116 protein-coding genes, 3 pseudogenes and 1 riboswitch (1 of these 120 running past the window's edge) are annotated in these 114,581 nt (G+C 51.3%); of the genes and pseudogenes, 63 read left to right on the top strand and 56 right to left on the bottom strand.

Features of this window, described 5'->3' with window-relative positions; genetic code table 11:
• Positions 1-831: the 5' portion of a tyrosine transporter TyrP gene (gene tyrP / locus OGW44_RS20230; RefSeq protein WP_016156823.1), read on the bottom strand. It extends 381 nt beyond the left edge of the window; 831 of the gene's 1,212 nt are visible here — the first part of the coding sequence; it begins with the start codon at positions 829-831; its stop codon lies off the left edge, out of view.
• Between the two features lie 225 nt (positions 832-1,056).
• On the opposite strand from tyrP, the gene OGW44_RS20225 reads away from it, so the two are divergent.
• Positions 1,057-1,296 (top strand): YecH family metal-binding protein, encoded by a 240-nt coding sequence (locus OGW44_RS20225; protein ID WP_016153457.1) that lies wholly within the window; start codon positions 1,057-1,059, stop codon positions 1,294-1,296.
• Positions 1,297-1,341: 45 nt separating this feature from the next.
• Here the strand turns inward: OGW44_RS20225 and ftnA are convergent, their stop codons facing one another.
• Both ftnA and OGW44_RS20215 read right to left on the bottom strand, forming a co-directional pair.
• Complete coding sequence (ftnA, locus tag OGW44_RS20220) at positions 1,342-1,839, bottom strand: non-heme ferritin (RefSeq protein WP_016153456.1); 498 nt, start codon at positions 1,837-1,839, stop codon at positions 1,342-1,344.
• Positions 1,840-2,033: 194 nt separating this feature from the next.
• Positions 2,034-2,369 (bottom strand): YecR-like family lipoprotein, encoded by a 336-nt coding sequence (locus OGW44_RS20215; protein WP_016153455.1) that lies wholly within the window; start codon positions 2,367-2,369, stop codon positions 2,034-2,036.
• Between the two features lie 268 nt (positions 2,370-2,637).
• Between OGW44_RS20215 and OGW44_RS20210 the strand changes: the two genes are divergently transcribed.
• Positions 2,638-3,276 carry an RpiB/LacA/LacB family sugar-phosphate isomerase gene (locus OGW44_RS20210; protein WP_016153454.1) on the top strand — a complete coding sequence of 213 codons (639 nt, stop codon included), beginning with the start codon at positions 2,638-2,640 and terminating at the stop codon, positions 3,274-3,276.
• A 33-nt stretch (positions 3,277-3,309) separates the two neighbouring features.
• On the opposite strand, the gene OGW44_RS20205 is transcribed toward OGW44_RS20210, so the two are convergent.
• Positions 3,310-4,731 carry an MFS transporter gene (locus tag OGW44_RS20205; RefSeq protein WP_047358314.1) on the bottom strand — a complete coding sequence of 474 codons (1,422 nt, stop codon included), beginning with the start codon at positions 4,729-4,731 and terminating at the stop codon, positions 3,310-3,312.
• Between the two features lie 128 nt (positions 4,732-4,859).
• Here OGW44_RS20205 and OGW44_RS20200 point away from each other — a divergent pair, with 128 nt between their 5' ends.
• On the top strand, positions 4,860-5,111 hold the full coding sequence (locus OGW44_RS20200) for a DUF2766 family protein (protein WP_016153452.1): 252 nt from the start codon (positions 4,860-4,862) through the stop codon (positions 5,109-5,111).
• A 138-nt stretch (positions 5,112-5,249) separates the two neighbouring features.
• Here the strand turns inward: OGW44_RS20200 and OGW44_RS20195 are convergent, their stop codons facing one another.
• Complete coding sequence (locus OGW44_RS20195) at positions 5,250-5,753, bottom strand: non-heme ferritin-like protein (RefSeq protein WP_016153451.1); 504 nt, start codon at positions 5,751-5,753, stop codon at positions 5,250-5,252.
• A 553-nt stretch (positions 5,754-6,306) separates the two neighbouring features.
• Between OGW44_RS20195 and OGW44_RS20190 the strand changes: the two genes are divergently transcribed.
• From OGW44_RS20190 to otsA, 6 genes are all read left to right on the top strand, one after another.
• Entirely contained in the window at positions 6,307-6,864 is a 558-nt protein-coding gene (locus tag OGW44_RS20190) for a DJ-1/PfpI family protein (protein WP_153646338.1), read from the top strand.
• A gap of 315 nt (positions 6,865-7,179) precedes the next feature.
• The gene (locus OGW44_RS20185; RefSeq protein WP_003034602.1) at positions 7,180-8,169 is read left to right on the top strand and encodes an arabinose ABC transporter substrate-binding protein; all 990 of its coding nucleotides are present in this window, start codon (positions 7,180-7,182) and stop codon (positions 8,167-8,169) included.
• Between the two features lie 115 nt (positions 8,170-8,284).
• Positions 8,285-9,799 (top strand): arabinose ABC transporter ATP-binding protein AraG, encoded by a 1,515-nt coding sequence (araG, locus tag OGW44_RS20180; protein WP_019077050.1) that lies wholly within the window; start codon positions 8,285-8,287, stop codon positions 9,797-9,799.
• Positions 9,800-9,813: 14 nt separating this feature from the next.
• On the top strand, positions 9,814-10,800 hold the full coding sequence (araH, locus tag OGW44_RS20175) for an L-arabinose ABC transporter permease AraH (protein WP_016153448.1): 987 nt from the start codon (positions 9,814-9,816) through the stop codon (positions 10,798-10,800).
• 175 nt (positions 10,801-10,975) lie between these two features.
• Positions 10,976-11,779 carry a trehalose-phosphatase gene (gene otsB, locus OGW44_RS20170; RefSeq protein WP_080858826.1) on the top strand — a complete coding sequence of 268 codons (804 nt, stop codon included), beginning with the start codon at positions 10,976-10,978 and terminating at the stop codon, positions 11,777-11,779.
• Positions 11,754-13,175 (top strand): alpha,alpha-trehalose-phosphate synthase, encoded by a 1,422-nt coding sequence (gene otsA / locus OGW44_RS20165; protein WP_131346231.1) that lies wholly within the window; start codon positions 11,754-11,756, stop codon positions 13,173-13,175. Before otsB ends, otsA begins: the two co-directional genes overlap by 26 nt.
• Positions 13,176-13,192: 17 nt before the next feature.
• Here otsA and uspC read toward each other — a convergent pair whose 3' ends face one another.
• Positions 13,193-13,621 (bottom strand): universal stress protein UspC, encoded by a 429-nt coding sequence (gene uspC, locus OGW44_RS20160; RefSeq protein WP_016153445.1) that lies wholly within the window; start codon positions 13,619-13,621, stop codon positions 13,193-13,195.
• 792 nt (positions 13,622-14,413) lie between these two features.
• Here uspC and flhD point away from each other — a divergent pair.
• The 6 genes from flhD to cheW all read left to right on the top strand — a co-directional run bounded on the left by flhD (position 14,414) and on the right by cheW (position 19,869).
• Entirely contained in the window at positions 14,414-14,755 is a 342-nt protein-coding gene (gene flhD / locus OGW44_RS20155) for a flagellar transcriptional regulator FlhD (RefSeq protein ID WP_016153444.1), read from the top strand.
• A complete protein-coding gene (gene flhC / locus OGW44_RS20150) occupies positions 14,752-15,336 on the top strand; it encodes a flagellar transcriptional regulator FlhC (protein WP_085951062.1) in 585 nt (194 codons plus the stop codon). Before flhD ends, flhC begins: the two co-directional genes overlap by 4 nt.
• Before the next feature lie 124 nt (positions 15,337-15,460).
• The gene (gene motA / locus OGW44_RS20145; protein ID WP_016153442.1) at positions 15,461-16,348 is read left to right on the top strand and encodes a flagellar motor stator protein MotA; all 888 of its coding nucleotides are present in this window, start codon (positions 15,461-15,463) and stop codon (positions 16,346-16,348) included.
• Positions 16,345-17,274 (top strand): flagellar motor protein MotB, encoded by a 930-nt coding sequence (motB, locus tag OGW44_RS20140; RefSeq protein ID WP_016153441.1) that lies wholly within the window; start codon positions 16,345-16,347, stop codon positions 17,272-17,274. The genes motA and motB overlap by 4 nt, the downstream gene beginning before the upstream one ends.
• Before the next feature lie 4 nt (positions 17,275-17,278).
• The gene (cheA, locus tag OGW44_RS20135; RefSeq protein WP_049040537.1) at positions 17,279-19,345 is read left to right on the top strand and encodes a chemotaxis protein CheA; all 2,067 of its coding nucleotides are present in this window, start codon (positions 17,279-17,281) and stop codon (positions 19,343-19,345) included.
• A 20-nt stretch (positions 19,346-19,365) separates the two neighbouring features.
• The gene (gene cheW, locus OGW44_RS20130) at positions 19,366-19,869 is read left to right on the top strand and encodes a chemotaxis protein CheW (protein ID WP_003034638.1); all 504 of its coding nucleotides are present in this window, start codon (positions 19,366-19,368) and stop codon (positions 19,867-19,869) included.
• A gap of 75 nt (positions 19,870-19,944) precedes the next feature.
• Here cheW and OGW44_RS20125 read toward each other — a convergent pair whose 3' ends face one another.
• Positions 19,945-21,204, bottom strand: coding sequence for a dicarboxylate/amino acid:cation symporter (locus tag OGW44_RS20125; protein WP_016153439.1), 1,260 nt, complete (start codon positions 21,202-21,204; stop codon positions 19,945-19,947).
• A 406-nt stretch (positions 21,205-21,610) separates the two neighbouring features.
• Here OGW44_RS20125 and tar point away from each other — a divergent pair, with 406 nt between their 5' ends.
• From tar to bglB, 14 genes are all read left to right on the top strand, one after another.
• Complete coding sequence (tar, locus tag OGW44_RS20120) at positions 21,611-23,266, top strand: methyl-accepting chemotaxis protein II (protein WP_046275660.1); 1,656 nt, start codon at positions 21,611-21,613, stop codon at positions 23,264-23,266.
• A 43-nt stretch (positions 23,267-23,309) separates the two neighbouring features.
• Positions 23,310-24,911: a methyl-accepting chemotaxis protein IV gene (tap, locus tag OGW44_RS20115; protein WP_185655095.1), complete on the top strand. Its 1,602-nt coding sequence runs from the start codon at positions 23,310-23,312 to the stop codon at positions 24,909-24,911.
• Between the two features lie 19 nt (positions 24,912-24,930).
• Positions 24,931-25,803 (top strand): protein-glutamate O-methyltransferase CheR, encoded by an 873-nt coding sequence (gene cheR, locus OGW44_RS20110; protein ID WP_016153436.1) that lies wholly within the window; start codon positions 24,931-24,933, stop codon positions 25,801-25,803.
• Positions 25,800-26,849: a protein-glutamate methylesterase/protein-glutamine glutaminase gene (locus OGW44_RS20105; RefSeq protein ID WP_016153435.1), complete on the top strand. Its 1,050-nt coding sequence runs from the start codon at positions 25,800-25,802 to the stop codon at positions 26,847-26,849. The genes cheR and OGW44_RS20105 overlap by 4 nt, the downstream gene beginning before the upstream one ends.
• A gap of 18 nt (positions 26,850-26,867) precedes the next feature.
• Positions 26,868-27,257 (top strand): chemotaxis response regulator CheY, encoded by a 390-nt coding sequence (gene cheY, locus OGW44_RS20100; protein WP_016153434.1) that lies wholly within the window; start codon positions 26,868-26,870, stop codon positions 27,255-27,257.
• Positions 27,258-27,270: 13 nt separating this feature from the next.
• The gene (cheZ, locus tag OGW44_RS20095; protein WP_029139578.1) at positions 27,271-27,915 is read left to right on the top strand and encodes a protein phosphatase CheZ; all 645 of its coding nucleotides are present in this window, start codon (positions 27,271-27,273) and stop codon (positions 27,913-27,915) included.
• Positions 27,916-28,402: 487 nt separating this feature from the next.
• Positions 28,403-29,254: a helix-turn-helix domain-containing protein gene (locus OGW44_RS20090; RefSeq protein WP_095715402.1), complete on the top strand. Its 852-nt coding sequence runs from the start codon at positions 28,403-28,405 to the stop codon at positions 29,252-29,254.
• Positions 29,255-29,360: 106 nt separating this feature from the next.
• Positions 29,361-30,662: an MFS transporter gene (locus tag OGW44_RS20085; protein ID WP_103928322.1), complete on the top strand. Its 1,302-nt coding sequence runs from the start codon at positions 29,361-29,363 to the stop codon at positions 30,660-30,662.
• 24 nt (positions 30,663-30,686) lie between these two features.
• The gene (locus OGW44_RS20080) at positions 30,687-33,353 is read left to right on the top strand and encodes a family 78 glycoside hydrolase catalytic domain (RefSeq protein WP_185655096.1); all 2,667 of its coding nucleotides are present in this window, start codon (positions 30,687-30,689) and stop codon (positions 33,351-33,353) included.
• A gap of 140 nt (positions 33,354-33,493) precedes the next feature.
• Positions 33,494-34,645, top strand: a complete 1,152-nt coding sequence (gene flhB / locus OGW44_RS20075; protein WP_016153429.1) for a flagellar biosynthesis protein FlhB — start codon at positions 33,494-33,496, stop codon at positions 34,643-34,645.
• Positions 34,638-36,716, top strand: coding sequence for a flagellar biosynthesis protein FlhA (gene flhA, locus OGW44_RS20070; protein ID WP_016153428.1), 2,079 nt, complete (start codon positions 34,638-34,640; stop codon positions 36,714-36,716). The genes flhB and flhA overlap by 8 nt, the downstream gene beginning before the upstream one ends.
• Positions 36,716-37,108, top strand: a complete 393-nt coding sequence (gene flhE, locus OGW44_RS20065; protein ID WP_185655097.1) for a flagellar protein FlhE — start codon at positions 36,716-36,718, stop codon at positions 37,106-37,108. Before flhA ends, flhE begins: the two co-directional genes overlap by 1 nt.
• Positions 37,109-37,370: 262 nt before the next feature.
• The gene (locus tag OGW44_RS20060) at positions 37,371-38,957 is read left to right on the top strand and encodes an MFS transporter (protein ID WP_016156807.1); all 1,587 of its coding nucleotides are present in this window, start codon (positions 37,371-37,373) and stop codon (positions 38,955-38,957) included.
• A complete protein-coding gene (bglB, locus tag OGW44_RS20055) occupies positions 38,958-40,097 on the top strand; it encodes a beta-galactosidase BglB (protein ID WP_185655098.1) in 1,140 nt (379 codons plus the stop codon).
• Here the strand turns inward: bglB and mrdA2 are convergent.
• On the bottom strand, positions 40,069-41,988 hold the full coding sequence (mrdA2, locus tag OGW44_RS20050) for a peptidoglycan DD-transpeptidase MrdA2 (protein WP_185655099.1): 1,920 nt from the start codon (positions 41,986-41,988) through the stop codon (positions 40,069-40,071). The genes bglB and mrdA2 overlap by 29 nt on opposite strands.
• Before the next feature lie 183 nt (positions 41,989-42,171).
• A complete protein-coding gene (gene argS / locus OGW44_RS20045) occupies positions 42,172-43,905 on the bottom strand; it encodes an arginine--tRNA ligase (protein ID WP_047358302.1) in 1,734 nt (577 codons plus the stop codon).
• A gap of 238 nt (positions 43,906-44,143) precedes the next feature.
• Here argS and OGW44_RS20040 point away from each other — a divergent pair, with 238 nt between their 5' ends.
• Together OGW44_RS20040 and cutC are read left to right on the top strand one after the other, a co-directional pair.
• Positions 44,144-44,710 carry a VOC family protein gene (locus OGW44_RS20040; RefSeq protein ID WP_016153422.1) on the top strand — a complete coding sequence of 189 codons (567 nt, stop codon included), beginning with the start codon at positions 44,144-44,146 and terminating at the stop codon, positions 44,708-44,710.
• Between the two features lie 2 nt (positions 44,711-44,712).
• Positions 44,713-45,459 (top strand): copper homeostasis protein CutC, encoded by a 747-nt coding sequence (gene cutC / locus OGW44_RS20035; RefSeq protein WP_185655100.1) that lies wholly within the window; start codon positions 44,713-44,715, stop codon positions 45,457-45,459.
• A gap of 167 nt (positions 45,460-45,626) precedes the next feature.
• Here cutC and cmoB read toward each other — a convergent pair whose 3' ends face one another.
• Genes cmoB through OGW44_RS20010 form a run of 5 tightly spaced genes read right to left on the bottom strand, consistent with a single transcriptional unit; the run spans position 45,627 to position 49,205 of the window.
• Positions 45,627-46,595 (bottom strand): tRNA 5-methoxyuridine(34)/uridine 5-oxyacetic acid(34) synthase CmoB, encoded by a 969-nt coding sequence (gene cmoB / locus OGW44_RS20030; RefSeq protein ID WP_016153420.1) that lies wholly within the window; start codon positions 46,593-46,595, stop codon positions 45,627-45,629.
• Complete coding sequence (gene cmoA / locus OGW44_RS20025) at positions 46,592-47,335, bottom strand: carboxy-S-adenosyl-L-methionine synthase CmoA (RefSeq protein WP_016153419.1); 744 nt, start codon at positions 47,333-47,335, stop codon at positions 46,592-46,594. The genes cmoB and cmoA overlap by 4 nt, the downstream gene beginning before the upstream one ends.
• Before the next feature lie 40 nt (positions 47,336-47,375).
• Positions 47,376-47,771 (bottom strand): MAPEG family protein, encoded by a 396-nt coding sequence (locus tag OGW44_RS20020; protein ID WP_016153418.1) that lies wholly within the window; start codon positions 47,769-47,771, stop codon positions 47,376-47,378.
• Between the two features lie 52 nt (positions 47,772-47,823).
• On the bottom strand, positions 47,824-48,642 hold the full coding sequence (locus OGW44_RS20015) for a DUF72 domain-containing protein (RefSeq protein WP_094761097.1): 819 nt from the start codon (positions 48,640-48,642) through the stop codon (positions 47,824-47,826).
• Positions 48,639-49,205, bottom strand: coding sequence for a hydrolase (locus OGW44_RS20010; protein ID WP_016156803.1), 567 nt, complete (start codon positions 49,203-49,205; stop codon positions 48,639-48,641). Before OGW44_RS20010 ends, OGW44_RS20015 begins: the two co-directional genes overlap by 4 nt.
• Before the next feature lie 264 nt (positions 49,206-49,469).
• Between OGW44_RS20010 and aspS the strand changes: the two genes are divergently transcribed.
• The 6 genes from aspS (at position 49,470) to ruvB (ending at position 54,726) form a co-directional block, all read left to right on the top strand.
• The gene (gene aspS / locus OGW44_RS20005) at positions 49,470-51,242 is read left to right on the top strand and encodes an aspartate--tRNA ligase (RefSeq protein WP_016153415.1); all 1,773 of its coding nucleotides are present in this window, start codon (positions 49,470-49,472) and stop codon (positions 51,240-51,242) included.
• Position 51,243: 1 nt separating this feature from the next.
• Positions 51,244-51,687, top strand: a complete 444-nt coding sequence (gene nudB / locus OGW44_RS20000) for a dihydroneopterin triphosphate diphosphatase (RefSeq protein ID WP_016153414.1) — start codon at positions 51,244-51,246, stop codon at positions 51,685-51,687.
• A gap of 28 nt (positions 51,688-51,715) precedes the next feature.
• Entirely contained in the window at positions 51,716-52,459 is a 744-nt protein-coding gene (locus tag OGW44_RS19995; protein ID WP_016153413.1) for a YebC/PmpR family DNA-binding transcriptional regulator, read from the top strand.
• A gap of 34 nt (positions 52,460-52,493) precedes the next feature.
• Positions 52,494-53,015, top strand: coding sequence for a crossover junction endodeoxyribonuclease RuvC (ruvC, locus tag OGW44_RS19990; protein ID WP_003034867.1), 522 nt, complete (start codon positions 52,494-52,496; stop codon positions 53,013-53,015).
• Between the two features lie 80 nt (positions 53,016-53,095).
• Entirely contained in the window at positions 53,096-53,707 is a 612-nt protein-coding gene (gene ruvA / locus OGW44_RS19985; protein WP_185655101.1) for a Holliday junction branch migration protein RuvA, read from the top strand.
• Between the two features lie 8 nt (positions 53,708-53,715).
• Entirely contained in the window at positions 53,716-54,726 is a 1,011-nt protein-coding gene (gene ruvB, locus OGW44_RS19980) for a Holliday junction branch migration DNA helicase RuvB (protein WP_016153411.1), read from the top strand.
• Between the two features lie 74 nt (positions 54,727-54,800).
• On the opposite strand, the gene purB is transcribed toward ruvB, so the two are convergent.
• From purB to rluE, 5 genes are read right to left on the bottom strand one after another with little or no spacing between them, the layout of a single operon-like run.
• Positions 54,801-56,171, bottom strand: coding sequence for an adenylosuccinate lyase (purB, locus tag OGW44_RS19975; protein ID WP_016153410.1), 1,371 nt, complete (start codon positions 56,169-56,171; stop codon positions 54,801-54,803).
• Positions 56,172-56,174: 3 nt separating this feature from the next.
• The gene (gene hflD / locus OGW44_RS19970; RefSeq protein ID WP_016153409.1) at positions 56,175-56,816 is read right to left on the bottom strand and encodes a high frequency lysogenization protein HflD; all 642 of its coding nucleotides are present in this window, start codon (positions 56,814-56,816) and stop codon (positions 56,175-56,177) included.
• Between the two features lie 34 nt (positions 56,817-56,850).
• Positions 56,851-57,957: a tRNA 2-thiouridine(34) synthase MnmA gene (mnmA, locus tag OGW44_RS19965; RefSeq protein WP_003832402.1), complete on the bottom strand. Its 1,107-nt coding sequence runs from the start codon at positions 57,955-57,957 to the stop codon at positions 56,851-56,853.
• Between the two features lie 53 nt (positions 57,958-58,010).
• Positions 58,011-58,472 carry an NUDIX hydrolase gene (locus OGW44_RS19960; protein WP_016153407.1) on the bottom strand — a complete coding sequence of 154 codons (462 nt, stop codon included), beginning with the start codon at positions 58,470-58,472 and terminating at the stop codon, positions 58,011-58,013.
• Between the two features lie 13 nt (positions 58,473-58,485).
• The gene (gene rluE, locus OGW44_RS19955; RefSeq protein WP_016156800.1) at positions 58,486-59,109 is read right to left on the bottom strand and encodes a 23S rRNA pseudouridine(2457) synthase RluE; all 624 of its coding nucleotides are present in this window, start codon (positions 59,107-59,109) and stop codon (positions 58,486-58,488) included.
• Between the two features lie 202 nt (positions 59,110-59,311).
• Between rluE and icd the strand changes: the two genes are divergently transcribed.
• The 3 genes from icd (at position 59,312) to OGW44_RS19940 (ending at position 67,415) form a co-directional block, all read left to right on the top strand.
• A complete protein-coding gene (gene icd / locus OGW44_RS19950) occupies positions 59,312-60,562 on the top strand; it encodes an NADP-dependent isocitrate dehydrogenase (RefSeq protein WP_003841892.1) in 1,251 nt (416 codons plus the stop codon).
• A gap of 404 nt (positions 60,563-60,966) precedes the next feature.
• Complete coding sequence (locus tag OGW44_RS19945; protein WP_185655102.1) at positions 60,967-65,928, top strand: AAA domain-containing protein; 4,962 nt, start codon at positions 60,967-60,969, stop codon at positions 65,926-65,928.
• The gene (locus OGW44_RS19940; protein WP_185655103.1) at positions 65,925-67,415 is read left to right on the top strand and encodes a hypothetical protein; all 1,491 of its coding nucleotides are present in this window, start codon (positions 65,925-65,927) and stop codon (positions 67,413-67,415) included. The genes OGW44_RS19945 and OGW44_RS19940 overlap by 4 nt, the downstream gene beginning before the upstream one ends.
• 204 nt (positions 67,416-67,619) lie before the next feature.
• On the opposite strand, the gene OGW44_RS19935 is transcribed toward OGW44_RS19940, so the two are convergent.
• The 4 genes and pseudogenes from OGW44_RS19935 to OGW44_RS19920 form a co-directional block, all read right to left on the bottom strand.
• Positions 67,620-68,747, bottom strand: coding sequence for a site-specific integrase (locus OGW44_RS19935; protein ID WP_185655104.1), 1,128 nt, complete (start codon positions 68,745-68,747; stop codon positions 67,620-67,622).
• Entirely contained in the window at positions 68,728-68,973 is a 246-nt protein-coding gene (locus OGW44_RS19930; RefSeq protein ID WP_185655105.1) for an excisionase, read from the bottom strand. The genes OGW44_RS19935 and OGW44_RS19930 overlap by 20 nt, the downstream gene beginning before the upstream one ends.
• A 30-nt stretch (positions 68,974-69,003) precedes the next feature.
• Positions 69,004-69,189, bottom strand: a pseudogene (locus OGW44_RS19925) (hypothetical protein); the annotation flags it as partial.
• 511 nt (positions 69,190-69,700) lie between these two features.
• Positions 69,701-70,393 (bottom strand): XRE family transcriptional regulator, encoded by a 693-nt coding sequence (locus OGW44_RS19920; RefSeq protein ID WP_181638118.1) that lies wholly within the window; start codon positions 70,391-70,393, stop codon positions 69,701-69,703.
• Positions 70,394-70,490: 97 nt separating this feature from the next.
• Between OGW44_RS19920 and OGW44_RS19915 the strand changes: the two genes are divergently transcribed.
• The 4 genes and pseudogenes from OGW44_RS19915 to OGW44_RS19900 all read left to right on the top strand — a co-directional run.
• Positions 70,491-70,751: a helix-turn-helix transcriptional regulator gene (locus OGW44_RS19915; RefSeq protein WP_181638117.1), complete on the top strand. Its 261-nt coding sequence runs from the start codon at positions 70,491-70,493 to the stop codon at positions 70,749-70,751.
• Positions 70,744-71,295, top strand: a complete 552-nt coding sequence (gene ymfL / locus OGW44_RS19910; protein WP_185655106.1) for a protein YmfL — start codon at positions 70,744-70,746, stop codon at positions 71,293-71,295. The genes OGW44_RS19915 and ymfL overlap by 8 nt, the downstream gene beginning before the upstream one ends.
• Positions 71,296-71,326: 31 nt before the next feature.
• A pseudogene (locus OGW44_RS19905) lies at positions 71,327-71,803 on the top strand (autotransporter outer membrane beta-barrel domain-containing protein); the annotation flags it as partial.
• 358 nt (positions 71,804-72,161) lie between these two features.
• Positions 72,162-72,326: pseudogene (locus tag OGW44_RS19900) on the top strand (NADP-dependent isocitrate dehydrogenase); the annotation flags it as partial.
• 49 nt (positions 72,327-72,375) lie between these two features.
• On the opposite strand, the gene OGW44_RS19895 reads toward OGW44_RS19900, so the two are convergent.
• Entirely contained in the window at positions 72,376-73,749 is a 1,374-nt protein-coding gene (locus OGW44_RS19895) for an MFS transporter (RefSeq protein WP_185655107.1), read from the bottom strand.
• Positions 73,750-73,923: 174 nt separating this feature from the next.
• On the opposite strand from OGW44_RS19895, the gene kdgR reads away from it, so the two are divergent.
• Positions 73,924-74,715, top strand: a complete 792-nt coding sequence (gene kdgR / locus OGW44_RS19890; RefSeq protein WP_016156798.1) for a DNA-binding transcriptional regulator KdgR — start codon at positions 73,924-73,926, stop codon at positions 74,713-74,715.
• Between the two features lie 111 nt (positions 74,716-74,826).
• Here the strand turns inward: kdgR and OGW44_RS19885 are convergent, their stop codons facing one another.
• Entirely contained in the window at positions 74,827-75,066 is a 240-nt protein-coding gene (locus OGW44_RS19885) for a YobH family protein (RefSeq protein WP_016153403.1), read from the bottom strand.
• Positions 75,067-75,230: 164 nt separating this feature from the next.
• Here OGW44_RS19885 and mgrB point away from each other — a divergent pair, with 164 nt between their 5' ends.
• From mgrB to rlmA, 6 genes are all read left to right on the top strand, one after another.
• Positions 75,231-75,374 (top strand): PhoP/PhoQ regulatory lipoprotein MgrB, encoded by a 144-nt coding sequence (gene mgrB / locus OGW44_RS19880; protein ID WP_016153402.1) that lies wholly within the window; start codon positions 75,231-75,233, stop codon positions 75,372-75,374.
• Between the two features lie 74 nt (positions 75,375-75,448).
• Positions 75,449-75,733, top strand: coding sequence for a YebO family protein (locus OGW44_RS19875; protein ID WP_016156797.1), 285 nt, complete (start codon positions 75,449-75,451; stop codon positions 75,731-75,733).
• 636 nt (positions 75,734-76,369) lie between these two features.
• Positions 76,370-76,513 (top strand): DUF2627 domain-containing protein, encoded by a 144-nt coding sequence (locus OGW44_RS19870; protein WP_006684179.1) that lies wholly within the window; start codon positions 76,370-76,372, stop codon positions 76,511-76,513.
• Between the two features lie 12 nt (positions 76,514-76,525).
• Complete coding sequence (gene cspE / locus OGW44_RS19865; protein WP_001062678.1) at positions 76,526-76,735, top strand: transcription antiterminator/RNA stability regulator CspE; 210 nt, start codon at positions 76,526-76,528, stop codon at positions 76,733-76,735.
• 219 nt (positions 76,736-76,954) lie between these two features.
• Positions 76,955-78,700, top strand: coding sequence for a peptidoglycan DD-transpeptidase FtsI2/PBP3(PARA) (gene ftsI2 / locus OGW44_RS19860; protein ID WP_016153400.1), 1,746 nt, complete (start codon positions 76,955-76,957; stop codon positions 78,698-78,700).
• A gap of 63 nt (positions 78,701-78,763) precedes the next feature.
• Positions 78,764-79,573, top strand: a complete 810-nt coding sequence (rlmA, locus tag OGW44_RS19855; protein WP_185655108.1) for a 23S rRNA (guanine(745)-N(1))-methyltransferase — start codon at positions 78,764-78,766, stop codon at positions 79,571-79,573.
• On the opposite strand, the gene mntP is transcribed toward rlmA, so the two are convergent.
• From mntP to manX, 5 genes are all read right to left on the bottom strand, one after another.
• Positions 79,570-80,136 (bottom strand): manganese efflux pump MntP, encoded by a 567-nt coding sequence (gene mntP, locus OGW44_RS19850; protein ID WP_016153398.1) that lies wholly within the window; start codon positions 80,134-80,136, stop codon positions 79,570-79,572. The two genes, rlmA and mntP, sit on opposite strands and share 4 nt — an antisense overlap.
• 130 nt (positions 80,137-80,266) lie before the next feature.
• A riboswitch (yybP-ykoY riboswitch) is annotated at positions 80,267-80,371 on the bottom strand.
• Positions 80,372-80,569: 198 nt separating this feature from the next.
• A complete protein-coding gene (locus OGW44_RS19845) occupies positions 80,570-81,028 on the bottom strand; it encodes a DUF986 family protein (protein WP_016153397.1) in 459 nt (152 codons plus the stop codon).
• A 60-nt stretch (positions 81,029-81,088) separates the two neighbouring features.
• A complete protein-coding gene (locus OGW44_RS19840; RefSeq protein ID WP_016153396.1) occupies positions 81,089-81,940 on the bottom strand; it encodes a PTS mannose transporter subunit IID in 852 nt (283 codons plus the stop codon).
• Between the two features lie 12 nt (positions 81,941-81,952).
• Positions 81,953-82,753: a PTS mannose transporter subunit IIC gene (gene manY, locus OGW44_RS19835; protein WP_016153395.1), complete on the bottom strand. Its 801-nt coding sequence runs from the start codon at positions 82,751-82,753 to the stop codon at positions 81,953-81,955.
• Between the two features lie 58 nt (positions 82,754-82,811).
• Positions 82,812-83,774 (bottom strand): PTS mannose transporter subunit IIAB, encoded by a 963-nt coding sequence (manX, locus tag OGW44_RS19830; protein ID WP_016153394.1) that lies wholly within the window; start codon positions 83,772-83,774, stop codon positions 82,812-82,814.
• 262 nt (positions 83,775-84,036) lie between these two features.
• On the opposite strand from manX, the gene OGW44_RS25845 reads away from it, so the two are divergent.
• Positions 84,037-84,246, top strand: coding sequence for a protein YoaL (locus OGW44_RS25845; RefSeq protein WP_049040522.1), 210 nt, complete (start codon positions 84,037-84,039; stop codon positions 84,244-84,246).
• Positions 84,234-85,793 (top strand): CNNM family cation transport protein YoaE, encoded by a 1,560-nt coding sequence (gene yoaE, locus OGW44_RS19825; protein ID WP_185655109.1) that lies wholly within the window; start codon positions 84,234-84,236, stop codon positions 85,791-85,793. The genes OGW44_RS25845 and yoaE overlap by 13 nt, the downstream gene beginning before the upstream one ends.
• Positions 85,794-85,799: 6 nt before the next feature.
• On the opposite strand, the gene pdeD is transcribed toward yoaE, so the two are convergent.
• The 4 genes from pdeD to pabB form a co-directional block, all read right to left on the bottom strand.
• On the bottom strand, positions 85,800-87,401 hold the full coding sequence (pdeD, locus tag OGW44_RS19820; protein WP_019076975.1) for a cyclic di-3',5'-guanosine monophosphate phosphodiesterase PdeD: 1,602 nt from the start codon (positions 87,399-87,401) through the stop codon (positions 85,800-85,802).
• A 130-nt stretch (positions 87,402-87,531) separates the two neighbouring features.
• Positions 87,532-88,896, bottom strand: a complete 1,365-nt coding sequence (sdaA, locus tag OGW44_RS19815; protein WP_016153391.1) for an L-serine ammonia-lyase — start codon at positions 88,894-88,896, stop codon at positions 87,532-87,534.
• Between the two features lie 183 nt (positions 88,897-89,079).
• Entirely contained in the window at positions 89,080-89,658 is a 579-nt protein-coding gene (locus OGW44_RS19810; RefSeq protein ID WP_016153390.1) for a CoA pyrophosphatase, read from the bottom strand.
• A gap of 3 nt (positions 89,659-89,661) precedes the next feature.
• Entirely contained in the window at positions 89,662-91,023 is a 1,362-nt protein-coding gene (gene pabB / locus OGW44_RS19805; protein WP_185655110.1) for an aminodeoxychorismate synthase component 1, read from the bottom strand.
• 83 nt (positions 91,024-91,106) lie between these two features.
• Between pabB and OGW44_RS19800 the strand changes: the two genes are divergently transcribed.
• The gene (locus OGW44_RS19800; protein ID WP_016153388.1) at positions 91,107-91,286 is read left to right on the top strand and encodes a YoaH family protein; all 180 of its coding nucleotides are present in this window, start codon (positions 91,107-91,109) and stop codon (positions 91,284-91,286) included.
• Positions 91,287-91,292: 6 nt separating this feature from the next.
• Here the strand turns inward: OGW44_RS19800 and OGW44_RS19795 are convergent, their stop codons facing one another.
• Positions 91,293-91,637, bottom strand: coding sequence for a RidA family protein (locus OGW44_RS19795; RefSeq protein ID WP_016153387.1), 345 nt, complete (start codon positions 91,635-91,637; stop codon positions 91,293-91,295).
• Positions 91,638-91,778: 141 nt separating this feature from the next.
• Between OGW44_RS19795 and yoaA the strand changes: the two genes are divergently transcribed.
• The 5 genes from yoaA to rnd all read left to right on the top strand — a co-directional run bounded on the left by yoaA (position 91,779) and on the right by rnd (position 98,212).
• Entirely contained in the window at positions 91,779-93,689 is a 1,911-nt protein-coding gene (gene yoaA / locus OGW44_RS19790; protein ID WP_016153386.1) for a DNA repair helicase YoaA, read from the top strand.
• A gap of 58 nt (positions 93,690-93,747) precedes the next feature.
• The gene (gene tsaB, locus OGW44_RS19785; protein ID WP_094761103.1) at positions 93,748-94,443 is read left to right on the top strand and encodes a tRNA (adenosine(37)-N6)-threonylcarbamoyltransferase complex dimerization subunit type 1 TsaB; all 696 of its coding nucleotides are present in this window, start codon (positions 93,748-93,750) and stop codon (positions 94,441-94,443) included.
• A gap of 94 nt (positions 94,444-94,537) precedes the next feature.
• Positions 94,538-95,122, top strand: coding sequence for a Slp family lipoprotein (locus OGW44_RS19780; RefSeq protein ID WP_185655111.1), 585 nt, complete (start codon positions 94,538-94,540; stop codon positions 95,120-95,122).
• Between the two features lie 204 nt (positions 95,123-95,326).
• Entirely contained in the window at positions 95,327-97,012 is a 1,686-nt protein-coding gene (fadD, locus tag OGW44_RS19775; RefSeq protein ID WP_131350914.1) for a long-chain-fatty-acid--CoA ligase FadD, read from the top strand.
• Positions 97,013-97,096: 84 nt separating this feature from the next.
• Complete coding sequence (rnd, locus tag OGW44_RS19770; RefSeq protein WP_016156789.1) at positions 97,097-98,212, top strand: ribonuclease D; 1,116 nt, start codon at positions 97,097-97,099, stop codon at positions 98,210-98,212.
• A 49-nt stretch (positions 98,213-98,261) separates the two neighbouring features.
• Here rnd and OGW44_RS19765 read toward each other — a convergent pair whose 3' ends face one another.
• The 4 genes from OGW44_RS19765 to OGW44_RS19750 form a co-directional block, all read right to left on the bottom strand.
• Entirely contained in the window at positions 98,262-99,227 is a 966-nt protein-coding gene (locus OGW44_RS19765; RefSeq protein ID WP_016156788.1) for a PDR/VanB family oxidoreductase, read from the bottom strand.
• Positions 99,228-99,297: 70 nt separating this feature from the next.
• Complete coding sequence (gene yeaW, locus OGW44_RS19760; RefSeq protein ID WP_104651350.1) at positions 99,298-100,422, bottom strand: carnitine monooxygenase, oxygenase subunit YeaW; 1,125 nt, start codon at positions 100,420-100,422, stop codon at positions 99,298-99,300.
• Positions 100,423-100,467: 45 nt separating this feature from the next.
• Positions 100,468-102,069, bottom strand: coding sequence for a BCCT family transporter (locus OGW44_RS19755; protein WP_049043155.1), 1,602 nt, complete (start codon positions 102,067-102,069; stop codon positions 100,468-100,470).
• A gap of 255 nt (positions 102,070-102,324) precedes the next feature.
• Positions 102,325-103,407 carry a tartrate dehydrogenase gene (locus OGW44_RS19750; RefSeq protein WP_185655112.1) on the bottom strand — a complete coding sequence of 361 codons (1,083 nt, stop codon included), beginning with the start codon at positions 103,405-103,407 and terminating at the stop codon, positions 102,325-102,327.
• 103 nt (positions 103,408-103,510) lie between these two features.
• Between OGW44_RS19750 and OGW44_RS19745 the strand changes: the two genes are divergently transcribed.
• The gene (locus tag OGW44_RS19745) at positions 103,511-104,428 is read left to right on the top strand and encodes a LysR family transcriptional regulator (protein ID WP_016153377.1); all 918 of its coding nucleotides are present in this window, start codon (positions 103,511-103,513) and stop codon (positions 104,426-104,428) included.
• An 87-nt stretch (positions 104,429-104,515) separates the two neighbouring features.
• Here OGW44_RS19745 and minE read toward each other — a convergent pair whose 3' ends face one another.
• From minE to minC, 3 genes are read right to left on the bottom strand one after another with little or no spacing between them, the layout of a single operon-like run.
• Positions 104,516-104,782, bottom strand: coding sequence for a cell division topological specificity factor MinE (minE, locus tag OGW44_RS19740; RefSeq protein WP_001185666.1), 267 nt, complete (start codon positions 104,780-104,782; stop codon positions 104,516-104,518).
• Positions 104,783-104,785: 3 nt separating this feature from the next.
• The gene (gene minD / locus OGW44_RS19735) at positions 104,786-105,598 is read right to left on the bottom strand and encodes a septum site-determining protein MinD (protein WP_003020956.1); all 813 of its coding nucleotides are present in this window, start codon (positions 105,596-105,598) and stop codon (positions 104,786-104,788) included.
• A gap of 23 nt (positions 105,599-105,621) precedes the next feature.
• Positions 105,622-106,329, bottom strand: coding sequence for a septum site-determining protein MinC (minC, locus tag OGW44_RS19730; RefSeq protein ID WP_016153376.1), 708 nt, complete (start codon positions 106,327-106,329; stop codon positions 105,622-105,624).
• 126 nt (positions 106,330-106,455) lie between these two features.
• On the opposite strand from minC, the gene OGW44_RS19725 reads away from it, so the two are divergent.
• The 3 genes from OGW44_RS19725 (at position 106,456) to ycgN (ending at position 108,017) form a co-directional block, all read left to right on the top strand.
• The gene (locus OGW44_RS19725) at positions 106,456-106,749 is read left to right on the top strand and encodes a YcgL domain-containing protein (RefSeq protein WP_016153375.1); all 294 of its coding nucleotides are present in this window, start codon (positions 106,456-106,458) and stop codon (positions 106,747-106,749) included.
• 69 nt (positions 106,750-106,818) lie between these two features.
• Positions 106,819-107,478: a fumarylacetoacetate hydrolase family protein gene (locus tag OGW44_RS19720; protein ID WP_103283747.1), complete on the top strand. Its 660-nt coding sequence runs from the start codon at positions 106,819-106,821 to the stop codon at positions 107,476-107,478.
• A gap of 92 nt (positions 107,479-107,570) precedes the next feature.
• On the top strand, positions 107,571-108,017 hold the full coding sequence (gene ycgN, locus OGW44_RS19715) for a cysteine cluster protein YcgN (protein ID WP_016153373.1): 447 nt from the start codon (positions 107,571-107,573) through the stop codon (positions 108,015-108,017).
• A gap of 26 nt (positions 108,018-108,043) precedes the next feature.
• Here the strand turns inward: ycgN and OGW44_RS19710 are convergent, their stop codons facing one another.
• From OGW44_RS19710 to gamL, 14 genes are all read right to left on the bottom strand, one after another.
• Positions 108,044-109,327: a tyrosine-type recombinase/integrase gene (locus OGW44_RS19710; RefSeq protein WP_185655113.1), complete on the bottom strand. Its 1,284-nt coding sequence runs from the start codon at positions 109,325-109,327 to the stop codon at positions 108,044-108,046.
• Positions 109,328-109,362: 35 nt separating this feature from the next.
• Positions 109,363-109,611, bottom strand: coding sequence for an excisionase family protein (locus tag OGW44_RS19705; protein WP_047500635.1), 249 nt, complete (start codon positions 109,609-109,611; stop codon positions 109,363-109,365).
• 9 nt (positions 109,612-109,620) lie between these two features.
• Entirely contained in the window at positions 109,621-109,785 is a 165-nt protein-coding gene (locus tag OGW44_RS19700; protein ID WP_185655114.1) for a hypothetical protein, read from the bottom strand.
• 51 nt (positions 109,786-109,836) lie between these two features.
• A complete protein-coding gene (locus tag OGW44_RS19695; protein ID WP_185655115.1) occupies positions 109,837-110,214 on the bottom strand; it encodes a beta-sandwich lipoprotein in 378 nt (125 codons plus the stop codon).
• A gap of 104 nt (positions 110,215-110,318) precedes the next feature.
• Complete coding sequence (locus tag OGW44_RS19690) at positions 110,319-110,555, bottom strand: hypothetical protein (RefSeq protein WP_100245789.1); 237 nt, start codon at positions 110,553-110,555, stop codon at positions 110,319-110,321.
• An 8-nt stretch (positions 110,556-110,563) separates the two neighbouring features.
• Positions 110,564-110,803 (bottom strand): DUF4222 domain-containing protein, encoded by a 240-nt coding sequence (locus OGW44_RS19685; RefSeq protein ID WP_045617920.1) that lies wholly within the window; start codon positions 110,801-110,803, stop codon positions 110,564-110,566.
• Positions 110,766-111,146, bottom strand: a complete 381-nt coding sequence (locus tag OGW44_RS19680) for a phage protein NinX family protein (RefSeq protein ID WP_185655116.1) — start codon at positions 111,144-111,146, stop codon at positions 110,766-110,768. The genes OGW44_RS19685 and OGW44_RS19680 overlap by 38 nt, the downstream gene beginning before the upstream one ends.
• 78 nt (positions 111,147-111,224) lie before the next feature.
• Positions 111,225-111,446, bottom strand: coding sequence for a TraR/DksA family transcriptional regulator (locus OGW44_RS19675; protein WP_185655117.1), 222 nt, complete (start codon positions 111,444-111,446; stop codon positions 111,225-111,227).
• Positions 111,443-111,715, bottom strand: a complete 273-nt coding sequence (locus OGW44_RS19670; protein WP_071701032.1) for a DUF5405 family protein — start codon at positions 111,713-111,715, stop codon at positions 111,443-111,445. The genes OGW44_RS19675 and OGW44_RS19670 overlap by 4 nt, the downstream gene beginning before the upstream one ends.
• A 97-nt stretch (positions 111,716-111,812) precedes the next feature.
• Positions 111,813-112,364: a phage N-6-adenine-methyltransferase gene (locus OGW44_RS19665; RefSeq protein WP_185655118.1), complete on the bottom strand. Its 552-nt coding sequence runs from the start codon at positions 112,362-112,364 to the stop codon at positions 111,813-111,815.
• On the bottom strand, positions 112,361-112,822 hold the full coding sequence (locus tag OGW44_RS19660; protein ID WP_260490305.1) for a hypothetical protein: 462 nt from the start codon (positions 112,820-112,822) through the stop codon (positions 112,361-112,363). The genes OGW44_RS19665 and OGW44_RS19660 overlap by 4 nt, the downstream gene beginning before the upstream one ends.
• On the bottom strand, positions 112,819-113,442 hold the full coding sequence (locus tag OGW44_RS19655; protein ID WP_069219605.1) for a lambda exonuclease family protein: 624 nt from the start codon (positions 113,440-113,442) through the stop codon (positions 112,819-112,821). Before OGW44_RS19655 ends, OGW44_RS19660 begins: the two co-directional genes overlap by 4 nt.
• Complete coding sequence (bet, locus tag OGW44_RS19650) at positions 113,439-114,185, bottom strand: phage recombination protein Bet (RefSeq protein ID WP_069219606.1); 747 nt, start codon at positions 114,183-114,185, stop codon at positions 113,439-113,441. The genes OGW44_RS19655 and bet overlap by 4 nt, the downstream gene beginning before the upstream one ends.
• A gap of 18 nt (positions 114,186-114,203) precedes the next feature.
• Positions 114,204-114,488: a host nuclease inhibitor GamL gene (gamL, locus tag OGW44_RS19645; protein WP_069219607.1), complete on the bottom strand. Its 285-nt coding sequence runs from the start codon at positions 114,486-114,488 to the stop codon at positions 114,204-114,206.
• Between the last annotated feature and the right edge of the window lie 93 nt (positions 114,489-114,581).

Raw genomic sequence — 114,581 nt, 5'->3', positions numbered from 1 at the left:
CAGATGCACCGCCAGTTCGACGTGCGGCGAAGCCACGACTTCACGTAATGCTTGTAATAAACCGTTTAAACCAGCGTGGTTGGCTAACAGCCCCATGAACGTTGAGGAGTTAATACTGCCAAGCGTGGCCAGTTGCCAGAAGATATAGGCGACTAGCGGAATGGCACTACCGGTGATAAACACCCAACGCAGTTTACGGATGTTACCGTTCATATAGCTGACGATACTGGGGACGCTGCCGTGAAAACCGAACGAAGTGAAGATAACCGGGATTGCAGAAAGTGCCAGCCCCTGCTGAAGCGGCAACGTAAGCAGGTTTACTTTATGGATATGCGGCATTAACAGGGCCAGCATCACCACCAGAAAGATTATCTTGGCACTGAACAACAGGCGGTTGAACAGATCGACCAAAGATGTGCCAACGCAAACCACGCCACCGGCAACAAAGGTGAACAGCAGTACGCCTGTTGTCGGGGAGAGCGTTGTCCCGGTCCAGTCGCTGATGCTGGAAGCCAGCAACTCACCAGCGCCACTGATATACGCTGCCGTCAACGCGTACATTAAAAACATCATGCTAAAGCCCGTTACCCATTGTCCGTAGCGACCAAGATAACGTTTTGCCAGCGTACCCAACCCGGTGTCTGCCGGTACGTGTTGATACACTTCAAGCAGCAACAGCGCGGTGTAGCACATTAGCGCCCAAAGACTCACTAACAATACCAGCGTGACGCTAAACCCCACGCCTGCCGCGGCCAGCGGCATTGCCAACATACCGGCACCAATCGTGGTTCCCGCCACGATAAAAATACTACCCAGGGTTCTGTTTTTCACGCTTTCCTCTGTCCCAGAGATAATCAACGGTTATATCTGCGGCGCAGGTTAAGGCAAAACGCTATTTTCGTCAAATCACCGTTACAATGAATGTACATTAATCTTTACGATGTTTGGCGCGTTAAGATGTATCACAAATGATATTTATCTGCGGGTAAACCTGCGTTAGCGCAAAGCAAGGCCGTGCCGTTCACATTAGGCTACGGACTTTATTGAGGAGGTAGTATGGAATCTATTCACGGTCACGAAGTGCTCAACATGATGATTGAATCTGGCGAGCAGTATTCAAATGCCAGCCTTGAAGCGGCGATAACGGCACGGTTTGGCGAGCAGGCTCGTTTTCACACCTGTTCTGCGGCGGATATGTCGGCAGCTGAGCTGGTGGCGTTTTTAGCGGCGAAGGGAAAGTTTATTGCAAAAGAAGACGGCTTCTCTACGCACGAAAGCAAGATCTGCCGTCACTGATTTTAGCGGGTAATGATGGCGGGTTGCCTTCATTACCCCACAACATTAATTCTGTGTATCAAGCGTAGCCAGTTCTTTATCGATGAAATAAAGACCTTCGCCACTTTTCCCTGCCAGCGATAACTTATCAATGACAGATTTAAATAATTTTTCTTCTTCATGCTGCTCGGCAACATACCATTGCAGGAAATTAAACGTCGGATAATCCTGGTGGGTCATTGCCGCGTGTGCCAGCTCATTAATTTTCTGGGTGATCAACTGCTCGTGTTCGTAAGTAACACGGAACAGTTCGTCCAGAGACGCATATTCAGCAAAGGGGGAAGGAACGGTGTTAATACACGGCAAGCTGCCGGTATCGGTCAGGTAGTCAAACAGACGCTGCATATGCGTCATCTCTTCCTGGGCGTGACGGCGCAGGAACGCGGCGGCACCTTCAAAGCTGTGATAGCTGCACCACGCGCTCATCTGTTGGTAGAGCAGAGATGAATATAATTCAAGGTTCATTTGCTCATTCAGTTGGTCGATCATTTCTGTTTTCAGCATGGTTGTGCTCCACAAACGTTATTATATATTAGCGTGGCGTCACTATAATTTGTTATTTAATTATTTGCAAAAGGTAAAATAATAAATTTATTTATTAAAAATGCGAATGGGAATAAAACGCATTAACGCTATTAAGCGGAGAATATAAATAATGAAAAGGCAGAAGACCAGCAATAATGTGCTGGTCGAAAATATTAATAATTGAAGGCAGGCGATTGGGATACCGCAACGCCGTGACACTGCCAGGCGAGCGTGATTTTGGTATTTAAACACAGAGAACCGGCATATACGCTACAGGTTGATACCGGCTGACCAAACGCCATTGCGTTGGCATAACCCAGGCGCTGACACTCTTTGGTGGCTGTGCCTTGGGTCACGTAATCATCGGTACGCGCCGTTTGTAGCATGGCCTGGTTGTAGGTCAGGCGAACGACGCCGGTGATGGCACTGGCTTCGCTGACCTGCGCCTGTTTAGTAATAGTGCATCCTGTCAGCACGAGCGGCAAAAGGGCAAGGATAAAGGTCTTCATGTGATCGCTCTGAAAGTTCGGAGATAGGCTATCATGGCATATGTGGTGGCGCATCAATGGCTTGAATAGCCCGAAGATCACCTGCGATTAATCGCAACGACGTCATTTTATTGAGGCTATTCTGAGCTGTCTCAGGAAAAATGTGAGCACCTCATTATTTTATAAAACAAAATTTCATTAAATTTGAAAGTGAGTTTGCAAAATAGTAATGTGGCCTGAATGTTATGACTTTCAGCGGGCCTCCGCAGCGCATTCAGGAGATTACAGAATGAAAATTGCATTGATGATGGAAAACAGCCAGGCAAGCAAAAATGCCATCATTCATAACGAGCTTAAAGCCGTTGCGGATGAGAAAGGTTTTCCAGTGTATAACGTTGGGATGAGCGACGAAAATGACCATCATCTGACCTACATCCATTTAGGGATTATGGCCAGCATCCTGCTCAATTCCAAAGCCGTGGATTTTGTGGTTACGGGGTGCGGTACGGGTCAGGGGGCAATGATGTCACTGAATATACATCCGGGCGTGGTGTGTGGTTACTGTCTCGATCCGGCAGACGCATTCTTGTTCTCTCAGATCAACAACGGGAATGCGCTTTCTCTGGCATTCGCCAAAGGTTTTGGCTGGGGTGCTGAGCTGAATGTGCGCTATATGTTTGAAAAAGCATTCACTGGTCGTAACGGCGAAGGGTATCCACCAGAGCGTAAAGAGCCGCAGGTGCGTAACGCGGGTATTCTGAACCAGGTGAAAGCGGCGGTGGTAAAAGAAAACTATCTGGACACTCTGCGCGCTATCGATCCTGAACTGGTAAAAACCGCCGTATCTGGTCCGCGCTTCCAGCAGTGCTTCTTTGAAAACTGCCAGGACAAAGCGATCGAAGCGTTTGTACGCGAGATAGTTGGCTAAATCCTGTTGGCCCGGCGGTGTTCGCCTGCCGGGCTATTTGCTCTTGTTAGAAACCGCGCTTCCAGCATCATGGGCAAGCCGCAGCGTATCAACCATACCTACCAGACAAATAATCGCAATAGCGACAAAGGCCAGCCGGAAACTGATACCCGGAATATTGCCTAACGCCAGCCATTCACTCACCTCATCGCCGATACGAATTCCGATAGCGGCCAATGAAATGCCCAAGCCTACCGCTAATTGTGTTGCCGTACTGAACAGCGTATTGGCGTAGCTCATTTGTGGTCCGGGGACGTCCGCAAAGGCAAGCGTGCTGATACCGGTAAACTGAATTGAGCGGAACACGCCGCCCAGATACAACACCAACAAAATAACCCACACCGGGGTCTGCGGCGTAATTAATGCACAGGCCAACAGCGCCAGGACGTTTAGCGCACCGTTGATTAACAGCAGTTTCTTAAAGCCCAGCCAGCGTATCAACGGCGTGGTGGCAGGTTTTATCGTCAGATTGCCCACAAACACCGCCAGAACCAGCGAACCCGCGTGAAAAGCGTTCATGCCAAAACCGACCTGGAACATTAACGGCAGCAGAAATGGTACAGCGCTAATAGAAGCACGAAATAGTGACCCGCCGTACAGGGTGACGCGAAAAGTAGGGACGCTCATGGCATCAAGACGAATCATCGGCCAGGTAGTGCGACGAAAATGATGCAGGGCAAACAGAAAGGTCACGGTTCCTAGCGCCAGCAGCCCGGCGGTTAGCCAGCCCTGCGGCTGCTGGGTTCCCAGTAACTCCATGGCATACACCAGGCTAACCATCGCAACTGAGGTCGCGATAAAACCCGCTATATCAAATGGACGGCGCTCGTCGTCATGAATATCCGGGATGAAACGTAGCGCCAGCGCGATCGCCAAAACTCCCAGCGGTACGTTAATAAAGAAGATCCAACGCCAGTTAGCATAGCTGGTAATGAATCCTCCAAGCGGTGGTCCGATGATAGGCGCGACTAACGCGGGCCAGGTCAGGGTCGCTATGGCGGTGATCAACTGATGTTTAGGCGTGGTGCGCAGTACCGCGAGACGGCCAACAGGAACCATTAGCGCGCCACCCACACCCTGTAAAATTCGCATTGCTACAAAGCTCTCAAGGCTTTCGGACAAACCGCATAAAACTGAAGCGAGAGTAAAAATCGCCAGCGCCAGGGTAAACACTTTTCGGGCGCCGAAGCGATCCGCAATCCAGCCGCTGGCGGGGATAAGCACCGCGAGGGTGATCAAGTAGGCGCTGATACCAATGTTCAGGTCTACCGCCTGTACGCCAAAGCTTTTGGCCATGTCGGGTAGGGCTGTGGCAATCACCGTGCCGTCAATAAATTCCATAAAGAAAGCCCCGGCAACAAGTAATGCTGCCGGGGAAAGACCGCGTTGGTTCTCAACCGCTAACTGTTCACTCATGTTGTGCTTGCCATCTCAAAAGAAACTGACTGGATCTTTTTTATTTTCAGCGCATTTGTAATGTGTGCGCGGCTATCGTTTCGATCGCTGAATAGGTACTATGACGACCTTTCTATAAGGAGCTCACTATGTCCCAAACATTGAATGCCGATCAGGAACTGCTCTCGGACGTTGTTGCCTGTCAGCTGGTTATCAAGCAAATTCTGGATGTTCTTGATGTTATTGCCCCGGTAGAAGTTCGGGAAAAAATGTCCAGCCAACTGAAAAACATCGATTTTTCCAGCCATCCTGCAGGGGCCGATCCGGTCACTATGCGCGCAATACAAAAAGCGGTTGCCTTGATCGAGTTGAAATTCACGCCGCAGAATGAATCCCACTAAAATAAACCGTTGTTTCAGGTTTTAGAAAGGTTTTTTTGCGCCTCGCAGAATGGGAGGCGCGTGCCAGGGAAAATCAGAGGTTGACCGGATAAGGTGCGCAGCATCGCTATCCGGCATTAACGCGATGAAAACTGAAGATTAGTGATGCTGGTAGTTAACGACGTTGAGCAAGTGCTTATCGGTTTGCGCCATGCACAGCCCCGCGCGTTTGGCGCTGCGGACTTCATCAAGAATCGTCTGTAACAGCACGCCATCCTGCTGCTGCTCTTTTTCCAGGTCGTGAAGAAAATCAATGGTTGGCGCATCGTTTAATGCTTCAGCTTCATTGGTTAAACGCGAGAGCTTACTCGAACGCTGCTGATATTCATCCAACGTTTTCTGAAACAATTCTTCAAGGGAACTCAGTTCATCACCCGGCACATCCATGGCCTTGACGATGGGATTAGCCCCGGCACTTTTCATAAAATTGAACATACGCATCATTTGAGTCACGTTACCCTGCGCCTGCGTGCGTAGAAACGTGGCTGTACCTGTCAGGCTATGCTCGTAGCACCATTCGCTGAGATGCAGGTAAAGATTCGAGGCGTAGAACTCGAGATTCATTTGTGTATTGAGTTTATGAACAATTCCAACTGCAGCCATATCAATATCCTTATTTCCAGAAAGGGGGATGTACGTTACTCACGCCAGTACAGCGGGCTGCCGCTGCACTTCACCTCTACGTACAATTAAAACTGTTAGCAGAATAAATCCGTTCCGCCGGTCCTTTAGTGATCACGAATTATATTCGCTCCGATCGAGATTCAGCATAACGCTTGCCCTGGTATAAGAAAATCCTTAAATCTGCGTATTTATGTTTTTTTACATATTGTCATAACAGTATTCATGCTTCTGCTGTTTTGGCATATAGATGACATGAATGTAAGTGGTTGAAATTTATGTCATTAAATGATTTTCATGATAATGAAATGGTGTTTCATATCACAAAATTAAATTCCACAATAAGGTATTGTCTGGCATCTGATGATTATCTGCCCAAGTTGAAAGGCAATTTCACGATCGGGATGGATTAGTGCAAATTATCTGATGGCTAATTTTTTGCGCCAGATCAGTTTTAATCAAATCGAGAAATTTAACAGTCTGCACTGGTCGTCATTAATTGTTTCGTTTATGTGGATTAAGCAAGGAGTTACATATGAAGAAGGTTGCGGTGCTGCTGGCACCCGGTTTTGAAGAGGCGGAGGCGATTGTTACCCTGGATATTCTGCGTCGCCTGAATATCGAAGTCGAAACCCTGGCCTGCGCAGAGTCACGTGCGGTGGTGAGTTATCATGACGTACCGATGGTGATGGATAGCACGCTGGCCGCGCGCCAGACGTATCTCTACGATGCCGTCGTATTGCCAGGCGGACCGCAGGGCAGCGTTAATCTTGCCGCCAGTGAGGCGGTCATCCAGTTTGTATCTCGTCATGATCAGGCAGGAAAGCTCATCTGCCCGGTATGTTCTGCGGCCGCGCGTGTGTTGGGCGGCCACGGTCTGCTGAAGGGGCGTCGCTATGTTTGCTCAGGAGATCTGTGGCAAAACGTCACGGACGGGGAATATATCGATGCGCCGGTTGTTGAAGATGGCAATCTGATTAGCGGCAAAGGATTAGGGCATATTTTCGATTTTGCGTTGACGCTTGCGGCGCGCCTGCTGGGAGATGACATTCCGGTTCGCGATCACGCTGACCACATTTATTACCGATGGTAATCATGTTCCCGAATGCTTCGGTATTCGGGAACAAGGATTCGTTGGCTGATGTTATGGATTAATCTGCTATCCCTCTTTTTTCCCGTCGACAAAACCGCGTTTTTTTATGTCATTTCCCGCTGAATTTATGTACGCAATTACTGTAATTCTGTGGTGTGATGCCGCTCTCTTATGGAGAATCAATTTCCCGCTAAAACTACTCTCAGCACTGGCATTGATCTTATCACTAAAAGGTAATGCCTTGTTTTACGTCCGAATTACAAAAAATCGTCTGATTTTACCCTACATAAAAGAACGTTAAAGCTGGAGTTAACCATGCACAAATTCACTAAAGCGCTGGCTGCCATCGGTCTGGCTGCCATTATGTCACAATCCGCTATCGCTGAATCCATGAAGCTCGGTTTCCTGGTCAAACAACCGGAAGAACCGTGGTTCCAGACTGAATGGAAATTTGCCGATAAAGCCGGTAAAGACCTTGGCTTTGAGGTGATTAAAATTGCCGTCCCGGATGGTGAGAAGACCCTTAACGCCATCGACAGCCTGGCTGCAAGTGGCGCAAAAGGGTTTGTGATTTGTACGCCGGACCCCAAACTCGGGCCTGCCATTATGGCCAAGGCGCGTGGCTACGATATGAAAGTCATTGCCGTCGATGACCAGTTTGCTAACGCCAAAGGTAAGCCGATGGATACCGTGCCGCTGGTGATGATGGCTGCAACCAAAATTGGTGAGCGCCAGGGCCAGGAGCTGTATAAGGAGATGCAAAAGCGCGGTTGGGATGTGAAATCCACAGCCGTAATGGCCATTACCGCGAATGAACTCGATACCGCGCGTCGCCGTACATCGGGTTCAATGGAAGCGCTTAAAGCCGCTGGCTTCCCGGAAAAACAGATCTACCAGGTCCCCACTAAATCGAATGATATCCCCGGGGCATTCGATGCCGCTAACTCCATGCTGGTTCAGCACCCTGAAGTCAAACACTGGCTGATTGTCGGCATGAACGACAACACCGTGCTGGGCGGCGTACGTGCGACCGAAGGGCAGGGCTTCAAAGCGCCGAATGTGATTGGTATCGGCATCAACGGCGTTGATGCCGTGAGCGAACTCTCCAAAGGCGAAGCGACCGGGTTCTACGGTTCACTCCTGCCAAGCCCGGACGTTCACGGCTACAAATCAAGTGAGATGCTCTACAACTGGGTAACGAAAGGTGCAGAGCCACCAGCGTTTACTGAAGTGACGGATGTGGTGCTGATTACCCGCGATAACTTTAAAGAAGAACTGGCGAAGAAAGGCTTAGGCGGTAAGTAACACAAATGCCGGATGCGACGCCAACGCGTCTTATCCGGCCTACGAATTGCGTACTCAGTAGGCCGGATAAGGCAAAGCCGCTATCCGGCATAAAGATCTGACTCACGGAGACGTTATGCAACAGTCTACCCCGTATCTCTCATTTCGCGGCATTGGCAAAACGTTCCCCGGCGTTAAAGCGCTCACGGATATCAGTTTCGACTGCTATGCCGGTCAGGTGCATGCGCTGATGGGCGAAAATGGCGCCGGGAAATCAACACTATTAAAAATTCTCAGCGGCAACTATGCGCCAACGACGGGATCTTTGGCGATCCGTGGACAAGAGGTTTCGTTTGCGGACACCAATGCCGCGCTGAACGCCGGTGTTGCCATTATTTACCAGGAACTGCATCTCGTCCCGGAAATGACCGTTGCCGAGAATATTTATTTAGGGCAGATGCCGCACAAAGGCGGGATTGTGAACCGCTCGCTGCTGAACTATGAAGCGGGGCTTCAGCTCAAGCATCTGGGCATGGATATCGATCCCGATACGCCGTTGAAATACCTCTCCATTGGTCAATGGCAGATGGTGGAGATTGCGAAAGCGCTGGCGCGCAACGCCAAAATTATCGCGTTTGATGAACCGACCAGCTCCCTTTCAGCGCGCGAGATTGAGAATCTGTTTCGCGTCATCCGTGAGCTACGCAACGAAGGGCGCATCATCCTGTACGTTTCGCACCGTATGGAGGAGATCTTTGCCCTTAGCGATGCCATCACCGTGTTTAAAGATGGTCATTACGTCAAAACGTTCACGGATATGCAGCAGGTCGATCACGACGCGCTGGTGCAGGCGATGGTCGGGCGCGACCTCGGTGATATTTATGGCTGGAAATCCAGACCTTATGGTGCAGAGCGCCTGCGTTTGCATGAAGTCAAAGCCCCTGGCGTGCGTACCCCGATCAGTTTATCGGTGCGCAGTGGTGAAATTGTCGGATTGTTTGGACTGGTGGGCGCCGGACGTAGCGAATTAATGAAAGGTCTGTTTGGCGGCACGCGTATCACGGCAGGCCAGGTGTTTATCGATGAACAGCCTATTGATATCCGTAAACCGAGCCACGCCATTGAAGCGGGGATGATGCTGTGCCCGGAAGATCGCAAGGCTGAAGGGATCATTCCGGTCCATTCGGTGCGTAACAACATCAACATCAGTGCCCGTCGTAAACATGTTCTGGGCGGATGCGTGATCAACAACGGCTGGGAAGAGACCAATGCCGATCACCATATTCGCTCGCTCAATATTAAAACGCCGGGCGCGGAGCAACTGATTATGAACCTCTCCGGGGGTAATCAACAGAAGGCTATTCTCGGCCGTTGGTTATCGGAAGAGATGAAAGTGATTTTGCTGGACGAACCTACACGCGGTATTGATGTGGGCGCCAAGCATGAAATTTATAACGTGATTTATGCCCTCGCGGCGCGCGGCGTGGCCGTGCTGTTTGCTTCCAGCGATCTGCCAGAAGTGCTCGGTGTCGCCGACCGTATCGTGGTGATGAGAGAAGGCGAAATTGCCGGTGAGTTACTTCATGAACAGGCGGATGAGCGCCAGGCGTTAAGCCTTGCTATGCCAAAAGTTAGCCAGGCTGTAGCCTGAATAAGGAGAGAATGATGTCTTCCGTTTCAACATCGGGTTCAGGTGCTGCAAAGTCGGCGCTAAATCTTGGTCGTATTTGGGATCAATACGGGATGCTGGTCGTGTTCGCCGCGCTGTTCCTGGTTTGTTCCCTCTTTGTGCCTAACTTTGCCACTTTCATCAACATGAAGGGGCTGGGGCTGGCGGTATCGATGTCGGGTATGGTCGCGTGTGGGATGCTGTTTTGCCTGGCATCCGGTGACTTCGACCTGTCCGTTGCCTCCGTGATTGCCTGCGCCGGGGTTACTACAGCCGTGGTCATTAATATGACCGAAAGCCTGTGGATTGGCGTGGCTGCCGGGCTACTGCTCGGTATTCTATGTGGTCTGGTGAATGGGTTCGTGATTGCGCGGCTGAAAATTAACGCCCTGATCACGACCCTTGCGACGATGCAGATTGTGCGTGGTCTGGCCTACATTATTTCCGACGGTAAGGCGGTAGGGATTGAAGACGAGCGCTTCTTCACTCTCGGCTACGCCAACTGGTTTGGTCTGCCGGCACCTATCTGGATCACGGTCGTCTGTTTCATCGTTTTTGGCTTACTGCTCAATAAAACCACGTTTGGTCGTAACACGCTGGCCATTGGGGGGAATGAAGAGGCGGCACGTCTGGCTGGGGTTCCGGTCGTTCGTACCAAAATTATTATCTTTATTCTGTCCGGGCTGGTATCCGCCATCGCCGGGATTATCCTCGCATCTCGTATGACCAGCGGCCAGCCAATGACCTCAATCGGCTATGAGCTGATCGTGATTTCCGCGTGCGTGTTAGGGGGCGTTTCGCTTAAAGGCGGCATCGGAAAAATCTCATATGTGGTAGCCGGAGTGTTGATTCTGGGAACGGTTGAGAATGCAATGAACCTGCTGAACATCTCTCCGTTCGCACAGTATGTCGTACGTGGTCTGATCCTGCTGGCGGCGGTGATCTTCGACCGTTACAAGCAAAAAGCGAAGCGTACTGTTTGATGATTTTAACCCCAACTTTTTAGTCTAGCTTTAGCTCATCGCCAGCCGCTACCCGGCTGGCGATTGTTTTTCCAAATGGCGAGCATGGTCACACTGTCTATACTTATATCCGTCATACATCATATATACGGCGCGATCCGCGCGGCGTACAGACCATGATGAGGAGGATAACCGGGTGACAGCATCACTGATCTTACCCCCTGAACAATCTGCAAGCTGTGCTTATTTTTTTGATCTCGATGGAACACTGGCTGAGATCAAACCTTATCCAGACCAGGTCGTTGTCCCTCAGACAATCCTGCAGTTATTACATCAGTTGGCGACGCATAATGCGGGTGCGCTGGCATTGATTTCAGGGCGCTCGATGGTCGAGCTTGACGCGCTTACCACTCCCTTTCGTTTTCCGCTCGCCGGAGTGCATGGGGCAGAGCGCCGTGACATCAATGGTCAAACTCATATAGTGCGCCTGGCTGCGGCAATAGAGCGCGAAGCAGGAGAGCTATTAAGTACCGCCTTGGCGACGATGCCGGGTACAACGCTTGAAGCAAAAGGGATGGCGTTCGCACTGCACTATCGCCAGGCCCCGGAACATGAAGCGGCGCTAATTAATCTGGCTGAGCGCATCACGCACAGATGGCCGCAGTTGGCTTTACAGCACGGAAAATGCGTTGTGGAGATAAAACCAAAGGGTACGAACAAAGGTGACGCAATTGCCGCATTTATGCAGGAAGCACCTTTTGCCGGACGGATCCCCGTTTTTTTTGGTGACGATCTGACGGACGAAACAGGATTTGGCGTGGTTAATCGCGCAGGGGGCATTTCCGTGAAGGTGGGGAATGGAGCGACGCAGGCGACATGGCGTCTGGATGGCGTGAGTGATGTCTGGCACTGGCTGGAACAAATTAACTCTTCGCAGCAAGAATCGAAAGCAACGAATAACAGAAGAGGTGGCTATGAGTCGTTTAGTCGTAGTATCTAATCGTATCGCCTCACCAGATGACAAAGGGAGCGCAGGTGGGCTTGCCGTCGGTGTGCTTGGCGCGTTGAAGGCTGCTGGTGGCCTATGGTTTGGCTGGAGTGGCGACACGGGTAATGAGGACAAACCATTAAAAAAAGTCACGCGTGGCAATATTACCTGGGCTTCGTTTAATTTGAGTGAACAGGATTACGAAGAGTATTACTGCCAGTTTTCTAATGCGGTTTTATGGCCTGCATTTCATTATCGCCTCGATTTGGTGCAGTTTCAGCGTCCTGCATGGGAGGGCTATCAGCGGGTGAATGCCTTGCTGGTAGATAAACTGCTGCCGCTGCTCAGCGATGACGACATAATCTGGGTTCATGATTACCATCTGTTGCCGTTTGCCAGCGAGCTGCGTAAACGCGGCGTGAATAACCGTATCGGTTTTTTCCTGCATATCCCTTTTCCGACGCCGGAAATCTTTAATGCCTTACCCCCACATCAGACGCTACTTGAGCAGATGTGTGATTTTGATTTACTCGGTTTCCAGACCGAGAACGATCGTCAGGCTTTTCTGGATTGTCTGGCAGCCCAGACTCAGGTAACCACTCAGAGCGAGCAGCACCACCGCGCATGGGGAAAAGCGTTTCGTACCCAGGTCTATCCCATCGGTATTGAGCCGGATGAGATCGCCCGCCAGGCTTCCGGACCTTTGCCGCCGAAGCTGGCGCAACTGAAAGCAGAACTTAAAAATGTGCAGAATATCTTCTCCGTTGAGCGTCTGGATTATTCTAAGGGTTTGCCGGAGCGCTTTCAGGCCTATGAGGCTCTGCTGGAACACTATCCGCAGCACCACGGTAAAATTCGCTACACCCAGATAGCGCCAACTTCGCGTGAAGAGGTGCAGGCCTACCAGGATATTCGGCACCAACTGGAGACTGAAGCGGGGAGGATTAACGGTAAATATGGGCAGTTGGGCTGGACGCCGCTCTATTATCTGAACCAGTACTTTGATCGTAAATTGCTGATGAAAATCTTCCGCTACTCTGATGTAGGGCTGGTGACGCCGCTGCGAGATGGTATGAACCTGGTTGCGAAAGAATTCGTGGCCGCGCAGGATCCCGCCAACCCCGGCGTGCTGGTGTTATCGCAATTTGCCGGGGCCGCGAATGAGCTAACTGCCGCGCTTATTGTTAATCCTTATGACCGCGACGAAGTGGCTGGCGCATTAAACCAGGCTCTGACGATGCCGCTTGCTGAGCGTATCTCCCGCCACGCTGAGATGCTCGAAACTATCATTAAAAACGATATCGACAACTGGCAGGCGAGGTTCATTTGCGATCTGGAAAAAGTCATCCCACGTCAGAGTAAACAGCCATTGCCAGACAACGTTTCTCCCTGCACTAAACTGGCGTAACGCTCAGAAAACGCAGGTCAATCTCCAGCCAGTGGAACCAGCAGAACATCCACGTGGCTGGCACCGATCACGCTTTTTGCTGAGCAGGACGCGCGCGAAAAGAAGCTGTGGTTATGGTTGCCATAAATGACCAGATCGACCGCGTGTTTACGGCATACATCCAGAATATGTTCATTCAGTGCCCCATAGGTAATAAAGGTATGCTCAATGGGGTACTGTGCCTCTTTGCTGAGCTTGTCGATAAAATCCTGAGTCTCCTCTTGCATCACTTCACGCAGGTCCTCCAGCATAGGTGCTGCAAACTGATTATAAAGTTCAGGGTCTGAGACCAGGGTTATCAGGCTAATACGAGCGTTGACAGGGCGAGCGATTGAAACCGCCTTGGCTAACAACTGCTGGCTTTCAGGGGTGGCGGCAACGGCCACAAGAATGTGTGTATAGCTCATAACTCGCTCCTTTTTTCAAGAATTATGAGAGGGTTTCTCAGCATTGCTCGGCTTACTCCATACTGCAACGTTTCCTTCCCGGATAGTGTGAATGTCATCATGGTTATTCATTAATTATTCTTATAAATAGAATAATTGCGCCATATAACTTGTAAATACGTTCAGCTTACTTAAGTAAAACTCACCGCTAATGAAAACAATGTGTTAATTAAAAATTAACAAAAGTTAACATTTAATGGGTTATCACTACCCGGTATTAATTAATCACCCTTAATATTTAAGTCATTGTTTATAAAGGATTTAATTGAAATGGTGTTTTAGATTAAATATGTGATCAAGCTCGCTATTTCACAAGGTGATATTAACGTTTGTGAACAAAATACTATTCGCTTTTATTGCAAGAATATTCGTATGTCAGGAATTGAAATGGCGAATTTGAGGTTAAAAAATAAGCAAAGTAAAAGCTGTGCTGATGGATTTATGTTAAGTGTTTAGCTAGTTTATGTGATCTATGTCACATATTCTTCAAATTCGCTGCATAGCTACGTTGTATGTGTAACGGGCGGCGGGTAGAGTTGCGTCGAATTAGGAAAAATCTTAGACATTTGTAAGAATTGATGTGAGCTTGTAAGGGGCGCGGCTTTCTGAAAAGGGAATGTTTAGACAACGCGTAAGTGCCGTCACGCTGCTATGTATTTGACCTTTTGCTTTTTTTTACCGGGCCTTCCCGGCGACATCACGGGGTGCGGTTTCACCGCATGAAAACAATGTTGGTTATTATGGATGCAAATAATGCATACATCCGAGTTGCTGAAACACATCTATGACATCAATTTGTCATATTTATTGCTTGCACAGCGTTTGATCGTTCAGGACAAAGCATCTGCGATGTTTCGCCTTGGTATCAGCGAAGAAATGGCGGACACGTTGGCAACATTAACACTTCCACAAATGGTCAAACTGGCTGAAACAAACCAACTGGTCTGTCATTTCCGTTTCGACGATCACCAGACCGTTACTCGCCTGACGCAAGACTCCCGCGTTGACGATCTTCAGCAAATTCATACCGGTATCATGCTTTCAACGCGACTGTTAAGCGACATCGATGAAGCAGCGCGCAAGAAAAGGGCTTGATGATGAGCGAAAAAAGCATTGTTCAGGAAGCGCGTGATATCCAGCTAGCGATGGAATTAATCACATTGGGCGCCCGTTTGCAAATGCTGGAAAGCGAAACGCAATTAAGCCGTGGCCGACTTATCAAGCTGTATAAAGAATTACGCGGCAGCCCTCCGCCAAAAGGGATGCTGCCTTTCTCCACCGACTGGTTTATGACGTGGGAACAAAACATTCATGCTTCGATGTTTTGCAACGCATGGCAATTCCTGCTCAAAACTGGTTTGTGCAGCGGCGTGGATGCCGTGATCAAAGCGTATCGTTTATATCTTGAGCAGTGCCCGCAGCCAGAAGAAGGGCCACTGCTGGCGTTAACTCGCGCATGGACGTTGGTGCGTTTTGTCGACAGCGGATTGCTGGAGTTGTCCCGATGCAATTGCTGCGGTGGGAATTTTATTACCCACGCTCACCAACCCGCAGGCAGCTTTGCCTGCAGTTTATGCCAACCGCCATCACGCGCCGTAAAAAGACGTAAACTTTCCCAGAATGCTGCCGATATTATTCCACAACTGCTGGATGAACAGATCGAACAGGCTGTTTAACTGATACGGTGTGGACAAACACTCCAGCAGCGGTAAGCGATTACCGCTGCTTTTTTTTGTCCTGACCTCGAGTTAACTGCCCGACTGCGCATCCTGTCATAGTCAATTGCGAAAGGATGATGTCGTGCTTATCTTATTAGGTTACCTGGTTGTTATTGGTACAGTTTTCGGCGGTTACATGATGACCGGCGGACACCTTGGGGCACTCTATCAACCGGCTGAGCTGGTGATTATCGGTGGCGCGGGTATTGGGGCATTCATCGTCGGCAATAACGGGAAAGCCATTAAGGGGACGATGAAAGCCATCCCGATGCTTTTTCGTCGTTCAAAATACACCAAAGCGATGTATATGGATCTGCTGGCGCTGTTGTATCGCCTGATGGCCAAGTCACGTCAGCAGGGCATGTTCTCGCTTGAACGCGATATCGAAAACCCCAAAGAGAGTGAAATTTTCGCCAGCTATCCGCGCATTCTTGCTGATGCCGTGATGCTTGATTTCATTGTCGATTATCTGCGTCTGATCATCAGCGGCAACATGAACACGTTTGAAATTGAAGCGCTGATGGATGAAGAGATTGAGACTCACGAAAGTGAGGCCGAAGTCCCGGCCAACAGTCTGGCGATGGTGGGGGATTCATTACCGGCGTTCGGGATCGTGGCGGCGGTCATGGGGGTTGTCCATGCGCTGGCTTCTGCCGATCGTCCGGCGGCTGAACTGGGTTCGCTGATTGCACATGCCATGGTAGGGACATTCCTCGGTATTTTACTGGCCTATGGATTTATTTCTCCGCTTGCCAGCGTTCTGCGCCAGAAAAGCGCTGAAACCACCAAAATGATGCAGTGTGTGAAGATAACTCTGCTCTCCAATCTGAATGGTTACGCGCCGCCAATTGCCGTCGAATTTGGTCGTAAGACTCTGTATTCCAGCGAACGTCCATCGTTTATCGAACTGGAAGAGCATGTTCGTGCGGTGAGAAATCCAACTGCGCAGCAGACGACCGAGGACGCATGAAAAATCAGGCCCATCCCATTATCGTTGTAAAGCGACGCAAGCATAAAGGTCACGGTGGTGGGGCGCATGGTTCGTGGAAAATCGCCTACGCCGATTTTATGACCGCGATGATGGCCTTCTTTCTGGTGATGTGGCTCATTTCCATCTCTAGCCCTAAAGAATTGATCCAGATTGCCGAATATTTCCGTACGCCGCTGGCTACTGCGGTAACCGGGGGAAATCGTATTTCGAATAGCCAAAGTCCAATTCCAGGCGGCGGGGATGATTACACCCAGCAGCAGGGAGAGGTGAACAAGCAGCCGAATATCGATGATCTGAGAAAACGCATGGAACAAAGCCGCTTGAGCAAACTTCGCGGCGATCTCGATCAGTTGATTGAATCTGACCCCAAACTGCGTGCGCTGCGCCCGCATTTGAAAATTGATTTAGTTCAGGAAGGGCTGCGGATACAGATTATCGACAGTCAGAATCGCCCGATGTTTAAAACCGGTAGCGCTGAGGTGGAACCGTATATGCGCGATATCCTGCGAGCCATAGCGCCAGTGCTTAACGGCATTCCTAATCGAATCAGCCTTTCCGGCCATACGGATGATTACCCTTACGCCAATGGTGAAAAAGGGTATAGCAACTGGGAGTTGTCCGCCGATCGCGCTAACGCGTCGCGTCGCGAACTGGTTAGCGGCGGTCTGGATGATGGAAAAGTATTACGTGTGGTAGGTATGGCCGCCACGATGCGTCTGAGCGATCGCGGTCCTGAAGACGCTATCAACCGCCGTATTAGCCTGCTGGTTCTCAATAAGCAGGCGGAAGAGGCCATTTTGCATGAAAACGCTGAAAGCCAGAATGAGCCGGTAAGTGTCTTACAACAGCCAGCGGAACTCCCGCCGGCAAGCGTTCCCACATCGCCACCAGCCAATCCGAGGTGATAGCGTGAGCATGGATATAAGCGATTTTTATCAAACATTTTTTGATGAAGCTGACGAACTGTTGGCTGACATGGAGCAACACCTGCTTGATTTGGTTCCTGAAGCCCCTGATTCCGAACAGCTGAATGCAATTTTTCGTGCTGCGCACTCGATAAAAGGCGGGGCGGGCACCTTCGGCTTTACCATTTTGCAGGAAACGACCCATCTGATGGAAAACCTGCTGGATGAAGCGCGGCGTGGCGAGATGCAGCTCAATGCCGACATTATCAACCTGTTTTTGGAAACGAAAGATATTATGCAGGAACAGCTCGACGCCTATAAAAACTCAGAGGAGCCGGATGCCGCCAGCTTTGAGTACATTTGTAATGCGTTACGACAGTTAGCGCTCGAAGCGAAAGGTGAAACCGCACCGGCAGTCGTCAACACCGCAAAACTGAGCGTTGTTGACAGCGCTGCAATGCAGGAAGAGGCGGTTGCACAGCCTGAGTCCGCAAGCGAAGAGAGCAAGAAACGCATTATTCTCACGCGCCTGAAAGCCAATGAAGTGGATTTACTGGAAGAGGAGCTGGGGAACCTGGCGACCTTAACCGATGTGGTGAAAGGGAGCGACACGTTGTCAGCAACGCTTGATGGCAACCTCGCGGAAGATGACATCATCGCGGTGCTGTGCTTTGTGATTGAAGCTGATCAGATTGAATTCGAAACCGTCAGCGCAGCGCCCGCAGCCGTTGAAACTGAAGCTGAAGCTGAAGCTGAAGCTGAAGCAGAAACGGTAGCCGTTGTCGCGAAGCCGCAGCCGGTTGCCGTTGCGCCAGCGGCGAAAGCCGCCGCCAGCGAAGCGCCAAACGGACGCGCGGAACGCGATAAACCCGCCCGTGCCAGCGAGTCAACCAGCATCCGCGTAGCGGTTGAGAAGGTCGATCAGCTCATTAACCTGGTCGGTGAGTTGGTCATCACCCAGTCTATGCTGGCACAACGTTCTAACGAACTGGATCCCGTCAATCATGGCGATCTCATCACCAGTATGGGGCAGTTACAACGTAACGCCCGCGACTTGCAAGAGTCGGTGATGTCGATTCGTATGATGCCCATGGAGTATGTGTTCAGTCGTTTTCCGCGTCTGGTGCGTGACCTGGCCGGTAAGCTGGGTAAACAGGTCGAACTGACACAGGTGGGAAGCTCAACCGAACTCGACAAGAGCCTGATTGAACGCATCATCGATCCGTTGACGCACCTGGTGCGTAACAGCCTCGATCACGGTATTGAACTGCCGGAAAAACGCCTTGAAGCCGGGAAAAGCCCAATCGGTAATCTGACGCTTTCCGCGGAGCACCAGGGCGGGAATATCTGTATTGAAGTCACCGATGATGGCGCCGGTCTGAACCGTGAACGAATCCTCGCCAAAGCTATCTCCCAGGGGATGCCGATCCACGAAAACATGAGCGATGACGAAGTCGGTATGCTGATCTTCGCCCCGGGCTTCTCGACCGCTGAACAGGTGACGGATGTCTCTGGCCGCGGCGTGGGTATGGATGTGGTGAAGCGAAATATCCAGGAGATGGGGGGCCATGTTGAGATCCAGTCCAAACAGGGACAGGGGACGACTATCCGAATTCTGCTGCCGCTGACGCTGGCGATCCTCGACGGCATGTCCGTGCGCGTGGCCGACGAAGTCTTTATTCTGCCGCTGAATGCCGTTATGGAATCACTGCAACCGCGCGAAGAAGATCTCCATCCGCTGGCCGGAGGAGAGCGCGTGCTGGAAGTGCGTGGCGAATATTTACCGCTGGTTGAGCTGTGGAAAGTCTTTGAGGTTGAAGGCGCAAAAACCGAAGCGACTCAAGGTATTGTGGTGATTTTGCAAAGTGCAGGGCGTCGCTACGCGCTGCTGGTCGATCAGTTAATTGGTCAACACCAGGTGGTCGTCAAAAACCTGGAAAGCAACTACCGCAAAGTGCCAGGTATTTCTGCAGCAACGATCCTCGGCGACGGCAGCGTCGCGCTGATTGTCGATGTCTCTGCATTGCAGGGATTAAACCGCGAACAACGTGTGGCGATCACAGCCGCCTGATTGAGTGAGAAGGGAATAATATGACCGGTATGAGTAATGTAACTAAACTGGCCGGCGAACCGTCAGGTCAGGAATTCCTCGTGTTTACGCTGGGGGATGAAGAGTACGGTATCGATATCCTGAAAGTGCAGGAAATCCGTGGGTACGATCAGGTGACGCGTATTGCTAACACGCCTGCGTTTATCAAAGGTGTCACCAATCTGCGCGGTGTGATTGTGCCGATTGTTGACCTGCGCGTGAAGTTTAGCCAGAGCGATGTGGACTACAACGAAAACACCGTGGTGATTGTGCTGAATCTGGGCCAGCGGGTGGTCGGGATTGTGGTCGATGGCGTCTCGGATGTGCTGTCGCTGACAACGGATCAAATCCGTCCGGCACCGGAATTTGCCGTAACGCTGTCGACGGAATACCTGACGGGACTGGGGGCTCTGGGTGACCGGATGCTGATCCTGGTTAACATTGAGAAGCTGCTCAATAGCGAAGAAATGGCGCTGCTGGATATTGCCGCCAGCCACGTCGCGTAACCGCTATATCATATCCGGCCTACAATGATTGCTGTTGTAGGCCGGATACGCGTAGCACATCCGGCAGATTTCCCCTTACGCTTCCCGCTCAACCAGCTCCGGTTCTTCTTCCAGTAAACCTTCATCTTGTGCCAGCATCGCCGTTGCAATCCCGTTACCTAATACGTTGATTGCTGAACGTCCCATATCCAGGAAGTGGTCAATACCCATCAGTAACAGAATCCCGGCAACCGGAATATTAAAGCTCGGAATAGTTGCTGCCAGCACCACCAGCGCAGAACGCGGCACGCCGGCAATCCCTTTTGACGCCAGCATCAGCGTCAGCATCAGGACGGTGATTTCTGCAAAGGAGAGGTGAATGTTATAGGCCTGCGCGATAAACATCGAGGCAAATGAACAGTAAACCATCGAGCCGACCAGGTTAAATGAATAACCGATAGGCAATACAAATGACACGATGTTAGGCGAGCAACCAAATTTGGTTAATTGCTCCAGCGTTTTTGGATAGGCGGCTTCCGAGCTGCTGGTAGTAAATGCGACCAGAACCGGATCTTTCAGCATGCTTACCAGACGAAAAACCTCTTTTTTCAGCATGACATAACCGACCGCCAGCAGAACCAGGCAGGTCAGCAAAATAGCCACATAGTAGCCGCCGATGAACGATGCATAGTTAAGCAGGATCCCCAGACCCTGGGTGGAGATAACGGAGGAAATGGCGGCGAAAATGGCCAGCGGCGCAACGTACATCACGTAGCCAGTCACCTTAAGCATAATGTGGGAGACCACATCCAGCGCGGCAACCAGCGGGGCATTGAACTTCTCACCAAGGGATGCGCCACCAATACCGAAGAACATCGAGAACACCACAATTTGCAGGATCTCATTGTTGGCCATCGCCTCGGCTATGCTGGTTGGGATGGTGTGAGTCAGGAAACCTTTCAGGCTCATGCCGCTCACGGCCAGGCCGGTATCAGTGGCTTCCAGCGGGATCGCCAGGTTCAGGCCGCTGCCGGGTTGCTCAAGAGAAACCACAAACAGACCGACCAGAATAGACAGTATGGAAGAGCTAATAAACCAGATCATCGCTTTGCCGCCTACGCGCCCGATGGTAGACGTTTCCCCCAGGCGCATAATACCGACGGTCAGGGTGCTGAATACTAAAGGTGCGATCACCATTTTAATCAGGCGCAAAAAGATGTCGGTGAGAAGCGTAATATTATCGGCCCAGGCGGTCACTACGCCGGGGGCGGCATACGAGTGGATCACCGCCCCTGACAGGATCCCCGCCAACATGAAGATCACGATAAACAACGTGAGTTTGTTTGCATTTGCCACTAAAAAGCCCTCAGTAAGGATTTAACATTTATTGTTCGGTTACTCATTTTTTATATTTATTAATTGGTAACTAAGTATTCATCATATAAATTGAATTAAAGCGCCAGCTGATACAACTTTTTTTAATTTTTTATCCATTTTGTTGTGGTGCAGAGGATATGTATTTGTGATCCTGGTCACGAAATAATGACTATTTCATCCAATATGACCGCGCCCACAGATAAATTTGAATGTTATTCACATGATAATTGTGACGTTTTTATGTGAATGATTTGTGGTTGCCGTACACCCGTTTTCCCCTCCTTCCGCGAGGCTTCACGTCCCTTCAGGATTTCCTTTTCGCAAACGTAAAGTTATCTCAGCGACTGCCGATAACGTTGATAACTCGTTTTCAGGAAGGTGCCTTATGTTTAACCGTATCCGCGTTGTCACAATGCTGATGATGGTGCTGGGGGTTTTCGCACTGCTACAGCTTGTTTCCGGTGGTCTGTTGTTTTCTTCATTGCAGCAGAATCAGCAAAGTTTTGTTATTTCTAACGATCTTCGACAGCAGCAAAGTGAACTCACCTCAACATGGGATCTGATGCTGCAAACACGTATCAATTTAAGCCGTTCTTCTGCACGCATGATGATGGACGCGTCCAACCAGCAAAGCAGCGCGAAAAACGATCTGCTGAAGAATGCGAAAGCATCGTTGGCGCAGGCCGAAACACATTACGCAAAATTTAAAAACATCACACCGTTACCCGAGATGGCAGAAGCCAGCGGCAACGTTGAGGAGAAATATCAGCAGTACCATGCGGCCTTAACAGAACTGGTTCAGTTTCTGGAGAACGGCAATATGGATGCCTATTTCGCGCAACCGACTCAGGGAATGCAAAACGCGCTCGGTGAGGCGCTGGGCAAGTACGCCAGCGTTAGCGAAAAGCTTTACGCTCAGGCATTCGATAAAAGTGCGCGGGATTACCATTTCGCCCAATGGCAGCTTGGCGTGCTGGCCGTAGTGCTGGTGCTGATTCTGGTGGTGGTGTGGTACGGCATCCGCCATACCCTGCTTAATCCTCTGTCTCGCGTCATTGCCCATATTCGGGAAATCGCCAGCGGTAACCTGACCGCGACCCTGGCCGTCAGCGGTCGTAATGAAATCGGCGAGCTGGCCAGTACGGTTGATCATATGCAGCGCTCGCTGACGGAAACCGTCACCCTGGTGCGTGAAGGTTCTGATGCGATTTATTCCGGGACCAGCGAAATTGCCAGCGGGAACACCGACCTTTCATCTCGTACTGAACAGCAGGCCTCTGCGCTGGAAGAGACCGCAGCCAGCATGGAACAGTTGACCGCAACCGTGAAGCAAAATGCGGACAACGCGCGTCAGGCCTCGCAATTAGCGAAAAGCGCCTCCGATACCGCACAGCATGGCGGCAAAGTGGTTGATAGCGTGGTGAACACCATGCACGAAATCGCCGATAGCTCGAAGAAAATCGCCGACATCATCAGCGTTATTGATGGTATTGCTTTCCAGACCAACATTCTCGCACTGAACGCGGCGGTTGAAGCGGCGCGTGCCGGTGAACAAGGCCGTGGCTTTGCCGTGGTTGCGGGCGAAGTGCGTAATCTGGCAAGTCGCAGTGCGCAGGCAGCGAAAGAGATCAAAGCGTTGATTGAGGATTCGGTTTCCCGAGTGGATACCGGGTCCGTATTGGTAGAAAGCGCAGGCGAAACGATGAACGACATCGTAAATGCCGTAACGCGGGTGACCGACATTATGGGCGAGATTGCCTCGGCCTCCGACGAGCAAAGCCGGGGGATTGATCAGGTGGCGCTCGCGGTATCCGAGATGGATCGCGTTACGCAGCAGAACGCCTCGTTGGTACAGGAATCGGCTGCCGCTGCCGCTGCTCTTGAAGAACAGGCCAGCCGCCTGACGCAGTCGGTGTCGACTTTCCGCCTTGCGTCACGTCCGGCGTCGGCTAAGCCACGCGATACACGATTACCTGCAACGGCGGCCGCATCCTATCCGCGCCAGAACAATGAACAAGATACGAATTGGGAAACATTTTGACTGATAGTTAAACCGCGGCCAGTGCCGCCCAATGGGAGCGTTGATGTTTAATCGTATTCGAATTTCGACCACGCTGTTTTTGATTTTAATCCTCTGCGGTGTTTTGCAGATTGGCAGTAATGGCTTGTCCTTCTGGGCATTTCGGGACGGTTTTCAGAACCTGAATCAGGTCGAACGAAGTAATCAGCAACGCGCTGCGCTGGCCCAAACCCGAGCTGTGTTATTACAGGCCAGTACGGCCCTTAATAAGGCAGGGACGCTGACCGCCCTGAGCTATCCGCCAGAGGATATCAACACGCTGATGACCCTCGCACGTGATAGCCTGGCGCAGTCTGAATTGATGTTTAAACGCTTTATGGCGACATCGGATACAACGGCACAAGGGAAGGCGCTGTTTGGCGCAACGGAGAAAAGTTTCAGTCAATGGCACAGCGCTCTCGCGCATCAGGCCACCTGGCTTGAAAACAATCAGTTGTCAGATTTTCTGACCGCGCCGGTGCAGGCTGCTCAGGATGCTTTTGATGCAAATGTGAATGCGTGGCAGAGCAACATCGATCGAGTGTTGCAAACGGCAGGAGAGCAGAGCCAGCGAAATTACCATATGTCGGGGGTGATTTTCGCCACCATGGTGGTACTGGCGGCACTGCTCACCAGCGGTGCGCTGTACTGGTCGCGCAAGATGATTGTCCAGCCGCTGGCGATCGTGGGCAGTCATTTCGACAGCATTGCCGCGGGTAATCTGGCCCGGCCGGTAGCGGTTTATGGGCGCAATGAGATCTCAGCCATTTTTGCCAGTCTGAAGAAGATGCAGCAGGCACTGCGTGAAACGGTAAGCGAAGTACGCCAGGGCAGCTCAGCCATGCATAGCGGTATTTCAGAAATCGCGATGGGTAATAACGATTTGTCTTCGCGCACTGAACAGCAGGCGGCCGCGCTGGCGCAAACGGCAGCCAGCATGGAACAACTGACCGCAACCGTAGGACAGAATGCGGATAACGCGCGCCAGGCGTCAGGAATTGCCAAAAGTGCGGCAGATACAGCGCATAAAGGCGGCGAACAGACGTCCCGGGTCGCCAGCACCATGCATGAGATTTCCGCGAGCTCGCAGAAAATTGGCGACATCATCGGCGTGATTGACAGCATTGCCTTTCAGACCAACATCCTTGCGCTGAATGCTGCGGTTGAGGCCGCTCGCGCGGGTGAGCAGGGGCGTGGTTTTGCCGTGGTTGCGGGCGAAGTGCGCAATCTGGCAAGCCGTAGCGCACAGGCGGCGAAAGAAATTAAGGGGCTCATTGAGGAGTCTGTCACCCGAGTGCATCAGGGCTCGCAGTTGGTTGATATGGCAGCGCGCACCATGACGGAAATTGTCAGCTCGGTTACTCGGGTTAACGACATCATGGGCGAGATTGCCTCTGCGTCTGATGAACAGCGCAGAGGCATCGAGCAGGTGGCGCAGGCCGTCAGCCAGATGGACTCCGTGACGCAGCAAAACGCCGGGCTGGTGGAAGAAGCCGCATCCGCCACCGGACAACTTGCCATGCAGGCCGATAATCTTTCTGCCTGTGTCGCATTTTTTAAACTTGAAGAGCTAACCGTAGCAAAACAAGAGTTGGCGCAACCGCAGGTTGTGCCCGTTGTATCCTGAATGTGATTGAGAAGGCGCTATGACATCATCTCTGCCCCCTGGGCAAACGTCATTATTGTTACAGATGACCCAGCGCCTCGCGCTGTCTGACGCGCATTTTCGTCGGATATGTCAATTAATCTACCAGCGTGCGGGGATCGTACTGGCCGACCATAAGCGGGACATGGTTTATAACCGCCTGGTCCGCCGTCTGCGAACCCTGGGACTGGATGACTTTGGTCGCTATCTCAGCATGCTGGAAGCTAACCAGAACAGTGCTGAGTGGCAGGCTTTTATTAACTCCCTGACTACCAATCTGACCGCGTTTTTTCGCGAAGGGCATCATTTTCCAGTGCTGTCAGATCATGCTCGTCGGCGCAGCGGTGAATACCGTGTCTGGAGCGCGGCGGCGTCAACCGGAGAAGAGCCGTACAGCATTGCGATTACGCTCGCCGATACCTTAGGTATGGCTCCGGGCCGCTGGCGTGTTTTTGCCAGCGACATTGATACCGAAGTGCTGGAAAAAGCCAGAAGCGGCATCTACCGCCTTGATGAGCTAAAGACGCTGTCACCGCAGCAGCTACAGCGTTATTTCATGCGCGGCACCGGACCGCATGAAGGACTGGTACGCGTTCGGCAGGAACTGGCGGGGCATGTTGAATTTTCCAGCGTGAATTTACTGGATAAGCAGTACAACGTGCCAGGCCCCTTCGATGCCATATTTTGCCGTAACGTGATGATCTATTTTGATAAAACGACGCAGCAGGACATTTTGCACCGTTTTGTTCCACTTCTTAAACCAGATGGGCTGCTGTTTGCAGGTCATTCAGAAAACTTTAGCAACCTCGTGCGCGAGTTTAGCTTGCGTGGACAGACGGTGTATGCGCATGCGCCAGGTAAGGATAAAGCATGAGTAAAATCAGGGTTTTATCGGTTGATGATTCTGCACTGATGCGTCAAATCATGACCGAAATTATTAACAGCCACAGTGATATGGAAATGGTGGCGACGGCGCCGGATCCGTTGGTTGCCCGGGATTTAATCAAAAAATTCAATCCCGACGTCCTGACGCTGGATGTGGAAATGCCGCGCATGGACGGCCTCGACTTTCTTGAGAAGCTGATGCGTCTGCGTCCGATGCCAGTGGTTATGGTCTCTTCGCTGACCGGTAAAGGTTCTGAGGTCACGCTGCGGGCGCTGGAGTTGGGGGCGATTGATTTTGTCACCAAACCACAGTTGGGGATCCGTGAAGGGATGTTGGCCTACAGCGAAATGATCGCTGAGAAGATCCGCACCGCGTCGCGGGCAAAACTGGCGGCCCACAAACCCATGACGGCACAGGTGACCTTGAAAGCGGGGCCGTTACTCAGTTCTGAAAAACTGCTGGCGATTGGCGCCTCAACCGGAGGAACAGAGGCAATTCGCCATGTACTCCAGCCATTGCCGCTTTCAAGTCCCGGTATTCTTATTACCCAGCATATGCCGCCAGGATTTACCCGCTCATTCGCCGAGCGTCTGAACAAACTGTGTCAGATCACCGTGAAAGAGGCTGAGGACGGGGAGCGCGTGCTTCCAGGGCATGCGTATATCGCCCCTGGTGACAAGCATATGGAACTGGCGCGCAGCGGGGCGAACTACCAGATCAAAATTCATGATGGTCCACCGGTTAACCGGCATCGACCTTCAGTGGATGTGCTGTTCCATTCGGTGGCAAAACATGCGGGGCGTAATGCCGTGGGAGTGATCCTGACGGGTATGGGCAACGATGGCGCCGCCGGAATGTTAGCGATGAACCAGGCGGGTGCCTGGACCATTGCGCAAAACGAAGCAAGTTGTGTGGTGTTCGGCATGCCGCGCGAGGCCATCAATATGGGTGGCGTAAGCGAAGTGGTCGATCTTAGCCAGGTAAGCCAGCAAATGCTGGCGAAAATCAGTGCCGGACAGGCAATACGTATTTGAATCAGGAGTTTATTTTTTATGGCGGATAAAGAGCTTAAGTTTTTGGTTGTGGATGACTTTTCCACCATGCGTCGCATCGTGCGTAACCTGCTCAAAGAACTGGGTTTCAACAATGTTGAAGAGGCCGAAGACGGCGTGGACGCGCTGAATAAGCTGCAGGCTGGGGGATTTGGTTTTGTCATTTCCGACTGGAATATGCCGAACATGGATGGCCTGGAACTGCTGAAAACCATTCGTGCTGATGGCGGAATGTCCGCCCTGCCGGTGCTGATGGTTACGGCGGAAGCGAAGAAAGAGAATATCATTGCGGCGGCACAGGCTGGCGCCAGTGGCTATGTCGTGAAACCGTTCACGGCGGCGACGCTAGAAGAGAAACTCAATAAAATCTTTGAGAAACTGGGCATGTGAGGGTGTGATAATGATGATGCAACCACAAATTAAACCTGCTGACGAACATTCAGCCGGGGACATCATCGCGCGCATCGGCAGTTTGACCCGAATGCTGCGCGACAGCCTGCGTGAACTGGGGCTGGATCAGGCTATTGCCGAAGCGGCAGAAGCGATTCCCGATGCCCGCGATCGTCTCGATTACGTTGTGCAGATGACCGCACAGGCGGCAGAGCGCGCGCTGAACAGTGTGGAAGCTTCGCAGCCGCACCAGGACGCGATGGAAAAAGGGGCCAAAGACCTGACCAAACGCTGGGATGAATGGTTCGAAAATCCGATCGAGCTGTCTGACGCCCGTGAACTGGTCACCGATACCCGCCAGTTCCTGGGTGATGTGCCAGGGCATACCAGCTTTACTAACGCTCAACTGCTGGACATCATGATGGCGCAGGATTTCCAGGACCTCACCGGTCAGGTCATCAAGCGCATGATGGATGTTATCCAGGAGATTGAACGTCAGCTGCTGATGGTTCTGCTGGAAAACATTCCAGAGCAGGGCGCTCGTCCAAAACGTGAAAACGAAAGCTTGCTTAACGGCCCGCAGGTTGACACCTCAAAAGCCGGCGTGGTGGCAAGTCAGGATCAGGTTGACGACCTGCTGGATAGCCTCGGGTTCTGATCCGTAGCGTTTTTATTTGCTGGCCCGGCAGGCGCTCGCCGCCGGGCATTCTAACCGATAACGGCTTGCGCGTTATCCAGCCTACAGATACCTATCGTTCTCTTTATTTACTATCCATTTTTACGGTGAAGTTGCCAGAACGGGTTCGCTCGCTGCATACCGAGCGCTGCGCTTCTCTGGATCCCGCAGGGTTTTTGGGCCGCCAGTCGGCACAATGTGCCCTGCACTATGATTCGTACCCGGTTGAATGCCTGGATGAAGTGGGTTCATCTGCACGGCGTATATCCTCTTTTTTATGCCATAACTTGGCGGTTATTTACCGAAATGATGCTGAGGTCACAGCAGGTTACGCCTGAGTGACAGTGCGATATATAGACTTGTCATAATAATTGCAGTTAAATGGTTATCAGTGCAAGGCAATATATTATGTCAGTAGGTTATTTATCGATATCCCGAGTGTTTTTACTCGAATAGCGGCGGGGGAGATATGCGAATTTTACGTGAGAATGATTTTTTTCATTCAGAGCAACATGCGTTTTGTCTTTTTTCGATGAATAACCAATTAATGGAAGGTGTGCACGGGCATGATTTTGATGAACTGGTGATTGTCCGTAGCGGTAGCGGGTTTCATATTATTAATGACTTGGTTCGTTTTATCTGCCAGGGTGACTTTTTTTTAGTGACCGCTAACGATACCCATAGTTATGTTTCAACTAATAATCTGTCGGTTATTAATATATTGATTCGTCGCCCGCGCAGTTTTCATTTTTTACAGCACATTGATAATTTGCTCGATTGTATAAAAGAAAAACTTCTACAGCCTACCGCGCTGGCGTTAACTCAGGGAGCGCTGGCGCGTATTGAGGTATTGAGCCAGGAGATAATCTCACGTAACGAGAGTAACTATGACGTGCTCTATTTTTCATTGTGTGAAGTCGCTTTGCTGAACATCATCAACACACTTTGCCAGTGCGACCGCCAAACTGGGGCGCTTAGCCCTGATGAGCGAGGGCGAGCCAACCTGATCCGTATGCTCAAGACCAGTAGCTTGCGTCATTTAGACTGGAATGTGTTGAGTGATGATAACGGTGTCGCCAGGCGCACGATGTATCGCTTAATTAAGCGAGTGACCGGTTATACTCCGGTTAAATTCCAGATGTTGTATCGTGTATTAAAAGCTCAAGAATTACTGCGCACTACGGATAAAACCATCAGTGAAATTGCGGCACGTTGTGGTTTTATGAATGCGATCAGGTTGACTGAATCGTACCGACGGTATTTCCATTATCCTCCAAGCCATGAACGTGTACTTCATTCACGAGTTTTAATAGCGATTTAATTGTTAGGTTAATAACAATAAAAAATTATTACTACCATCCATCGTGACGGGGGTAGGCCATACGCTTATTTCTCGCCTTACTATCTGTAAATTTAAGGGAATCGTTATGTCAAAAAATAAAACACCTAACCCTTGGTATATTGGGGTGGTGTCTGGAATGGCATCATATATTGATTCGGCGGCTATTGTTTCCAGTGGTACAGCCTTAGTCATTTATCAAAAAACAATGGGTATTACTGCACTACAAATTGGCATTTTATCTGGATTATTAACGCTGAGTATTGCCGCTGGGGCTTTTGGTGGCGGTCGTCTTGGAGACCGTATTGGTCGTCGTAATGTTTTTATTATTACGATGGTGATGATTTTTATCGGCACGCTGGCGCTGGCCTTTGGTTTGAACTTCCCGTTCCTGGTGCTGGGCACACTCTTGGTGGGGCTGGCGACAGGGGCTGATTTACCCGTCTCTCTGGCGACTATCTCCGAAGCGGCGAACGATGAAAACCGCGGCAAGATTATCGGCTTGTCCAATTTACTCTGGCTGGTGGGAATTGGCGCCACGATGGGGATCTCCGCTATCGTCGGCGACTGGGGGCTGATTGGCGCGCAAATCATGTATATGCACGTTGGGCTGGTGGCGGTTGTGCTGATGATCCTGCGTTGGTCTATCCCAGAGTCGCCGCTGTGGTTGGCGGCAAAGGATGAACTGCGTCGTGGCATCGCCACCGTTCGGGCGCAGAAAACCGGCTGGCGCGATCTGCTCGAAGGCAAATACCTGTGGCCGTTTATCTCGCTGTGTATCTTTTATACCTTCACCAATCTGGCGGCCAATACCGGCGGGCAGTTTGGGGCTTATGTAGCGGTAAATGTGGTGGGCATTTCCGTCAGCACACACTCGCTGTGGGGGCTGTTGATTCTGCCAGTGAGCGTGGCGTCTGGGTTGATGTTTATGCGCGTCGTTGATACCTCAAAACGGGTTCCATTCTTTATTTTTGGCGCGGTGATGATGTCCGGTGGTTATTTCGTGCCGGTACTGTTTAATTTCTCGCCGCTCTCCTGGTTCTGCTGCCTGCTGTTTACCAATATCGGCACAGGATTTGCCTTCGAAGGCATCATGAAAGTGTGGGCGCAAGAGTCATTCCCCACCATGCTACGCGCCACCGCGCAAGGGGTGATTGTCGGTGTCGCCCGTCTGACCTGCGGCTTGTTGGCGTTCGTCACTCCTGTTCTGTTGAGCGCGGGGCCAGTGGTTCTTTATTGCCTGCTGACGGCGATTGTGGCGATAGGCATGGTTATCGGCTGGCTGTGCTTCCACGGCAAGCAACGTAATGAATTTAATGCAGAAACAGAAATGGTGGCGACGCCTGATAACGGACAGGCGTCGCACGATACTTTGCGGGCCAAAGCCTGAATATGAGCCACTGAGGGAAAAATTATGTTGGCAGTAGAAAAGATTACGCTCAACTATGAAACCACGCTGACGGGCTGCGAAACGCTGCCGGTTTTCGGCTGGATAATCACCAGTACCTTGCGCGATGTACAGCAGCGTAGCTGGCGTTTGCAGCTGTCGGCGCAAGAAGATTTTGCCCAATGCGTGTTTGACAGCGGCGAAATGCACGATGACCGCTCCAGTAATATCGAATTGCCCGACGTCGCCTGCCAGCACTCGACGCGCTATTTTGTGCGGGTGCATATTACCGACAACCACGGTGAAGAGAGCGGCTGGAGCCCGGCGGCAACGTTTATTACCGGCCTGCCAGCGCGAGCGTGGCAAGGGGTGTTTATCTCGGCTGAAACGCCGCAGGATAAAGACAACTCAAAAGGCACGTTGTTGCGCCATGCGTTCAGTTTGCCCGACGGTGATGACATTGTTTCGGCGGTGGTACATGCCAGCGCGCTGGGGTTGTATCAACTGTGGATCAACGGCGAAAAAGTCGGGCGTGATGAGTTATCGCCCGGCTGGACGAGCTACCACCACCATCTGTTGTATCAAACCTGGGATGTGACCGAGCACCTGCGAGAAGGCGAAAACGTGATTGGCGCGATGGTGGGAGCGGGTTGGTATAAAGGGGATATGAGCTTCAACCGCTATCGCAACTATTACGGCCAGCAGACGGGGTTTATTTGCCATATGGTGGTGACGCTCCGCGATGGTAGCCAGCGGATAATCGCCACGGATGCACACTGGCAGGGCTGCGATGACGCGATTTTGTTTGCTGAAATTTATGATGGTGAAGTGTATGACGCACGTCGGGAGCAGCGCGGCTGGAGCGAGCCTGCGTTTAGCGCCGGGCATTGGCGCGCGGTGACGACGCTTGCGGCAGAGACTTCGGTGCTGCAACCGCAAACGGCCTGCCCGGTACAAGAAATAGAACGGCTTGCGCCGTGCTCAATCATCACGACGCCAAAAGGCGAGACGGTGCTTGATTTTGGCCAGAACCTCAGCGGCTGGGTGGAGTTTCGGGTGCGCGGTGCGGCAGGTGAGCGCGTGGTGCTGCGCCATTTTGAAGTGCTGGATGCCGAAGGCAATGTTTATCTGGCGAACCTGCGCACCGCCAAACAGTGCATTGATTACACCTTACGCGGCGAGGGTGAAGAATGTTTTCACCCGCATTTTACCTTTCAGGGTTTCCGTTATGTGCTGATTGAACGTTGGCCTGGCACGCCGACGCGGGATGATTTTGTCGCGGTCGTGCTGCATTCCGCGATGACGCCGACGGGTCACATTGAAACCTCAAACGCGGATCTCAACCAACTGCATCACAACATCATGTGGGGGCTTAAGGGCAATTTCGTCGATATCCCAACCGACTGCCCGCAGCGCGATGAACGTCTGGGATGGACGGGCGATGCGCAAATTTTCTGCCGCACCGCCAGTTATCTGATGCAGACGCGCACTTTTTTTGCCAAATGGCTGACCGATCTTCAGCACGACCAAACGCCGGAGGGCGGTGTGCCGCACGTCATCCCCGATATCCTTACCGGCAAATGCGACAACGACCGCTTTTTATCCCACGGGCGCACCCATTCCGCCGCAGCCTGGGCCGATGCGGCGGTGATTAACCCGTGGACGCTGTACCTGATGTACGGCGATAAGCAGACGCTGGCCCGCCAGTACGACAGCATGAAAGCCTGGGTGGAGTTTATGCATGACAACGCTGTTGAGAATCAGTGGTCGTGGAAACTGCAGTTTGGCGATTGGGTTGCGCTGGATGCCAAAGAGGGCAGCTATTTTGGCGCCACGCCGAATGAACTGACCTGCATGGCCTACTATGCGTTGTCCACGCTGCTGCTGGCGAAATCAGCCAAAGCACTGGGAAATGACGTTGACCACACCCATTATCAGGCGCTGCATACCGCGATTGTCGAAAGCTTCCGCAATGAGTTTTTTACCGCCACCGGGCGGCTGGCGGCGCGCACGCAAACGGCGCATATTCTGGCGCTTTACTTCCAGTTAGTGCCGGACGCGCACCGCGAGCGCACCGTGCAAACGCTGCTGGAACTGCTGGCGGAAAATGACGGTCATCTGGTGACGGGGTTTGTCGGCACCCCCTATTTCTGTCACGCATTGAGCGAAAACGGACAGGCCGACGCGGCGTGGCAATTACTGATGAAAGAGGACTTCCCAAGCTGGTTGTATCAGGTAAAAGCCGGGGCGACGACGATTTGGGAACACTGGGATGGCGTGAAACCGGACGGCACAATGTGGAGCCCGGACATGAACTCCTTCAACCATTATGCCTACGGGGCGATCGGTGAATGGCTGTATCGCGTGGCGGCGGGAATAAATACCGAAGAACACGCGCCGGGCTTTAAATCTTCGGTACTGCGGCCTATTCCGGGCGGTGGCCTGACATGGCTGAAAGCGCGATACGGCTCGGTATATGGTGATATTGCCGTCCACTGGACGCAGGAACCGGCGCGCGATGGCTTACAGTCCATCACCCTTGAGGTAGATATTCCGCCGAATACTCACTCAATGGTGATCCTTGATGGCGCACAAACGCTGCTCGATACCGATGGCCTCGACTTCGCGCCAGTAGACGGCGGCTATAGCGCGCAGGTGGGATCGGGCCATTATCGCGTTATCTGGCAGCGCTAACCGCGGGGTTGTCACGGCAGCGTTCGCGCTGTCGTGACAAACGAACGCTCGAATTCCTCTGTTTTCGTTTCGCTATTCGACGCATTGGCAATGGTTGCGGTCGCGATAATACTCGTGACCGTGACGACGAGAGTAATGCCGTGGCAGAAGAAAGCGACGACGACAAAACAGAAGCCCCCACACCCCACCGACTTGAAAAAGCACGGGAAGAAGGGCAAGTCCCCCGATCCAAAGAGCTGACCTCACTGCTTATTTTGCTGGTGGGCGTGTGCATTATCTGGATTGGCGGGGAGTCGCTTGCCCGCAGACTGGCCGGTATGCTGTCGGCCGGATTACGTTTTGACCACAGTATGGTCAATGACCCTAACCTGATCCTCAGCCAAATCATCCTGCTGATTAAAGACGCGATGATTGCGCTGTTACCGTTGATTACCGGCGTCGTTCTGGTGGCATTAATCTCCCCGGTGATGCTTGGCGGCTTGATTTTCAGCGGTAAATCTCTGCAGCCCAAGTTTTCTAAGCTGAATCCGTTGCCGGGCATTAAACGCATGTTTTCAGCGCAAACCGGAGCGGAACTGCTCAAAGCGATACTGAAGTCCACGCTGGTGGGGAGCGTGGCCGGATTTTATCTCTGGCATAACTGGCCGGCGATGATGCGTTTGATGGCGGAATCGCCGATTACGGCGATGGGCAACGCCCTGGATTTAGTTGGCATGTGCGCACTGTTGGTGGTGCTTGGCGTTATTCCGATGGTGGGGTTCGACGTTTTTTTCCAGATTTACAGCCATCTGAAAAAGCTGCGCATGTCGCGTCAGGATATTCGTGACGAATTTAAGCAAAGCGAAGGCGACCCGCACGTTAAGGGCAAAATACGCCAAATGCAGCGCGCGGCCGCGCAGCGTCGCATGATGGCGGATGTGCCGAAAGCAGACGTGATTGTTACCAACCCCACGCACTATTCGGTGGCGTTGAAGTATGACGAGAACAAAATGAGCGCGCCGAAAGTTGTTGCCAAAGGCGCGGGGCTGGTGGCGCTGCGCATTCGTGAGATTGGCGCTGAACATCGAGTCCCTACGTTAGAAGCGCCACCGCTGGCGCGTGCGCTATACCGTCATGCTGAGATTGGTCAACAAATACCGGGTCAATTATATGCCGCCGTTGCCGAAGTGCTGGCATGGGTATGGCAGCTAAAACGCTGGCGTCTCGCCGGCGGCAAGCGTCCACCACAACCTGAAAACCTTCCGGTGCCTGAAGCACTGGATTTCATGAACGAGAAGAATACTGATGGCTAATCTGGTCGCGATGTTGCGTTTGCCCAGCAACCTGAAATCCACGCAACTGCAAATCCTTGCCGGACCGATCCTTATCCTGCTGATCCTGTCGATGATGGTGTTGCCGTTGCCGGCTTTCGTCCTCGATTTGCTGTTCACGTTTAACATTGCGCTGTCGATCATGGTGCTGCTGGTGGCGATGTTCACCCAGCGTACGCTGGAGTTTGCCGCATTCCCGACGATTTTGCTGTTTACCACATTATTACGCCTCGCCCTGAACGTTGCGTCGACGCGTATCATTTTAATGGAAGGACATACCGGCGCGGCGGCGGCGGGAAAGGTGGTTGAAGCTTTTGGTCACTTCCTGGTGGGCGGTAACTTTGCGATCGGTATCGTGGTCTTCGTTATTCTCGTCATTATCAACTTTATGGTTATCACCAAAGGTGCCGGGCGTATCGCCGAGGTTGGCGCGCGCTTCGTGCTGGATGGTATGCCCGGCAAGCAGATGGCGATTGATGCGGATTTGAATGCGGGTCTGATTGGCGAAGATGAAGCCAAAAAACGACGCTCGGAGGTGACGCAGGAAGCGGATTTCTACGGCTCTATGGACGGTGCGAGTAAATTCGTACGTGGAGATGCCATCGCCGGTATCTTGATCATGGTGATCAACGTGGTCGGCGGTCTGTTAGTCGGGGTGTTGCAGCATGGTATGAGCATGGGTAGCGCAGCGGAAAGTTATACCCTGCTGACCATCGGTGACGGGCTGGTGGCGCAAATTCCTGCGCTGGTAATCTCCACCGCGGCGGGGGTTATCGTGACCCGCGTGAGTACCGACCAGGACGTAGGCGAACAGATGGTGACCCAACTGTTCAGTAATCCTAGTGTCATGCTGCTTAGTGCGGCGGTGCTTGGTCTTTTGGGTCTGGTTCCGGGCATGCCGAACCTGGTGTTTTTGATGTTTACCGCCGCGTTACTGGGTCTGGCCTGGTGGATGCGTGGTCGTGAGCAAAAAGCTCCCGATGAGCCGCAGCCGGTGAAAATGCCGGAAAACAACTCCGTGGTGGAAGCAACATGGAATGACGTACAGCTGGAGGATTCCCTGGGGATGGAGGTAGGCTACCGCCTGATCCCAATGGTGGACTTTCAGCAAGATGGCGAGTTGCTGGGGCGAATTCGCAGTATTCGTAAGAAATTTGCCCAGGATATGGGTTTTCTGCCGCCGGTGGTACATATCCGCGACAATATGGATCTGCAGCCGGCCCGCTATCGTATTTTGATGAAAGGGGTGGAAATTGGCAGCGGTGACGCCTATCCGGGACGCTGGCTGGCCATTAACCCTGGTACTGCCGCCGGGTCACTGCCGGGCGAGAAAACGGTCGATCCGGCTTTCGGTCTGGACGCTATCTGGATTGAAAGCGCATTGAAGGAACAGGCGCAGATTCAGGGCTTTACGGTTGTTGAAGCCAGTACCGTTGTCGCCACGCACCTTAATCACCTGATTGGGCAGTTCGCTGCTGAGCTGTTTGGCCGTCAGGAGGCGCAACAGCTACTGGACCGCGTCTCGCAGGAGATGCCAAAACTGACGGAAGATCTGGTCCCGGGCGTCGTGACGCTCACTACGCTGCATAAAGTGTTACAGAACTTACTGGATGAGAAAGTACCGATTCGCGATATGCGCACCATTCTCGAAACGCTGGCTGAACATGCACCGCTGCAAAACGATCCGCATGAGCTTACCGCGGTGGTACGTGTTGCGTTGGGACGCGCCATCACTCAGCAGTGGTTCCCGGGTAATGAAGAGGTTCAGGTTATCGGCCTTGATACTCCGCTCGAACGTTTGCTTCTGCAGGCGCTGCAGGGCGGCGGCGGTCTGGAGCCGGGGCTTGCAGACCGACTGCTGGCCCAGACTCAGGAAGCGCTGTCCCGTCAGGAAATGTTGGGTGCGCCGCCGGTCTTACTGGTTAACCACGCGTTGCGTCCGTTACTGGCACGCTTTTTACGTCGCAGCATTCCGCAACTGGTGGTGTTATCGAACATGGAGCTGTCTGACAACCGCCATATCCGTATGACGGCGACTATTGGAGGTAAGTAATGCGTAAATTACTGTGGTTGTTGTTTTTTCCTCTGGTAGCGCAGGCTGCCGGAGAAGGCGCCTGGCAGGCCAGCGGCATGGGGATTACTTTAAATCACCGCGGCCAGTCAGCCTCGTCTTCACCTCTGACGCCCAGCCAGCCGATCTCGGGGTTGATGACGCTGGTGGCCTGGCGCTATGAGCTCAATGGCCCAACGCCCGCGGGTTTACGGGTGCGTTTATGTTCTCAGTCCCGCTGTGTTGAGCTGGACGGGCAAAGCGGGACCACCAACGGATTCAATAATGTTCCCGCCATCGAACCGATGCATTTTGTCTGGGAAGTACCCGGTGGCGGTCGCCTGATCCCCGCCTTACAGGTTCAGAGCAATCAGGTGATTGTGAACTATCGTTAACGCCTCCCTTCATTCCGGCCAGCAGCAGAAACTGCTGGCTGCTTCGCAATTCTAGTCCACCTCTTTGATTAAATAGAAACGCTGTTTTATAAAATAGGTGACATACGTTGCCGGACTCTTTGTGCTGTTGCCATTTCACGAATACCCCTGGCAAAAATAGAAAGGTTTCACTTGCTGTTAGCTTTTACTGTGGCCCTGTAAGGAGGCCCAATGTCAAAGCGAGGATTGCGGGGCCTCCCAATAATGTGCAGGGGTAACGGCAATGAATACACGTAAAATTGGGTTGGTTAACTATTTTGCCTACGGTTCGGGGGATTTTTTAGGCGCAGGCACCACGGCGTTAACCGCGGCCTGGCTACTCTATTTTTACACGACGTTCTGTGGCCTGACGCCAATCGAAGCAACCTTTATCTTCGCTACCGCCAGGGTGTTGGATGCCGTTGTTAGCCCATTAATGGGTTTTTTAACCGATAACTTTGGCTCCACCTGGCTCGGCAAACGCTTTGGGCGACGCAAGTTTTTTATTCTGTTGGGGATACCCTGTGTCTTTAGCTACTCACTAATGTGGGTGGGTGATATGGGGTTCTGGTACTACCTGCTCACCTATCTGATTTTTGACGTGGTCTACACCATGATTCTGGTGCCATACGAAACGCTGGTACCCGAAATGACCGATGACTTTAAACAGAAAACCAAATTCTCCGGCGCGCGCATTTCGATGGCGCAAATGTCTGCCATTCTGGCCTCATTCTTACCTGGCGTTCTGCTGACGCTGTTTGGCAAGGACAACCCCGTCTCTTTTTTCTACGCCAGCCTGGTGTTTTCTGTGCTGTGTGCACTGATGCTGACCTTCGTCTGGTTCTTTACCTGGGAACGCCCACGGGAAGAGTGGACTGAGGCGGCGCTGCGAGCCGAAGAAGAGAAGAAAAGCCTGACCTTGAGTCAGAGTATGAACCGTTTATTTGTGGAACTGAGTTCAACACTGCGCATCCGTATCTTTCGCCAGCATTTAGGAATGTATCTTGGCGGCTATATTGCCCAGGACGTCTTTAACGCCGTCTTTACTTACTATGTGGTGTTTGTGCTGATGCAGGAAGCATCGATGGCGTCAAACCTGCTGGGTACGATGGCTATCTTCCAGTTTATTGCCGTTATCGCCATGATCCCATTGTGCATCCGTTTCGGACCTGCGCCGTCTTATCGCATGGTGGTCGTCCTGTTTGGCCTCAGTTCACTCTCCTATGCGGGGCTGTATTACGCCGGATTAAGCGATGTTTATTCTCTGTTGCTATTGGTTTCCGCCGTTGCGGGTTTAGGACGCGGTGGTATCAACTACGTTCCCTGGAATATCTACACCTATATTGCTGACGTTGACGAAGTGATTACCGGTCAGCGTCGGGAAGGGATCTTCGCCGGCATTATGACGTTAACGCGTAAAGCGTCGCAGGCGGGAGCGGTGATGCTGGTGGGGATTGTCATGCAGTTGTCTGGTTTTGTCTCCGGTCAGAGCGCACAGCCCGCGGCGGTCAGCCATACCATCCTGTTAATTCTGAGCTGCGGAACGCTGATTGTTCTGGCGATGGGTTTCCTGGTTTCCTTGCGCTTCAAACTGAACCTGCAAACGCACAGCACCCTGCGTGAAGAGACAGCAAAAATGCGTGAGTCCGGGCAACCCGTGCTGGAAGGACTTTCCGCTAAAGGACGCGCGACCGTAGAGATGCTATCGGGCATGCCTTATGAATCACTTTGGGGTAACAACAATATTGGTTACCTGAATCGTAATAAACCAGCGGCACCAAAACTGGAAAAGGGTGCTGTATTGAATTCGACATTGACAGAGGTTAAGTAAATGATTGTTTATCCGGTTAAACACAGTCCATTGTTGCGCCAGCCAGAACATTTTATTGCCAGGGATGAATTAAAAGCGTTGATCAAAAAGGTGACGCATAACCTGGTCAATATTCATGATGAGACCGGCGAGTTCTTGCTACGTCTGGATGATGGACGCGTTATTGATACCAAAGGCTGGGCGGGATGGGAGTGGACGCACGGCATCGGCTTGTACGGGATGTATCAGTATTATCAGCAAACCGGCGATGCCGCGATGCGCGATATTATCGACAGCTGGTTTGCCGATCGCTTTGCGGAAGGTGCAACGACTAAAAACGTCAACACCATGGCGCCGTTTTTAACGCTGGCATATCGCTATGAAGAGACGCGTAATCCCGCGTATCTGCCGTGGCTCGACAGTTGGGCTGAGTGGGCAATGCATGATATGCCGCGTACCCAATTCGGCGGTATGCAGCACATTACGCTGGCGGAAGAAAATCACCAGCAGATGTGGGATGACACGTTGATGATGACGGTCTTACCGCTGGCGAAGATTGGCAAGTTGCTCAACCGTCCCGAGTATATTGAAGAGGCAACCTATCAGTTCCTGCTGCACGTGCAAAACCTGATGGATAAAGAAACGGGGCTGTGGTTCCACGGCTGGAGCTATGAAGGACAGCATAACTTCGCCAACGCTCGCTGGGCGCGTGGCAACAGCTGGTTAACTATAGTCATCCCGGATTTCCTCGAATTAGTTGATTTGCCGGAAAACAATGCAGTGCACCGCTATTTGGTGCAAGTTTTGAACGCGCAAATCGCGGCGCTGGCGAAGTGCCAGGATGAAAGCGGACTGTGGCACACCTTGCTGGACGACCCGCAGTCGTATCTGGAAGCTTCGGCAACCGCCGGATTTGCCTATGGGATCCTCAAAGCGGTACGTAAACGCTATGTCGGGCAAGACTATGCGGCTGTAGCTGAAAAAGCGATCAGAGGCATTGTGCAACATATTTCGCCGGAAGGTGAATTGCTGCATACCTCGTTTGGTACCGGGATGGGCCACAATCTCGATTTCTACCGCAACATCCCCCGGACCTCCATGCCTTACGGTCAGGCGATGGCGATGCTGTGCCTTACCGAATACTTGCGTAAGTATTTTTGATATCGGTGTCCGATGGCGTTGCGGCTATCGGACCCGCTTGTGCGTCGTCGTCCTGCGCAGCAAACAGATGATCCATGATTTGACGCATGACTGGTGCGGCGGTGACGCCATCGCTGCCGCCGTTTTCCAGAATTAACGCTATGGCGACTTTTGGGTTCTTATATGGCGCAAATGCGGTATAGAACACGTGGTCGCGCAGACGCACGGGGATCATTTTCGCATCGTAGGTCTGATTTTCTTTCAGGCTAAAGACCTGTGATGTGCCACTTTTCGCTGCAATGCCGTAAGGCGCGGTGTGAAAGAACTTATAACCGGTACCGTTTGGCTCATTCGCCATGCCGAACATCGCTTGACGCACCAGTCCCCAGTAAGGGGACGAAGCAGAGGCAATTTGTGACGGTGCTTCGGGAGCCTGATACGGCGTGATGACTTTTCCGCTCTCTTCATCACGTAGCAGGTGAGGGGCGATAACCTTGCCGTTGTTAATCAGCGCGACCATGGCTTTAACCATCTGGATCGGCGTGGCAATCCAGTATCCCTGGCCGATGCCAACCGAAATGGTATCTCCCTGATACCAGGCTTTTTTATGCACTTTCTGCTTCCATTCGCGGCTCGGGAGCAGGCCGTTATACTCCTCACCAAGATCGATGCCGGTCGGTTTGCCATAGCCAAACTGGCTGAGCATGCTGTTAATACGGTCGATCCCCATCATATACGCCACCTGATAAAAGAACGTGTCGGCAGATTCTTCAATTGCTTTGGTGACATCCAGCATACCGTGGCCCGTTTTTTTCCAGTCACGGTAATGTCGCTCCGTGCCGGGGAGCGTCCAGGTGGGGGCGCCGAAGAAACGGGTCTGCGGCGTGATCACGCCGTCCAGTAATGCTGACATCGCCATATACGGTTTGACCGTGGAGGCGGGAGGATACAACCCCTGCGTGACACGGTTGATTAACGGCAGGTCCTTATCCTGAAGCAGCTTGTTATAGTCCTGATAGCTGATACCTTTGACAAACGGGTTGGGGTCATAGCTGGGGTTCGAAACCATTGCCAGCACGGAACCGTCATGCGGATCCTCAACCAAAACGGCGGCCCGCTGGCCCACCAACAGACTCTCAATATATTGCTGTAAATGGAGGTCCAGCGTCAGGTGGATATCTTTTCCGGCAACGGGCGGCACATCTTTGATCAGGCGTACGATGCGTCCGTGGTTATCAACTTCGACCTCCTGATAACCGGTTTTCCCATGCAGTTCATTTTCATAGTAGTGCTCAATACCCTGCTTACCGATGTTGTGATCGGCGGCGTAGTTCTCTGTCAGGCCTTTTTGATCCAGCGCATTCAGGTCGTTGTCATTGATTTTTGACACATAGCCAAGGACATGCGCCAGCGCTGCGCCATAAGGGTACTGGCGGTCTTCATAGCTATTGATATTGACGCCGCTGAAATGAAACTGGTTAACCGAGAAGCGGGCGATTTCCACATCGGTCAGCGCATTTTTTAGCACGACCGGGCGATAGCGGCTGCTGGCTTTCAGCGCATGGCGAAACTGGTCAATGTCATCAGGAGTGAGGTCAATGATAGGCGTGAGCTGCCTGATCAGGGAATTCATATCACTGATTTTATAAGGCGTAACGGAAATGTCGTACCAGGTTACGTTGCGCACCAGCGGGATGCCGTTGCGATCGTAAATCATGCCGCGCGTCGGGGCCACGGGCAGCATTTTGATGTCGTTTGCATTCGAGCGGGTGGTGTAATACTGGTGCTGACAGATTTGTAAGTTGTAGAGATTGTAAATCAGGATGCCAAAGCAGATGACCACCAGGCCAAAGGCCACCAATACACGCCGCTGGAAGAGTTTTTCTTCCGCCTCAAAATCTCTGAATGTCATTGACCCGTACCCGATTAATTCGCCGCCTCATGATACGGAGGCTTAAACGGGATGACAGGCAAAAAATGTTCCATATCTCTACGGAAATGTGTCATTCCTTGTGAGTTGTTACAGATGGCCTGTTACAGAAATAAAAAAGGCCTGAGTCCGAATTTCGGAGTCAGGCCTGATAGGTGAGCTGATTTACATACGTTCTACGGTTTCGATACCCAGCGTATCCAGACCCAGCTTCAGGGTTTTCGCCGTCAACTGTGCCAGTTTCAGGCGGCTGTTACGAATCTCTTCGTTTTCAGCGCTGAGGATAGGGCAGTGCTCGTAGAAGCCGGAGAACAGACCGGCAACGTCGTACAGGTAAGCACACATCACGTGCGGCGTACCTTCACGTGCAACAACGGTCAGCGTTTCTTCAAACTGCAGCAGACGCGCAGCCAGCTGAGCCTCGCGATCTTCACTGATAATCACCTGCGCATTTGCCAGCGCGCTTTCGTCGATATCGGCTTTACGGAACACGGACAGTACGCGGGTGTAGGCGTACTGCATATACGGCGCAGTGTTCCCTTCGAACGCCAGCATATTGTCCCAGTCGAAGATGTAGTCTGTGGTACGGTTTTTGGACAGATCGGCATATTTCACCGCGCCGATACCGACCGCATTTGCCAGTTTTTCCAGCTCGTCGGCAGGCATGTCCGGGTTCTTCTCCGCTACCAGACGGCGTGCGCGTTCCAGCGCTTCATCCAGCAGATCGGCCAGTTTAACCGTGCCACCCGCACGGGTTTTGAACGGCTTGCCGTCTTTACCCAGCATCATACCGAACATGTGGTGTTCCAGCGGCACAGAATCCGGCACATAACCGGCTTTACGCACGATGGTCCAGGCTTGCATTAAGTGCTGATGCTGACGGGAGTCGATGTAATAAAGTACGCGGTCGGCATGCAGCGTTTCATAACGGTACTTGGCGCAGGCGATGTCGGTCGTGGTGTAGAGATAGCCGCCATCTTTCTTCTGAATGATTACGCCCATCGGTTCACCTTCCTTGTTCTTATACTCATCAAGGAATACGACGGTAGCGCCTTCGCTTTCAACAGCCAGGCCTTTAGCTTTGAGATCGGCCACGATGCCAGGCAGCATCGGGTTGTACAGGCTTTCACCCATGACGTCGTCACGGGTCAGGGTGACGTTCAGGCGATCGTAGGTTAACTGGTTTTGCGACATGGTGATGTCGACCAGTTTGCGCCACATCTCACGGAAGTACTCGTCGCCGCCTTGCAGCTTCACGACATAACTCCGGGCACGTTCCGCGAAGGCCTCATCTTCGTCGTAATGTTTTTTCGCATCACGGTAGAAACCTTCAAGGTCAGCCAGCGCCATCTCGCCAGCATTTTCCTGCTGCTGTTTTTCCAGCCATGCGATGAGCATACCGAACTGAGTACCCCAGTCGCCGACGTGGTTGGCGCGGATAACATTGTGACCGAGGAACTCCAGCGTACGCACCGCAGCGTCACCGATGATGGTGGAACGCAGGTGACCAACGTGCATCTCTTTCGCTACGTTAGGTGCGGAGTAATCAACCACAACGGTTTGTTTAGCCGGTTGGGTGACGCCCAGACGATTGGAAGCCAGCGCCTGCTGAACGTGCTGCGCCAGAAATGCCGGATCGAGAAAAATATTGATAAAGCCCGGGCCTGCAATTTCAACTTTGCTGGCGATCCCGTTGAGATCCAAATGAGTCAGCACCTGCTCAGCCAGTTGTCGCGGCGCCATACCCAGTTTTTTAGCGACAGCCATCATGCCGTTAGCCTGATAGTCGCCGAACTGTACTTTTGCTGACTGACGAACCTGCGGTTCGCAATCTGCAGGCGCGCCTGCAGCAATCATGGCCTGACTGACTTTTTCTGAGAGAAGAGCCTGAATATTCACCGGAATACCTTACATTTATGAAGCGGCTTAAAATGCACCGCACCAGTTTAAGAATTAAGGGCGGGAGTATACTGCAAATGCCCGTTGCCGTCAGCATTGCGAGTATCGCCAGCAGCCTGAAATATAAACATTGTCATTACGTATAATTATTCATATTGCGCTTAAGAAAATCAGCAGTTGGTTGGGGCTGCGCAACAGGGTAAATTAGCGGCTTTGAATATGGATATGAGCTTTCATTATGGCGAACTGGCAAACAGTTGCAGAACTGCATGATATTTCCGCAGATTTACCGCATTTCATTCAGGCGTTAACGGATCTTTCCACTCGCCTTGGGCTGGATATCTCATCGCTTGAAGCCGATCACATTTCTCTGCGTTGTCATCAAAATACCACCGCAGAGCGCTGGCGTCGTGGGTTTGAACAGTGCGGCGAATTGCTGTCAGAAAATATCATCAATGGCCGACCGATTTGCTTGTTCAAACTCGATGAGCCAGTTTGTGTGCAACACTGGCAATTTACTATCGTAGAACTGCCGTGGCCGGGCGAAAAGCGTTATCCGCATGAAGGTTGGGAGCATGTTGAAATTGTTCTGCCGGGTGAGGTGGAGACGCTGAATGCACGAGCGCTGGCGCTGCTTTCAGATCACGGGCTGAGCCAGCCGGGCATATTTGTAAAAACCAGTTCGCCAAAAGGCGAGCGTGAGCGTTTACCGAATCCAACGCTGGCGGTCAGCGATGGCAGTGTGACGATAAAATTCCATCCGTGGTCGATTGAAGCCATTGTGGCAAGCGAACGTCAGGAGTGAGTATGGCATTACTGGAAATCTGCTGTTACAGCATGGAGTGCGCGCGCACGGCGCAGCAAAACGGCGCGGATCGCATTGAGCTTTGCTCGGCGCCCAAAGAGGGGGGCTTAACGCCGTCCCTGGGCGTCTTGCGTTCGGTTCGCCAGCATATCTCGATTCCGGCCAATCCCATTATTCGCCCGCGCGGGGGCGACTTTTGTTACACCGACGGTGAATTCGCTGCAATGCTGGATGATATTGCGATGGTAAGAGAACTGGGGTTCTCAGGGTTGGTAACCGGCATTTTAGATGCAGAGGGTGATGTCGATATGCCGCGCATGGAGAAAATAATGATTGCGGCGGGACCGCTGCACGTCACTTTTCATCGGGCCTTTGACATGTGCGCTAACCCACTCAATGCGCTAAAAAAATTAGCTGATTTGGGCGTCGCCAGAGTGCTGACTTCCGGGCAAAAATCAGATGCGGCGCAAGGTTTAACAAAAATTATGGAACTTATTGCGCAGGTGGATGCTCCAATCATTATGGCCGGAGCGGGGGTTCGCGCCTCGAATTTGTCCCTGTTCCTTGATGCTGGAGTGCAGGAAGTCCACAGTTCTGCCGGAGTATGGCTGGCTTCCCCCATGCGTTATCGCAATTCGGGGTTGTCGATGTCTTCGGATGCACAGGCGGATGAGTATTCACGCTATGCAGTAGACGGGGCGGCGGTTGCGGAAATGAAAGCAATCATTGCACACCACCAGGCCAGCTGATTTTTACCGTTGCATCATGTCGCCCAATATGATGCTTGCTCGTACCAGGCCCCTGCAATTTCAACAGGGGCCTTTTTTTATCCTGCATATTTCAAGCCGCAGCGGAGTTGTCTGCCTTGCTGCAACTTGAACTATTTTGCAGAAAGAGTGCTATCTGGGAAAAGTAACTACGGCTTACGTGCAATCAATACCGCGCGTAATGGGGCCGGGTAGCCTTCCACCGTTTTGCTGTGATCGTTCGGGTCGAGGAAGTCGGCCAGTGATTCGGTTATCATCCACTCGGTGCGGCGCTGCTCTTCGGTGGTGGTGACGCAGACATCAGCAATGCGCACATCAACAAACCCACATTTTTCCAGCCAGTTTTTTAACGCCAACGCAGAAGGAATAAAGTAAACGTTACGCATCTGCGCGTAGCGATCGCCCGGTACCAGTACGGTATTTTCATCACCTTCGACGACCAGCGTTTCCAGTACCAGTTCGCCATCTTTCACCAACTGATCCTTCAACTGCCACAGGTGTTCCAGCGGTGAACGGCGGTGATAAAGCACTCCCATGGAGAATACGGTATCAAAGGCGTTGAGCGCCGGAAGCTGCTCAATACCCAGCGGCAGCAGGTGAGCGCGCTGGTCATTGCCCAGCAGTTTACGTACTGCCTCAAACTGGCACAGAAACAGCTGGGTAGGATCGATGCCAACCGCCAGATGCGCCCCCGCGCCAATCATGCGCCACATGTGATATCCACTCCCGCAGCCGACATCAAGAATGGTGCGCCCGGTGAGGTCAGACAAGTGTGGCAGAACGCGATCCCATTTCCAGTCCGAGCGCCACTCGGTATCTATATTGACGCCGTACAACGAGTACGGCCCTTTACGCCATGGCATCAGGTTACGCATCAGGGTGTCGATACGTTTGAGCTGACCGTCGCTGAGCGGCTCATCGCTTTCGGCGGTAACGCTATGCAGTAAGTCCAGGCGATGCGGCGTCAGCTCGGGCAGAAACTCGACCGCATTTGACCACTGCTTAAACAAGCCGTGCTGATCGCGCTGCCAGGTCGCGATTTGCGCCGGGAGCGTTTCCAGCCAATGAGAAAGGTGATTTTTGGCAATCAGTTGATAAAAGTTACCAAAGTCGATCATGCGCTAACCTCAGCTTTCAGTGCCACCAGAGAACCAAAGTTAAAGCACTGGAACCACAATTCGCTGTGTTCAAAGCCCGCCTGATGCAGTCTCGCTTTGTGCGTTTCGACCGAGTCGGTCAGCATCACGTTCTCCAGCATGCTGCGCTTTTGGCTGATTTCCAGCTCGCTATAGCCATTTGCCCGTTTGAAATCGTGGTGCATGTTGAACAGCAGCTCGCCAACGTTAGCGTCTTCGAAACTGAATTTTTCAGACAGTACCAGCGCGCCGCCGGGGTTAAGCCCCTGATAAATCTTATCCAACAATGCCTGGCGCTCAGGTGGCTCAAGGAATTGCAGGGTAAAATTCAGCACCACCATCGAGGCGTTTTCGATAGTAATGTTGCGAATATCGCCTTCGACAACGTCAACCGGTGTCGGCGCTTTATAGGCGTCAATATGACGGCGGCAGCGCTCAACCATGGCTGGGGAGTTATCAACGGCAATAATTTTGCAATTCTCGTGATGAATATTGCGACGCACCGAGAGCGTCGCCGCGCCCAGAGAACAGCCCAGATCGTAGACCTGTGTGTTGGGTTGTACGAAACGTTCGGCCAACATCCCAATCATAGAAATGATATTGGAATAGCCAGGAACGGATCGCTGGATCATATCCGGGAAGACTTCAGCTACCCGTTCATCAAAGGTCCAGTCACCCAGACTGGCGATAGGCGCAGAAAAAAGCGTGTCGCGGTGAGACATAACGTAAAAATCCGGGAAAAATAAAGTGGCGTATTGTGCGCTAATGCAGGGAGAAAACCAACTCCCAGGGCATATACCAAAGATTCGCCAGCACCATTAGCAACAGCGAACACCAGGTCGCGCTCATGCCTGAACGTCGCCAGCGGAAAAGCCGGTGGTGGAATCCGTAATAATGCATCAGTCGTCCGGCAATCAAAATCAGCCCGCAAATATGCACCATCCACGTTTCAGCGCCGTTCATTTCCATAAATAACAGCAGCACCAATGCGACGGGAATATATTCCACCGCATTACCGTGAATGCGGATAGCGCTTTGTAGTTCGCTAAAACCTCCGTCACCATATGCAACGCGGTATTGCATGCGCAGGCGAACGACGTCAAAGGAGAACTTAATTAACAATAACGCACCCAATACGGCATAAAGCGCGCTTACCATACAAACTCCCTTTTAAAATGGCTGATGGCATTGACTATGATAGGTGGCATTTTCAGAAAAGAGAAGATTGCTGTGGAATAGACGGCGCTGATCCGATCTCTGGCAGGGCGCTGCGTAAATTTGCCCATAACGTATCGACAAGCTCCGGGGCCTGCGCGATATCCGGGGTATGTAAAAACAGATACGGCGTTGTGGTTTGTTGCCATTGCGACAGCTTGGTCAGCCAGACGGCAAAAAGCGCGCTGTTTTGTGCCATATTATCGCTGCCGATAAAGCGTACCATCGGATGGTTTGCCGTCACCACCGCATGCACCGGAACCTTTGGCTTCTTGCGCTGGGCGTCGCGTATCGCTTCAGTATGTGGTATGGCGGCATGTACCGGTCGACTGTCCAGAATCACCCGATTTACCCCGCGCTCATGTAGGCCTCGATTGAATAGCTGCTCTGTTTCGCCTTTGGCAAAGAAGTCCGGATGGCGAACTTCCACACCGTAGGTAAAGGATTTGGGGAGCGCATCGAGAAACTGCCACAAGGCTGGCAGGTCGTGCGGGCCAAAAGTTGCGGGTAATTGCAGCCAGTATTGTCCAATGCGTGATTCAAGTGGCGACATGCGCGTGAAAAACTCTTGTACCAGGTCATCGCAATTACGCAGCGCGGCCTGATGCGAAATAGTGGCCGGAAACTTAAAACAAAATCGAAACGCATCGGTAGTCTGCGCATGCCAGCGGGCCACAATGTCGGCTTTTGGCAGCGCGTACAGCGTGGTATTGCCCTCCACACAGTTAAAGTGGCGGGCATACTCTTCAAGGCTGGTGATCCCCAGACGCACCCATTTGGGATGCGCCCACTGGGGTAAACCGATATAAATCATAGCGCTTGCAGGATCTCATCCACGCTGCGTACGCGTGCGATACGCGGGAAAATATGCGTCATGCTGCCCTGATGTTGCTCAGCGCTGGCGGCACTACAGGCGTTTTCTGCAACGATCAGATTAAAACCCAGCTCCCACGCATTTCGCGCCGTTGACTCCACGCCAATATTTGTGGAGATTCCGCACAGGACGATGGTCTCGATGCCCCGACGACGCAGTTGTAATTCCAGATCGGTGCCGTAGAAAGCTCCCCACTGGCGTTTGGTCACTTCGAGGTCGCTGGCGCATTTACCCAGAGCGCTCGGGTAATTCCACCAGTTTTCGGGTAACGCTTTGGCCGGAGCGTGAGCATCAACTGGCTGTTTCAGTGCTTCGGCATAATCGTCAGACCAGCCGACGCGCACCATTACCACCGGGGAACCGTGGGCACGGAATTTTTCCGCCAACTGCGCGGCGCGGGCAACCACGTCGTTTGCCGAGTATGGGCCGCCAGCGAAAGGCAGGATACCTTCCTGTAGATCAATAACAACAAGAGCGGTTGTTTTTGCGTTCAGTTCCAGCATGATCACTCCAGTAAAAAAAGAATTCCGTTACACCTTAATCGCGAATCAGTGTGAAAGGGACGACAATTTTTGTTATTTTTTGTGAGATTACGCAATGCCCGTCCAGGAAACAGGCGTACAGTCAGTACCGGACTTATCGTGCGGCAGAATTTCCAGTATAATAGCCGCCTTTTTTCATTCAGTTGTGACATTCAGCTAAAGCTGCGACTTCGTCACCTGCGAGACAGGTGACAATCCGCCTGCGGCAAAGTTAAGGGATATCTCATGCGTACAGAATATTGCGGACAGCTACGTCTGTCCCACGAGGGGCAGCAGGTGACTCTGTGTGGTTGGGTCAACCGTCGTCGTGATCTTGGTAGCCTGATCTTTATCGATATGCGCGACCGCGAAGGTATCGTGCAGGTATTTTTCGATCCGGACCGTGCGGATGCGTTAAAGCTGGCCTCCGAACTGCGTAATGAGTTCTGTATCCAGGTTACGGGCACCGTGCGTGCGCGTGACGCGAAAAACGTCAACGCCGATATGGCGACTGGCGAAATTGAAGTGCTGGCCTCCGATCTGACCATCATCAACCGTTCAGACTCGCTGCCGCTGGACTCTAACCATGTAAACACCGAAGAAGCGCGACTGAAGTATCGCTACCTGGATCTGCGTCGCCCTGAAATGGCGCAGCGCCTGAAAACGCGTGCAAAAATTACCAGCCTGGTGCGTCGTTTTATGGACGATCACGGCTTCCTCGACATCGAAACTCCGATGCTGACCAAAGCTACGCCAGAAGGCGCGCGCGATTACCTGGTTCCTTCTCGTGTTCATAAAGGTAAGTTCTACGCGCTGCCGCAGTCTCCTCAGCTGTTTAAACAGCTGCTGATGATGTCCGGTTTTGACCGCTACTATCAGATCGTAAAATGCTTCCGTGATGAAGACTTACGTGCTGACCGTCAGCCTGAATTTACTCAGATCGACGTTGAGACTTCCTTCATGACCGCGCCGCAGGTGCGTGAAGTGATGGAAGCGCTGGTGCGTAACCTGTGGCTGGAAGTTAAAGGTGTGGATCTGGGTGATTTCCCGATCATGACCTTTGCCGAAGCCGAGCGTCGTTACGGTTCTGATAAACCAGACCTGCGTAACCCGATGGAACTGGTTGACGTTGCCGATCTGGTGAAAGGCGTTGAGTTCGCCGTGTTCTCTGGTCCGGCGAACGATGCGAAAGGCCGCGTGGCTGCCCTGCGTGTACCGGGCGGTGCGAGCTTAAGCCGTAAGCAGATCGACGATTACGGTAACTTTATTAAGATTTACGGCGCGAAAGGTCTGGCTTACATCAAAGTCACCGAGCGTGCGAAAGGCCTGGAAGGCATCACCAGCCCGGTTGCTAAGTTCCTGAACGCAGAAATCGTAGACGCGATTCTGGAGCGTACTGGTGCGCAAGACGGCGACATGATTTTCTTCGGTGCCGACAACAAGAAAGTGGTGGCCGACGCGATGGGTGCGCTGCGTCTGAAACTGGGCAAAGACCTGAACATTACCGACGAAGCCAAATGGGCGCCGCTGTGGGTTATCGACTTCCCGATGTTTGAAGACGATGGTGAAGGCGGGCTGACCGCGATGCACCACCCGTTCACCGCGCCAAAAGACATGACTGCCGCTGAGCTGAAAGCTGCGCCGGAAGACGCGGTTGCCAACGCGTACGATATGGTCATCAACGGCTATGAAGTGGGCGGTGGTTCCGTGCGTATTCACAACGGTGATATGCAGCAGACCGTATTCGGCATTCTGGGCATTAACGAGCAAGAACAGCGCGAGAAGTTCGGCTTCCTGCTGGATGCGCTAAAATACGGTACACCGCCGCATGCGGGCCTGGCGTTTGGTCTGGATCGCTTGACTATGCTGCTGACCGGTACTGACAACATTCGTGACGTTATTGCCTTCCCGAAAACCACCGCTGCAGCGTGTCTGATGACTGAAGCGCCAAGCTTTGCCAACGAAGCTGCGCTGGCGGAACTGAGCATTCAGGTTGTTAAGAAGGCTGAGAATAACTGATATGAGATACAAACAGCCTGTCTCGGTGTTAGTCGTGATTTATGCAAAGGACACCGGGAGAGTGCTGATGTTACAGCGACGCGACGATCCTGATTTCTGGCAGTCGGTCACCGGCAGCCTTGAAGAGGGTGAAACCGCGTCGCAAGCCGCGATGCGCGAAGTAAAGGAAGAGGTCGCCATTGATGTTGCGACTGAGCAACTGACCTTAATTGACTGTCAGCGCACGGTGGAATTTGAGATTTTTAGCCATTTACGTCATCGCTATGCGCCGGGAATTGAGCGTAATACTGAATCCTGGTTTTGCCTGGCACTTCCCTCTGAACGAGAGATCGTGTTCACCGAACATCTGACCTACCGTTGGGTTAATGCGCACGAAGCCGCGCAGTTAACCAAGTCGTGGAGTAACCGGCAGGCGATTGAAGAGTTTGTAATTAACGTCGCCTGAGAAGGCGCGCTTTTTGGAGAGATTATTTATGGCAGGTCATAGTAAATGGGCCAACACCAGACATCGTAAAGCAGCGCAGGATGCTAAACGCGGTAAAATTTTCACCAAAATCATTCGTGAGCTGGTGACGGCAGCCAAACTGGGCGGCGGCGATCCGGATGCTAACCCACGTCTGCGCGCCGCGGTTGATAAAGCGCTGGCAAACAACATGACCCGTGACACTCTGAACCGTGCAATCGCGCGTGGTGTTGGTGGCGACGATGATGCGAACATGGAAACCATCATCTATGAAGGTTACGGCCCTGGTGGAACAGCCGTTATGATTGAGTGTCTGTCTGACAACCGTAACCGTACCGTTGCGGAGGTGCGTCACGCATTCACTAAAACGGGCGGCAACCTCGGTACCGACGGTTCCGTAGCTTACCTGTTCAGCAAAAAAGGCGTGATCTCTTTTGAACAAGGCGACGAAGACGCCATTATGGAAGCGGCACTGGAAGCGGGCGCTGAAGACGTTGTGACCTTCGACGACGGCGCGATTGACGTTTACACCGCGTGGGAAGAGATGGGCAAAGTGCGTGATGCGCTGGAAGCGGCTGGTCTGAAAGCGGACGCGGCTGAAGTGTCTATGATCCCCTCCACCAAAGCGGATATGGATGCAGAAACGGCACCGAAGCTGATGCGTCTGATCGATATGCTGGAAGACTGCGACGACGTGCAGGAAGTTTACCACAACGGCGAAATCTCCGATGAGGTTGCTGCAACGCTCGAATGATGTGGTTAAGCCATAAACTAACAGGAGATGCGTGATGTCTATCATTCTCGGCATTGACCCGGGGTCGCGCATCACCGGTTATGGCGTAATCCGTCAGGTCGGCAGACAGCTGACCTACCTCGGTAGCGGCTGCATTCGCACCAAAGTCGACGATCTTCCATCACGTCTGAAGTTGATTTATGCGGGCGTGACGGAAATCATCACCCAGTTCCAGCCCGACTATTTTGCCATTGAGCAGGTCTTTATGGCGAAGAATGCCGACTCGGCGCTAAAGCTGGGGCAGGCGCGCGGCGTGGCAATCGTTGCGGCTACCAATCAGGATCTTCCGGTCTTTGAATACGCGGCCCGCCAGGTAAAACAGACCGTGGTGGGTATCGGCAGCGCGGAAAAAAGCCAGGTTCAGCATATGGTACGCACGCTGCTAAAACTCCCGGCAAATCCGCAGGCGGATGCCGCGGATGCGCTGGCGATTGCTATTACCCATTGCCACGTCAGCCAGAACGCCATGCAAATGAGCGAGTCGCGGCTGAATCTGGCGCGAGGTCGGTTACGTTAGTGACAAATGAGGCTGGATATCTATCCAGCCTTTTTTTATGATAGCGCATTACCTTTTAGCCCTTAACGCAGGAGCGTCACGTGATAGGCAGACTCAGAGGCATCATTCTTGAAAAACAACCCCCGCTGGTCCTTCTGGAAACCGGCGGAGTAGGCTATGAAGTCCATATGCCGATGACCTGTTTCTACGAGTTGCCGGAAGCCGGGCAGGAAGCGATTATCTTCACCCATTTTGTGGTGCGTGAAGACGCTCAACTGCTATATGGTTTTAACAACAAACAAGAACGCACGCTGTTTAAAGAGTTAATCAAAACCAATGGCGTCGGGCCGAAGCTGGCGCTGGCGATCCTCTCCGGTATGTCTGCACAGCAGTTCGTTAATGCCGTTGAGCGCGAAGAGCTTGGCGCGCTGGTGAAATTACCGGGCATAGGTAAGAAAACCGCAGAGCGTTTGATTGTGGAAATGAAAGACCGCTTTAAAGGCCTGCATGGCGATCTCTTCACGCCGGCGGCGGATCTGGTCCTGACCTCTCCGGCCAGTCCTGCAACGGATGACACCGAGCAGGAAGCGGTTGCTGCGCTGGTGGCGTTAGGCTATAAACCACAGGAAGCCAGCCGCATGGTGAGCAAAATTGCTCGCCCTGATGCCAGCAGTGAAACCCTGATTCGTGAAGCGCTTCGCGCGGCATTGTGAGGTAAAGGATGATTGAAGCAGATCGCCTGATTTCGGCTGTCAGCACGACCCCTGAAGATCTGGTGGATCGCGCGATCCGCCCCAAATTGCTGGAAGAGTATATTGGCCAGCCTCAGGTGCGTTCGCAAATGGAGATTTTTATCCAGGCGGCGAAGCTGCGCGGTGAAGCCCTCGATCACCTGCTGATTTTCGGTCCTCCAGGTCTCGGTAAAACCACGCTTGCCAATATTGTTGCCAATGAAATGGGCGTTAATCTGCGCACCACTTCCGGTCCGGTACTGGAAAAAGCGGGCGATCTGGCGGCAATGCTCACCAACCTTGAACCGCACGATGTGCTGTTTATCGATGAAATCCATCGCCTGTCACCGGTGGTGGAAGAGGTGCTGTATCCGGCGATGGAAGATTATCAGCTGGATATCATGATTGGCGAAGGACCAGCCGCACGTTCGATTAAGATCGATCTGCCGCCGTTTACCCTGATCGGGGCGACGACGCGCGCCGGTTCGTTAACGTCTCCGCTGCGTGACCGCTTCGGTATTGTACAGCGCCTGGAATTCTATCAGGTGGCAGACCTGCAGCACATTGTTGGACGCAGCGCCCGCTTTATGGGGCTGGAAATGAGCGATGAAGGCGCATTGGAAGTGGCACGCCGCGCCCGTGGTACGCCGCGTATCGCCAACCGTTTATTACGCCGGGTACGCGACTTCTCCGAAGTGAAGCATGACGGCACAATTTCAGCAGATATCGCCGCTCAGGCACTGGATATGCTCAATGTGGATGCGGAAGGATTCGATTATATGGACCGTAAGCTGCTGCTGGCGGTTATCGATAAGTTCTTCGGTGGACCGGTAGGACTGGATAACCTGGCGGCGGCGATTGGGGAAGAGCGTGAAACCATTGAGGACGTGCTGGAGCCGTATCTGATTCAGCAAGGTTTTCTGCAGCGAACTCCGCGTGGACGTATGGCAACGGTGCGGGCGTGGAACCACTTTGGTATTACACCGCCGGAAATGCCATAAGACTCAATAATCCCTGATGGCGCTACGCCTGGCAGGCCTACGATATGATGCAGGCCTGACAGGCGTAAAACAGATTACTTCAGTTCATCAACCATGGTGACGGCGCGACCAATGTAATTGGCCGGCGTCATTGCTTTCAGGCGTGTTTTCTCGTCTTCAGGCAGCGCCAGACCGTCGATAAACTGCTTCATACCTTCGGCGTCAACGCGTTTGCCGCGGGTCAGTTCCTTCAGCTTCTCGTATGGTTTTTCAATGCCATAGCGACGCATCACGGTCTGGATCGGCTCTGCCAGCACTTCCCAGTTATGATCCAGTTCATCCAGCAGATGATCGCGGTTCACTTCCAGTTTGCTCACACCTTTCAGCGTGGACTGATAAGCGATCAGCGCATAGCCAATCCCCACGCCCAGGTTACGCAGAACGGTAGAGTCCGTCAGATCGCGCTGCCAGCGGGAGACCGGCAGTTTGCTCGCCAGATGCTGCAGAACCGCGTTAGACAGGCCCAGGTTACCCTCGGAGTTTTCGAAATCGATTGGGTTCACCTTGTGCGGCATGGTGGAGGAACCAATTTCACCCGCGATGGTTTTCTGTTTGAAATGGTTCAGCGCCACGTAACCCCAGACATCGCGGTCGAAGTCGATCAGGATAGTGTTGAAACGGGCGATGCAATCAAACAGCTCGGCAATGTAGTCGTGCGGCTCAATCTGCGTGGTGTACGGATTCCACTGGATGCCCAGCGAGGTGACAAATTCTTCGCTGAACTGATGCCAGTCCACTTCCGGATAAGCGGCGATGTGGGCGTTATAGTTACCGACTGCACCGTTGATTTTGCCGAGAATTTCGACCTGATTGAGCTGGCGGTACTGACGCTCCATACGGTAAGCCACGTTAGCCATTTCTTTGCCCAGCGTAGACGGGGTGGCTGGCTGACCGTGGGTACGGGAGAGCAGAGGAATATCGCGATACTGCACGGACAAATCTTTCACCGCGTCGATAAGCTTGCGCCAGTACGGCAGAACTACTTCGTCACGGGCGGTTTTCAGCATCAGCGCGTGAGACAGGTTGTTGATGTCTTCTGAGGTACACGCGAAGTGGATGAACTCGGAAACAGCGTGCAGTTCCGGGATATCCGCCACTTTCTCTTTCAGGAAATACTCAACTGCCTTCACGTCATGGTTGGTCGTACGCTCAATGGTTTTGATACGCGCAGCATCTTCTTCATTGAAGTTAGCGACAATCGCATCAAGGAAACCGATTGCGTCGGCAGCAAAAGCAGGAACTTCCTTGATCGCTGCGTGCGCGGCCAGTTTTTGCAGCCAGCGTACTTCAACTTGTACACGGAATTTCAGCAAACCGTATTCGCTGAAAATCCCGCGCAGCGCGCTGACTTTATCGCCGTAGCGTCCATCGACAGGGGAAACGGCGGTCAGTGAGGATAATTCCATAGATCACAACTCCGGGGTTAAATGAGCAAGAATTTGTTTAGCCTGAGTCGTCAGGCGATTACGAGAAAACATGAGTTGCAGACGGCCTCCACCAACCTGATGCCAGAGCACGGCAGCGCGAATGCCAGCCAGCAGGGAAGCGCGTACTTTAGCCTGAACCTGGGGGCTCTGAAGGATGGCTGGGGAGCCCGTAACCTGAATACGTGGGCCGAGTGGGCTGATGACGTCAACATAAATGCCTGCCATCGCACTCATCAACGTTTCTGACTGCAAATCAAAATGGTCCAGTTGGCGCTGCAAGCCGTTGATACGGTCTCCCAGCGTGTCCATAGCGCCTTTAGCGGCTGACAGCTTACGCTCCAGCACCATCAGGCTTAACGTATAGCGGGTGAGTTCCGCGTTCAGCCCCTGACGACTGCTGGCGTTGAGCACGCCGAGCATCGTTTCCAGACCTAAACGCAGGTTGGCCTCGCTGCCGCCAAACACGCCCAGCGTAGAGCTGGGATTCATGTCGATGACACTGTTCAGTGAAACGTGCAATGCATCGGCATCACAATGCCCCTGGTGCGCCAGTTCCTGCACCAGGCGTGCCGACTGACAAATGCCTGCCAGAGCGAGGGTGATGTCATAATAATTCTTTGCCACGTTCACTGCTTCCTTGTATTAGATGTGTAAGTAATTATACCGGCAGAGGCAATCGTTGTTCGATAATGCCGCCGCCGAGGCACACTTCGCCATTGTAAAAGACAGCCGACTGACCCGGCGTTACCGCCGCGACTGGCTCGTCGAAAATGACTTCAATACGTTCAGCATCCAGCGCCTTAACGGTGCACGGAATGTCGGTCTGACGATAGCGGGTTTTCACCGTGCAGCGCATTGTGCCGGTGAACGGTTCGCGATCGACCCAGTGCAGCTGTTGCGCCACCAGGCCAACGGACATCAGACGCGGGTGTTCATGACCCTGAGCAACAACCAGAATGTTGTTCTCGACATCTTTATCCACCACGTACCACGGATCTTCCGTGCCTTCTTTCGTCCCGCCAATGCCCAGACCTTTACGCTGACCCAGCGTGTGGTACATCAGGCCCTGATGCTGGCCAATCTCTTCGCCATCAACGGTGATGATTTTGCCAGGCTGAGCCGGCAGGTAACGACCGAGAAACTCGCGGAACTTACGTTCGCCGATGAAGCAGATACCGGTTGAGTCTTTTTTCTTGGCCGTAATCAGACCGAGATCTTCGGCAATTTTACGCACCTGCGGTTTTTCCAGTTCGCCTACCGGGAACAGGCTTTGCGCGATTTGTTCATGACCGAGCGTGTAGAGGAAATAGCTCTGGTCTTTATTGCCATCGAGTCCACGCAGCAGGCGGCTTTTGCCGTCGACGTCGGCGCGGCGCACGTAGTGACCGGTGGCGATATAATCGGCACCTAAATCTTCGGCGGCAAACTCGAGGAAGGCTTTAAACTTGATTTCTTTATTGCACAGAATATCGGGGTTTGGCGTACGGCCCGCTTTGTACTCTTCAAGGAACAGTTCAAAGACGTTGTCCCAGTATTCTGCAGCAAAGTTGACGGTATGCAGTTCAATGCCGAGTTTGTCACAGACAGCCTGCGCATCTGCAAGATCGGCGGCCGCTGTGCAATATTCCTCGCCATCGTCCTCTTCCCAGTTCTTCATGAACAGGCCTTCTACCTGATAACCCTGTTGTTGCAACAGCCAGGCAGAAACGGAGGAATCGACACCGCCGGACATGCCGACGATCACTTTTTTTGGGCTTTCAGACATAGGAATACTCACGACATTGAACTTCAAGGCGGCATATTCTAGCACGCAGCCCCTTACTTGACACCCTCTGTAAACGGCCAGTTAAATTCGCCGATCATCGCCAGCGGGTAGCGCTGTCCGCTCTGATAGCAACGAATACTCTCCGCAACCAACGGTGAACGCAGATTTGGCGCTGAGAGAACCTCTTCTGCGCTGACCCAGCGACAGCAATCTATATCGCTGTCATGAGGTTCAGTAGCGCACATATTGGCAAGCTCGATAGAAAACAGAAAACGTAAAAAGGGCGTTTTGTCCGGCGCAATCCATTGATGCATCCGGATGAAGTGTTGCGGCTGCGCTTTGATGCCCGTCTCTTCCCACAGTTCGCGAGCGGCGGCTTGCACCAGGGTTTCATCCGCTTCCAGATGTCCTGCAGGTTGATTCCACAGGGCTTTGCCATTGATTGTTTCCTCAACGACTAAGAACTTATCTTCTGCATGCACAATGCAGGCGACCGTGACGTGCGGTTTGAACATACCTGTTCCTTATTCAGTTAGTTGCATCCCGCCATTGACCGTTGGCGAGATTTTCCAGCGTGTAATCTCCCATGGCATAGCGGATGAGGCGCAGCGTCGGGAATCCAACATGCGCTGTCATACGACGTACCTGGCGGTTACGGCCTTCATATAAAGTAACTTTCAGCCAACTGGTGGGGATATTTTTCCGTTCCCGAATAGGCGGGTTTCTCGGCCACAGCCAGGTGGGTTCCTCTACTATTTCAATACCTGCGGGCAGCGTGGGACCATCATTGAGCGTCACCCCGGTACGCAGCGCATCCAGCGCTTCTGCTGTCGGCTCGCCTTCGACCTGGACGTAATAGATTTTCCCCGTGCGCTTGCCAGGTTGCGTTAACCGCGCCTGCAGCGCGCCGTCATTGGTCAGCACCAAAAGTCCTTCGCTGTCCCGGTCGAGTCGGCCCGCAGCATAGATTCCCGGCACGGGAATAAAATCTTTTAACGTGCTTCTGCCCGCCTCGTCAGTAAATTGTGGCAAAACATCGTAGGGTTTATTGAACAAAACCACGCGTTTTGGCTGGTTTTCTTTACGCTGCCTGGTGACTTGTCGTGAGCTGAATCGCTCAACCCGGTGATTTCTAAAAGAAGTTTTTTGCATGGTATTTTCAGATTATATCAATTGCCGCATTATAGCCTAAGAACGAGTGTCTTTCATGGCGACGAACATTAGGGTAGTATTGACATGCTCATTACAAAACATTAACAAAAAATTGCTCTAACGCATTCGTGCAGCAGGACGCAAACGCACATGCAGCGCGATGACAGACGAGCAGAACCAGAAGCGCTCGAAGGAGAGGTGAATGGAAAGCAAAGTAGTTGTTCCGGCGGAAGGTAAGAAGATCACCCTGCAAAACGGCAAACTCAACGTTCCTGAAAATCCGATTATCCCGTTCATTGAAGGCGACGGTATCGGCGTTGATGTAACCCCACCGATGATCAAAGTTGTCGATGCTGCTGTCGAGAAAGCCTATAAAGGCGAGCGTAAAATCTCCTGGATGGAAATCTACACCGGCGAGAAATCCACTCAGGTTTATGGCCAGGACGTCTGGCTGCCTGCTGAAACCCTTGATCTGATTCGTGAATATCGTGTTGCCATCAAAGGCCCACTGACCACCCCAGTTGGCGGCGGTATTCGCTCTCTGAACGTTGCCCTGCGTCAGGAACTTGACCTGTATGTCTGCCTGCGCCCGGTGCGTTATTACCAGGGCACGCCTAGCCCGGTTAAGCACCCTGAACTGACCGACATGGTCATCTTCCGTGAAAACTCCGAAGATATCTACGCAGGTATCGAATGGAAAGCGGACTCTGCAGATGCCGAGAAAGTGATTAAATTCCTACGCGAAGAGATGGGCGTGAAGAAAATCCGCTTCCCGGAGCATTGCGGTATTGGTATCAAACCGTGTTCTGAAGAAGGGACTAAACGTCTGGTTCGTGCGGCGATCGAATACGCCATCGCTAACGATCGTGATTCTGTTACCCTGGTACACAAAGGTAACATCATGAAATTCACCGAAGGCGCGTTCAAAGACTGGGGCTACCAGTTAGCGCGTGAAGAATTCGGTGGTGAACTGATCGACGGCGGTCCGTGGGTGAAAATCAAGAACCCGAAAACCGGCAAAGAGATCGTGGTTAAGGATGTTATCGCCGATGCGTTCCTGCAACAGATCCTGCTGCGTCCGGCTGAATATGATGTGATTGCCTGTATGAACCTGAACGGCGACTACATCTCCGATGCGCTGGCCGCACAGGTTGGTGGTATTGGTATCGCGCCGGGCGCGAACATCGGTGACGAATGTGCGCTGTTCGAAGCAACCCACGGTACTGCACCGAAGTATGCAGGTCAGGATAAAGTGAACCCAGGTTCCATTATTCTGTCCGCTGAAATGATGCTGCGCCACATGGGTTGGACCGAAGCGGCTGACTTAATTGTTAAAGGTATGGAAGGCGCGATCAACGCGAAAACCGTAACCTATGACTTTGAACGTCTGATGGACGGCGCTAAGCTGCTGAAATGTTCAGAGTTTGGTGACGCGATCATCGAAAACATGTAATGCCGTAATTTGTTAAATTTATTAACGGGAGCGTAACGCTCCCGTTATTTTTTGTTAGGCTGCTAACGGTTATCAAAATTTTATCAAAATAAGTTATCAAAACCCCCTTGGGAGTTTGGAGTAGGCTGGTCGGTCAGATGGCAGTTCTATTGCCAGGTCCCCATTTGACATTCCTCAGCTTTTTATTATTTCTGGTAGACGCTCGTTAATATCTAGCTTCATTCTGTGCCAGGAGCAGACGTTGCTTACATCGTGCTATATTTGTTTGTGAAGAAGATCCGGTCAAATAATTAATTAGTCAATTTGGGGATTGTTATGTTTTATCATGTGTAGCATGTTGCTACTGCAGACAATAATCTATTTTTAGCAAATATTTAAATCTCTGTAATAAGGACATAAGGTCGATGGACATAAAAAAAGTGGGTGGTGCTGGACTTCACGCAAGTGAGCTCAGAGCAATCAGTAAAATGGAGCAGCACTTCCAAAGCAGCTGGCACGGATTTGCGGGATTGGTTGCTTCGGATGCGCAAGGCGCAATGGAAATTGATTGCCTTATCATTACCCATGACCGTTTGCTTTTAGTTGAGCTCAAAGAATGGAATGGGGTAATCGAATATGACAACGGGATGTGGATCCAGAATGGTCAAAATCGTGGAAAAAGCCCTTTTGCCATCAAACGAGAACATGCTCTGCGCCTACAAAAATTACTTGATAGAGAGTTGTCGCACAACCTCGGTTATTGGCTCACAGTGGAAGCTCATGTAGTACTCTGTGGAAGCGCTACTCCAGACAATCTCCCTCAGATAGAAAGGCCTTTTGTACACTCACTCGATGAATTTCTTGCTATTCGGTCTCCAGAAAAGTATGACAATCTAGTCGCAAATAAAAAACTGGCCGGATTCTTCAACAATGGAAAAGCAAGACCAAACTCCGAAAAGTCTTTGCAGGTCATCTACAGATTTATCGAAGGACCAAAGATTCGGAAAAAAGAGCTTGTTGTTGGCAACTTTCAGGCGCACACAAACAAGTCTTGGTTTGCTCACCGGAACTCAATCTACAAAGAATATTTGGCTCAAGATAAAACAATGCCATCAGCGAAAGGATTGATCCGTCGCTGGGACTTTAATCAGTTGGGTACCATACATGCCTTACAGGCTACTTGGTCCGATATTGCTCTGCGCGAAAATCGGATAGGGAAATTTATTCGTGATAACAGCAATATGCGAGATTATCTGCTTAGGTATGTCAACGATGTTTCAGCAGATGACATCACAGAGGATTTTTGTGAGTTGTATGAGTTACCTCGAAATACAGAGCGTTTGGATGAGGTTATAGCAAGTGATTCTGCATCATGGTCTAAAGAGCAACGGATTGATAGGGTTCGAGCTCTACTAGCCCCTTTTGGTGACTTACATGCATTGAATATTGCTCACCGCGATGTAGACCCACACAACCTCTGGTATGCCAACAACCACGGTAGTATTTTGGCATCAGGTTTCGGTGCTGCGTTTTTTCCTGAAACAGGAACAGTGGTCGAACATCGAAAATTACTGCAAAGTTCACCAGTCGCACTGCCTGAAGATGCTATGTCTGAAGGCGAAATCATTGACGCTTTTCGTATCGATGTATTCCTGCTGGCATCTGTCGCTTATCAGATTTGTTTTAATCAAAAGCTTGAGCAAGTGGATGGTGTTCCCGAATGGACTCTTCCTGTAAACGATCCTTTCGATGGACTATTGAACTCTTGGTTTGAAAAAGCCTTATCTTGGGATGCCTCAGAACGTTTTGACGGCGCCCACAGCATGCTAGGAGAATTCAACTCCCTTACCGGAACATGTCCTGAAGAAGATAAAGAATCACAACAGATCTTTGAGCAGTTACTGCATAGTCCACACCGACGGCAAGAACTAACACCATACTTAATACTCCAGAATTTCCCACCATCCCCAGAGCAACTACAGCAAGCCTTCGAGGCTCTAGCCAGCGTAAGCAGTAAGAAATCATTCTTGGCTCATAAAGACAATCGGGAAATTCTAGTAAAGTTATGGGATAATGTTCAGATCTCTCAAAACCAGCCAGGCTCCAATCGTCGAGTATTGCAGTTTCTAAAACGATTGGAAAAGTTCCAAGAAGCAACTCTCGCAACTCCAAAAGTAATAGACTTTGGTCTAATGAATCCCCAAGGCTTATTTGTAGTCACAGAATATGTGGAGGGTGAAACCTGGTCACATTACTTGCTCGATTTAACTTTGTCTCAAGAAGAGAAGAGGGAGCTTGCAATTAATCTTATTAGTACTGTAATGGATTTCCACGAAAAAAGATTTGCCCATGGAGATTTGCATCCAGAGAATATTCTTGTGAAAGACAGCAATGCTGAACTGATCATGCTTGTAGATGTGGTTGATTACGGTAGTGAAACTGAGGCATTTAATACAGATTATGGTCCAGTAAACCCAGCCATTACTGATGCATATGGGAGAGACCGTTATGCTGTATTCAAGATTGTTGAGGAACTTTTCTCGGGAGACTTGCCAACACAAGTTCAAGAAGAACTCATTAGAGCTCGGGACAATCAAACACAAATTCCAATCGCCCTTGCTCCATTGCTCAATTCGCTGCATGAAGCTCTAGAACCAGAAGAATCAGAAGAACCAGAGGTTGAAGAAAAAGAGCCGATATTGTTGAGTTGGAGGGGTAACCTTCCGAGTGCTCCCACACTTTTGGATCCAATCGACGGCGGTTATTATTTCAACTGCAAATGGATTGATAGTCGAGTTAGTAATTCAAGTAATGAACTTGCTTGCTTTATTACAGGTAATACCGCTTATCTAAAAATTAACGTGGATGTTGAAGCACGTATCATTACCAAAGTCCGGTATACAACCTCCATTCCGCTAAGTGATGTTGTCAGCGCTCAACGACGTTCTGTTGGAAAAGTATCACAACTTATTGCTCTGAAGAATGGCCCTGTGGATGAAAGATGCTCTTTGGTGGATGAAATCCTAAGCATGGAAGCTGTCATCGATGCTATTATTGAGCGCTTTAATCTATCTGTAGACGTTTCAGACAGTCCTTTAACAGATGAAGAGCGCAAGGAATTATCTCCAGAGAGATTATGGAAGACATTAGCTGATTCAGAAGGGCAACTTCGTCAAACCTTCCAAATTGAATCGAATGCAGAGGATAAAGTGAGCGATAGTGGGTATCCAATGTACCCATATTCGTGTCTCGATGGACGGGACCTGCAGATAGATGTAGATGAGACCTACTACATCTATCAACCTAAGTCCGATGAAAAGCTTGGAGAACTCGTCGTCAACGAGACGAGCAGCAGTTTTGTAGCTATACAACCTGTCAACAATTGGGCCAATAAGCAGTTCACGCCTGGTAAGTCGTTTCAACTTGAATCCATTCGTAGCAAATCGTCAAGAGATCTTAGACTCAAGGCTTTGAACCGAGTTATGACTAAAAAATCGGTCATACCCAACTTGATTGACTACTTTGATGCCAGACAATCTCCTGCACTCAGGGAAATGACAGAGCGTCCATCCATCCAGAAGCTGCGAGAGTTATATGATGTACCTGGCCAGGAAACAAATAGCAAGCAACTCGAGGCATTTCAATTTTTGGTAGGACAAGGTCCTGTTGGAGTGCTTCAAGGTCCCCCTGGTACAGGGAAGACGACTTTCGTCAGTAAATTCATCCATTATCTGTTTGAGCATGCTGGTGCGAACAACATACTCCTGGTAGGACAGCAGCACTCTGCGGTCGATAATGTCGCAATAAAAGCCCGTGAACTATGTGCTGACAAAGGCCTGGAACTGGATACTATTCGAATCGGTAGTGAATCACTAATCGATGATCGTATGCTGCCAACACATAGCCGAGCTTTGCAACAAAAAATCCGTCACAAATTTCACAGGGAATATGACATACGAGTTAATGCTCTGTCCTCAAGACTGCAGCTACCACATGAACTTATTCAAGATGCAACACGAATGCACCGCAACCTAGCTCCCTTGCTAGCACAATTAGGACAGTTCCAACGTCAGCGAGAAAAACTTGTACGCACTGGTGGAGATTCCAATGAGATCCATGTAAACCAGTTAACGGAATTAATGCATCAGCGAAATCAGACGTTAGAAACAATTGAAACTATAATCCGACAACAATTCAACGGGGCGTTTGGCGAGTTGCCAACTGATAGTGAGCTTCTACTGGACAAGCTACTACAGATATTAGCTCAAAGTCATGGAGTGAATAATCCCGTTAAGGTAGACCGCCTACATCGATTGCTATCCTTAAGCCAAGAATGGCTTGATGTATTGCGCTCTGGAGAAGCTGGCTATGAACGTTTTATGTTAAAAACAAAACAATTAGCTTGCGGCACTCTAGTGGGGGTTGGACGTCGCAGTTTAGAGCTGGAGCAGACCCAATTTGATTGGGTTATTGTCGATGAAGCTGGTCGCGCCCAAGCCAGTGAGCTGATGGTAGCATTGCAAAGTGCGAAACGCGTTCTATTAGTGGGCGACCATAAACAATTACCTCCGTTTTATCAGAATGGGCATATAAAGCACGCAAGCAAACTACTTGATGTAAACAAAGAAGCTTTTCGAGAATCCGATTTCGAGCGAGCATTCAAGGCATGTGGTGGAGTAACACTGGATACACAATATCGGATGATTGAACCCATTGGTGACCTAGTCTCAGCATGTTTTTATGCCGACGATATCGGCAAATTACACACTGGGCGAGGACCAGTAAAATACTGGTACGACGAATTACCTTTCCCATGGAATAAAGGTGTTAGCTGGATAGATACCACCTCTGAACGGGGTGAGAAAGAGGCTAAACCAGGCTACATCAACCAACATGAAATAGATCTGTTATTACAGTCATTACGCGTTCTCGTTGAGACAGATGCTGTGGAACATCTGCAAAGAACGGTCACCAATGAACAACCTTATCCAATTGGAATTATTACCATGTACAGGGCGCAGAAAAATGAAATTGATACTCAACTCAATCAAGCTGAATGGATGGGACCGCTGCGCCATTTGATCCGAATTGATACCGTTGATTCCTACCAGGGTCAAGAAAACAAGATCATAATCCTTAGTTTAGTGCGAGATAATTCCGACGCTCTGCAGGGTTTCTTAAGGGATGCCCCCCGAATCAACGTAGCTATTTCTCGTGCTCAGGAGCGCTTAGTTATTCTTGGAGCAAGCAAAATGTGGCGTAAAGACAACAATGACTCTGCATTGGGCTCAGTGTATGAATACATCGCAGAGCAAGCAATACAACACAATAGCCATTACCAGATGATTACGACTCTTGAATTCAATAAGGAAGCCACACCACTATGATCCCGCTTTCGACAGAAACTAAAGCTCGTGTAGGGAATCGCATTACCATCCTTATTCCTGCTAGAAAATACATCATGAACTTAGCCTGGACTGAAGAAAAGCCGATGCCTGCTATTGAGCTATTTGCTTGTCGACTGCTCATACTCTTTGAACGAATGTTACCTCTCGAGTTACGTGAGTTCTTCGGACTTTCAGAACGCGAAGAGGAAGAATTACTAAATTCATTAGAAGATAAACGCCTAGCTACATTGGATCACCAGGGTTATCTAGTCCCGAGTCCACTGTTAAAGGGCCAAGTCGGCGATGGTGATGGTGTACCAATGTTGGTTAAATATAATGAGCAGACAGAACATGTGGTACTTGACGCTTTTGCTTTGTCTGTCCGTAAAGAACAAAGATTGAGTCGATTGATGTTTGGTTTGCCGGAACTTGCAATGCCTGAATCCCTAAAAGAATTAGGAATGGATAAAATCATTGAAGAGTTCAGTCGACAATTCCGCAGTTATCTTGAAATAACTCGCAACAACGAGCATGAACGTCAACGAACTCAACTTTATAAAGTGATGGGCTGCAGTTCAAGTGAAGTGCTACAGTTAGCAGTTGATATTGAATTCACCTATCTGCAGGCTAAGAGTGAACCAAAACAGTTTATTTGCTCTGTTGAACGGCTAGGGCCAAACCAAAGTCGCCCCCTCAATAGTAAGCTAGAAGCCCATATCGCAGATTTTCTAGGATCAAATTACATAGAAGAAAAAGGCACTGATGCGGAAACATACTGCCAACTAGCCGACGATCATATACTTAAGCCTTTCGTAAATGGCTACCGGGTAGATTATTCTGGTTGGATGCATGCTAGAGATGAAAGCAAGACTGGTTATGGCTCACCAGATACTCGAGGTGTTTTTGGGCCCATATATCTAGTTGAAAATCGACGTGATGCATTGCAATGGATTCGAAAAACTCTACACGAGCATAATGACGTTACTGAGCTAAAAGCACTATGGATGCCGAGTAACGTTCCATTGTGGGGAGCTAATTCGGAGGACATAGAGCACTTTGTACAAGGTCTAAAAAATATTCTTGAGCAAAGAGACAACGATGCAAAAGTATCCCTAATCCATCAAGGAAAAAAATGGGATGTTAGCCAGTACTTGATAAATATTTTCCCATATGGATTATCCACTCCACTAGAGCTGGATAGACTTGAATTGTTTGTTATTCCTGGTATTTTCGGTCTTATACAGTATCATGGTCAACCTAATAGTGATAGCGGAGTTAGTCTGCCCATTGGCTACATGACCAAAGATCCGGAACGAATTAAGTCTCTAGAGTTATTATTCCAATCTAGAATCGGAGACCTCAGCAAATTGAATAGTACATGGGGCTCTTCCGGAGAGTCCAAATCGCCAGCAAGCGAACGAGATCTTCTACCACAAAACTGGCTAACTAGGACTACCACCAGACCTATTCTTAGCCTGAATCGCTAACATCAAAGTCAGTTACCATAACTGGTAGCTGGCGTTTTAGTGATGTAATTAATGGACTGGTTTTCGGAGTAATTATTATATCGCCAGCCCCTTTTGATCAAAACCTCTCAATATAAGTTATGCCTTACTGACTTCCGCTCCTCGTTCAGAGCGGACTTTCATGTGTGGTGAGAAATTCAAGGTGGCGTTGAGACGCTTAAAGTTTCACAACGCTACTTTGCTCCATCCTTTACCTCGATCATCATGATAACGATCGGTTTGTTGTTGTGTTTTATGACTAAGTAGTTTTTGTGTGTCTAACCCCTGTTCTTTGTACAGACGTTCAGATAAAGACCTTTGTTCATGGAATGTTGCGGGCGAACCATCACCCCAGTCGATTCCTGCCAAATCCCTCGCTTTACTGAAATTCATCGTCAATGTGTTAGATTTAACCTGTGCCCCGCGTTCAGCCTGTGAAGTCGTACGGAAAAAATGTACAAGGTATGGGCTGACTGCATAGTCACGGCAGCGGGCTACTACATCGCGTAAACTCCAGTTAATCGCATTGAGGTGAAGAGAAAGAGGAATTGCGATTTTGCTCCCGGTCTTTTCCTGAATGACATGGAGATGATCATCCCAAATATCGCTGAATTTCATTTTAGATATATCCCCCAAACGTTGACCGGTAACCAGCGCTAACAACATTGCATTTCCCATGTAACGATGACTGGTGTCTGCGATATCGAATATTTTTTGCCATTCTTCTAGGCTGAGGCGTTGACGGGTAATTTTCCTTCTGGGTTGCTTCGTCGCAAGAGCAGGGTTATACCCAGGCGGAACTTCGCCATAATGCTGTGCTTCCTTAAACACATCGATCAATACAGACCTTACGACTTGGGCCATTCTCGGCTGTCCCGCAGAGATATACTCTTCAAGCAATTGTGCTATATCTCTGACATCAACGGTCGAGATCAACTTCATTCCTGCTCGTTCCCTGAGCAAGGATACTGGTTTGGCTTTTTGCTTATAGGTATTGAGTCTTATATCACCACTTTTGAGCCTGTCATCCTGGATCGCTTGATAGCGATCTAACCAGGTTGACGTTGTGATCGCTTTTCCTTTGCTGGTTGCGATCCTGTCACTGATGGCCAGAATCTGCCGGGTTCTTTGTTCAGCCAGGCGCGTATTGGCTTCAGTGGCAATAGCGATAGCTTCAGCTTCGTTTGTTCCCAAAGCATGGAATTTCCCTGTTATTGGATGCTTATACCGCCAATAGACTTTATTTACCTTCCGACTATAAAGTGGATATAAGTTAGGGACCGAAACATTATTTTTACGCGGTCTGGCTGCCATCACTCAAAATCCGTTGCAAAATTAATGAGTCATTTTTCTTAATTACTGGCGTTACCAGCTCTCCAACTAACTCGGCATCCTCACGCACTCGCCATAACCGACCTTGTTTCATGGCCGGTGGGCAAAATAAATTCTGCTTAGCATAACGACGCAATGTGGACACACTTGGAGGATTACTTCTGTATTTTTCAGAGGCCCATTCTTCAAGAGTTAACATTTGAAGCATATGCGATCACCTTGTTACTTCACTAACTGTTCAGTCTCTGCATATCGACCCTGCAAGGTCGGTTAGTTTCTCCACAAAACAGAGAAGAGCATCAGTGGCCACAACTATCAGGATGGATCGGGTTATGACCCCGTCATCCGGGAATACTTTTCTCTGTTTTGTAAAAAGGGCGGTACCAGAAAGGACTAAGGAAAAAACTGGTACCGCCAAAGCAATGGGAGTTGTGGCGGGATTGCCACTCAGGCGTATGGTCAACCTGACAATCCGGTGTCCTCAACTCGGGAAAGCGTAACACGGCCATACTTACCGCCGCGCCATTTCGCGGATTACCACAACGCTGAGAGCACTTAGCCAGTTAAGGCACCACATTTGTTGCGGAGCCATAAATGCTCTCATCGTTGCATCCTGGTCTCTTCCCAGGCGTCAAACCGAATCGCCACGCTGGTTAGGCGCCCTATACGTACCCTCATTGGCTTGCACATTCCGGCTACCTGACTTGTTCGCCGAGATAGGGGAGGTTTGCCCCTTTAGCGTTGCCAGACCGCTAACGACGCATGTGCCATACGCCGTGTTACAACCAAAGTTTCTTTGGCGTTTCGCCTGTTCGTTTGTCTGTGGGGAAAGATAATATGAAATTGCGCAATATGCAAGTGTGCATATTGCGAGATATGCAATTTACAGAGTAAAAAAAAGCCACCTATTGGTGGCTGATGAAGAGTATGCTGGCTTAATTGTGTCGCTTTAGGGTTTGCGACTGACTGATTAAGACCTTTCCAAAGACCATGAATCGGTGTTCATTTTCGCTGGTGATTCCCCATTCACGATAAATCTGGTTATCAGAAATTACCAACAGTTTGTCTGGGATCATTTGCAGTCGTTTAACGTATATTTTGTCGTCAAAACCAAAGACATAGATACCATCACCATCGAACTGATTGATGCTGACATCAACGAAGATCAAATCTCCAGGCTCAATGGTTGGACACATACTGTCCCCACGAACGTTGATGACTTTAATGTGATTGGCAGGCCGGCCGCCAAACATCGATAAAGCATTATCAGTTCTGTATTCGATAGCATGAATCACATCAATGACATCACCACCTTGGATAAGGCCATTTCCCGCACTGGCACTGACATCCAGCAATTCAATACGGAATACATCCTTCACCTGCTCATCACCCTCACTAACACTGTTTTTACATACAGTATTATTTTTGAGCTCAGAGGTAAAGAGATCAGCAATTTCAACATCTAAGCTCTTGGCTATATTGCCCAGGGCTTGCTCGGTAAATTGCTTCTGCTTACCTGTTTCAAGGCGTGAGATATTTGCCGAATCCACACCAATGGCTTCAGCTAGGTCGGCAATTTTCATGTTCTTCGCTTGGCGAAGTTGTCTAACTCGGTTTCCTATGCTCATGCGTTTATTACATTTCTTTATTGCGAGTTAAGCAAATCAACTTGCGCAATTTACTTGCGCAAAATAACATGCGAATGGCGCAACAATTGGAGGGTGTATGCAATCACCATTACGAAATGTGCGTAAGGCGCATGGTTTTACATTACAGCATGTAGCTGAGTGTGTTCATGTCAATCAGGCGACGTTAAGCCGCATTGAGAGACTGGAGCAGGTCCCATCTATCGATCTCGCGGAACGTCTCGCCAATTTTTTTAAGGGGGAAATTAGCGAAATGCAGATTCTCTACCCAGCTCGTTTTCAATCTAGCCAAAACCAGAGTGAGCTGAAACCACAAGAACAGGAGGTGAGCCGTGGGTAAACATCACTGGAAAGTAGAAAAACAGCCTGAGTGGTATGTGAAGGCTGTCAGGAAAACTATCGCGGCGCTGCCAGGGGGATATGCAGAAGCTGCTGACTGGCTGGATGTAACAGAGAACGCGCTCTTTAATCGCCTCCGCGCAGATGGCGATCAGATCTTCCCACTTGGTTGGGCAATGGTTTTACAACGTGCTGGTGGTACTCACCATATTGCTGATGCTGTAGCGCAATCTGCGAATGGTGTCTTTGTATCACTTCCGGAAGTTGAGGAAGTGGAGAACGCTGATATCAACCAGCGTCTGCTGGAAGCCATCGAGCAGGTTGGAAGCTACTCAAAGCAAATACGTTTAGCAATCGAAGATGGGGTGGTGGAACTTCATGAACGGATAGCCATCAACGATGAGCTTTTCCGGGCTATTACGAAGCTGCAGGAACACGCCACGCTGGTATACAAGATTTTTTGTGCCCCAGAAAGTAATGACGCCCACGAGTGTGCAGCTCTGGGCGCCGTGGCGTGTCGTGACTGTGGAGAAACTAACGCATGAACAGTTTAACGGCAAATAACTTTGTGTCGCAACAGCTGGTGAAGGCGATTACAGCCAGAACGGTTTCGGCGGCAGTCTCGAAGCAGGTAAAACTATCAGTCTGAATGAGAATACCTGGGCGCAGCCATACGTGCGGACAACGGCATTCCGGGCGGATACGAAGGATATCAGCCTGAATAATGGCATGAAAGCCAGTATCGGTGCGACCAAGTCTCTGCAGGCTGAGGCTGGAGTGAATCTGGGGATGACCCTTGACGCTGGAGGAAAAGAAGTCAAACCGTACCTGTCGGCGGCGGTGAATCATGAATTTTCGGACAACAACAAAGTCCGGATTAATGACAGCTACGATTTCAGGAACGACATCTCCGGGACGACCGGGAAATACGGACTGGGTGTCAGTGCGCAGTTGACTCCAAATGCCGGCGTCTGGGCTGAGGCACGTTATGAAAACGGGAAGCATACCGAGTCTCCGGTCACGGGTAGTGTCGGGTTCCGTTTTAATTTCTGAGCCATATCCTGAATACTGCAGGAATTAAACCATGCGCTGCGGGCGGAAGCTGAAAGGCTTCTGCCCGCGTTTATTTATATCAGAAAGCTTCTGTCTTGTATGATCGTTAACTTATGAATTATTAGTGAAAAAGAGTAACTTGCTGGTAATTATGTAAAACAGGCATGATTTAAAATCAATTTTTTGTGAAGTATCTAATAGATGCTGGCGGTTGTTTACACGCTAAAACGGTTATCAAAAATAAGAATTATATATTGATAATCAATAGGTTAAGAGGTGGCTGAAAGGCAGGGTATTAACAAGGGATTATTCATATTACTGTTATTTATCAGATGGTTGTGATTTAGGCATTTATCTACTGCTGCGCCACATGGGTTGGGTAGAAGCGGCTGACCTGATCGTTAAAGGTATGGAAGGCGCAATCAACGCCAAGACCGTAACCTATGACTTCGAACGTCTGATGGATGGCGCTAAGCTGCTGAAATGTTCTGAGTTTGGTGACGCAATCATCGAAAACATGTAATCCAGATTCTGGGTTGTGTGAGAACGGGAGCCGAGAGGTTCCCGTTTTTTTATGCCTGAACTCGCGGTTGCGTAATACGTAAACCACTCACAATTGCTGCCAGCGAGGCCAGAATGCCTGCGGCTATCAGCGAGACGTGCGTTCCACTGTCGCCAAACTGGTTTAGCATCAGCGCGACCAGCGCGGCCCCGGTACTCTGACCCAGCAAGCGCGCCGTCCCCAGCATACCGCTCGCCCCACCGCTGCGTTCACGCGGCGCGGAGGTGATGATGGTGTGATTATTTGGGGACTGGAACAAGCCAAAGCCCGCGCCGCACAGAATCATCGGCCAGATGATATTAAAATCGGAGGGGGAAACGGGCAGCAGCACCAGCGAAAACAACCCGCTGGCCATCAACGCCATGCCCAGTACGCCCAACAGCCCGGCGTGAACGCGTTCAATCAGATATCCCGCCAGCGGCGCCATCACCATGGTTGCCAGCGGCCATGGCGTCAACAGCAGGCCTGTTTCGACCTCGCTGCGTCCGAGCACCGTTTGCATAAAGAAGGGCAGGGAAACCAATGCCAGCATTTGTGCGCAGAATGAACATATCGAGGTACAAATCGAGAGTGAAAACAGTGGAATGCGTAACAGGTCAACCGGCAGTAACGGCACCTCCAGCGCGAGCTGGCGTCGGATAAAGAAAAAACCCACCACCATAAGCGCCACAAGCTCGGCACCAATCAGTTTTAGCGACTGTCCTTGTGCAAAGCCGCTGAGCGCCGTAATTAACAAGCCAAACGTTAAGGCATTCATTACCGCACTGGGCAGGTCAAAGCGTGGTTTAGTGCCGCGGGACGCATTGGGCGGCAAAAAGCGCATCGCCAGCAACAGGGCGACTATTCCCAGCGGGACGTTAATCAGAAACAGCCATTTCCAGGAGGCAAGAGAAAGAATTGCTGCGGCAATGGTCGGACCCGCGGCCGAGGAGACCGCGACGATAAAAGAGTTAATCCCCATCCCTCGCCCAAGCTGACGCTGGGGATAAATAAGTCGGATCAATGCCGTATTCACGCTCATTAGCGCCGCACCGCCAAAACCCTGGGCGACGCGAGCCAGCGTCAGCATGTGCAACGAATCTGACAAGGCACAAAATAGCGATGCAAGCAGGAACACGACCAGGCCACACTTATAAATGCGCCGGTAACCGAACATATCGCCTAAAAAAGAGAGGGACAGGAGCGAAACGACGATCGCGATTTGATAGGCGTTCACAATCCAGATTGAGCTGGCAGGTGAGGCCTGAAGATCGGCGGCGATAGTTGGCAGGGCCACGTTCGCTATTGCACCGTCGAGTACTGCCATAGAAATGCCAATAACAATGGTTAAAATTGCGCCATATCGCTGGGGCAATGGCAGACCATCGGCCTGAATTTTTTCCATAGAAAGTCGATATTTGTGGAATTTATGATGAGAGTATTAATTTTAGCATTGATATTCAGGTGTTAGGTCGCAGATTTGTAACTAAGTGAGCAAAGAGCGATTGCGAGGGTTGGTACGTGAAATTATAATAAAAACCGGTTCTGATTTTTATAAAACACTCGAAAGGGGTGATAAATGGCAATCGCAGATCTGGATAAGCAACCCGATTCTGTATCTTCCGTGCTGAAAGTTTTTGGCATTCTGCAGGCGCTGGGTGAAGAGCGCGAAATTGGTATTACCGAGTTGTCGCAACGCGTCATGATGTCGAAAAGCACCGTTTATCGCTTTTTGCAGACCATGAAAACGCTGGGTTATGTGGCACAGGAAGGGGAGTCTGAGAAATACTCACTGACCCTGAAATTATTCGAGCTGGGCGCGCGCGCGTTGCAAAACGTCGATCTTATCCGTAGCGCTGACATTCAGATGCGCGAACTTTCGCGCCTGACTAAAGAGACTGTACACCTCGGTGCGTTGGATGAAGACAGCATTGTCTACATTCACAAAATCGACTCTATGTACAATCTGCGCATGTATTCCCGCGTTGGTCGTCGTAATCCGCTGTACAGTACGGCTATCGGTAAAGTTCTGCTGGCATGGCGTGACCGCGATGAAGTGAAGCAGATTCTGGATGGCATTGAGTACAAACGCAGCACCGATCGTACCATTACGAATACTGATGAATTACTGCTACTGCTGGATAAAGTACGTGAGCAGGGTTACGGCGAAGATAACGAAGAACAGGAAGAAGGCCTGCGCTGCATCGGCGTACCGGTGTTTGACCGTTTCGGCGTGGTTATTGCGGGGTTGAGTATTTCATTCCCAACGCTGCGTTTCTCAGAAGAGCGTTTACACGAGTATGTGGCAATGCTGCATACGGCAGCGCGCAAGATTTCAGAACAAATGGGCTATAACGACTATCCGTTCTAATCTGACGTAATCGCGAATGTTAAAAACCCCAGGTATTTTGTACCTGGGGTTTTTATGAACAGTCATAACGTTACCTGGCGTAAAAAACGTATCGAATGTAATGTTGCATTATTAGCCGTTATCGATAATGACCGTGCTTTTCCTTAACAAGGGACAATCCGACAGGCCAATGATACCGCTACTGGTGTGGACGTACTGTGCCGTGCTGGTTCCACGGGCAGTCAGATATTGGCATTGCAGACCCAGACCGGCAGCATTCTCCTTACTTCCAATCAAAATTCCATAGCCGCTCAATAATAAACCGATCCAAACCAGAGCTAACAACACAATAGCGCGGATAATCAGACGCATTACAACCTCTTATCTTTTCTCATTGTTATTAGATTAGCCTGTACACGGTATGAAACAAGTCAATCATTCCTAAAAAGATTGAATGCCTATACAGTTAACGCTGGGTTTAGGTAACGCATGATAATTTATAGACATAAGATGTGGAGTTGAAGAGTGGAGCTGGAGTGAAAAAAATACGCTGGGTAGTGCTGATTGTTGTTGTACTGGTATGCATACTGATGTGGGCGCAGGTGTTCAACATCATGTGCGATCAGGACGTACAATTTTTCAGCGGTATTTGTGCCTTCAATAAATTTATTCCCTGGTAAGCGCATTTTCGCAACAGTTGATTACCTTCTTGTGCGGCAGTGGTAAACTACACTGTCTACATTGAGGTGGTAAAATGAACGAAGTTTTGAATTCTGGCGCGTTGAGTTTTGCGTCTTTAGCGGTATCGGTGGTGGTTCTGATTGTTGGGCTTGTTCTTTGGTTTTTTATCAATCGGGCAAGTTCGCGTACTAACGAGCAGATTGAGCTGCTTGAGGCATTGTTAGATCAGCAAAAAAGACAGAATGCTTTGTTACGTCGCCTTTGCGAAGCTAACGAACCCGAGAAAGCGGCAGAGCCTACTGCACTGCCCATTAAGGATGAAGACGATGACATCATCCGCCTGGTAGCTGAGCGGTAAAAAAGGTATGGCAGGATGAGGAAAGGCTGTTGTTGTTCTCAGTTGCTTCATCCTGTCGTCAGCGCGTCAGATTATTTTCTTCTGTCCCCGTCGTGTAATTGGCGGCCGGGCAGTCATCTATTCTCAGTGTTTTCAGATGCTCCGCCTAATTAATATCTTATCCCCAGTATGATATAAATATAATCTTCCATACGTAAAAAATATGATTATGTCATTTTTGTGATAACGATCGTTTTATTAACAGCGAAACGTTTCTCTTACTTTTTTTGTGCCTTGTCATCATTCTTTCATTATTTTGGTGCAAAACCAGAAGGCGGATCTCATTTTTACGCTTGTGACATTTTATGCATTACTAAGCATAAAAAATGATATCTGGCAGAACTCGTAACAGATAACCTGGAACAACTGAACCTATTGAGCTATGGTAGAAATATCCCGGCTATGGCGCAAGTCAGGCGGGGATAGGGGAGAGAGGCGGGAATATAATTCTACTCGATCTGGCGCATAACTGTGCAGTTGCTGTTTGATGGACGACGGGATTTGTGCGACCGATCGAGACACGTTTAAAAATGGCTTGCCATTATTAACGTTGTATGTGATAACACGTTTTGGGTTAAACGAGGTACAGTTCTGTTTATGTGTGGCATTTTCAGTAAAGAAGTCCTGAGTAAACACGTTGACGTTGAATACCGCTTCTCTGCCGAACCTTATATTAGTGCCTCAAGCAGTAATGTCTCAGTTTTATCTATGTTATGCCCGCGGGCGAAGAAAATACTCTAAGGAATTTTGCAAATGGCAAAGATTAAAGGTCAAGTTAAGTGGTTCAACGAGTCTAAAGGTTTTGGTTTCATTACTCCGGCTGATGGCAGCAAAGACGTGTTCGTACACTTCTCCGCTATCCAGGGTAACGGTTTCAAAACTCTGGCTGAAGGCCAGAACGTTGAGTTCGAAATTCAGGACGGCCAGAAAGGTCCGGCTGCTGTTAACGTAACAGCTATCTGATCGACACCACTGATTTGAAGCGCTTTTGCGCATCCATCTCAGATATAAAGCCTCGCTTATGCGGGGCTTTTTAATTCAAATTACGTCAAAATATTACTGAATGCCCATCCATTAGCGCTTTGTTGCAAAGGCGTGAGGTTCGTAGCATAGTTTTCCCCGCTTTCTTGCGGCATTTCCCGTTAAATCAGACACCTGAAAAACTATCTTGTTGGAGATCGGGTGAAAAAGAAAAACGACGGCGATGCGCGCAATTTTACTCCCGTACGTTTTGCCCTGCTTTGCGTGGCAATATTATTGAGCCTTGGATTGCTGCTGGGGCGGGTTGCGTGGTTGCAAATTGTCACGCCGACGAATCTGGTAAAACAGGAAGACATGCGTTCTTTACGCGAGGTGTCCATCGCTTCGCCACGCGGAATGATAACCGACAGAGAAGGGCGACCGCTGGCGGTAAGCGTTCCGGTTAACGCCGTCTGGGCCGATCCGAAGACGATTATCAGCAAGGGTGGCGTTGGCTATAACGAACGTTGGCAGGCGTTAGCGAAGACGCTGCATATTTCTCTCAGCACGCTGGCTGAACGCGTTAACAGCAATCCAGCCGGGCGGTTTATCTATCTGGCGCGCCAGATCTCTCCTCAGCAGGCAGAATGGGTCGACAAACTGGATCTGCCGGGAATCAACCTGCGTGAAGAGTCCCGCCGCTTTTATCCCGCCGGACATGTTGCGGCCAATCTGATTGGTTTCACTAACATTGACGGTCAGGGGATTGAAGGGCTGGAGAAAAGCTTCAATAGCCAGTTGATGGGCAAACCCGGCTCCCGCCTGGTACGGAAAGACAAATTTGGCCATGTCATCGAAAATATCACGGAAGTGATGCCGGTGCCGGCGCATGAATTACAGCTCAGCATTGATGAGCGTTTGCAGACGGTTACTGAAGACGCGCTGGACAATGCCGTGACATGGAATAAAGCGGAATCAGGGGCCGCAGTGCTGGTCAACATTGCCACCGGCGAAATACTCTCCATGGCAAGCTTTCCCGATTTCAATCCCAATAACCGTGATGGCGCGGTACTGGATGATTTTCGTAATCGTGCAATTAGCGATACCTTTGAACCCGGTTCAACCGTAAAACCACTGGTGATTATGACCGCTTTGCAGCAGGGGATAGTACAGCCTGACAGCGTGATTGATACTCATCCTTTTATTGTTGATGGCCATCGCATCCGCGACGTTGGATTTTACCCGGAGCTATCGCTGACCGGGATTTTGCAGAAATCGAGCGATACCGGCGTGTCACACCTTTCGCTGGCGATGCCGGTACAGAAATTACTGAATACCTATAAAAGCTTTGGCTTTGGCGATCCAACCGGACTGGGTTTAACCGGGGAAAGTCGCGGATTAATGCCTCAACGCCGCTACTGGAGCGATCTGGACCGGGCAACCTTCGCATTTGGCTATGGATTAATGGTGACGCCGCTCCAGCTGGCGCATGTCTATGCCACCATCGGCAGTTTTGGTATCTATCGACCCCTTTCTATTACACGTATCGATCCGCCGGTAATAGGTACGCGAGTGATGCCGGAGGCGCTGGTTCACCAGGTTGAACATATGATGGAAAGCGTCGCGCTACCCGGCGGCGGGGGAACCAAGGCCGCGGTCAGAGATTATCGCGTCGCGGTTAAGACCGGAACGGCAAAGAAAATTGGCGATGACGGCAAATATGTCGATAAATATGTGGCCTATACGGCGGGCGTTGCGCCAGCGAGCGACCCAAAGTTCGCGCTGGTTGTGGTTATAAATAACCCGCAAAACGGTGCTTATTATGGGGGGGCAGTCTCCGCGCCGGTATTCAGCCAGATAATGGGCGATGTCCTGCGTCTGGAAAACGTAAAGCCGGACGGAATGCCTCCCGGCTCCGATCATCTGCTGGTAATGCACGGCAGCAACGTATCCTCGCCGTCGCTGTAAGTTATTTTCCCAGGGCGCAATTCGCGTTACACTTGCGCCCTTAAGTCACCTGCCGGAGTTGTCATGTCGTTTTCCTGTCCTCTTTGCCACCAGGCTCTTACTCAAGCGAATAACAGTTTTGTCTGCCCTGGGCGGCACCAGTTTGACGTGGCGAAAGAAGGGTATGTCAACTTACTGCCGGTTCAGCACAAACGGTCGCGCGATCCGGGTGATAGCGCGGAGATGATGCAGGCGCGCCGGGCATTTCTCGATGCCGGACACTATCAGCCGCTGCGCGAAGCAATTGTGGATGCGCTCACCCAGAGGTTGAGTTCAGAAGATGCGGCGATCCTGGATATTGGCTGTGGGGAAGGGTATTACACCCATGCGTTTGCCGATGCGCTGACGGGCTGTACAACCTTTGGTCTTGACGTTTCTAAAGTGGCGATTAAGGCCGCAGCCCGTCGTTATTCGCAGGTGACCTTTTGCGTTGCCTCCAGCCATCGCCTGCCGTTTGCCGACGAGTCAATGGATGCCATCATCCGGATCTACGCGCCCTGTAAAGCGCCGGAGCTGGCTCGCGTGGTCAAACCGGGTGGCTGGGTTATTACCGCCACGCCGGGTTCGCGTCATTTAATGGAGCTGAAAGGGCTGATTTATGATGAGGTGCGTTTGCATGCGCCACACACTGAGCAACTGGACGGTTTTGTTCTGCAAGAGAGTCTTGCGCTGGGGTATCAGATGCAGCTCAAAGGTAGCGAGGCCGTTGCGTTACTGCAAATGACGCCGTTCGCCTGGCGGGCAAAGCCGGAAGTGTGGGAAACGTTAGCCGGAAAAACGACGTTTGACTGCCAGACAGACTTTAGTATTCATATCTGGCAGCGCCTGAATTAACCGTGGAAGTGTGCCCAGAGGATCTGGGCGCCAATACCTATCAGTACCACCCCGCCCAAAATTTCAGCTCGCTTGCCCAGCATCGGGCCAATGAAACGACCGATCATCATGCCGAGCGTAGACATAATCAACGTGGCGCAGCCGATGGCCAGCGCTGTGGCAATAATGTTGACCTGCAGGAAAGCCAGACCCACCCCGACGGCCATTGCGTCGAGACTGGTTGCAATGGCGGTGGTGACCAGCAGCCAGAAGCCATGGCGGCGCTGTGGCTCTTCATCTTCATCCCCGTCGTCGCGAAAACCTTCTATTATCATTCGTCCGCCTAAAAAGATCAGCAGAATGAAGGCGATCCAATGGTTCCACTCCAGTACAAATTTGCTGGCGAGCATACCCATGCCCCAGCCAATGAGCGGCGTAAGCGTTTCAACGGCGCCGAAAATAAGGCCGGTGCGCAGTGCTTCAGAAAATTTGGGTTTATGCAGGGTGGCGCCTTTGCCAATTGATGCAGCGAAAGCATCCATCGACATGCCGAAAGCAAGAAGAACAGTAGCGGTGAGATTCATAACAGCGTCCTGACCGGGGTATCCATAATACACATCACTGCCCCCAGTAACCATGCATACAGGCTGGAATCACTGTAAATACAGCGCCATTCAGGTATGCATCGCAGTTGATGTGCCTATGGTCTCGCCTGACTGAATCTGTAAGATCAGTCCGTACGCGCCACGTTTTTCAACGAGTATGTTGACACGTACATTTCCGGAATCTGGAAATCGGCTACTCCCCAACGACGGGCGCAACCTTAACATATTTTGAGAATATAAAACAAGAAACGCAGAAATAATATTTGGCCTCTAATTGAAAACGATTTTCATTTAGATTTATTTATAAATAAAACGTTAAAATAAATAACATTATGAGCAGTAGGATATAGCCTTAGCTATGTTTATTTTTGAATGGATATATAAAAAACATAGTTCAGGCTATATTTGTAACTTACTGATTTGAAATTAAAAGTTTATATATGTTTTCGAGATCGTCTATATTACGTACGCGAATCAGTAATCTTCGATGTTCTAATTGCATCACCAGGACACCGTCTTCAGATAAATTCATCTCTTTAATCCGGTTATATTCAATCCAGACATTGGCGAAAAAAAAGCCTTTCTGTTTGAAGATGATTTTTGGCGTACGGATCCAAAACAGATACAGTCCCATCAATACCAGTGCACATAATAACCATGTAGTAAATTGCGCGCCGTGGCTGGTGATGTTGTTGTAGATAAGAATAGCAATCAAGCCAAGGAAGATAACGCTGTCGACTCTGCTACGAGGAAGCAGGGCGACAGACAACAGAGTAGGGCCATTACGGCGGGGCATGATGAACTGATCGTAAATGGCATACGCCAGCAGCGAAAAGATAAAAAGAACCAGCACCAGGTCCGTGATAGTCATGAATCCTCAACCCTCTAAATAGAAAAACCGGGGGCAAGCCCCCGGCGGTGTACAACAGTCTTACAGGCCGAGCAGTCCGACAGCGTAGCCCGCGATACCGATGACGAAGAAGCCAACGATGATCCACAGCGGGTTCACTTTTTTACGCAGCAGCCACATACAGGCGAAAGTCAACAGCAGAGGAACCAGACCCGGCATCAGCTGGTCAAGGATAGTCTGCACAGTGGTGACGCGAGTCTGACCATCCTGACCGGTGATGGTGGAAACCACCAGCGGGATGTTTACGTGCGTCCACTTGTTAACCAATGCCCCCATGACAAACAGGCCGAGGATTGACGCCCCCTCAGTCAGTTTCTGCAGGAAGCCGCCGCCCATATCTTTAACGATATCGATACCTTTACGGTAGCCGTATGCCACACCGTAGTAACGGGTTGCCAGACGAACCAGGTTAAACAGGATGAAGAACAGCAGTGGTCCAAGCAGACTGCCGCTCATCGCGATACCTGCGCCAAGTGCGGCGAATACCGGACGTACGGTACCCCAGAAGATCGGGTCGCCCACGCCTGCAAGCGGTCCCATCAGACCAACTTTGATACCGTTGATGGCACCATCGTCAATCTCTGCGCCGTTTGCACGCTGCTCTTCCATCGCCAGCGTAACTCCCAATACGGGGGCCGCTACGTACGGATGGGTATTAAAGAATTCCAGGTGACGCTTAATAGCCTGCTTACGTGCGTCGTTGTTTTCCGGGTACAAGCGGCGGATAGCCGGCACCATGGAGAAACAGAAACCCAGCGCCTGCATACGTTCGAAGTTCCAGGAACCCTGAAACAGGTTAGAACGAAGGAACACGCCACGAATGTCACTCGGAGTGAGTTTTTTCTCGGTGGTAGTTTTAGTCATATCAACCATTTCGCTCACCTGCTAGTCCAGTTCGTTATCGAGATCGTTATTGCCAGCCGCAGCAGCAGGTGCACCGGCTACGCGGTTATATTTCGGGCTCAGCTGAATGTAGAGGATAGCCATTACTGCGCCAATCACACCCAGAGCAACCAGGTTGAAGTTAGTAAATGCCGCGGTGACGAAGCCGAGGTAGAAGAATGGCATCAGGTAGCCTGCGCGCATCATGTTGATGACCATCGCATAACCAACCACTACGATCATACCCCCTGCGATGTTCAGACCGCCGGTCACAACTTCCGGAATGGCATTAAGCATGCTCTGAACTTCACTGGTACCAACAGAAATCGCCACGATTACCGCCGGGATAGCGATACGCATAGCCTGCAGGAACAGGGAGGATACGTGCAGCCAGGAGATCGCCGTTAGGTTACCGTTTTCTGCCGCCTTATCCGCTGCGTGCTGGAATGCTACGGTGATAGTACGAACGATGATGGTCAGTACCTGGCCTGCTGCTGCCAGTGGGATAGCCAGCGCGATACCTGCACCAATGCTTTGGTGACCCGCGATAACCAGAACGGTAGAGATAATTGAGGCCAATGCGGCATCAGGTGCAACCGCAGCACCGATGTTCATCCAGCCCAGGGCGATCATTTCCAGGGTACCACCGATGATGATACCGGTTTTCATATCACCGAGAACGGCACCAATCAGCGTACAGGCCACCAACGGACGGTGGAACTGAAATTCATCGAGTACCGACTCCATACCCGCGATACATGCGACGATGAACACCAGCACAATCTGAAGAGTGGTAATCTCCATTGTACTTCTCCTATTGCTATACAGACTTAAGTGTGAAAACTAAGTAAATGCCAGGGCGTTATTTCACCTTGGCAATCAAATCCATCATTTTCAGTTTCTGATCGGTAGAAACCTTACGAGCCTCGAGCTCAATACCGCGTTCGTTGAGTTTCTTGAAGGCTTCGATGTCTTTTTCATCGACAGAAATTGCGTTGTTTACCTGCGTTTTACCCTGACGGAAAGCCATACCGCCAATGTTTACAGAGGTAATTTTCACACCACCTTCAACGATACGTTCTACGTCGGTCGGGTTGGTAAACAACAGCATCACACGCTCACCTGCATATTTCGGGTTGTTGTAGACGCGGATCATTTTCGCGACATCAACCACATGCGCCGTCACACCCGGAGGTGCAACCTGGGTCAGCAGCGTTTTACGCACGGTATCGGCGGCAACTTCATCACTGACGACGATAATGCGTGTTACGTTGGTTTCTTTGGTCCAGCGAGTTGCTACCTGACCATGGATTAAGCGGTCATCAATACGCGCCAGGCCGATCTGCATATAATCGTTCGGCCCCATCGGTTTGGCGGGAGCTGCTGCTTTTGGCGCCGCGACTGGGGCTGGAGCGGCTTTCTCCACCGGTTTTGCTTTCAGCGCTTTCACGCCTTCGCTACCGGTTTCAACGGCCAGTGCTACTAATTCATCGAAGCTGGGGTTGTCATCACGCGCCATGAAGGTTTCAACCAGCATGGGAATGTTCACACCGGCGATGACTTCGTAATGCTCTTTATCGACGACAATGCGGCTCGCAGCGTTAAACGGGCTGCCTCCCCATGTGTCAACGAGAAACAGCACGCCTTTACTGGTATCGAGTTTTGCCAACTGAGCGTTGTACTTTTCAATCAGCGTTTCGGCATTTTCGCCTGGAACGAAATCGATCCAGCCGACGTTTTCCTGCTCGCCTAACAGCATTTCTGCTGTCTTAAGTAACTGCTCTGCAGCCCAACCATGTGTGCCTATTACAATAGCAATGGTCACTTGCTACCTCCTTTATTATCGTTAACACATCAACGTGAAGATGTATTTGAATCGTCGTCCGCAATCGAATCGATTCAGATAAGGGTTACAAAGAAAAACCTATGATTTTCGTGAATTATTTTAGATATCGAAAAAAATATTTTATGTGATGAAGATCCGTAATTTAACTTCCGATAAAAAGAAATTTCGAAGGGTAAAATATCTCCGAAACAACTTATTGCAAAGGAAGGTAAATCTTTGCTAAAAAACGGTTGTCTCTGTTATGTTTAGCATCGGTTTAATTACTCAGGAGTATAGGGCAGTAGCTCACCATATGGATCGTCACCGACGTCATTTCACTATCAGGCCGTATCAAGCCTGTCAGATTGGCACTTTTTGCCACAAATTTTCTCTGCATATCGCTTCAACGCCTGAGATCCTCAGCGCGCAGTTTGGTCATTCCTTAAGCAGGAGCTTGTCATGGAATTATTAATGGACCCGCAGATTTGGGTGGGTTTGCTCACGCTTGTCGTTCTCGAAATTGTTCTGGGTATTGATAACCTGGTCTTCATTGCGATCCTGGCTGATAAGCTGCCGCCAAAACAGCGAGATAAAGCGCGTTTAATCGGTTTGTCACTGGCACTGGTTATGCGCCTGGGCTTGTTGTCCGTGATTTCGTGGATGGTGACGCTAACTAAGCCGCTATTTACGGTAATGGACTACTCGTTCTCGGGGCGCGATCTGATCATGCTGCTGGGGGGGATTTTCCTCTTGTTCAAGGCCACGACAGAGCTGCATGAGCGGCTGGAAAACCGTGAACATGATACCGGCCAGGCAAAAGGGTATGCGAGTTTTTGGGTTGTTGTGACGCAGATTGTCATCCTCGATGCGGTGTTCTCGCTGGATGCCGTTATTACGGCGGTTGGTATGGTCAACCATCTGCCGGTGATGATGGCGGCGGTCGTGATTGCTATGGCCGTGATGCTGCTGGCTTCTAAGCCGCTGACACGATTTGTGAACCAACATCCGACGGTGGTGGTGCTGTGTCTGAGCTTCCTGTTAATGATCGGTCTGAGCCTGGTTGCCGAAGGGTTTGGCTTCCATATTCCGAAAGGCTATCTGTATGCGGCGATTGGCTTCTCAATCATCATTGAGTTGTTTAACCAGATTGCCCGTCGGAACTTTATTCGCCACCAGTCGACGCTGCCGCTGCGTGCGCGCACTGCCGATGCAATCCTGCGTCTGATGGGGGGTAAAAGTCAGGCCAGCGTGCAGATGGAATCCGACAACCCAGTGCCGGTTCCCGTCCCGGAAGGCGCATTTGTGGAAGAAGAACGTTATATGATCAACGGCGTCCTGTCTCTGGCGTCGCGTTCATTACGCGGCATTATGACGCCTCGTGGCGAAATTAGCTGGGTTGATGCAGACCTGAGCGTGGAGGAAATTCGCGAGCAATTGCTCTCGTCACCACACAGCCTGTTCCCGGTGTGTCGTGGCGAACTGGATGAAATCATCGGTATTGTGCGTGCAAAAGAGCTGCTGGTCGCGCTGGAAGACGGTGTGGATGTGGCGGCCATTGCCTCTGCGTCTCCGGCTATTATTGTCCCGGAAACGCTGGACCCTATCAATCTGTTAGGTGTTCTGCGACGCGCTCGCGGCAGCTTTGTTATCGTCACTAACGAGTTTGGTGTAGTCCAGGGTCTGGTCACACCGTTGGACGTATTAGAAGCTATTGCCGGTGAATTCCCTGATGCCGATGAAACGCCTGAAATTATTGCTGATGCAGGCGGTTGGTTGGTGAAAGGTGGTACCGATCTGCATGCGTTGCAACAGGCGCTGGACGTGGATACGTTAGTGAATGAAGATGAAGACATCGCCACGGTGGCAGGTTTAGTCATTGCCGCTAACGGCCATATTCCACGCGTAGGTGATGTTATCGATGTTGCACCGTTGAGCATTACGATTGTCGAAGCCAATGACTATCGTGTGGATTTAGTTCGCATTGTTAAAGAACAACCCGCTCACGACGAAGACGAGTAAGCGGGGTTAGCGAAACGGCATAACGTGCATACTGTGTCGCCCGTTATGCCGGGCGGGCGGCGGCGTGCTGCCCGCCAGCCATTTGGGAAAATCGCGCAGCGGCATCGGCTTTGCATACAAAAATCCTTGCAATAAATGTACGCCGTGTCGGCGCAAATGCTGTGCCTGCGCCTGTGTTTCAACGCCTTCCGCCACCAGTTCTATATTCAGTTTTTTCCCCAAAGCGATAATGATGTCTGTGACGGTTGAGTTCACGGCGTCTGTCCCGATTGCTGAGGTAAATGATTTATCTATCTTCAGCACATCCGGGCGAAGCTTTTCCAGCCAGGAGAGCGAGCTGTTGCCGGTGCCGAAATCGTCAATTGCCAGCTTTACGCCAAGCCGATTTAACTCGCGCACGACCCGATAATCCACATCCAGCAACGCATCGCGCTCGGTGAGTTCGATAACCAACTGCTGAATAGGGTGCTGGCTGAACCAGTACTGGTTGAGATCTTTTAGCAGCGTACCGTTACGAAAATGGCTGGCGGCAACATTTATCCCAATATGAAACTGGCTGCTCATCGGGAATACGTGCCGTTGCTGAATGGTTTCTGCGATGACATGACGGGTAAGCGGCACAATCAGGTTGTGCTCCTCTGCGATGGGAATAAACACTTCGGGAGAGATCCAACCCTGGCGCGGGTTATTCCAGCGTAAAAGGATTTCCACTCCCATACATTGCTGGGTTTGCGCATTAAGTAGCGGCTGGCAAAACAGCTCGAATTCCCGTGCAGCAAGGGCCAGATTTATCTCCCAGGAGAAGCTCATTCTGCTGGCGGTCGCCAGCCATGCCAGGTAGCCCACTAAAAAACTTAGGATCACCGCCAGCGGCAGTTGTGTTGGTAGATGTTTTATAGCCAGTTCGCTGGCACCCGGACCGGTGACGCTGATAGTAAAGGGGAAATGTTGCGATGAGAGCTGGTAGCGTTTTTCATTATCCAGTTCAGGTAGCGTATCGACAACACCCTGTCCATATAGCAAATGGCGATTACCGACGGTTAAGCTGGCATGGGTAATTTGCGGTGGCTGGGGTTCAAGCAACATGGACGATAATAAATCAATGTTAACGATTTCCAGCACGCCATCTGAGCCATCGGCAGATGCTGGATACCATTGCGTCAGAATCGGACTGCCCTTAATCAACGAATGGTCGGTAGACAGCAGCAATTGCGGCTCCCGACTGGGTAATTCAGGCTCCAGTTGGCGAATAGGCACATTGCGATAGCCAAAAATGCTGGAACAATAAAGGACCCCGCTCTGAATCAGGCTGATAGAACGTACCGTTTGCAGTCTGGCTGCATGCTTACTCAGAGGTAAACGCGCGACTGAGCAGGGAAGCCCAATCAGCGGTAGCAGTACATCGCGTCCGGTCTGTAGGGGCAAAAGCACGTCATCCAACTCTTCAACGGCGTGGTTGGCAAAGGTAACGGTATTGCGATGATTTAAATTACGCTCCGAAATAAATCGGACAGTTAATGTGAGAATGAGCGTCAGTAGTGCACATAGTGTGCAGACGATTAAGCGATTCCGGCGATAGTTCTTGATGATCCTTTGCGCTGTTTGCATGCGGGCCGCCCGATAAGCCGTTGGTCACAGTAGCCAACAGCAACAGAGCAAGTGTAGTGGGGAAAATTACGCCAGACGAGGGAGAGGGGGCAAATTCGCCCATCTGTCGCAGATGGGCGAAAAATAAGTATTAGTCACATTGAACTTTGATTGCCAGGCCACCGCGTGACGTTTCACGGTATTTGGCGTTCATGTCTTTACCTGTTTCGTACATGGTCTCAATGACTTTATCCAGCGAGACGCGCGGAGCGCTGGTACGGCGCATTGCCATACGCGCAGCGTTGATCGCCTTCACTGACGCAATGGCATTACGTTCGATGCACGGAACCTGTACCTGTCCCGCCACCGGATCGCAGGTTAAGCCGAGGTTATGTTCCATGCCGATTTCAGCAGCAACACATACCTGCTCAGGGCTTGCGCCTAACAGTTCAGCCAGACCCGCGGCAGCCATGGAACAGGCTACGCCCACTTCACCCTGACAACCCACTTCTGCACCAGAGATAGACGCGTTCATTTTATACAACGCGCCAATCGCGCCGGCCGCCAGGAAATAACGGGTATAGATATCCGGGCTGACGGACTCGATGAAATGATCGTAATAGGCCAGTACCGCAGGCACGATACCGCAGGCACCGTTGGTTGGCGCAGTAACTACGCGACCACCCGCGGCATTTTCTTCGTTAACGGCCAGCGCGAACATGTTCACCCAGTCGATCACGTTCATCGGATCGTTGGACAGCTTGTCGCTGGAAACCAGCATACGACGCAGGGCTGAAGCACGACGAGGAACGCGCAGCGGACCCGGCAGCACGCCTTCGGTGTTCATACCACGATCGATACAAGCCTGCATGGTTTGCCAGACGTTACCAAAGTATTCTTCAATCTCTTTTTTACTGTGCAGAGCAAGTTCGTTCTGCATCGCCATGCCAGAGAGAGACAGGCCGGTGCTGTTGCAGTATTCCAGCATTTCGGTGGCGGATTTGAACGGGTAAGGCACACTGACCTCGCCCGCGGCATCCTGACCAAAATGTTCTTCATCAACGATGAATCCACCGCCGATAGAGTAGTAGGTTTTGCTGTAAATGACGGTTTCGCCACTGTACGCGTGGATCTGCATTCCGTTTTCATGCAGCGGCAGGTTGCCGTTGTGAAAACGCATTCCGTCATTCTGCGGGAAATCCACTTCGTGCTGACCCTGCGCAAGCAGCAGGCGTCCACGCGTTTCCACGTCGCGGATAAATCCGGGGATGCTGTCAATATCTACGGTAGCAGGCTCATTGCCCGCCAGACCCATAATAATGGCGATATCGGTATGGTGACCTTTACCCGTGAGCGACAGTGAACCATACACGTCGACGGCGACACGAGTAACGCTGTCCAGTAATCCTTTTTCGACCAGGTCATCGACGAACTGTTTACCCGCCTTCATAGGCCCTACGGTATGGGAAGATGAGGGACCAATCCCCACCTTAAACATGTCGAATAGACTAATCACGATAATACTCCTACAGGGCGACTGGGGTTTCCAGTAACGATGTTATAACTGCGCATAGTGTAAGAGGGAACGCGGCGATCGGCTTAACTATTCACATGAATTAAACTAATAGATAACCGCGGTTTTACTAATGTTGTGACCTGAGTTTCAAGTTGTCTATGGTGTGCGTAAAGATAAGTATAGTCAGGGCTTGACGCCAATTTGCAGCGCCAGCTCACGAATTATTCCGGCGGTCATTCCCCAGACGAAATATTGCTCATACCAGGAAAGCCATACACGATGTGAATCGCCGCGACGGTAGATATCCAGCGGGTGATAACGACCTAAATGCAGGGCTTGTGCCAGCGGCATTTCAAACACGGCGGAAACTTCATCAACACTTGCGCGATACGGCAAATTTGGCGGGATAATGCCTACCACCGGCGTGACCTGGAAACCGGTCACACTGTCGACCGGCGGCAGAACGCCAATTACCTCCACGCAGGATGGTGGGATCGCCACTTCTTCCTGCGCTTCGCGAAGGGCGGCGGCAATTAACGAGGCATCGCTGCTATCCACCGCGCCGCCGGGAAAGGCGACCTGTCCGGCGTGCTTGCGCAGATGAACGGAACGCTGAGTTAACAGTAACCCCGGCTGTGCACGACGCACGACGGGGATCAGTACGGCGGCCTGACGCTGGTTTAACGCAGTATGATTAACCTGCGGGCGCAGGAGTTGAAAGCGCGATAAAAAATCATCAAGCGTCAGGCTGCTGTATTCCACGTGTCAGTTCTCCAGTTGGTGCAAAATACGATTCACTTTATCAAACGTTTCCTGATACTCCGCATCTTCCTGGCTGTCCGCCACAATGCCACCGCCAGCGGAACAATAAATGCGTCCGTTGGTGGCTGTGAGCGTGCGAATGGTGATGCTGGTATCCATATTGCCGCAAAAGCTCAGATAGCCAATGCTACCGCACCAGGCGTTGCGTCTTTGCGGTTCCAGTTCGTCAATAATTTCCATTGCCCGCACTTTTGGCGCACCGGTAATAGAGCCGCCGGGGAAGGCGGCGCGCAGCAGGTCAGTGGCGTGCAATGACTCTGGCAGACGCGCGGTAATGGTGCTGACCAAATGATGAACGGCAGGGAACGGTTCGACAACGAACAGTTCCGGAACCTGTACCGAACCGGGTTCGGCAACGCGGCCGATATCATTACGCATTAAATCGACGATCATCAGGTTTTCCGCCTGATCCTTTGGGGAGTTCGCCAGTGATTGAGCCTGTAGACGATCGGCATCGGCATCTTCAAGTCTGGGCAGCGTGCCTTTAATCGGGCGCGTCTGGATGTGCTGGTTTTCCAGCAGAATAAAACGTTCAGGTGAAAGGCTGAGAATCGCCCCTTCCTCAAGACGTAAAAACGCACTGAACGGGGCGCGGTTCGCATGGTTGAGACGTACAAACGCCAACCACTCATCTCCTTGATAATGCGCCTGAAAACGCTGGGCAAGATTGACCTGATAGCAATCGCCGCTGTGCAGATAACGCTGCACCTGACGGAACTTTTCACCATACTGCGCACGGGTCATGTTGGACTGCCACGAGGATGTTAACGAAAACGGTTCGCGCACGGGTATCTGTTGATTTTCCAGCCAACGGCGTCGTGCCTGTACATCGGAGTGGCTAAGTAGCGACACCCTTTGCAACTGATGATCGACAATCAGCGCCCAATCGTAAATGCCAACCGCCATGTCCGGTAGCGTGATATCCTGTTCGGCTTCCGTTGGCAGAGATTCAAAACGACGGCCTAAGTCATAACCGAACAGACCCAATGCGCCTCCCTGGAAGGGAAAATCGGGATTATAATCGGGCTGAATAGTCAGCGATGTCAGCGCCGAACGTAAAACCGTCATCGGATCATCAACCGTTTGCATAGTGCCGTGATGGTCATGCAAAACGGTCTCTTCTGCATGTGTGACCAGCGTGGTAATGGGGTCGGCGACCAGAATATCAAAGCGATTATGCGGATGGTCGGCATGGCCTGAATGCAAAAGCATTGCCCAGGGCTGGTGGCTTAATGTGGCAAAATAGTGCTCAGCGGCGTCCAGACGCCAGGGGAGTGTGATTACAGCGGGAGATAACGTCTTCATCAGTCCTGACTCGTTGCTACTTCACTGGCTATGTGCCGGGTAGCATGAAATAATTAGCGCTAATAATTTAGCAGGAGTTCACCATGATTGCAGGTTTACCTTCACTCACGCACGATCAGCAGCAACAGGCGGTTGAACGCATTCATGAACTGATATCCCAGGGGATGAGCAGTGGCGAGGCGATTACGAAAGTGGCTGCTGAATTACGCGCCAGTCATACCGGCGAGCGGATCGTGGCGCGTTTTGAAGATGAAGACGAATAACGCCGCTTATACCGCAGCGATAATCTTAATTTCAACTTTGTATTTCGGGTTCATTAACCCGGCCTGAACGGTACAACGTACCGGCGCGTGACCAGCAACAACCCATGCGTCCCAGGCTTTGTTCATGGCGGCAAAATCATTTTTGTCCGCCAGGAACAGGGTGGCATCAAGAATACGTGACTTGCTGCTGCCCTGTTTTTCCAGCACCGCATCAATTTGCGCCAGCGTATTTGCCGTTTGCTCAAAGGCGTCGGCATCCAGATTTTCCGGTACGCCGGTGTAATACAACGTGTTGTTGTGGATAACCACGTCGGACCAACGCGCTTCGGCATCAATGCGCACAATCGTCATAAATCATTCCTCATTTACGTTTTTTCATAATGGCTTCGGGTTGCGCCAAGACTGCCATAATGTTGTGTCCACGTCACCTCTTCAACTGGCGAAAGAGCCGCTGGCCTGACATAATCCCTGTTCAAATGAACAGGGGGCAGTGTGACGGACGATTTTGCAGCAGACGGTCAGTTGGCTAAAGCGATACCCGGTTTTAAACCGCGTGAACCACAGCGGCAGATGGCCTTCGCCGTCAGTCATGCTATCGAAAAATCACAGCCGCTTGTTGTCGAAGCCGGAACAGGAACGGGTAAAACCTACGCTTATCTTGCCCCCGCGCTGCGTGCCGGAAAGAAAGTAATTGTCTCCACGGGCTCGAAGGCGTTGCAGGATCAGCTATACAGCCGCGATTTACCCACAGTAGCGAAGGCTCTGGAATTCACGGGTAAACTGGCGCTACTGAAAGGGCGTTCAAACTATTTGTGTCTTGAGCGTCTCGAACAACAGGCGCTGGCGGGCGGTGACCTGCCGGTACAGACTTTAAGTGACGTCATTCTGCTACGCTCCTGGTCAAATCAAACCCTTGATGGTGACATCAGCACCTGCGTCAGCGTGGCGGAAGACTCTCAGGCCTGGCCGCTGGTGACGAGCACAAATGATAATTGCCTTGGGAGCGACTGCCCGCTGTACAAAGAGTGCTTTGTCGTGAAAGCGCGCAAGAAGGCGATGGATGCAGATGTCGTCGTGGTAAACCACCATCTGTTTCTCGCTGATATGGTGGTAAAAGAGAGTGGGTTTGGCGAGCTGATCCCGGAAGCTGAAGTGATGATCTTCGATGAAGCGCATCAGTTACCGGATATCGCCAGCCAGTATTTTGGTCAATCGCTCTCCAGTCGCCAACTGCTGGATCTGGCGAAAGACATCACCATTGCCTATCGCACCGAGCTGAAAGACACTCAGCAGCTTCAAAAATGCGCTGACCGACTGGCGCAAAGCGCGCAGGACTTCCGCCTGCAACTGGGCGAGCCGGGCTATCGAGGAAACTTGCGGGAACTGCTGGCCGACCCGCGCGTACAGCGCGCGTTTTTGTTGCTCGATGACACGCTGGAGCTGTGTTACGACGTGGCGAAACTGTCTCTCGGACGTTCCGCCTTGCTGGATGCCGCGTTTGAACGTGCCACGCTTTACCGTGCTCGTCTGAAGCGCCTGAAAGAGATCAACCAGCCAGGTTTCAGCTACTGGTATGAATGCACCTCGCGCCATTTCACCCTTGCGCTGACGCCGCTCACGGTGGCGGATAAATTCAAAGAAGTGATGGAACAGAAGCCGGGCTGCTGGATTTTTACCTCCGCGACGCTGTCGGTAAACGATGACCTTCATCATTTCACCGCGCGGCTGGGTATTGAAGATGCCGAGTCGATGCTGCTGCCAAGCCCATTTGATTACACCCGCCAGGCGCTGCTGTGCGTGCCGCGTAATCTCCCGCAAACCAACCAACCGGGAGCGGCGCGTCAGCTGGCATCCATGCTGCGTCCCATTATCGAAGCGAACAACGGACGCTGTTTTATGCTGTGTACCTCGCACGCGATGATGCGCGATCTGGCGGAACAATTCCGCGCCACCATGACCCTTCCCGTGCTGCTGCAGGGCGAAACCAGTAAAGGGCAACTGTTACAGCAGTTTGTCAGCGCAGGTAATGCGTTACTGGTTGCCACCAGCAGCTTCTGGGAAGGGGTGGACGTGCGTGGCGATACGTTGTCGCTGGTGATTATTGATAAACTGCCGTTCACCTCGCCGGACGATCCGCTGTTAAAAGCGCGGATGGAGGACTGCCGTTTGCGCGGCGGCGATCCGTTTGAAGACGTTCAGTTGCCGGATGCGGTAATCACCCTGAAACAGGGCGTGGGGCGTCTGATTCGTGACGCCGACGACCGCGGGGTGCTGGTGATTTGCGACAACCGTCTGGTGATGCGACCTTACGGTGCCACTTTCCTGGCAAGCCTTCCGCCTGCACCGCGGACACGTGATATTGCTCGCGCTGTTCGTTTTCTTGCCATACCAACGACTGAGTAATTTGTTACGGAGTGTGGTAAGATGCGCGCCAAATTTATTGACCTGATCACAAACACCCATGCGAATTCTGGCTATCGATACCGCCACAGAGGCGTGCTCTGTTGCCCTGTGGAATGACGGTACTACCAAGGCTCATTTCGAGCTTTGCCCACGAGAACACACCCAACGAATTTTACCAATGGTTGAGGAAATCCTGGCCGCTGGCGATCTCACGTTAACCGATATCGACGCTCTGGCGTTTGGTCGCGGTCCTGGCAGTTTCACCGGTGTACGTATTGGGATTGGCATTGCTCAGGGGCTGGCGTTAGGCGCGAATTTACCGATGATCGGCGTTTCCACCCTGGCAACAATGGCGCAGGGTGCCTGGCGTAAGTCGGGCGCGACCCGCGTACTGGCCGCGATCGACGCGCGAATGGGCGAAGTCTATTGGGCCGAATACCTGCGTGATGAGCACGGCAACTGGCACGGTGAAGAAACCGAAGCGGTGCTAACCCCCGAGCAGGTGCATGCGCGTTTACTGCAACTGTCTGGCGAGTGGGTAACGGTCGGAACGGGCTGGCCTGCCTGGCCTGAGCTCGGTAAAGACAGTGGTCTGACGCTGAGCGATGGCGACGTTTTGCTTCCGGCGGCTGAAGATATGCTGCCTGTTGCCACGCAAATGCTGGCTGCCGGTAAGACCGTGGCGGTTGAACATGCGGAACCGGTTTATTTACGTAACACCGTGGCATGGAAGAAACTTCCCGGTAAAGAATGAATCTTAGTAGTACATCCCTGGTCAATTCGCACAGCCGTCAGTGCGCAGCATGGTGAATTGGTCGAGGCAGAAGCTAAGAAAAGGGAGTCGCAATATGGCGGTGCAAAAGCAGTTATTGAAAGGTGTGTTGGTGGGCGCATTCGCGTTAATGCTTAGCGGTTGTGTCACCATCCCGGACGCGATTAAAGGTTCGAGCCCTACGCCGCAGCAGGATCTGGTGCGGGTGATGAATGCCCCGCAGCTGTATGTCGGACAGGAAGCGCGTTTCGGCGGTAAAGTGGTGGATATTCAGAACCAGCAGGGGAAATCCCGTCTGGAAATTGCCACTGTTCCTCTTGATAGCGGGGCGAGACCGGTGCTGGGCGAAGCCTCCCGCGGGCGAATTTATGCTGATGTAAATGGCTTCCTCGACCCGGTGGACTTCCGCGGTCAACTGGTTACCGTCGTCGGTCCGATTAGCGGTACTGTGGATGGAAAAATCGGTAATACGCCGTATAAATTCATGCTGATGCAGGTAACTGGCTACAAACGCTGGCATATTACTCAGCAAATTGTTATGCCGCCTCAGCCGATCGACCCCTGGTTCTACGGTGCGCGTGGCTGGCCTTACGGTGGCTACGGCGGATGGGGATGGTACAATCCCGGCCCGGCACAGGTTCAGACCATAGTAACTGAGTAACTCTTTGTTTTATGAGTAAAAGAAACAGCGGCTCGTCCGCTGTTTCTGCATTAACGTGGATATAAGAAAAATAAATAGTGACGTGCTTCGCAACCTTGTCGTTGTGTAATAAACAAACTGGTACGCTGAGTTAATATTATGTTAACAGTTTGTTTATTGCCTGGGGTTGTGATGACGACGAATACGCATTTTAGAGGTGATGTATTGAAAAAGGTTTGGCTTAACCGTTATCCCGCTGGTGTTCCTGCGGAGATCAATCCTGACCGTTATCAATCCCTGGTGGAACTCTTTGAACACTCAGTAAGACGGTATGCCGATCAGCCCGCGTTTGTAAACATGGGGGAGGTGATGACCTTCCGCAAGCTTGAAGAGCGTAGCCGGGCATTTGCGGCCTATTTGCAACAGGGACTCGGGCTGAAGAAGGGCGATCGCGTCGCATTGATGATGCCGAACCTGCTGCAATATCCGGTCGCACTGTTTGGGATTTTACGTGCCGGCATGATCGTCGTGAACGTGAACCCGCTGTACACGCCTCGCGAGCTGGAACATCAGCTCAACGACAGCGGCGCGTCGGCGATTGTCATCGTGTCTAACTTTGCCCACACGCTGGAAAAAGTCGTCGACAAAACGTCGGTGCAACACGTGATTCTGACGCGTATGGGCGATCAGCTGTCGACCGCCAAAGGGACGTTGGTTAACTTCGTCGTCAAGTATATCAAGCGTCTGGTGCCGAAATATCACCTGCCGGATGCCATCTCATTTCGTAGTGCGCTGCAAAACGGTTATCGCATGCAGTATGTGAAACCCGAAGTAGTGTCGGAAGATCTGGCGTTCCTGCAATATACCGGGGGGACTACCGGTGTGGCGAAGGGCGCGATGCTTACGCACCGTAACATGCTGGCTAACCTTGAGCAGGTTAACGCCACTTATGGTCCGTTGCTGCATCCGGGTAAAGAACTGGTGGTGACGGCCCTACCGCTGTATCACATTTTTGCGCTGACGATGAACTGCCTGCTGTTTATTGAGCTGGGCGGTCAAAACCTGCTGATTACCAACCCGCGTGATATTCCGGGACTGGTAAAAGAGCTGGCGAAGTATCCGTTCACCGCCATGACCGGCGTCAACACGCTGTTTAACGCGCTGCTGAATAACAAAGAGTTCCAACAACTGGACTTCTCGTCACTGCACCTTTCGGCTGGCGGCGGGATGCCGGTTCAACAGGCGGTAGCTGAACGTTGGGTGAAGCTGACGGGTCAGTATCTGCTGGAAGGCTATGGCCTGACGGAGTGTGCCCCTCTGGTGAGCGTCAACCCTCACGATATCGACTACCACAGCGGCAGTATCGGGTTACCGGTTCCTTCCACCGAGGTCAAACTGGTGGATGACGACGATAACGAAGTGCCGCCGGGAGAACCGGGCGAACTGTGCGTGAAAGGTCCGCAAGTGATGCTGGGCTACTGGCAGCGACCAGACGCCACCGACGAAATCGTCAAAGACGGCTGGCTGCACACCGGCGATATTGCGGTGATGGATGAAGAAGGCTTCCTGCGTATTGTCGATCGTAAGAAAGATATGATCCTGGTGTCCGGCTTTAACGTCTATCCAAACGAAATTGAAGACGTGGTTATGCAACATCCTGGCGTACAGGAAGTGGCTGCGGTCGGCGTTCCGTCGGGCAGCAGCGGTGAAGCGGTGAAAATTTTCGTGGTGAAGAAAGATGCCTCGTTAACTGATGAGGCGCTTATCACTTTCTGCCGTCGTCACCTGACGGGCTATAAAGTACCGAAGCTGGTGGAGTTTCGCGACGAGTTGCCGAAATCTAACGTCGGTAAAATTTTGCGACGAGAATTACGTGACGAAGCGCGCGCCAAAGTGGACAATAAAGGCTGAGCGTTAAGTCAGCCAGCAGAAAACGCCGGGTAAACCGGCGTTTTTTTTGGCGCAAACCTAAGAGAGCACGATTTGAATTATCAAATGATCACCACGGACGACGCGTTAGCCACGCTGTGCGAAGCCGTCCGTGAATTTCCGGCGATAGCCCTGGATACCGAATTTGTTCGCACACGTACCTATTATCCGCAGTTGGGGCTGATCCAGCTGTTTGATGGCAAACACGTTGCTCTGATTGATCCACTAGGGATCACCGACTGGTCGCCCCTGCGCGATATTCTGCGTGATACCGCCATCACCAAATTCCTGCATGCGGGAAGTGAAGACCTGGAAGTGTTTCTCAACGCTTTTGGCGAACTTCCGCAGCCGTTAATTGACACACAAATCCTGGCCGCGTTTTGCGGTCGTCCGCTGTCGTGGGGCTTCGCCTCGATGGTGGAAGAGTTTACGGGTGTGGCGCTCGACAAAAGCGAATCGCGTACCGACTGGCTGGCCAGACCGCTGACCGAGCGTCAGTGCGAATACGCGGCGGCTGACGTCTGGTATCTGTTACCGATCACCACAAAACTGATGGCTGAAACCGAAGCCAGCGGCTGGCTGCCAGCTGCGCTGGACGAATGCCGCTTAATGCAGCAGCGTCGCCAGGAGATTCTGGCACCAGAAGACGCCTGGCGTGACATCACCAACGCATGGCAACTGCGCACCCGTCAGCTAGCCTGCCTGCAATTGCTTGCCGACTGGCGACTGCGTAAAGCACGCGAGCGCGATCTGGCGGTAAACTTCGTGGTGCGTGAAGAGCACCTGTGGGCGGTGGCGCGTTATATGCCGGGCAGTCTGGGTGAACTGGATAGCCTGGGTCTTTCCGGGAGCGAAATTCGTTTCCACGGTAAAACGCTGATCGCCCTGGTGGAAAAGGCCCAGGCTTTACCGGAAGAGTCGCTACCGCAGCCGCTGCTGAATTTGATGGATATGCCAGGGTATCGCAAGGCGTTCAAAGCCATCAAAGCGCTGGTTGCCGAGGTGAGTGCGGAACATAATCTCAGCGTCGAACTTCTTGCTTCGCGTCGCCAGATCAACCAGTTGCTCAACTGGCACTGGAAATTAAAGCCGCAGCAATCCCTGCCAGAGCTGGTTTCCGGCTGGCGTGGCGAATTGATGTCCGATCGCCTCAACGCGCTGCTGCAGGAATACCCGCAGTAAGTCACCAGGCTCGCCGGGTCGCGCGTTTGCTGACCCGGCCTGCGCAACGCTACAGATCGAGCACCAGGCGCTTACCTTTGGCGCGCGAGCAGCAGATGAGCATGCTTTGCTGGCTGGCTTTTTCGTCGTCGCTGAAATACTGATCGCGGTGATCCGCTTCCCCTTCGAGAATCGTCGTTTCGCAGGTGCCGCAAACACCTTCCCGGCACAGGCACTCAACCCGGGCGGCTTTGTTATTTTCGATAACCTGCAAAATGGTCATCTCTTCCGGGACCACAAACTCGCGCCCGGAACGCGCCAGCACCAGGGTGAAGGCGTCGCCGCCTTTCTCTTCCACGGCAAATTGTTCGAAATGTAGCGTATTGCTGTCCAGCCCAAGGCGGGAAGCCGCTTCTCTGACAGCATCGTTGAGCACCGCAGGGCCACAGGTGTAGATATGCGTGCCGGGTTCAACATCTGCCAGCAGACGGGCTAAATCGAGGCGGGTGCCTGCGTTCGACAGGTGCAGATGAATGCGATTGGCGCTGGGGTGTTGCATGAGTTCGTCATGAAACGCGCAGGTCTCCTTGCTGGGAGAGCAATAGTGCAGTTGCCATTGCGTCTGAGATTGTTCCAGCTCCGGGAGTTGCGATAAAAACGGTGTGATGCCGATACCTCCGGCAATTAACAGATGTTTTTGTGCCTGAGGAGCGAGGGCGAAGAGATTATTTGGTGTGGAGATCGTGAGCGTGTCGCCGGGCTTCACGTTTTGATGCAGATATCGTGAGCCGCCTTTGGACGCCTCCTCCAGGCGTACGGCGATTTTATAGGCGCGCGTATCGCGTGGTGAACTCATCAGCGAGTACGCATTGCTGTACAGATTCTCGCCATCGCGCATCTGCACGATAATATGGCTGCCACCTTGAAACGCAGGCAACGGCTGGCCTGAGGTCGCCGTTAAAGTGAAGCATTTTACCTGCGCGGTAATCGTCTCAATCCGGCTGACCCGGACTTCTTGCATTTGATAATCAGACATTGCGGCCTCCCTAAAAAATCTGTCCGACGCGGCTCAGCGACGCGCCGGAACCTGTCGTAAAAGCCCCGGGTTATTCCTGAAAAACCTGGGCGACCAGATTATGGAAATGGGCAATGCCATGCTCGGAGATGCCGCTGCCGCTGGTGTCCGCCATAATGCGTCCCTGGCCGCGATACCCGCGCGATTTCAGCCCTTTTTGTACGCTTTCAACCAGACGTAAATCTTCAGGACGAAAGACGTTGCGATACCATTCGATCAGTTGTTTCTGCTCTTCGGTCAGCTCTTCGTTGGTGAAGTAGATGTCATAGTTTTGCAGCGTGGTTTCCGCATCTACCGGGAATTCGTAGATAACGGTCATCATGCCTTTGATTGGCGTCACGTTGAGCATGGTGCACGGCCACAGCCAGAAACCGTGGAAGGCGGCATCAACCCCTTCTTCGAACTTAAATGACTGCTCTGAAGGTTTGGCGAAACCGTATTGCAGCGTCCAGTTGCCGTGCATGGTATGCCAGTAACGGTCAACCTGGACCGAGTCGGAAAAACCTGGATGGGCCGGACCGCAGTGGTAGCACTCCAGATAGTTATCGACGATATTCTTCCAGTTGGCTGGGGTACGGGTAGTAAAACGTGCAGCAAGTTTCAGGTCATGCACGTCTGGGCAGGCTTCGATAACTTTGTCTGCAAGACCAGGGAGTTGTTCTTCCACGCTGCCCGCGTTCGGATCCATGTTTATAAACACGAATCCGGCATATTCTTCCAGACGTACCGGTGTAAGGTGCGCTTTTTCGCTGTCGAAGTTGGCGACGTTTTCGCAGTTACGCGCATGCGCCAGATTGCCGTCAAGTTTGAACGCCCATGCGTGGTAAGGGCAGGTAATCACATTTTTCGCTTTCCCCTCACCGCTCAACAACTGATGACCGCGATGCGGGCAGACGTTGTAGAAGGCCCGCAGCACGTTATCGCGCCCACGTACCAGCACGATATTCTCGCCAATCACTTCTCGGGTAACATAATCATTGGGTTTCGCCAGTTCGCTACTGTGGGCGACGCAAATCCAGCTTTTAGCGAACACCTTCTCTTGTTCGTGTTCGAAAGCCTGATGGTCGGTATAAAACCGGGCCGGGATAGTCCAGGCATCCTGCGGGTTGGCACAGAAATTTTGCGGCAGAATAAAATCAGGGCTCAGATTGCTCATTGGAATACCTTTAATTTGTGAGTAAGAGGATTTTTGTACTGGCGCTTAATTGTCGCCTTTGAGTAGTGTCCCGGCCGGTGGCGCGACCGGGACGTCAACTGGCGCTTCGGGAAGATGGCTTTCAATTTGATGCGCAGGAACGTGGGCATAGTCCTGCCGTACCCAGCGCAGAAAACCGCCAACCTTCACCAACAGGATGGCGAGGAATGGAAGAGCGGTCAGAACCACCGTGGTCTTCATGGTTTCCAGGGACGCGCCGGTGAACAAAATTGATAATGGGATCAGGGTGATGACCACGCACCAGAACAGACGAAGACTGCGCTGCGGATCTTCCCCTTCCTGCAGGTTGCGCGTGCTGGTGGCCGCCATGGTGTAGGCCACAGCATCCATGTGTGAGGCGAGGAATATAATCATGATCGCCAGATACGCCACCAGAAACAGTTTCCCGGCAGGCAACGACATCAACACTTGCTGTACGGCTGTCTCACCGCCCAGCGTCGCCATAACCTGCGGTACGTCGATCACGCCGTTCACAAACTGGTGAATGGAGTAGCTTTCCATCACGCCAAAGAAGAACCAGCAGCCAACAGTGCTACCGAGTATTAATGCCCAGATAACCTCTTTGATTTTGCGACCACGGGATACGCGAGTGACAAACATTGCCACGCCCGGCGTGTAGGATATCCACCACAGCCAGTAGAACACCGTCCAGTTACGGGTGAACTCACCGTTGCCAAGCGGGTCGGTGAAGAGGCTCATTTGCAAAAAATTTTGTGTCGTCAGGCCGATGGCGTTGATGATGTTGTTGGTGATGAACTCGGTCGGGCCGACGATCAGCACCAGCAGCGGCAGTAAAAACGCCCCCCAGCCGACCATTTTGCTCAGACGTTGCAAACCGTTATTGATGCCAATCCAGGAGCTCAGGCAGAAAATGCCGCCAGAGAACAGGATCACAAACGCCTGCACCGTGAAGTTATCCGGTAACCCCGTCAGGGCAGACAAACCGCGGGTAAAGGTGGCGGCGGTGACGACCAGAGAGATAGTTAACGCGCCAACTGTCGCGATCAGGAACATCAGGTCAACCAGGCGACCCCAGACACCCTGCGGATGCACGCCGGTAATGGCGGCGATAATCCCGGACAGGCTCAGTCCTTTGTTTTTACGCACATGGAAGTGGTAGGCCATGGTTAATGAGGCCAACGTGTAGGTCGCCCATGCGCTGATCCCCCAATGGAAAAAGGAGTAAGGCAGGCTGTATTCCAGCGCTTTTTGCGAGTGCGGCGCGATATTCAGACCCGGGGTCTGGTAATAATAGGCCCACTCAGCAACGCCCCAGTAGAGCGTGGAGGAGCCTAATCCGGCGCATATAAACATAAACAGCCAGGAGAGCGTGCTGTATTCCGCTTTACCTTCTCCCAGACGGATGTTGCCGTATTTACTGGTAGCCAGCCAGACGACCAGACCCATAGCCATCAGAACGAGGATCTGCACGGCGGAACCCAGCATCCGGGTAACGCCGTTAAAAAGGGTATTTGCGACTTGTGCAGACTGCTGAGGGAAGAGACTAAGTGTGGCGGCGATGAAAAGAATAGCCACCAGGCTGATGGCTATCAGCGGCATGTCTTTTTTCTTGACGTTGCTCAACATGGGATCTCCTGGGCACAGTTGCCCGCGTATGGCATTAGCCTGTCGTTGTTATCATGCTGTAGGGGTAGAATGAGTTACTTTATATTTAACAATTTTATTATTTGTTCTTTACATGAATTAAACAATTGCCCGATGCGTGAAGCAATAAAACACGGAACGGAAATAATAAAAGGTGAATTAGCGCAGGTTATTGGCTCCACAAAACGCATAAAAAAGCCGCGTCAGTGACGCGGCTCATATTTCGTGGTTTGACCTCTAACGTAGTGCCTGACAGATGGCTTCTCCCACCTGTTGCGTGGTGGCGCTGCCTTTCATATCCGGCGTTTTCGGGCCACTGGCAATAACGTGCTCAATTGCCGCCAGAATACCGTCGTGGGCAGCCTTATAGTTGGCATTACCGTTGCCAAGGAAGTCCAGCATCATGGCGCCAGCCCAGATAGTGGCAATCGGGTTGGCGATGTTTTTTCCGTAAATATCGGGGGCCGAACCATGCACCGGCTCGAACAGGGACGGGAAGGTGCGTTCCGGGTTTAAGTTGGCAGAAGGCGCGATGCCAATCGTCCCGGTACAGGCCGGACCCAGATCGGAGAGGATGTCGCCGAACAGGTTGGAGGCAACCACAACGTCAAAGCGCTCCGGCTGCATCACAAAGCGGGCGCACAGTATATCGATATGCTGTTTATCCCAACGGATCTCAGGATAGTTAGCCGCCATTGCTTCAACACGCTCGTCCCAGTAAGGCATGCTGATGGCCAGACCATTGGATTTGGTCGCCGAGGTCAGGGTTTTGCGCGGGCGGTTTTGCGCCAGCTCGAAAGCGTAACGTAATATACGATCCACGCCGCGACGGGTGAAGACCGACTCCTGGATAACCACCTCGTGTTCCGTCCCTTCACTCACGCGTCCGCCGAGAGAAGAGTATTCTCCCTCGGTGTTCTCGCGTACGACGTAGAAATCAATGTCGCCTGGCTGCTTGCCCGCCAGTGGGCAAGGGACTCCCGGGAACAGGCGTACCGGACGCAGGTTGACGTACTGGTCGAATTCGCGGCGAAACTTAAGCAGCGAGCCCCATAAAGAGATGTGGTCCGGTACGGTGTCCGGCCAACCAACGGCGCCAAAATAGATAGCATCAAAGGATTGCAACTGCTCATGCCAGTCATCCGGCATCATTTTACCGTGATGGGCGTAGTACTCGCAGCTGGCCCATTCCATTTGCTCAAAGCTGAGCGACAACCCCCAACGCTCGGCGGCTGCCTGTAACACATGAATGCCTTCAGGCAGCACTTCTTTACCAATGCCATCTCCGGGGATAGCGGCAATACGACAGGTTTTCTTCATAGCAGCTCTCACTTGTACGCCATCAAAATTGACTTTCCCCTTATCCTATAATTGACTGATTAATAGTTAATCCCCCTAACTGGTGAAACATAAAACACAGATCATGAATAATCTGCCGCTGCTAAATGATTTACGCGTCTTTATGCTGGTTGCCCGTCGGGCAGGATTTGCCGCCGTTGCCGAGGAACTGGGTGTATCACCGGCTTTTATCAGTAAGCGAGTAGCCCTGCTGGAGCAGACACTGAACGTGGTGCTGCTGCACCGGACAACGCGGCGTGTAACCATCACGGAAGAGGGGGAGCGGATCTACGAATGGGCGCAGCGGATCCTGCAGGATGTCGATCAGATGATGGACGAGTTGTCGGATGCCAGGCAGATCCCGCAGGGGATGCTACGTATTATTAGTAGCTTTGGTTTTGGCCGTCGGGTGGTGGCTCCGGCGCTGTCTGCGCTGGCAAAAGCGTACCCGCAGCTAGAACTGAGGTTCGATGTTGAAGACCGCCTGGTGGATATGGTGAATGAGGGCGTCGATCTTGATATTCGTATCGGGGATGATATCGCGCCGAACCTGATTGCCCGCAAGCTGGCGACTAACTACCGTATTCTGTGCGCCTCGCCGGAATTTGTGGCGCAGCATGGGACGCCGAAGCAACTCAACGATCTCTCCACTTTTCCTTGTCTGGTTATCAAAGAGCGCGACCATCCGTTTGGCATCTGGCAAATGCGTAATAAAGAGGGCGCTCACTCAATTAAAGTTACGGGGCCTCTGTCGTCTAATCATGGCGAAGTGGTACATCAGTGGTGTCTTGATGGGCAGGGAATTGCCCTGCGTTCGTGGTGGGACGTTTGCGACAACATTGCCGGTGGACATCTGGTACACGTATTACCCGAGTATTATCAACCAGCAAATATATGGGCGGTTTATGTTTCTCGGCTGGCGACGTCGGCAAAAATCCGTATTACGGTTGAGTATTTGCGCCGCTATTTTGCCGAAAACTATCCAAAGTTTACTTTGGAATAAATCCGCAACAGCCTGGCAAGAAACTGAAAATAAAAAAGGCAGAATAATCTGCCTTTTTTTGCAACTATAACTCACTGAGCAAAGCCGTTATTTAGACTCTTCAGCTTCAGGTAATGTCACGTTAAGTTCGAGGATAGAAATATCGCCGTCTTTTTGTTCAAGCTGTACGGTGACCATTTCGGGATCAATTTGTACATACTTGCAGATAACCTCGAGAATATCTTTCCTCAGTTGCGGTAAATAATGTGGCTCGGCGTCACTACGACGACGTTCCGCAACAATAATCTGCAGTCGCTCTTTAGCGATGTTCGCTGTGCTCTTTTTCCGCGAGAGAAAAAAATCCAGTAATGCCATAACTTATCCTCCGAACAGGCGTTTGAGGAAACCTTTCTTCTCTTCTTCAATGAAGCGGAAAGGACGTTCTTCTCCCAACAGACGGTCTACGGTATCAGCATAGGCTTTACCGGCATCAGCATTGATGTCGAGAATAACCGGCTCACCCTGGTTAGACGCGCGCAGGACTGACTGATCTTCAGGAATCACGCCAACCAGCTTGATTCGCAGAATTTCCAGTACGTCTTCCATGCTCAGCATGTCACCTTTATTTACGCGGCCAGGGTTGTAGCGCGTCAGCAACAAATGCTCTTTAATCGGATCTTCACCGTTTTCCGCACGACGAGATTTCGACGCCAGAATACCCAGAATACGGTCAGAGTCACGTACAGAGGAGACTTCCGGGTTAGTGGTGATAATCGCTTCATCGGCAAAATACAGGGCCATCAGCGCGCCGGTTTCAATACCCGCCGGGGAGTCGCAGACGATGAAATCGAATTCCATCGTTTTCAGGTCGTCCAGAACTTTCGCGACGCCTTCACGCGTCAGCGCGTCTTTATCGCGAGTCTGTGAGGCCGGAAGGATAAAGAGATTTTCGGTACGCTTATCTTTGATTAACGCCTGATTTAACGACGCATCGCCCTGAATAACGTTGACGAAGTCGTAAACGACGCGGCGTTCACAACCCATAATCAGATCGAGGTTACGCAGGCCGATATCAAAATCAATAACGACAGTTTTCTTTCCCTTCTGGGCCAAACCTGTAGCGATGGCCGCGCTGGAGGTGGTTTTGCCAACGCCCCCTTTACCCGAAGTAACAACAATAATGCGTGCCATAGAAATTCCTTGTTAAAAAGGGATCAATTCAACGGTTGAACTGTCAAAGCGTTCTCTGCTAATTGCAGACGGGCCGCTTTGCCATAAAATTCTGCTGGGATTTTATCACTCAGCCAATAAACACCTGCGATAGACACCAGTTCTGCCGTCAGATGGGTACAAAAAATTTGCGCTTCACGATCGCCGCTTGCACCTGCCAGCGCACGGCCTCTCATCATTCCATAAACATGAATATTGCCATCAGCGATAAGCTCTGCGCCCGCACTGACGTGGCTTGTAACAATCAAATCACATTGTGGAGCATAAATGCGCTGACCGGAACGAACCGGCACATTTATTAATCGTGTTTTTGTGATGGGAGTAACGTTTTGCGGCGGAGCGACGGGAGCCGGGACCTCAACAGGCGCAGGACGAATAGCTTTTTCTTTACCTTCAGTCAGTAAAGGAAGACCCATTTCGTCGATTTCTGCCTTTAGTCTGGCGTCTTTGCATCCGCTAACGCCAATAATGCGCAATCCGGTAGACGCGACAACTTTCTGCAGCGCTGACCAGTTTACCGGGCTTTCAAGACCACTCACGTTAACCACCACGGGAGCATGTTTTAAAAAAGCTGGTGCCTGCGCGATTTTGTCTTCCAACGCCTGACGAATAACCTCGGGTTCTGCTTCATGTAAATGAACCACTGATAAGGTGAAGCTACTGCCTTTAAGCTCGATTGGCGTGTTTGACATCCTGGCCTTACTCAATTTGCTATTTATCATCCCCAGCGCGGGGTGATATTCCGAAGACTATAAGGCATGTTATAGTCAGTATTATATTGAGGCAAGCCACCATTCCGTGAATTCAGAGTAAAAGATATGTTTTGTGTGATCTACCGAAGCAGCAAACGTGACCAGACCTATTTATATGTCGAAAAAAAAGACGATTTCTCGCGCGTTCCTGAAGAACTGATGAGAGGATTTGGTCAGCCGACGCTGGCAATGATGTTACCGCTTGATGGGCGAAAAAAATTAGTTAATGCCGATCTTGAAAAAGTAAAACAGGCCCTGACCGAGCAGGGCTATTATTTACAAATACCTCCGCCGCCAGAAGATTTACTTAAACAGCATTTGGCAGCGGCAAAACAAAATACACCAGATGCTAAACGTTAAACTGCATCCGGCAGCAGCACGTTCCATCGATGCAGTACCTGAAATCTATGACTACGTTAGGGGAAAGTAATGTATCAACATCACAACTGGCATGGTGCTCTGCTGGATTATCCGGTGAGTAAGGTGGTTTGCGTAGGGAGTAACTATGCCAACCATATTAAAGAGATGGGCGGAACCACCCCGGAAGAACCGGTTCTGTTTATTAAACCGGAAACCGCGCTGTGCGATTTGCGCCAGCCGCTGGTGATCCCATCTGATATGGGGTCTGTCCACCATGAAGTTGAGCTGGCTGTGCTGATTGGCGCGACCCTGCGGCAAGCGACAGAAGATCATGTGCGTAAAGCCATCGCCGGTTATGGTGTCGCGCTGGATCTGACCCTGCGCGATATTCAGGGCAAAATGAAGAAGGCGGGGCAGCCATGGGAAAAAGCGAAGGGTTTTGATAATTCTTGCCCGCTGTCTGGATTTATTCCGGTGGCGGAATTTAATGGCGATCCGCAGGATACGATGCTTGGATTAACGGTCAACGGTGAAACACGTCAGCACGGCTCCACGGCGGACATGATCCATCACATCGTTCCCTTGATTGCTTATATGAGCTGTTTCTTTACCCTCAAAGCGGGCGATGTGGTGCTAACGGGAACGCCAGCAGGCGTGGGACCTTTAAGCAGCGGCGACGAACTGGCCATCAGTTTTCACGGTCAAACGCTAACAACCCGCGTGCTGTAATCTCTGCTTGCCGCCTTTTCGGGCGGCAAAACTTGCATCAGCGTGCCAGACTGGTTATAAGGTGCAGCTTTATTGCAATAGCGGAAACCCTGATGAGCGACATACCTTTCTGGCAAAGTAAAACCCTTGATGAAATGACCGATGCCGAGTGGGAGTCATTATGTGACGGGTGCGGTCAATGCTGCCTGCATAAGCTGATGGATGAAGACACTGACGAAATCTACTTTACCAATGTCGCCTGTCGTCAGCTCAACATTAAAACCTGCCAGTGTCGTAATTACGAACGTCGATTCGAGTACGAGCCTGACTGCATCAAACTGACGCGTGATAATCTGCCGACTTTTGAATGGTTGCCGATGACCTGCGCCTATCGTCTGCTCGCAGAAGGAAAAGGGCTGCCGGAGTGGCACCCGTTGCTGACAGGATCAAAAGCGGCGATGCACGGTGAACGTATCTCAGTTCGTCATATTGCGGTGAAAGAATCGGAAGTGCGTGACTGGCAGGATCATATCCTGAACAAACCTTCATGGGCGGACTAACTCCATGAGGTTAAAGGATTTTGTTTCTACTCGTTTTGAGCATGGGGCATCTGTGGGGTATTACCTCCAAAATTCGCGTTCAATATTGCCAATTGGTTGTCATTGTTGTCTGTCATCCATTTACCGTAAACGCTGTAAACCATCTGTGCTGACGTATGCCCCATTTGAGCCGCAATGAAGTTGGGGTTGGCTCCGGCGCTTAATGCCCAGCAAGCATATGTGTGTCGAGACTCATATGACTTGCGGTGGGGAATTCCGCTCCTTCTTAAGATGTTGTTCCACGTTCCAGAGAATGACCCGGGTGAGTACCATTCACCTCCTTTTCCATTCCTTGCCGTAAGTCTGGGAACAAAAACGAATGTGCATTCATCCCGGCGAGTTCTGCCAAACTCTCTGAGGTGAACGTCTATCTGATGTTGTTTCCCCATCCTGGTATAAGCCATCTGGCTTTTCAGTGCCTCGATAGCCGGAGTGGTGAGGTTGATTGTCCGGTTACCACTTTCTGTCTTTGGTGGCGTGAAATGATTGGAAATGGCAAGGTTCCTGCTGATGCGAATCGTCCAGTTTTTAGTGTCGATGTCCTCCCATGCAAGAGCACATATCTCACCATGGCGCATGCCAGTATTAAACGCAAGCTTCCATAGGTTCCGTATCTGTTCGCATGGGCATTTCTCAAGAAAGCGATGGTATTCATCATGGGTAAGCGGCGACGGATCTGACTTAGATTTTTTGAGTGGAGTAACTGCAGCAAATGGTGATTTGCTTATGTATCCATTCAAAACCGCAAAATCAAACATTCCCTTCATGCAGGTAACATAGACGTTAACCGTCCTTACCGTCCTCCCTTTCTTCACTGACCTGTTTTTCTGGTGCGCACCGCATATCTGGTAGCCGGTCAGTAATTCCTTCCTTACGTTAAGCACATCCTCATGAGTTATAGAGTCAACCATCCGGCCGCCTCCGAGAATGTCGGTTCCGATCGTGATATACGATACATATCGGAGATGGGCGTTAAGGGTTAAGTCCATTCTCTTAAGCTCCAGCCATTTAGCTGCCAGTTCAGCAACAGTTATCCCCGGCGGCGCGATATTGAATTTCTTCAGGTTGGGTGACTGTGGGAACTGTCTGGCGTAATCGAATGCACCCGTTTTTATAGCGAAACAAACAGAGGCGCGAAGCTCTCCAGCAATGCGCCTGTTCTTTGCAGTATCAACAACGCCAAGGCTTTCCCTGACCCTTTTCCCGTTATATATGAACCATATGCGCAAAGTGCCGCCGTGGTTCTCCACTCCAGTTGGATAACCAGACATAAAATCTCCTGCGTTTGTTTAGTGGGGGAGGGTATTTAAGCAGATTTCTGGCGCGGGATCGCCGGTCGTTGACGCTCAACCCAGTTATCGACTTCGTGTCGATTGTAGAGGATAGGGGAGTTCTCCTTTGGCTGACAGTCTCCGGAATAGTGACGATACTCTCGACCCTCCATCCATGAATTTGTGCGTGCTGACTTGATCGCGTTCTTTGTCAGGCCAGTAATAGCCATCAGAACTTCTTCGGATACCCACTTATTGGGCGTCAATTGGATAATGTCGCTCATGGTTTTCTCCTATGCATACCACTTATCTATTTCGTCGTATTCCTTAACCACATCCTCATAACCAAGCGCCTTCAGAAGTTCGCAGATCACGTCGTCAGCGTTGCAATGAGCGATTTCCTTATCTCCCATCCTTTGCAAAATCTTGAGTTTGTTAATGGCTTCTTCGCGAGTCATGGTTTTCTCCAGGCAAAAAGAACCCGGCACTGTGGCCGGGTGCAGAGTTGTTTATCTGACTTCGATATCAGGAATAATTACTGATGGTTTGAATGTCACACGGTAGTGATTGACGCTGGCGTTTGTTCCGCTCAAATCCTCCATAAACCATGTGACGTTATCTGACAGGCCAAGCATGTGCTTTTTGTATACATCTGGACCAGTTTTGCAAATTACTCCCAGCGTCCGATCGGTGCTGGTATTGTCTTTCGAGCATAAGCCGGTAATTTCCAGCATGAATTCGCCGGTGATGCCGTTATAGAAGACAAAGCGGCGCTGAGATTCAAAGTTATCTGCAGCCTTACTAACGTTACGACTGGCTACGTCAGCATCATTGACATCACATGCCGAAAGCGCCAGAACGCTCAGCAATAGAAATCCTTTCTTCATTGGTTCACCTGTAAAAGAATGCCCTCACAATGGAGGGCAAATGGGGGATAACGTGGCAGTGCATTCGCACCCAATAGCCAGCTCATAACTGGCTATCAGTTGCGTCAGTCGTCTTCATCGTCCCACCAATCTTCGTCATCACCTTCGTGACAATCTGCGAGAAGTGGATTTGTAGCGGATAGCATGTCGCTTGCAGCGCCTCGGCGTTGAAGTCGTCGTAGTGCCTCGTATAATTCGAAGGCTTCAGTTCTCTCATCGCCGATTTCCAGAGAACAAGCTACCTGATGAGCCTCTGGAACTAGCTCGGCTAACTTGTTGCGAATATCCTGAATGGTGCTCATATCTCTCCTCATGCCGCACGCATAGCGCGGAGGCGTTTTAAGTGTTCTGCTGTTTCAAGTTCGGCGCGTATCTGTGCCGCCTCGTGTGGGTCTAGGTGCTCGAAGTCGTTATTAAAGCGGTCTATTGATGCGGTGTTGATCCGGCCCTGTCGCCAGTAGCGGACTATCTGTGATGTGCAGCTGTGGATGATGACGGGCCAACCGTGCTGGTCAGCGTATATCTGACCCCGTTGAATTAGCTGGAACATTGAGTGACTCCTTCATCATGAGGAATACAATCATTGCGGCGCGGAGTGGGTTTTTATCTGCTTGCGTGTAAGAGAGGAATCCGCAACTATCATCACCTTCTGCCCTCCATTCATTCCAGCGAACCGGTTTAAGGCCAATTTTCTTATCAACGATAATCGGCCAAGCGTCCGCTACGTTGTTGCACGGGTCGAAAAAGAATTTGTTACCTGATTTATTCTTTGGTTTGTCGAATTCGTACCGTCGATCATCGCTCATGAAAATATCAGGAACGACCTCTTTGCAGCCCAAAGCGAATGCCACCAACTTATTAATTTCTTGGTCACTCATCTTGCTGTAATCCATCACATCACCCTCGCTTGTCACATTTGACGCACCAACCGCCCCAGCACATACGTCCGCAGTGTTTACAGATGGGCCACATCACATCCTCCCAATCTTCTTACGCAACTCCATATTGCTCTGGCAATCCACGCACATCGTGCATCCCGGATACGCTTTCCGGCGAGCATCAAGTAACTTGTCACCGCATTCCTCACAGTGCGTTGCTGATACTGCTGAGTGATTGAGTCTGTGAGCCTGAATAGCATGGTCGCGCATCATCTCTTCGAGAGCACTGGCCTGATCGATGATTTCTGATGTCATAGTCCAACAGCCTTACCCAGCCTCTCGCTGAGTTGATAGATGTGGTCGCGTAATTCAGTGAGTGTCTGCGCTTCGGATTCCAGAATCTCTTTGTGCATTAATTCACGCACCAGGTGTTCAAACTTGCTGTAGTAACCAAGGCGAGAAAGCACTTCCTGTCCGGCGTTTTTACCTTCCTTGGAAATCTTCTTCTCGTTAAGAATCAGGTCATGCGCAGACCCGGTGACGACGTACTTATCGCCAAGTTCAATTCGTAATTTTTCGCTCATAATCAGTGCTCCATGAACTGTCGGTTAATTCGGTTGAAGGTGAACGCGAGAAAATAAAAAGGCCAACATAGCGACCTTGTGATTCGTTTGGTTAGCGTCATGCTGCGTCCCGTCGAGCGAGAAGTTTCGCTCCGAAAGTCATCAGTTCGTCCCGCTCCACAGTTGCGAAGTGGCATTGTGTACGCGGGTACGGATGCCAGATGATGAGCATCGATCCTTTATTATTTCCCGAAACCGATTTACCGGTGACCGGGTTGATAAATGCCAGTCGCCCGGCGGTGATAAAGCGAACTTCGCTGGCTGTCTCGATAGCCTCACGGAACCAGCCGACAGACGTATCAGCCGGAACCAGCATGACGGTGCCGATCTGGTTTTTGCTCTCCGTTGCTGCTTTCTTCACGAATGGCGTGATATCGCTGTATGGTGGATTCAACCAGGCGTAACCGGGAATGGTGAGGTAGTTGGCCCACGGCGTTTCCAGCGTGTTCTGATCGGCGGTAATAAACTTTCGGCACAGCGCGTTATGAGGTGCTGCGGCTGCGTCCAGTTGAAAGCAGAATTCAGCATCAAGCGCCGCGAACAATGCCGGTGGTGTACGCCACAAATCACGACGATCCGCTGGCGTGTTGCTGCCGGTATAATCGGTCATGAATCCTCCCGTTCAGGATTTCTCACATCCCATCCATTCCGCTCAATATTCACAGCCAGCCGCTTATCTCCGACCTCTTCGATACTCCTACCGGTAATCTCTGCTACTTCTGCGTTGGTGTAGCGCATGAGTATCGCTAACTCTTCCGTTGACCATTCACGCATAGTTAATCCTCCGGAGCGGGCCAGCGCGTTACGCTTGCTTCTGACTGAGTAAATGGAGCGACCGGTTGCCTTGGCTATCTCTTCCTCTGAGAACAGACCAAAGAGATGAAGCTCAGCTGGCGTCCATACTCTTCCGGTCATCTTGCTGATAAGTGGTGCGCCGATGCGTGATGCCTGGCGAGTGATTGCTGATTCGGAACGCTCAAGTTTTTCTGCGATAATCTGAACCGGCATTGATCTGCCAACTTCATGCAGGAACAGGTTTTCCCACGGTTGCCATGCGACGCTGCTCATGCCGCTTTACCATGGCATTTTATTTTCTGGATCTCAGATTCCAGATCCGCAAGAAAGCTCTTAACTTCAGATTCGATTTCTCGCGCAAGTTCTTCATCGAAATTAATACGCTTCTTGAAATACGCGAGATCAGGCGGCAAGCGATCATCGAAACTAACGAAATCACACCATTTCCGCCCGGTGCACATCATCTGTGCATGCATTTGCAGCATGTACTGGCGCTTTGGCTCACCTGTTTTCAGCGTTTCAAGATGGGTCCAAGTGTTGGGGCATTTGATTTCGATAAGCCCGTCGTCGTTAACAAGTCCGTCCGGGCTGGCTGCGAATCCATAGATGGCTGGGTGATCGATGAGTCCAACTTCAGTGATTTCAGCATCGAACTCATTTAGCGCATACATCTCACGGGCTACTGGCTCCAGTTCGGTACCTCGCATCATCGCGGCATTCGAAAACCCTTCCTCCATCTTCCCGGTCAGCCGTTGGCAAATCAGATCTGCCATGTAGTTCTGGCGGCTGGCGGAGTAGCCAGACTTAGTACGGGCCATGACATCAGCCAGGCGACTGGCTGTGACCTTGCCGCAGCGCGCAGCAAACCATTCAGGGGTGCGTTGTTCCATCATTCAGCCTCCATCTCTGCGACATTGACAGGTTCGGCACTGTCGACTGCAAGACTCATGTCATACATGCGGCGCTTCTCAACTGCGCCGATCACCTGTTTCTCTTCTCCGCTTAACGCCACCCAGAACTCCTGATACTTGACGGTACCAAGACGCGCGGCAGACTCACCTTTTGCGATTAGTTCCGGGCGACGGCTATCTGATTCATGGCCCACGTGAACCTCTGCCGTTGTTCCTTCAATAACTCTCTCTGCCTCGTCCTGATCGAAGATGCCAGCGAAACCAAAGGCCAGGCGCGCGCACTGGATAAGCGTCTTGTGGCGAAGCATGCGGGTAGGGTGGGACTGCCAGGGTTGAGTATTACGTTTACATTCGCCCATGTACTCGGTGACGATGGTCGGGTGCTTACGGTCTTTGCGGTAAATCTTGCAGGTGCATGCGCCTTCTTCTTTGTCGTAAGAGAATTCCATGCCGTCAAACTGCGGGTGCTCGTTGATAATACGCGCCCATCCATCGACGCCGACTACCGGGACAATCCCGCCTTTATCGGGGAAGGCGTAAATCTCTTTGGTCCATGGGTTCAGACCGTACTGGTTGGCGACGATCAGCAGGGCTGTAAACTGTTCGTCCGTTACGTTGCCACCTTTAAACGCTGTATTCTTCAGCGTATTCATCAGGTCTGTACCGGCATCCATTCCGAGGCGTGCTGCCAGTTTCCCGGCCATGGTGGAAAGTGCAGTGCTCATTGTTAATCCCCTCAAAAATTAAAACGGGCAGCCGGTACGGTGTTCCCAGTCGTGCTCCGCCTGGGCGTAAGCAACTGCCGAAATGAAATCGTTGTAGACCTCGCCAGCTTTATCGCTGCGAAGTCCTTCGTATGGGCTGGAATCAATCGGGACCGTGAAGTGGAAGAGGCCGGACGGCTCTTTTGGCATCATGTCAATGATTTGCTGCGCCCGGTCGTCGATCCACTTCTCTTTCTCTTCGGTGAGTTTCTGCTCAACCCATCGCCGATCTTCGATGCGGTCGTAAGTGAGGAATGCGTTCATGATTGCCTCAGTAATGGATTTTCGCGCAAGGGATCAGGTCATCTTTCAGAGCGGTAAGCACTTCGATAGCCTGTTCGCGGGTTAAGCTGGTGT

It is taken from the genome of Citrobacter sp. Cb023, from assembly GCF_030336805.1.
Taxonomy (GTDB): domain Bacteria; phylum Pseudomonadota; class Gammaproteobacteria; order Enterobacterales; family Enterobacteriaceae; genus Citrobacter; species Citrobacter braakii.
Note: the sequence above shows the minus strand (reverse complement) of the source record. Positions and strands in the feature narration are given on the sequence as shown.

Bases quoted from the DNA above. Each gene is read 5' to 3' on its own strand.
- OGW44_RS20225 (WP_016153457.1), top strand. From the start codon at position 1,057: ATGGAATCTATTCACGGTCACGAAGTGCTCAACATGATGATTGAATCT.
- ftnA (WP_016153456.1), bottom strand. From the start codon at position 1,839: ATGCTGAAAACAGAAATGATCGACCAACTGAATGAGCAAATGAACCTT.
- OGW44_RS20215 (WP_016153455.1), bottom strand. From the start codon at position 2,369: ATGAAGACCTTTATCCTTGCCCTTTTGCCGCTCGTGCTGACAGGATGC.
- OGW44_RS20210 (WP_016153454.1), top strand. From the start codon at position 2,638: ATGAAAATTGCATTGATGATGGAAAACAGCCAGGCAAGCAAAAATGCC.
- OGW44_RS20205 (WP_047358314.1), bottom strand. From the start codon at position 4,731: ATGAGTGAACAGTTAGCGGTTGAGAACCAACGCGGTCTTTCCCCGGCA.
- OGW44_RS20200 (WP_016153452.1), top strand. From the start codon at position 4,860: ATGTCCCAAACATTGAATGCCGATCAGGAACTGCTCTCGGACGTTGTT.
- OGW44_RS20195 (WP_016153451.1), bottom strand. From the start codon at position 5,753: ATGGCTGCAGTTGGAATTGTTCATAAACTCAATACACAAATGAATCTC.
- OGW44_RS20190 (WP_153646338.1), top strand. From the start codon at position 6,307: ATGAAGAAGGTTGCGGTGCTGCTGGCACCCGGTTTTGAAGAGGCGGAG.
- OGW44_RS20185 (WP_003034602.1), top strand. From the start codon at position 7,180: ATGCACAAATTCACTAAAGCGCTGGCTGCCATCGGTCTGGCTGCCATT.
- araG (WP_019077050.1), top strand. From the start codon at position 8,285: ATGCAACAGTCTACCCCGTATCTCTCATTTCGCGGCATTGGCAAAACG.
- araH (WP_016153448.1), top strand. From the start codon at position 9,814: ATGTCTTCCGTTTCAACATCGGGTTCAGGTGCTGCAAAGTCGGCGCTA.
- otsA (WP_131346231.1), top strand. From the start codon at position 11,754: ATGAGTCGTTTAGTCGTAGTATCTAATCGTATCGCCTCACCAGATGAC.
- uspC (WP_016153445.1), bottom strand. From the start codon at position 13,621: ATGAGCTATACACACATTCTTGTGGCCGTTGCCGCCACCCCTGAAAGC.
- flhD (WP_016153444.1), top strand. From the start codon at position 14,414: ATGCATACATCCGAGTTGCTGAAACACATCTATGACATCAATTTGTCA.
- motB (WP_016153441.1), top strand. From the start codon at position 16,345: ATGAAAAATCAGGCCCATCCCATTATCGTTGTAAAGCGACGCAAGCAT.
- cheW (WP_003034638.1), top strand. From the start codon at position 19,366: ATGACCGGTATGAGTAATGTAACTAAACTGGCCGGCGAACCGTCAGGT.
- tar (WP_046275660.1), top strand. From the start codon at position 21,611: ATGTTTAACCGTATCCGCGTTGTCACAATGCTGATGATGGTGCTGGGG.
- tap (WP_185655095.1), top strand. From the start codon at position 23,310: ATGTTTAATCGTATTCGAATTTCGACCACGCTGTTTTTGATTTTAATC.
- cheR (WP_016153436.1), top strand. From the start codon at position 24,931: ATGACATCATCTCTGCCCCCTGGGCAAACGTCATTATTGTTACAGATG.
- OGW44_RS20105 (WP_016153435.1), top strand. From the start codon at position 25,800: ATGAGTAAAATCAGGGTTTTATCGGTTGATGATTCTGCACTGATGCGT.
- cheY (WP_016153434.1), top strand. From the start codon at position 26,868: ATGGCGGATAAAGAGCTTAAGTTTTTGGTTGTGGATGACTTTTCCACC.
- cheZ (WP_029139578.1), top strand. From the start codon at position 27,271: ATGATGCAACCACAAATTAAACCTGCTGACGAACATTCAGCCGGGGAC.
- OGW44_RS20090 (WP_095715402.1), top strand. From the start codon at position 28,403: ATGCGAATTTTACGTGAGAATGATTTTTTTCATTCAGAGCAACATGCG.
- OGW44_RS20085 (WP_103928322.1), top strand. From the start codon at position 29,361: ATGTCAAAAAATAAAACACCTAACCCTTGGTATATTGGGGTGGTGTCT.
- OGW44_RS20080 (WP_185655096.1), top strand. From the start codon at position 30,687: ATGTTGGCAGTAGAAAAGATTACGCTCAACTATGAAACCACGCTGACG.
- flhA (WP_016153428.1), top strand. From the start codon at position 34,638: ATGGCTAATCTGGTCGCGATGTTGCGTTTGCCCAGCAACCTGAAATCC.
- flhE (WP_185655097.1), top strand. From the start codon at position 36,716: ATGCGTAAATTACTGTGGTTGTTGTTTTTTCCTCTGGTAGCGCAGGCT.
- OGW44_RS20060 (WP_016156807.1), top strand. From the start codon at position 37,371: ATGAATACACGTAAAATTGGGTTGGTTAACTATTTTGCCTACGGTTCG.
- bglB (WP_185655098.1), top strand. From the start codon at position 38,958: ATGATTGTTTATCCGGTTAAACACAGTCCATTGTTGCGCCAGCCAGAA.
- mrdA2 (WP_185655099.1), bottom strand. From the start codon at position 41,988: ATGACATTCAGAGATTTTGAGGCGGAAGAAAAACTCTTCCAGCGGCGT.
- OGW44_RS20040 (WP_016153422.1), top strand. From the start codon at position 44,144: ATGGCGAACTGGCAAACAGTTGCAGAACTGCATGATATTTCCGCAGAT.
- cutC (WP_185655100.1), top strand. From the start codon at position 44,713: ATGGCATTACTGGAAATCTGCTGTTACAGCATGGAGTGCGCGCGCACG.
- cmoB (WP_016153420.1), bottom strand. From the start codon at position 46,595: ATGATCGACTTTGGTAACTTTTATCAACTGATTGCCAAAAATCACCTT.
- cmoA (WP_016153419.1), bottom strand. From the start codon at position 47,335: ATGTCTCACCGCGACACGCTTTTTTCTGCGCCTATCGCCAGTCTGGGT.
- OGW44_RS20020 (WP_016153418.1), bottom strand. From the start codon at position 47,771: ATGGTAAGCGCGCTTTATGCCGTATTGGGTGCGTTATTGTTAATTAAG.
- OGW44_RS20015 (WP_094761097.1), bottom strand. From the start codon at position 48,642: ATGATTTATATCGGTTTACCCCAGTGGGCGCATCCCAAATGGGTGCGT.
- OGW44_RS20010 (WP_016156803.1), bottom strand. From the start codon at position 49,205: ATGCTGGAACTGAACGCAAAAACAACCGCTCTTGTTGTTATTGATCTA.
- aspS (WP_016153415.1), top strand. From the start codon at position 49,470: ATGCGTACAGAATATTGCGGACAGCTACGTCTGTCCCACGAGGGGCAG.
- nudB (WP_016153414.1), top strand. From the start codon at position 51,244: ATGAGATACAAACAGCCTGTCTCGGTGTTAGTCGTGATTTATGCAAAG.
- OGW44_RS19995 (WP_016153413.1), top strand. From the start codon at position 51,716: ATGGCAGGTCATAGTAAATGGGCCAACACCAGACATCGTAAAGCAGCG.
- ruvC (WP_003034867.1), top strand. From the start codon at position 52,494: ATGTCTATCATTCTCGGCATTGACCCGGGGTCGCGCATCACCGGTTAT.
- ruvB (WP_016153411.1), top strand. From the start codon at position 53,716: ATGATTGAAGCAGATCGCCTGATTTCGGCTGTCAGCACGACCCCTGAA.
- purB (WP_016153410.1), bottom strand. From the start codon at position 56,171: ATGGAATTATCCTCACTGACCGCCGTTTCCCCTGTCGATGGACGCTAC.
- mnmA (WP_003832402.1), bottom strand. From the start codon at position 57,957: ATGTCTGAAAGCCCAAAAAAAGTGATCGTCGGCATGTCCGGCGGTGTC.
- OGW44_RS19960 (WP_016153407.1), bottom strand. From the start codon at position 58,472: ATGTTCAAACCGCACGTCACGGTCGCCTGCATTGTGCATGCAGAAGAT.
- rluE (WP_016156800.1), bottom strand. From the start codon at position 59,109: ATGCAAAAAACTTCTTTTAGAAATCACCGGGTTGAGCGATTCAGCTCA.
- icd (WP_003841892.1), top strand. From the start codon at position 59,312: ATGGAAAGCAAAGTAGTTGTTCCGGCGGAAGGTAAGAAGATCACCCTG.
- OGW44_RS19945 (WP_185655102.1), top strand. From the start codon at position 60,967: ATGGACATAAAAAAAGTGGGTGGTGCTGGACTTCACGCAAGTGAGCTC.
- OGW44_RS19940 (WP_185655103.1), top strand. From the start codon at position 65,925: ATGATCCCGCTTTCGACAGAAACTAAAGCTCGTGTAGGGAATCGCATT.
- OGW44_RS19935 (WP_185655104.1), bottom strand. From the start codon at position 68,747: ATGGCAGCCAGACCGCGTAAAAATAATGTTTCGGTCCCTAACTTATAT.
- OGW44_RS19930 (WP_185655105.1), bottom strand. From the start codon at position 68,973: ATGCTTCAAATGTTAACTCTTGAAGAATGGGCCTCTGAAAAATACAGA.
- OGW44_RS19920 (WP_181638118.1), bottom strand. From the start codon at position 70,393: ATGAGCATAGGAAACCGAGTTAGACAACTTCGCCAAGCGAAGAACATG.
- OGW44_RS19915 (WP_181638117.1), top strand. From the start codon at position 70,491: ATGCAATCACCATTACGAAATGTGCGTAAGGCGCATGGTTTTACATTA.
- OGW44_RS19895 (WP_185655107.1), bottom strand. From the start codon at position 73,749: ATGGAAAAAATTCAGGCCGATGGTCTGCCATTGCCCCAGCGATATGGC.
- kdgR (WP_016156798.1), top strand. From the start codon at position 73,924: ATGGCAATCGCAGATCTGGATAAGCAACCCGATTCTGTATCTTCCGTG.
- OGW44_RS19885 (WP_016153403.1), bottom strand. From the start codon at position 75,066: ATGCGTCTGATTATCCGCGCTATTGTGTTGTTAGCTCTGGTTTGGATC.
- OGW44_RS19875 (WP_016156797.1), top strand. From the start codon at position 75,449: ATGAACGAAGTTTTGAATTCTGGCGCGTTGAGTTTTGCGTCTTTAGCG.
- OGW44_RS19870 (WP_006684179.1), top strand. From the start codon at position 76,370: ATGTGTGGCATTTTCAGTAAAGAAGTCCTGAGTAAACACGTTGACGTT.
- cspE (WP_001062678.1), top strand. From the start codon at position 76,526: ATGGCAAAGATTAAAGGTCAAGTTAAGTGGTTCAACGAGTCTAAAGGT.
- rlmA (WP_185655108.1), top strand. From the start codon at position 78,764: ATGTCGTTTTCCTGTCCTCTTTGCCACCAGGCTCTTACTCAAGCGAAT.
- mntP (WP_016153398.1), bottom strand. From the start codon at position 80,136: ATGAATCTCACCGCTACTGTTCTTCTTGCTTTCGGCATGTCGATGGAT.
- OGW44_RS19845 (WP_016153397.1), bottom strand. From the start codon at position 81,028: ATGACTATCACGGACCTGGTGCTGGTTCTTTTTATCTTTTCGCTGCTG.
- OGW44_RS19840 (WP_016153396.1), bottom strand. From the start codon at position 81,940: ATGGTTGATATGACTAAAACTACCACCGAGAAAAAACTCACTCCGAGT.
- manY (WP_016153395.1), bottom strand. From the start codon at position 82,753: ATGGAGATTACCACTCTTCAGATTGTGCTGGTGTTCATCGTCGCATGT.
- OGW44_RS25845 (WP_049040522.1), top strand. From the start codon at position 84,037: ATGTTTAGCATCGGTTTAATTACTCAGGAGTATAGGGCAGTAGCTCAC.
- yoaE (WP_185655109.1), top strand. From the start codon at position 84,234: ATGGAATTATTAATGGACCCGCAGATTTGGGTGGGTTTGCTCACGCTT.
- pdeD (WP_019076975.1), bottom strand. From the start codon at position 87,401: ATGCAAACAGCGCAAAGGATCATCAAGAACTATCGCCGGAATCGCTTA.
- pabB (WP_185655110.1), bottom strand. From the start codon at position 91,023: ATGAAGACGTTATCTCCCGCTGTAATCACACTCCCCTGGCGTCTGGAC.
- OGW44_RS19800 (WP_016153388.1), top strand. From the start codon at position 91,107: ATGATTGCAGGTTTACCTTCACTCACGCACGATCAGCAGCAACAGGCG.
- OGW44_RS19795 (WP_016153387.1), bottom strand. From the start codon at position 91,637: ATGACGATTGTGCGCATTGATGCCGAAGCGCGTTGGTCCGACGTGGTT.
- tsaB (WP_094761103.1), top strand. From the start codon at position 93,748: ATGCGAATTCTGGCTATCGATACCGCCACAGAGGCGTGCTCTGTTGCC.
- OGW44_RS19780 (WP_185655111.1), top strand. From the start codon at position 94,538: ATGGCGGTGCAAAAGCAGTTATTGAAAGGTGTGTTGGTGGGCGCATTC.
- rnd (WP_016156789.1), top strand. From the start codon at position 97,097: ATGATCACCACGGACGACGCGTTAGCCACGCTGTGCGAAGCCGTCCGT.
- OGW44_RS19765 (WP_016156788.1), bottom strand. From the start codon at position 99,227: ATGTCTGATTATCAAATGCAAGAAGTCCGGGTCAGCCGGATTGAGACG.
- yeaW (WP_104651350.1), bottom strand. From the start codon at position 100,422: ATGAGCAATCTGAGCCCTGATTTTATTCTGCCGCAAAATTTCTGTGCC.
- OGW44_RS19755 (WP_049043155.1), bottom strand. From the start codon at position 102,069: ATGTTGAGCAACGTCAAGAAAAAAGACATGCCGCTGATAGCCATCAGC.
- OGW44_RS19750 (WP_185655112.1), bottom strand. From the start codon at position 103,407: ATGAAGAAAACCTGTCGTATTGCCGCTATCCCCGGAGATGGCATTGGT.
- OGW44_RS19745 (WP_016153377.1), top strand. From the start codon at position 103,511: ATGAATAATCTGCCGCTGCTAAATGATTTACGCGTCTTTATGCTGGTT.
- minE (WP_001185666.1), bottom strand. From the start codon at position 104,782: ATGGCATTACTGGATTTTTTTCTCTCGCGGAAAAAGAGCACAGCGAAC.
- minD (WP_003020956.1), bottom strand. From the start codon at position 105,598: ATGGCACGCATTATTGTTGTTACTTCGGGTAAAGGGGGCGTTGGCAAA.
- minC (WP_016153376.1), bottom strand. From the start codon at position 106,329: ATGTCAAACACGCCAATCGAGCTTAAAGGCAGTAGCTTCACCTTATCA.
- OGW44_RS19725 (WP_016153375.1), top strand. From the start codon at position 106,456: ATGTTTTGTGTGATCTACCGAAGCAGCAAACGTGACCAGACCTATTTA.
- OGW44_RS19720 (WP_103283747.1), top strand. From the start codon at position 106,819: ATGTATCAACATCACAACTGGCATGGTGCTCTGCTGGATTATCCGGTG.
- ycgN (WP_016153373.1), top strand. From the start codon at position 107,571: ATGAGCGACATACCTTTCTGGCAAAGTAAAACCCTTGATGAAATGACC.
- OGW44_RS19710 (WP_185655113.1), bottom strand. From the start codon at position 109,327: ATGTCTGGTTATCCAACTGGAGTGGAGAACCACGGCGGCACTTTGCGC.
- OGW44_RS19705 (WP_047500635.1), bottom strand. From the start codon at position 109,611: ATGAGCGACATTATCCAATTGACGCCCAATAAGTGGGTATCCGAAGAA.
- OGW44_RS19700 (WP_185655114.1), bottom strand. From the start codon at position 109,785: ATGACTCGCGAAGAAGCCATTAACAAACTCAAGATTTTGCAAAGGATG.
- OGW44_RS19695 (WP_185655115.1), bottom strand. From the start codon at position 110,214: ATGAAGAAAGGATTTCTATTGCTGAGCGTTCTGGCGCTTTCGGCATGT.
- OGW44_RS19690 (WP_100245789.1), bottom strand. From the start codon at position 110,555: ATGAGCACCATTCAGGATATTCGCAACAAGTTAGCCGAGCTAGTTCCA.
- OGW44_RS19685 (WP_045617920.1), bottom strand. From the start codon at position 110,803: ATGTTCCAGCTAATTCAACGGGGTCAGATATACGCTGACCAGCACGGT.
- OGW44_RS19680 (WP_185655116.1), bottom strand. From the start codon at position 111,146: ATGGATTACAGCAAGATGAGTGACCAAGAAATTAATAAGTTGGTGGCA.
- OGW44_RS19675 (WP_185655117.1), bottom strand. From the start codon at position 111,446: ATGACATCAGAAATCATCGATCAGGCCAGTGCTCTCGAAGAGATGATG.
- OGW44_RS19670 (WP_071701032.1), bottom strand. From the start codon at position 111,715: ATGAGCGAAAAATTACGAATTGAACTTGGCGATAAGTACGTCGTCACC.
- OGW44_RS19665 (WP_185655118.1), bottom strand. From the start codon at position 112,364: ATGACCGATTATACCGGCAGCAACACGCCAGCGGATCGTCGTGATTTG.
- OGW44_RS19660 (WP_260490305.1), bottom strand. From the start codon at position 112,822: ATGAGCAGCGTCGCATGGCAACCGTGGGAAAACCTGTTCCTGCATGAA.
- OGW44_RS19655 (WP_069219605.1), bottom strand. From the start codon at position 113,442: ATGATGGAACAACGCACCCCTGAATGGTTTGCTGCGCGCTGCGGCAAG.
- bet (WP_069219606.1), bottom strand. From the start codon at position 114,185: ATGAGCACTGCACTTTCCACCATGGCCGGGAAACTGGCAGCACGCCTC.
- gamL (WP_069219607.1), bottom strand. From the start codon at position 114,488: ATGAACGCATTCCTCACTTACGACCGCATCGAAGATCGGCGATGGGTT.